The sequence below is a fragment of the Kitasatospora sp. NPDC001119 genome (assembly GCF_053598475.1).
In genome coordinates this window covers 1-112656 of the sequence record NZ_JBSFKI010000032.1, presented here as the reverse complement: position 1 = coordinate 112656, position 112656 = coordinate 1, and the positions used below count along the sequence as shown (strand labels likewise).

At 74.1% G+C, this 112656-nt stretch carries 94 protein-coding genes, 1 tRNA gene and 3 riboswitches; of the genes, 49 read left to right on the top strand and 46 right to left on the bottom strand.

Features of this window, described 5'->3' with window-relative positions; all coding sequences use genetic code 11:
* Window positions 1-97: 97 nt before the first annotated feature.
* Together ACWDD9_RS32650 and ACWDD9_RS32645 are read left to right on the top strand one after the other, a co-directional pair.
* Window positions 98-1504, top strand: coding sequence for an MATE family efflux transporter (locus tag ACWDD9_RS32650; protein WP_449813581.1), 1407 nt, complete (start codon window positions 98-100; stop codon window positions 1502-1504).
* On the top strand, window positions 1455-1982 hold the full coding sequence (locus ACWDD9_RS32645) for a DinB family protein (RefSeq protein ID WP_049656313.1): 528 nt from the start codon (window positions 1455-1457) through the stop codon (window positions 1980-1982). The genes ACWDD9_RS32650 and ACWDD9_RS32645 overlap by 50 nt, the downstream gene beginning before the upstream one ends.
* Window positions 1983-2242: 260 nt before the next feature.
* Here ACWDD9_RS32645 and ACWDD9_RS32640 read toward each other — a convergent pair whose 3' ends face one another.
* The 3 genes from ACWDD9_RS32640 to ACWDD9_RS32630 form a co-directional block, all read right to left on the bottom strand.
* Entirely contained in the window at window positions 2243-3148 is a 906-nt protein-coding gene (locus ACWDD9_RS32640) for a hypothetical protein (RefSeq protein WP_449813580.1), read from the bottom strand.
* Window positions 3149-3479: 331 nt separating this feature from the next.
* Window positions 3480-3854, bottom strand: coding sequence for a TetR-like C-terminal domain-containing protein (locus tag ACWDD9_RS32635; RefSeq protein ID WP_449813587.1), 375 nt, complete (start codon window positions 3852-3854; stop codon window positions 3480-3482).
* A 252-nt stretch (window positions 3855-4106) separates the two neighbouring features.
* The gene (locus ACWDD9_RS32630; protein WP_049656309.1) at window positions 4107-4283 is read right to left on the bottom strand and encodes an antitoxin; all 177 of its coding nucleotides are present in this window, start codon (window positions 4281-4283) and stop codon (window positions 4107-4109) included.
* 153 nt (window positions 4284-4436) lie between these two features.
* Between ACWDD9_RS32630 and ACWDD9_RS32625 the strand changes: the two genes are divergently transcribed.
* Both ACWDD9_RS32625 and lpdA read left to right on the top strand, forming a co-directional pair.
* On the top strand, window positions 4437-6083 hold the full coding sequence (locus ACWDD9_RS32625; protein ID WP_449813579.1) for a M28 family peptidase: 1647 nt from the start codon (window positions 4437-4439) through the stop codon (window positions 6081-6083).
* A gap of 266 nt (window positions 6084-6349) precedes the next feature.
* Window positions 6350-7756: a dihydrolipoyl dehydrogenase gene (gene lpdA, locus ACWDD9_RS32620; RefSeq protein WP_074003526.1), complete on the top strand. Its 1407-nt coding sequence runs from the start codon at window positions 6350-6352 to the stop codon at window positions 7754-7756.
* A 107-nt stretch (window positions 7757-7863) separates the two neighbouring features.
* Here lpdA and ACWDD9_RS32615 read toward each other — a convergent pair whose 3' ends face one another.
* Both ACWDD9_RS32615 and ACWDD9_RS32610 read right to left on the bottom strand, forming a co-directional pair.
* On the bottom strand, window positions 7864-8613 hold the full coding sequence (locus ACWDD9_RS32615) for a sigma 54 modulation/S30EA ribosomal C-terminal domain-containing protein (protein WP_049656312.1): 750 nt from the start codon (window positions 8611-8613) through the stop codon (window positions 7864-7866).
* 281 nt (window positions 8614-8894) lie between these two features.
* On the bottom strand, window positions 8895-10160 hold the full coding sequence (locus ACWDD9_RS32610) for an AI-2E family transporter (protein ID WP_449813578.1): 1266 nt from the start codon (window positions 10158-10160) through the stop codon (window positions 8895-8897).
* Between the two features lie 258 nt (window positions 10161-10418).
* Between ACWDD9_RS32610 and ACWDD9_RS32605 the strand changes: the two genes are divergently transcribed.
* Window positions 10419-10655, top strand: coding sequence for a DUF6296 family protein (locus ACWDD9_RS32605; protein ID WP_074003523.1), 237 nt, complete (start codon window positions 10419-10421; stop codon window positions 10653-10655).
* A gap of 146 nt (window positions 10656-10801) precedes the next feature.
* On the opposite strand, the gene ACWDD9_RS32600 is transcribed toward ACWDD9_RS32605, so the two are convergent.
* Together ACWDD9_RS32600 and ACWDD9_RS32595 are read right to left on the bottom strand one after the other, a co-directional pair.
* Window positions 10802-11026 (bottom strand): hypothetical protein, encoded by a 225-nt coding sequence (locus tag ACWDD9_RS32600; protein ID WP_049656887.1) that lies wholly within the window; start codon window positions 11024-11026, stop codon window positions 10802-10804.
* A 137-nt stretch (window positions 11027-11163) separates the two neighbouring features.
* A complete protein-coding gene (locus ACWDD9_RS32595) occupies window positions 11164-11673 on the bottom strand; it encodes a hypothetical protein (RefSeq protein ID WP_449813576.1) in 510 nt (169 codons plus the stop codon).
* A 261-nt stretch (window positions 11674-11934) separates the two neighbouring features.
* Between ACWDD9_RS32595 and ACWDD9_RS32590 the strand changes: the two genes are divergently transcribed.
* Entirely contained in the window at window positions 11935-13926 is a 1992-nt protein-coding gene (locus ACWDD9_RS32590) for a LamG-like jellyroll fold domain-containing protein (protein WP_449813575.1), read from the top strand.
* Window positions 13927-14057: 131 nt separating this feature from the next.
* Here ACWDD9_RS32590 and ACWDD9_RS32585 read toward each other — a convergent pair whose 3' ends face one another.
* On the bottom strand, window positions 14058-14768 hold the full coding sequence (locus tag ACWDD9_RS32585) for a TetR/AcrR family transcriptional regulator C-terminal domain-containing protein (RefSeq protein ID WP_449813574.1): 711 nt from the start codon (window positions 14766-14768) through the stop codon (window positions 14058-14060).
* Window positions 14769-14853: 85 nt separating this feature from the next.
* Between ACWDD9_RS32585 and ACWDD9_RS32580 the strand changes: the two genes are divergently transcribed.
* The gene (locus ACWDD9_RS32580) at window positions 14854-16257 is read left to right on the top strand and encodes an FAD-dependent monooxygenase (protein ID WP_449813586.1); all 1404 of its coding nucleotides are present in this window, start codon (window positions 14854-14856) and stop codon (window positions 16255-16257) included.
* 108 nt (window positions 16258-16365) lie between these two features.
* Here ACWDD9_RS32580 and ACWDD9_RS32575 read toward each other — a convergent pair whose 3' ends face one another.
* Complete coding sequence (locus ACWDD9_RS32575) at window positions 16366-16539, bottom strand: CsbD family protein (RefSeq protein WP_082346046.1); 174 nt, start codon at window positions 16537-16539, stop codon at window positions 16366-16368.
* Window positions 16540-16670: 131 nt separating this feature from the next.
* Entirely contained in the window at window positions 16671-17309 is a 639-nt protein-coding gene (locus ACWDD9_RS32570; RefSeq protein WP_449813573.1) for an SRPBCC family protein, read from the bottom strand.
* Between the two features lie 177 nt (window positions 17310-17486).
* Between ACWDD9_RS32570 and ACWDD9_RS32565 the strand changes: the two genes are divergently transcribed.
* From ACWDD9_RS32565 to ACWDD9_RS32555, 3 genes are all read left to right on the top strand, one after another.
* Window positions 17487-18149 (top strand): TetR/AcrR family transcriptional regulator, encoded by a 663-nt coding sequence (locus tag ACWDD9_RS32565; RefSeq protein ID WP_449813572.1) that lies wholly within the window; start codon window positions 17487-17489, stop codon window positions 18147-18149.
* Window positions 18150-18398: 249 nt separating this feature from the next.
* Entirely contained in the window at window positions 18399-19922 is a 1524-nt protein-coding gene (locus tag ACWDD9_RS32560) for a threonine/serine exporter family protein (protein ID WP_074003516.1), read from the top strand.
* Between the two features lie 167 nt (window positions 19923-20089).
* Complete coding sequence (locus ACWDD9_RS32555; RefSeq protein WP_143204583.1) at window positions 20090-20245, top strand: DUF6131 family protein; 156 nt, start codon at window positions 20090-20092, stop codon at window positions 20243-20245.
* Between the two features lie 75 nt (window positions 20246-20320).
* Here ACWDD9_RS32555 and ACWDD9_RS32550 read toward each other — a convergent pair whose 3' ends face one another.
* Window positions 20321-20662 carry a hypothetical protein gene (locus ACWDD9_RS32550; RefSeq protein ID WP_380777117.1) on the bottom strand — a complete coding sequence of 114 codons (342 nt, stop codon included), beginning with the start codon at window positions 20660-20662 and terminating at the stop codon, window positions 20321-20323.
* Window positions 20663-20891: 229 nt separating this feature from the next.
* On the opposite strand from ACWDD9_RS32550, the gene ACWDD9_RS32545 reads away from it, so the two are divergent.
* From ACWDD9_RS32545 to ctaF, 3 genes are all read left to right on the top strand, one after another.
* A complete protein-coding gene (locus ACWDD9_RS32545; protein WP_387824617.1) occupies window positions 20892-21533 on the top strand; it encodes an L-threonylcarbamoyladenylate synthase in 642 nt (213 codons plus the stop codon).
* Between the two features lie 213 nt (window positions 21534-21746).
* Window positions 21747-23462, top strand: a complete 1716-nt coding sequence (gene ctaD, locus ACWDD9_RS32540) for an aa3-type cytochrome oxidase subunit I (protein WP_449813571.1) — start codon at window positions 21747-21749, stop codon at window positions 23460-23462.
* Window positions 23459-23854, top strand: a complete 396-nt coding sequence (ctaF, locus tag ACWDD9_RS32535) for an aa3-type cytochrome oxidase subunit IV (RefSeq protein ID WP_049660513.1) — start codon at window positions 23459-23461, stop codon at window positions 23852-23854. The genes ctaD and ctaF overlap by 4 nt, the downstream gene beginning before the upstream one ends.
* Here ctaF and qcrB read toward each other — a convergent pair.
* The gene (qcrB, locus tag ACWDD9_RS32530; RefSeq protein ID WP_449813570.1) at window positions 23820-25529 is read right to left on the bottom strand and encodes a cytochrome bc1 complex cytochrome b subunit; all 1710 of its coding nucleotides are present in this window, start codon (window positions 25527-25529) and stop codon (window positions 23820-23822) included. The genes ctaF and qcrB overlap by 35 nt on opposite strands.
* Before the next feature lie 336 nt (window positions 25530-25865).
* On the opposite strand from qcrB, the gene ACWDD9_RS32525 reads away from it, so the two are divergent.
* Window positions 25866-27065: an enoyl-[acyl-carrier-protein] reductase FabV gene (locus ACWDD9_RS32525; RefSeq protein WP_449813569.1), complete on the top strand. Its 1200-nt coding sequence runs from the start codon at window positions 25866-25868 to the stop codon at window positions 27063-27065.
* A 36-nt stretch (window positions 27066-27101) separates the two neighbouring features.
* On the opposite strand, the gene ACWDD9_RS32520 is transcribed toward ACWDD9_RS32525, so the two are convergent.
* The 6 genes from ACWDD9_RS32520 to ACWDD9_RS32495 form a co-directional block, all read right to left on the bottom strand.
* Window positions 27102-27551, bottom strand: coding sequence for a MarR family winged helix-turn-helix transcriptional regulator (locus ACWDD9_RS32520; RefSeq protein WP_449813568.1), 450 nt, complete (start codon window positions 27549-27551; stop codon window positions 27102-27104).
* Window positions 27548-29335, bottom strand: coding sequence for an MFS transporter (locus ACWDD9_RS32515; RefSeq protein ID WP_449813585.1), 1788 nt, complete (start codon window positions 29333-29335; stop codon window positions 27548-27550). The genes ACWDD9_RS32520 and ACWDD9_RS32515 overlap by 4 nt, the downstream gene beginning before the upstream one ends.
* Before the next feature lie 221 nt (window positions 29336-29556).
* On the bottom strand, window positions 29557-30144 hold the full coding sequence (locus ACWDD9_RS32510; protein ID WP_449813567.1) for a hypothetical protein: 588 nt from the start codon (window positions 30142-30144) through the stop codon (window positions 29557-29559).
* Window positions 30145-30307: 163 nt separating this feature from the next.
* A complete protein-coding gene (locus ACWDD9_RS32505; RefSeq protein ID WP_449813566.1) occupies window positions 30308-31516 on the bottom strand; it encodes an NAD(P)/FAD-dependent oxidoreductase in 1209 nt (402 codons plus the stop codon).
* Entirely contained in the window at window positions 31513-31710 is a 198-nt protein-coding gene (locus tag ACWDD9_RS32500; RefSeq protein ID WP_049654383.1) for a ferredoxin, read from the bottom strand. The genes ACWDD9_RS32505 and ACWDD9_RS32500 overlap by 4 nt, the downstream gene beginning before the upstream one ends.
* A gap of 94 nt (window positions 31711-31804) precedes the next feature.
* Window positions 31805-33004, bottom strand: a complete 1200-nt coding sequence (locus tag ACWDD9_RS32495) for a cytochrome P450 (protein WP_449813565.1) — start codon at window positions 33002-33004, stop codon at window positions 31805-31807.
* Between the two features lie 190 nt (window positions 33005-33194).
* Here ACWDD9_RS32495 and ACWDD9_RS32490 point away from each other — a divergent pair, with 190 nt between their 5' ends.
* Entirely contained in the window at window positions 33195-33800 is a 606-nt protein-coding gene (locus tag ACWDD9_RS32490) for a MarR family winged helix-turn-helix transcriptional regulator (RefSeq protein ID WP_117486441.1), read from the top strand.
* 31 nt (window positions 33801-33831) lie between these two features.
* Window positions 33832-35265, top strand: a complete 1434-nt coding sequence (locus ACWDD9_RS32485; protein ID WP_449813564.1) for a PTS transporter subunit EIIC — start codon at window positions 33832-33834, stop codon at window positions 35263-35265.
* A 42-nt stretch (window positions 35266-35307) separates the two neighbouring features.
* Here the strand turns inward: ACWDD9_RS32485 and ACWDD9_RS32480 are convergent, their stop codons facing one another.
* Together ACWDD9_RS32480 and hcp are read right to left on the bottom strand one after the other, a co-directional pair.
* Complete coding sequence (locus ACWDD9_RS32480; protein WP_449813563.1) at window positions 35308-36339, bottom strand: FAD-binding oxidoreductase; 1032 nt, start codon at window positions 36337-36339, stop codon at window positions 35308-35310.
* On the bottom strand, window positions 36336-38006 hold the full coding sequence (hcp, locus tag ACWDD9_RS32475; RefSeq protein ID WP_449813562.1) for a hydroxylamine reductase: 1671 nt from the start codon (window positions 38004-38006) through the stop codon (window positions 36336-36338). The genes ACWDD9_RS32480 and hcp overlap by 4 nt, the downstream gene beginning before the upstream one ends.
* A 331-nt stretch (window positions 38007-38337) precedes the next feature.
* Between hcp and ACWDD9_RS32470 the strand changes: the two genes are divergently transcribed.
* The 4 genes from ACWDD9_RS32470 to ACWDD9_RS32455 all read left to right on the top strand — a co-directional run bounded on the left by ACWDD9_RS32470 (window position 38338) and on the right by ACWDD9_RS32455 (window position 45161).
* Window positions 38338-41439, top strand: a complete 3102-nt coding sequence (locus tag ACWDD9_RS32470) for a SpaA isopeptide-forming pilin-related protein (RefSeq protein ID WP_449813584.1) — start codon at window positions 38338-38340, stop codon at window positions 41437-41439.
* Window positions 41440-41538: 99 nt separating this feature from the next.
* Entirely contained in the window at window positions 41539-41895 is a 357-nt protein-coding gene (locus ACWDD9_RS32465; protein ID WP_049654374.1) for an ArsR/SmtB family transcription factor, read from the top strand.
* Between the two features lie 168 nt (window positions 41896-42063).
* A complete protein-coding gene (locus ACWDD9_RS32460; protein WP_449813561.1) occupies window positions 42064-43353 on the top strand; it encodes an MFS transporter in 1290 nt (429 codons plus the stop codon).
* Window positions 43354-43508: 155 nt separating this feature from the next.
* On the top strand, window positions 43509-45161 hold the full coding sequence (locus ACWDD9_RS32455; protein ID WP_449813560.1) for a phospholipase D-like domain-containing protein: 1653 nt from the start codon (window positions 43509-43511) through the stop codon (window positions 45159-45161).
* 148 nt (window positions 45162-45309) lie between these two features.
* On the opposite strand, the gene ACWDD9_RS32450 is transcribed toward ACWDD9_RS32455, so the two are convergent.
* The 3 genes from ACWDD9_RS32450 to ACWDD9_RS32440 all read right to left on the bottom strand — a co-directional run bounded on the left by ACWDD9_RS32450 (window position 45310) and on the right by ACWDD9_RS32440 (window position 47174).
* Window positions 45310-45663 (bottom strand): antibiotic biosynthesis monooxygenase family protein, encoded by a 354-nt coding sequence (locus tag ACWDD9_RS32450; RefSeq protein WP_449813559.1) that lies wholly within the window; start codon window positions 45661-45663, stop codon window positions 45310-45312.
* 131 nt (window positions 45664-45794) lie between these two features.
* Window positions 45795-46100 carry a GNAT family N-acetyltransferase gene (locus ACWDD9_RS32445; RefSeq protein WP_449813558.1) on the bottom strand — a complete coding sequence of 102 codons (306 nt, stop codon included), beginning with the start codon at window positions 46098-46100 and terminating at the stop codon, window positions 45795-45797.
* Window positions 46101-46229: 129 nt separating this feature from the next.
* The gene (locus ACWDD9_RS32440) at window positions 46230-47174 is read right to left on the bottom strand and encodes an alpha/beta fold hydrolase (protein WP_449813557.1); all 945 of its coding nucleotides are present in this window, start codon (window positions 47172-47174) and stop codon (window positions 46230-46232) included.
* 144 nt (window positions 47175-47318) lie between these two features.
* On the opposite strand from ACWDD9_RS32440, the gene ACWDD9_RS32435 reads away from it, so the two are divergent.
* Window positions 47319-47930, top strand: coding sequence for a TetR/AcrR family transcriptional regulator (locus ACWDD9_RS32435; RefSeq protein ID WP_449813556.1), 612 nt, complete (start codon window positions 47319-47321; stop codon window positions 47928-47930).
* A gap of 347 nt (window positions 47931-48277) precedes the next feature.
* On the top strand, window positions 48278-49459 hold the full coding sequence (locus ACWDD9_RS32430) for an RICIN domain-containing protein (RefSeq protein WP_449813555.1): 1182 nt from the start codon (window positions 48278-48280) through the stop codon (window positions 49457-49459).
* A 104-nt stretch (window positions 49460-49563) separates the two neighbouring features.
* On the opposite strand, the gene ACWDD9_RS32425 is transcribed toward ACWDD9_RS32430, so the two are convergent.
* Window positions 49564-49791 (bottom strand): response regulator transcription factor, encoded by a 228-nt coding sequence (locus tag ACWDD9_RS32425; protein ID WP_049653364.1) that lies wholly within the window; start codon window positions 49789-49791, stop codon window positions 49564-49566.
* Window positions 49792-49848: 57 nt separating this feature from the next.
* Window positions 49849-50019: a hypothetical protein gene (locus ACWDD9_RS32420; RefSeq protein ID WP_159028496.1), complete on the bottom strand. Its 171-nt coding sequence runs from the start codon at window positions 50017-50019 to the stop codon at window positions 49849-49851.
* Window positions 50020-50151: 132 nt separating this feature from the next.
* On the opposite strand from ACWDD9_RS32420, the gene ACWDD9_RS32415 reads away from it, so the two are divergent.
* Window positions 50152-51177 carry a helix-turn-helix transcriptional regulator gene (locus ACWDD9_RS32415; RefSeq protein WP_380742417.1) on the top strand — a complete coding sequence of 342 codons (1026 nt, stop codon included), beginning with the start codon at window positions 50152-50154 and terminating at the stop codon, window positions 51175-51177.
* Window positions 51178-51338: 161 nt separating this feature from the next.
* Window positions 51339-51896, top strand: a complete 558-nt coding sequence (locus ACWDD9_RS32410; protein WP_380742419.1) for a hypothetical protein — start codon at window positions 51339-51341, stop codon at window positions 51894-51896.
* A 43-nt stretch (window positions 51897-51939) separates the two neighbouring features.
* Here ACWDD9_RS32410 and ACWDD9_RS32405 read toward each other — a convergent pair whose 3' ends face one another.
* From ACWDD9_RS32405 to ACWDD9_RS32380, 6 genes are all read right to left on the bottom strand, one after another.
* A complete protein-coding gene (locus ACWDD9_RS32405) occupies window positions 51940-52764 on the bottom strand; it encodes a carbohydrate ABC transporter permease (protein ID WP_449813554.1) in 825 nt (274 codons plus the stop codon).
* On the bottom strand, window positions 52761-53672 hold the full coding sequence (locus ACWDD9_RS32400; RefSeq protein ID WP_449813553.1) for a carbohydrate ABC transporter permease: 912 nt from the start codon (window positions 53670-53672) through the stop codon (window positions 52761-52763). The genes ACWDD9_RS32405 and ACWDD9_RS32400 overlap by 4 nt, the downstream gene beginning before the upstream one ends.
* A complete protein-coding gene (locus tag ACWDD9_RS32395) occupies window positions 53662-54954 on the bottom strand; it encodes an extracellular solute-binding protein (RefSeq protein ID WP_449813552.1) in 1293 nt (430 codons plus the stop codon). Before ACWDD9_RS32395 ends, ACWDD9_RS32400 begins: the two co-directional genes overlap by 11 nt.
* 274 nt (window positions 54955-55228) lie before the next feature.
* Entirely contained in the window at window positions 55229-56095 is an 867-nt protein-coding gene (locus ACWDD9_RS32390) for an alpha/beta fold hydrolase (protein WP_449813551.1), read from the bottom strand.
* Between the two features lie 20 nt (window positions 56096-56115).
* A complete protein-coding gene (locus ACWDD9_RS32385; RefSeq protein WP_449813583.1) occupies window positions 56116-57279 on the bottom strand; it encodes a glycosyltransferase family 4 protein in 1164 nt (387 codons plus the stop codon).
* A gap of 62 nt (window positions 57280-57341) precedes the next feature.
* Complete coding sequence (locus tag ACWDD9_RS32380; RefSeq protein WP_449813550.1) at window positions 57342-58433, bottom strand: fatty acid desaturase family protein; 1092 nt, start codon at window positions 58431-58433, stop codon at window positions 57342-57344.
* Between the two features lie 370 nt (window positions 58434-58803).
* Between ACWDD9_RS32380 and ACWDD9_RS32375 the strand changes: the two genes are divergently transcribed.
* From ACWDD9_RS32375 to ACWDD9_RS32365, 3 genes are all read left to right on the top strand, one after another.
* Window positions 58804-59958, top strand: a complete 1155-nt coding sequence (locus ACWDD9_RS32375; RefSeq protein WP_241852963.1) for an inorganic phosphate transporter — start codon at window positions 58804-58806, stop codon at window positions 59956-59958.
* The gene (locus ACWDD9_RS32370) at window positions 59955-60236 is read left to right on the top strand and encodes a hypothetical protein (RefSeq protein WP_449813549.1); all 282 of its coding nucleotides are present in this window, start codon (window positions 59955-59957) and stop codon (window positions 60234-60236) included. Before ACWDD9_RS32375 ends, ACWDD9_RS32370 begins: the two co-directional genes overlap by 4 nt.
* Window positions 60237-60497: 261 nt before the next feature.
* On the top strand, window positions 60498-61157 hold the full coding sequence (locus ACWDD9_RS32365; protein ID WP_380776043.1) for a polysaccharide deacetylase family protein: 660 nt from the start codon (window positions 60498-60500) through the stop codon (window positions 61155-61157).
* Window positions 61158-61164: 7 nt separating this feature from the next.
* Here ACWDD9_RS32365 and ACWDD9_RS32360 read toward each other — a convergent pair whose 3' ends face one another.
* Entirely contained in the window at window positions 61165-61977 is an 813-nt protein-coding gene (locus tag ACWDD9_RS32360) for a hypothetical protein (protein WP_380776041.1), read from the bottom strand.
* 206 nt (window positions 61978-62183) lie between these two features.
* Here ACWDD9_RS32360 and ACWDD9_RS32355 point away from each other — a divergent pair.
* The 7 genes from ACWDD9_RS32355 (at window position 62184) to ACWDD9_RS32325 (ending at window position 69324) form a co-directional block, all read left to right on the top strand.
* Window positions 62184-62254: transfer RNA gene (locus ACWDD9_RS32355), tRNA-Cys, on the top strand.
* A 117-nt stretch (window positions 62255-62371) separates the two neighbouring features.
* Window positions 62372-63415, top strand: coding sequence for an alcohol dehydrogenase catalytic domain-containing protein (locus ACWDD9_RS32350; protein ID WP_449813548.1), 1044 nt, complete (start codon window positions 62372-62374; stop codon window positions 63413-63415).
* 146 nt (window positions 63416-63561) lie between these two features.
* A riboswitch (cobalamin riboswitch) is annotated at window positions 63562-63745 on the top strand.
* Window positions 63746-63955: 210 nt separating this feature from the next.
* The gene (locus ACWDD9_RS32345) at window positions 63956-65455 is read left to right on the top strand and encodes a CoA-acylating methylmalonate-semialdehyde dehydrogenase (RefSeq protein ID WP_449813547.1); all 1500 of its coding nucleotides are present in this window, start codon (window positions 63956-63958) and stop codon (window positions 65453-65455) included.
* 8 nt (window positions 65456-65463) lie between these two features.
* Window positions 65464-66606 (top strand): acyl-CoA dehydrogenase family protein, encoded by a 1143-nt coding sequence (locus tag ACWDD9_RS32340; protein WP_074003486.1) that lies wholly within the window; start codon window positions 65464-65466, stop codon window positions 66604-66606.
* Entirely contained in the window at window positions 66606-67670 is a 1065-nt protein-coding gene (locus tag ACWDD9_RS32335; protein ID WP_449813546.1) for an enoyl-CoA hydratase/isomerase family protein, read from the top strand. The genes ACWDD9_RS32340 and ACWDD9_RS32335 overlap by 1 nt, the downstream gene beginning before the upstream one ends.
* Window positions 67667-68554, top strand: a complete 888-nt coding sequence (gene mmsB, locus ACWDD9_RS32330) for a 3-hydroxyisobutyrate dehydrogenase (RefSeq protein ID WP_449813545.1) — start codon at window positions 67667-67669, stop codon at window positions 68552-68554. The genes ACWDD9_RS32335 and mmsB overlap by 4 nt, the downstream gene beginning before the upstream one ends.
* A complete protein-coding gene (locus tag ACWDD9_RS32325; protein ID WP_449813544.1) occupies window positions 68551-69324 on the top strand; it encodes an enoyl-CoA hydratase in 774 nt (257 codons plus the stop codon). Before mmsB ends, ACWDD9_RS32325 begins: the two co-directional genes overlap by 4 nt.
* Before the next feature lie 86 nt (window positions 69325-69410).
* Here ACWDD9_RS32325 and ACWDD9_RS32320 read toward each other — a convergent pair whose 3' ends face one another.
* A complete protein-coding gene (locus ACWDD9_RS32320; protein ID WP_449813543.1) occupies window positions 69411-70583 on the bottom strand; it encodes a serine hydrolase domain-containing protein in 1173 nt (390 codons plus the stop codon).
* 519 nt (window positions 70584-71102) lie between these two features.
* Here ACWDD9_RS32320 and ACWDD9_RS32315 point away from each other — a divergent pair.
* Entirely contained in the window at window positions 71103-72089 is a 987-nt protein-coding gene (locus tag ACWDD9_RS32315; protein WP_449813542.1) for a hypothetical protein, read from the top strand.
* 41 nt (window positions 72090-72130) lie between these two features.
* A complete protein-coding gene (locus ACWDD9_RS32310; protein ID WP_449813541.1) occupies window positions 72131-73126 on the top strand; it encodes a TauD/TfdA family dioxygenase in 996 nt (331 codons plus the stop codon).
* An 85-nt stretch (window positions 73127-73211) separates the two neighbouring features.
* Here the strand turns inward: ACWDD9_RS32310 and ACWDD9_RS32305 are convergent, their stop codons facing one another.
* From ACWDD9_RS32305 to ACWDD9_RS32280, 6 genes are all read right to left on the bottom strand, one after another.
* Window positions 73212-75026 carry an amidohydrolase gene (locus ACWDD9_RS32305; RefSeq protein ID WP_449813540.1) on the bottom strand — a complete coding sequence of 605 codons (1815 nt, stop codon included), beginning with the start codon at window positions 75024-75026 and terminating at the stop codon, window positions 73212-73214.
* Between the two features lie 132 nt (window positions 75027-75158).
* On the bottom strand, window positions 75159-76175 hold the full coding sequence (locus tag ACWDD9_RS32300) for a ribosome-inactivating family protein (RefSeq protein ID WP_387975542.1): 1017 nt from the start codon (window positions 76173-76175) through the stop codon (window positions 75159-75161).
* Window positions 76176-76260: 85 nt separating this feature from the next.
* Window positions 76261-81144 carry a hypothetical protein gene (locus ACWDD9_RS32295; protein ID WP_449813539.1) on the bottom strand — a complete coding sequence of 1628 codons (4884 nt, stop codon included), beginning with the start codon at window positions 81142-81144 and terminating at the stop codon, window positions 76261-76263.
* A 513-nt stretch (window positions 81145-81657) separates the two neighbouring features.
* Window positions 81658-82803 carry a serine hydrolase domain-containing protein gene (locus tag ACWDD9_RS32290; RefSeq protein WP_449813538.1) on the bottom strand — a complete coding sequence of 382 codons (1146 nt, stop codon included), beginning with the start codon at window positions 82801-82803 and terminating at the stop codon, window positions 81658-81660.
* A gap of 240 nt (window positions 82804-83043) precedes the next feature.
* Entirely contained in the window at window positions 83044-84396 is a 1353-nt protein-coding gene (locus ACWDD9_RS32285) for a cytochrome P450 (protein WP_449813537.1), read from the bottom strand.
* Complete coding sequence (locus tag ACWDD9_RS32280) at window positions 84396-85391, bottom strand: terpene synthase family protein (protein ID WP_449813536.1); 996 nt, start codon at window positions 85389-85391, stop codon at window positions 84396-84398. Before ACWDD9_RS32280 ends, ACWDD9_RS32285 begins: the two co-directional genes overlap by 1 nt.
* A gap of 320 nt (window positions 85392-85711) precedes the next feature.
* Between ACWDD9_RS32280 and ACWDD9_RS32275 the strand changes: the two genes are divergently transcribed.
* The 3 genes from ACWDD9_RS32275 to ACWDD9_RS32265 all read left to right on the top strand — a co-directional run bounded on the left by ACWDD9_RS32275 (window position 85712) and on the right by ACWDD9_RS32265 (window position 90673).
* Window positions 85712-88495 (top strand): BREX system ATP-binding domain-containing protein, encoded by a 2784-nt coding sequence (locus ACWDD9_RS32275; RefSeq protein WP_449813535.1) that lies wholly within the window; start codon window positions 85712-85714, stop codon window positions 88493-88495.
* A gap of 61 nt (window positions 88496-88556) precedes the next feature.
* A complete protein-coding gene (locus ACWDD9_RS32270) occupies window positions 88557-89531 on the top strand; it encodes a helix-turn-helix domain-containing protein (RefSeq protein WP_449813534.1) in 975 nt (324 codons plus the stop codon).
* A gap of 86 nt (window positions 89532-89617) precedes the next feature.
* Window positions 89618-90673 carry an AraC-like ligand-binding domain-containing protein gene (locus ACWDD9_RS32265; RefSeq protein WP_449813533.1) on the top strand — a complete coding sequence of 352 codons (1056 nt, stop codon included), beginning with the start codon at window positions 89618-89620 and terminating at the stop codon, window positions 90671-90673.
* A 23-nt stretch (window positions 90674-90696) separates the two neighbouring features.
* On the opposite strand, the gene ACWDD9_RS32260 is transcribed toward ACWDD9_RS32265, so the two are convergent.
* From ACWDD9_RS32260 to cobF, 6 genes are all read right to left on the bottom strand, one after another.
* Window positions 90697-91632 (bottom strand): VOC family protein, encoded by a 936-nt coding sequence (locus ACWDD9_RS32260; protein ID WP_449813532.1) that lies wholly within the window; start codon window positions 91630-91632, stop codon window positions 90697-90699.
* Window positions 91633-91687: 55 nt separating this feature from the next.
* Window positions 91688-92425 (bottom strand): YoaK family protein, encoded by a 738-nt coding sequence (locus ACWDD9_RS32255; RefSeq protein ID WP_449813531.1) that lies wholly within the window; start codon window positions 92423-92425, stop codon window positions 91688-91690.
* Window positions 92406-92930 (bottom strand): DoxX family protein, encoded by a 525-nt coding sequence (locus ACWDD9_RS32250; protein ID WP_388046751.1) that lies wholly within the window; start codon window positions 92928-92930, stop codon window positions 92406-92408. Before ACWDD9_RS32250 ends, ACWDD9_RS32255 begins: the two co-directional genes overlap by 20 nt.
* Window positions 92931-92980: 50 nt before the next feature.
* Window positions 92981-93643: a hydrolase gene (locus tag ACWDD9_RS32245; protein ID WP_049653335.1), complete on the bottom strand. Its 663-nt coding sequence runs from the start codon at window positions 93641-93643 to the stop codon at window positions 92981-92983.
* A 72-nt stretch (window positions 93644-93715) separates the two neighbouring features.
* The gene (locus ACWDD9_RS32240) at window positions 93716-95599 is read right to left on the bottom strand and encodes an amidohydrolase (protein ID WP_449813582.1); all 1884 of its coding nucleotides are present in this window, start codon (window positions 95597-95599) and stop codon (window positions 93716-93718) included.
* A 247-nt stretch (window positions 95600-95846) separates the two neighbouring features.
* The gene (gene cobF, locus ACWDD9_RS32235) at window positions 95847-96605 is read right to left on the bottom strand and encodes a precorrin-6A synthase (deacetylating) (protein ID WP_049653339.1); all 759 of its coding nucleotides are present in this window, start codon (window positions 96603-96605) and stop codon (window positions 95847-95849) included.
* Window positions 96606-96742: 137 nt separating this feature from the next.
* Window positions 96743-96863: riboswitch (cobalamin riboswitch) on the top strand.
* 98 nt (window positions 96864-96961) lie between these two features.
* Between cobF and ACWDD9_RS32230 the strand changes: the two genes are divergently transcribed.
* Together ACWDD9_RS32230 and ACWDD9_RS32225 are read left to right on the top strand one after the other, a co-directional pair.
* Window positions 96962-98053, top strand: coding sequence for a prenyltransferase/squalene oxidase repeat-containing protein (locus ACWDD9_RS32230; protein ID WP_375877609.1), 1092 nt, complete (start codon window positions 96962-96964; stop codon window positions 98051-98053).
* A 29-nt stretch (window positions 98054-98082) separates the two neighbouring features.
* Window positions 98083-98562: a hypothetical protein gene (locus ACWDD9_RS32225; RefSeq protein WP_049653340.1), complete on the top strand. Its 480-nt coding sequence runs from the start codon at window positions 98083-98085 to the stop codon at window positions 98560-98562.
* 66 nt (window positions 98563-98628) lie between these two features.
* On the opposite strand, the gene ACWDD9_RS32220 is transcribed toward ACWDD9_RS32225, so the two are convergent.
* The gene (locus ACWDD9_RS32220; protein ID WP_375877386.1) at window positions 98629-98817 is read right to left on the bottom strand and encodes a hypothetical protein; all 189 of its coding nucleotides are present in this window, start codon (window positions 98815-98817) and stop codon (window positions 98629-98631) included.
* A 283-nt stretch (window positions 98818-99100) separates the two neighbouring features.
* On the opposite strand from ACWDD9_RS32220, the gene ACWDD9_RS32215 reads away from it, so the two are divergent.
* The 8 genes from ACWDD9_RS32215 to metE form a co-directional block, all read left to right on the top strand.
* Complete coding sequence (locus ACWDD9_RS32215) at window positions 99101-102544, top strand: protein kinase domain-containing protein (RefSeq protein ID WP_449813530.1); 3444 nt, start codon at window positions 99101-99103, stop codon at window positions 102542-102544.
* 462 nt (window positions 102545-103006) lie between these two features.
* Entirely contained in the window at window positions 103007-104845 is a 1839-nt protein-coding gene (locus ACWDD9_RS32210; RefSeq protein ID WP_449813529.1) for a hypothetical protein, read from the top strand.
* Window positions 104842-105948, top strand: coding sequence for a hypothetical protein (locus ACWDD9_RS32205; protein ID WP_449813528.1), 1107 nt, complete (start codon window positions 104842-104844; stop codon window positions 105946-105948). The genes ACWDD9_RS32210 and ACWDD9_RS32205 overlap by 4 nt, the downstream gene beginning before the upstream one ends.
* Before the next feature lie 4 nt (window positions 105949-105952).
* Window positions 105953-107191 (top strand): CbiQ family ECF transporter T component, encoded by a 1239-nt coding sequence (locus tag ACWDD9_RS32200; protein ID WP_449813527.1) that lies wholly within the window; start codon window positions 105953-105955, stop codon window positions 107189-107191.
* On the top strand, window positions 107188-108831 hold the full coding sequence (locus ACWDD9_RS32195) for an ABC transporter ATP-binding protein (protein WP_449813526.1): 1644 nt from the start codon (window positions 107188-107190) through the stop codon (window positions 108829-108831). The genes ACWDD9_RS32200 and ACWDD9_RS32195 overlap by 4 nt, the downstream gene beginning before the upstream one ends.
* Complete coding sequence (locus ACWDD9_RS32190) at window positions 108828-109712, top strand: ECF transporter S component (RefSeq protein WP_375877392.1); 885 nt, start codon at window positions 108828-108830, stop codon at window positions 109710-109712. The genes ACWDD9_RS32195 and ACWDD9_RS32190 overlap by 4 nt, the downstream gene beginning before the upstream one ends.
* Window positions 109713-109730: 18 nt before the next feature.
* Window positions 109731-110048 carry a hypothetical protein gene (locus ACWDD9_RS32185; RefSeq protein WP_375877393.1) on the top strand — a complete coding sequence of 106 codons (318 nt, stop codon included), beginning with the start codon at window positions 109731-109733 and terminating at the stop codon, window positions 110046-110048.
* 99 nt (window positions 110049-110147) lie between these two features.
* A riboswitch (cobalamin riboswitch) is annotated at window positions 110148-110351 on the top strand.
* A gap of 181 nt (window positions 110352-110532) precedes the next feature.
* A partial coding sequence (gene metE, locus ACWDD9_RS32180) for a 5-methyltetrahydropteroyltriglutamate--homocysteine S-methyltransferase (protein WP_449813525.1) occupies window positions 110533-112656 on the top strand: 2124 nt, incomplete at its 3' end.

The window sequence follows — 112656 nt, the reverse complement described above, 5'->3', positions numbered from 1 at the left end:
GGACGCGGCAATGACATGACAGCCACACCCGGCATCCCTGGGTGCCCTGATCTTACGAATGACCAGAACGATCCCACGAAGAAAGGTATGGAAGGGCATGCGCGGCCAGTTGCGCCGACTCACGGCATTGGCGGTACCCGTCTACGCGGAGCTGCTGTCCGGGGTGATCGCCTCGGTGATCGGGGCCCTCTGGGTGGCCGGTCTCGGCGGGGCCGCGGTCGCCGCCGTCACCCTGGCCGGCACCGTCGAGAACCTGCTGCTCGGCCTGGTCCTGGTGGTCGCCTCCGGCACCAGCGTCAGGCTCTCCCACGCCCTCGGTGCCGGCGACCACGCCGAAGCCGCCCGGACCACCCGCGCGGCCTGGCGGCTCTGTGCCGCCGTCAGCGCGGCGCTCGCCGTCCCCGGCTTCCTGCTGCGCGACCGGCTGGCAGGCGCCTTCCTGGACGGCGAAGCCGCCGAACAGGCCGCCGGTTACCTCGCCGTCGCGTTCCCGGCCTTCGCGCTCTTCGTCGGCCAGCGCGTCGCCGACGAGCTGTTCAAGGGCGCGGGCGACACCCGCACCCCGATGCGGATCGCCCTGCTCTCCAACGCGCTGCTGCTCCTCCTCGACCCCCTGCTGATCCTCGGCCCGGGGCCGCTGCCCGCCCTCGGCGTGCCGGGCGCCGCCCTGGCCCTGGTCCTCTCCCGGGCGATCGCCCTCGCCGTCACCCTGCGAGTGCGGCGCGGGCGGCGACTACGGAAGCCGGTGAGACGCGAGGAACCGCAGCCGCAGGACCCCGGCGGCACCGGGGGAGCGGGCGCGGCGGCGGTACGGATCCTGCGCGCGGGCGCACCGTTCGGTCTGGACTTCACCGCCCGGATGGCCGTCGGAACCGCCCAACTCGGCCTGGTCGCGGGCTTCGGCGTCGCGGCGGTGGCCGGCTACGGCCTCGGCTACCGCGTCCTGCTCGTCGCCACCATGGCCTTCTACGCCCTGCGCCAGGCCGCCGCGATCGAGGCGGCACGGCTGACCGGCGCGGGAGAGGTCGCCGCGCTGCACACCCTGCGCCGCGCCACCGGACGCCTCGCCGCGCTGCTCGGTGGGGTGGCGGCGCTGCTCGCCGTCACGCTCGCCGTGCCGCTGACCGCGCTCTTCACCGAGGACCGGGCGGTGGCCGCGCAGTCCGTCGGCTTCCTGCGCTCGGCGGCCCTCTACCTGCTGCCGTACGCGCTGGTGGTGGCGGTCGGCGGAGTGCACCAGGCGGCGGGCGCCGGGCGCCCGCTGGTGGTCTCCGTCCTGCTCGGTCTCGGGACCCAACTCGCCGCCTCGGCGGCCCTGTCCGGGCCGCTGGGGGTGTCGGGGGTGTGGCTCGGGCCTGCGGTGGGCGCGGCCGTGCAGCTCGCGCTGCTCGCCACACTGACACGGTCGCGGAGTCCGCGGGGGACTGTCGGTGGTGTGTGCCAGGGTGGGGGCCATGGCACACACCCCGGACGGGCGGCCGATCCCGCCCCCGCACACCGATGAACGCACCACGCTGGAGAACTGGTTGGACTTCCAGCGGGCCACGCTCGCCCGGAAGGCCGACGGCCTCGACGACCACCAGGTGCGGCTGGCGTCCGTCCCACCGTCCACGATGACCCTGCTGGGCCTGGTTCAGCACCTCGCCGAGGTCGAACGCACCTGGTACCAGCGGGTGTTCGCCGGGCAGGACGTCCCGCCGGTGTACGGCGCGGACAACGCCGACGGCTACGGGCTGGACCCGGCGCGCGGGATGGCCGAGGCGCTGCGGGACTGGCAGACGGAGGTCGACCGGGGCCGGGAGCTGACCGCGGACAAGCCGCTGGAGGCGGCCGGCCCGCTCTCCCCGCAGGTCGCCGCGGTGATCGGCGCGGACAGCGTCTCGCTGCGCTGGATCCTGGTGCACCTGATCGAGGAGTACGCCCGCCACAACGGCCACGCCGACCTGCTCAGGGAGTCCGTCGACGGCGCCACCGGGGTGTGAACCAAACCGGGGTCTGACGGCACGGGCGCTGTTCACCGCCGGCCGGCGGCCTCCGGCCGCGCGCCCGACGCCGGACTGGCGGCCCGGTCGGCAGCCCCACCGGCCGTCGGTCCGGCCGCCCGTCCGGGCAGCCGCGCGGCGAGCAGCGTCCCCGCGGCCTGACGTCCTCCCGGAGTGAAACGCAGCGGACGGGCGGAGGTGAGTCCCCGGGAAAGGTCGAGGACCTTGTCGCGGGGTTCATTGCGCCGCTGTCCGCGTCGCTATCCCGGCGACGCGGGCGGGCCGAGTTCGGCGGGTGTGGTGCGGCGGCGCCCGAACGGCCAGACCCGGAGGCGTCGTTGTCTCGGAGCGTTGTCTGCTTGCCGAAGCTCGGCGTATCGGATGAGCGACTCCGGACTCGCCGTGCGGACCCAGACCGGGGCGCCGATCAGGATGCGCTCCGTGCCGACCAGCCCCTCATCGTGGAAGGTCCAGCGCCCGGGGTCGAGGACGATGTCCTCGTAGATCACGGCGAACCACTCGCAGCGGTCTGCGGAGCCGAGGGTGAACCCACGAGTCCAGGGGCGGCCTGCGTGCTCTTCATCGGGGCGTGAACTGCCCTGGTACAGGGCGATCTTCAGCGCTTCGACGGCCAGAGCCTGCGAGTCGCCCCAGAAGGACTCCGGATCAGCGCGTCGGGCCTCCAGCAGGTTCGACACCGCGAACCACGCCGACGAGGACCACCCGCTCTCCGGCGCGTCGGACGCTCTGAAGTGGGGCGTGTTGTCGAGGCTGCCGAACAGGACCAGGTCGACTCGCTGCCCGCTGGAACTGTGGGTCCGGGTGTGAAGCAGTAGACCCTGGTCCCGGGCAGGCCCGCCGATGAAGCGCGCGAACTCGACTCGGCCGACGCCTTCGGCGAACTGGGCGGGCGGCGGCGAGTCGAAGGTCACCGCTGTCTGCGGGCCCAAGGCCTTGCGGATGCGGATCGCCATCTCCCGGCGGTCCGGCTCCTTGGCCGGCGGAGCCGCCGACACCTGCGGTACAGGGGCACCACCGACCGATGACGGCATGCCAACCGAGGTCAGCGTCCACTTCCCGAGCGAGATCCCGTTGTCGCCGGCCAGACCGCGCACCTGTCGGTCGGACCAGTACAGGAACCTGCCGACGTCATCCTGGCGAGCCACCGGAACTCCTTCTTGTGCTGCGCGAGGCCTCCGTGTCGCGCAGTGCGTTGGCGGGAGCGGCGGATTCGAGTCGAGCTGCAGGCCTCCCCGCTCCCGGGACGGTACCAGGAGGGCAGGGCCCTGCGGCCCAGTATCCGGGGCGGCCATCCGCAACAAGGGCGCTGAGTGTGGCTGTGTCACCGGTCTGCGGCCGACCCGGCTGTGCTGCCGCGCCTTGCGCACCCAAGTGATCATGAAAGTGCCGTTCCCCGAGCGCGTTTGAACGGGTCGGACGGGACGGCGCCGGTGATGCTCGCGGCCAGGACGAGCCCCCGGTGGTGCCGTGGCGGGTTCATCGAGGGGAGGGGCCGAGGTGGGCGTCCAGCGTGGCGCGCAGCAGTGGCTCGACGGAGTCGTCGCCGGTGATGAGGCGCAGGCTGCCCCAGGTGCGCAGTTGGGCGAGGCCGTGCAGATTGGACCAGAGGGCGGCGGTGGCGGCGGCCGGATCGTCGGACTCCGGGTGCACCTCGGTGACCAGGCCGACGAAGGTGAGGAACAGCGGCAGGGTGGTGCGGCGAAGTTCGATGCCGCTGCCCTCCAGCAGGTCGTGACGGAACATCAGCTCGAACATGCCGGGGTTGGCGGCCGCGAAGCCGAGGTAGGCGCGGGCGAGCGCGTCGAGGCGGCCAGTTGCGTGTGGACAGTGTCTACTCGCGGCCGCGCCGATGCCCGGGCAGAATCGATCGCGTGACCGATCACGTGGACGAAGGCGGCGAGCCGGCCTGCTGGCTGGACCGGGTGTGCCCCGAGTGCGGACGGTTGCGCGAGCGGACCGGCCCGGGCCCCTGCGAGAACTGCGGCACGGACGGCACGGACGGTGTGGACGCGCAGGACGACGGGCAGGGCGACGGGGGCAGGCAACTGCGACCGACCCCGGCCCGGCCGGGGTCAGCCGGGCCGGCGCCCCGCGGAGCCGCCGCTACTGGGGCGGCTGGTCGCGGAACTGGTTCTTGAGCTGCTCCTGGGCGGCGTCGACCTGCCCGCTGTACTTGCCCTCGGTGCGCTGGTCGACGGCGTCGCCCGCCTTGTCGACGGCCTTGTCGGCCTGGTCCTCGTGGCCCTTCAGCAGGCTCTTGAGCTTATCCATCATGGACATCTGGTCACACTCCTGGATGAGACGCCCCCACCCCTCCAATATCGCCGCGTGCGCTGCGGTCCGCATCCCGCAAGGTGTGCGTAAAGGCTTGGCAACGGGATTCCGATCATGTCCAATCATGACCCTCACGGCCCGTCGGAAGGAGTCGCCCTGATGCTGCGCACCCGTCGCTCCACCTCGCCGCTCGACCGTTCCACCTCCTCGCCCGCCCGTTCCACCCCGTACGCCACCTCCCCAGGACGCCCGCGAACCGCCGCCACCCGGCGGAGTGCGGGCGCCGCCCTGACCGTCGCCGCCCTGGTCGCCCCGCTGCTGCTGGCCGGCGCCGGCAGCGCCTCGGCCGACCCGGACCCGGCGCGCAAGGGCGCCAAGCTGGCCTCCCGGCTGGTCGAGGCGAGCAGCGCCCGGGACGCCCGGGCCACGCTGGCCGCGCTCCAGCTGATCGCGGACCGCAACGGCGGTATTCGGCCGGCCGGTTCGAAGGGGCACGACCAGTCCGCGCAGTACGTCTACGAGCAGGCGCGGCGGGCCGGACTCAACGTGTCCAAGCAGGAGTTCGTCTACACCTACTTCGAGGCCCGCTCCGAGCACCTCGACGTGGTCTCCCCGAAGGCCGAGTCGGTGCCGGTGATCGCCATGACGTACTCGGTGAGCGGTCCGGAGGCGGGCCTGACCGCGGACCTGGCGGTCGCTCCGGTCGGCGCCACCACCGGCTGCACGCCCGCCGACTACCCGGCGGGGGCCTTCACCGGCAAGATCGCCCTGATCCGGCGCGGCGGGTGCAGCTTCGCCGAGAAGCAGGCCGCCGCGGCCGGCGCGGGGGCGGCCGGGGCGATCATCTACAACAACACCGAGGGCAGCCTCAACGGGACGCTCAGCGAGCCGACGGCGGGGAGGATCCCGACCGGCGGGATCACCGAGGCCGCGGGCGAGGCGCTGGCCGCCCAGGCCGCCGCCGGGCCCGTCCGGGTGACCCTGGACATCCGCACCTTCATGGAGCAGCGCAAGACCTGGAACGTCATCGCCGAGACCCGCGGCGGCGACCCGAACCACACCGTGATGGTCGGCGCGCACCTCGACTCCGTCCCCGAGGGGCCGGGCATCAACGACAACGGCTCCGGCACGGCCGGAATCCTGGAGGTCGCGAAGAACCTCAGCGTCCACCCGGTGAAGAACAAGGTCAGGTTCGCCTGGTGGTCGGCCGAGGAGTTCGGCCTCAAGGGCGCCGAGAAGTACGTGAACTCCCTCTCCGACGCGGAGAAGAAGAAGATCAGCCTCTACCTCAACTTCGACATGATCGCTTCCCCCAACTACGCGCAGTTCGTCTACAACGGCTCCGGTAGCGCCGGCGGGGACGCGGGCCCCGAGGGCTCGGCCCAGCTGGAGCGGGACATCAACGGCTACCTGGAGGGCCGGGGCCTGCCGCACGACCCGACCGCCTTCGACGGCCGCTCCGACTACGGTCCGTTCATCGACGCGGGCATCCCGGCCGGCGGCACCGACACCGGTGCCGAGAAGGTCAAGTCCCCGGAGCAGGCGGCCCGTTACGGCGGCACGGCCGGCGTCGCGTACGACCCGTGCTACCACAAGGCCTGCGACAACCTGGGCAACATCGACATGGGCGCCTTCGACGTCAACATCGACGTGATCGCGAACGCCGTCGGCACCTACGCCTGGGACCTCTCCTCGCTGCACCGGCCCGTCCCGGCCCAGCGCCCGGCCGCGAAGGCGGCGCCCGGCGCCGGCGCGACGGGTATCGGCGGCACCAACGGCGACCGCTCCCACGGCGTGGCGGCCTGACGCCCGGGTGGGCCCACCGCCACCCCTGGCCGGCGGGCCCACCCGACCGCCGTACGCGACTGCTCCATCCGGGACCTCCCTCCGTCATCGCCCCTGGTGGCCACGGGTGCCGTCACCGTAGCGGAGACCGCTGACAAATCCGGCCGCGGGCCGGTACGGTGCCGCGCGGGGCGCATCCGCCGAGACCCGGTGGGTGCGCCGAGCACGGTCCTGACACCATGGGACCGAGATCACGACACCGTGACACCCTCGGAGGAGTCAGCAACATGAGCACGCACTACGACGTCGTCGTCCTCGGCGCGGGCCCGGGCGGCTACACCGCCGCCGTCCGTTCGGCCCAGCTGGGGCTGAAGGTCGCGGTCATCGAGGCCAAGTACTGGGGCGGCGTCTGCCTCAACGTCGGCTGCATCCCCTCCAAGGCCCTGCTGCGCAATGCCGAGCTCGCCCACATCTTCACCAAGGAGGCCAAGACCTTCGGCATCAAGGTCGAGGGCCAGGTGACCTTCGACTTCGGCGAGGCCTTCCGGCGCAGCCGGTCGGTGGCCGACGGCCGGGTCAAGGGCGTCCACTACCTGATGAAGAAGAACGGCATCACCGAGTACGACGGCTGGGGCACCTTCGTCGACGACCACACCCTCCAGGTGGCGCTCAGCGGCGGCGGCTTCGACGTCGTCACCTTCGACCACTGCGTCATCGCCGCCGGTGCCACCACCCGCCTGCTGCCCGGCACCAGCCTGAGCGACCGCGTGGTCACCTACGAGGAGCAGATCCTCACCGAGCAGCTGCCGGAGAGCATCATCATCGCGGGCGCCGGCGCGATCGGCGTCGAGTTCGCCTACGTGCTGCACAACTACGGCGTGAAGGTCACCATCGTCGAGTTCCTGGACCGCGTGGTGCCGCTGGAGGACGTCGAGGTCTCCACCGAACTGGCCAAGCAGTACCGCAAGCTGGGCATCGAGGTGCTGACCTCCACCCGGGTCGAGTCGATCGACGACAGCGACCCGAACGCCAAGGTGCGGGTCACCGTCACCAAGGACGGGCAGCAGCAGGTGCTGGAGGCCGACAAGGTGCTCCAGGCGATCGGCTTCGCGCCGCGGGTCAACGGCTACGGCCTGGAGAACACCGGGGTCAAGCTCACCGACCGCAACGCCATCGCGGTGGACGGCCGCGGCCGCACCAGCGTCGAGCACATCTTCGCGATCGGCGACGTGACCGCCAAGCTGATGCTCGCGCACGCCGCCGAGACGATGGCCGTGATCGCCGCCGAGACCATCGGCGGGGCGGAGACCATGGAGGTCGACTTCGCCATGATCCCGCGCGCCACCTACTGCCAGCCGCAGATCGCCTCCTTCGGCTACACCGAGGCGCAGGCCCGCGACCTGGGCTACGACGTCAAGGTCGCCAAGTTCCCGTTCACCGCCAACGGCAAGGCGCACGGGCTCGGCCACCCGATCGGCTTCGTCAAGGTCATCAGCGACAGCACCCACGGCGAGCTGCTCGGCGCCCACCTGATCGGCCCCGAGGTCACGGAGCTGCTGCCGGAGCTGACGCTGGCCCAGCAGTGGGACCTGACCGTCCACGAGGTCGCCCGCAACGTGCACGCCCACCCGACCCTGGGCGAGGCGGTCAAGGAGGCCATCCACGGCCTCGCCGGTCACATGATCAACATGTGACGCGCCCTCCCCGAGCGCACGCCGCGCCCCCGTCGAGCGACCGCTCGGCGGGGGCGCGGCGCGGTTCCGCCCAAGGGTCCGGGGTGCTGGAAAGGGCCCCGTGGCCGTCAGGCGTGCCCGGCGATCAGGCCGAGCCGGCCGTCGAAGCGGCGGTAGAGCACCCGGCCCCGGCCGCTGACCGGGTGGGCGAAGAACAGGAACGGCAGCTCCGCGCCCGCCAGCCGGTCGACGGCCTGCGCCTCCGTCAGCCGGGGCGCGCCGTGCGGGCTGAGGGTGATCGGCGAGGTCCGGCGGCCGGGCGGACCGGCGGGGACGGTACGGGCGAGGCGGTAGCCGGTCGGGCCGACCCGGTAGACCACGGCGTCGGTCTCGGTCGCCGGATCGGTGAACAGGTGGATGTCGTAGTCCATCGCGTCCATGGTCCGGGCGGCGGCCGCCGGCGAGCACCACACCAGCGAGGGCTCCTTGCGGCGGACCACCCGGAGCTCGCGGACGGCCCCGCCGCCCGGCCCGCCGGAGGCCCGCCCACCGGAGTCCGGCGCACGGTGGCCCGGCCAGGGGCGCGGTGACCAGGCCCCGGTGACGGCCCTGATCCTGCCGCGCAGCGCGTCGCTCACCCGGTCGATCGAGTCGCCCAGCCCGGCCGCGGCCTCCTGGACGCGGATCCGCCGACCGTCCACCTCGGCGTTCACCTGCGCCAGCACGCCCCCGGCCACGGCCGCGAGCCGGACCCGCAGGGCCTCCACCAGCGTCCCGACCCCCGGAGTCGCCGCCGCGGCGGCCACCCGGGCCCGCGTCTCGGCCAGGACCTCGCCGGTCAGCCCCTCGAACGCCCTCACCGTGACCAACTCGCCCATCCCCAGGCCCTTCCACTCCCAGCCGGCGCATACCGGCGACCAGGATCCCGGGCCCCCGGCCGCGCGGCCAGGGCCCAACGGCCCCACTGCGGGGGGCCGGGCGGACCAGCCGGGCGGTGGGGAGGGCGACCCGTGTCGCCGGTGAACGGGATGGGAGAGGCACCGTGCCCGGGCTGGTAGGCGCCGGCACGGGGGAGCGCGGCGCGCTGCGGTGGCGGCTGCTGACGGCGGACCGGGGGCCCGACGACGAGCCGGGCCTGTGACGAACAGGCGCCGCGCCCTCACTCGCCAGGCCGGCCGCCCCCGCCCGGTTCCGGGCGCCGACCCCGGTCCGCTCCGCGGCCGGTCCGGTCGCCCGCCGCAGCGGCCTGCGCCCCCGGGAGGTCGGGCGTGCCGCGGGTGCGCAGCTCGCCGAGCACCGCCCAGCCGACCGACACCACCGGCACCGCCACCACCGCGCCCAGGACCCCCGCCAGCACCGCGCCGCCGGCCACCGACACAGCGATCACCACCGGGTGGATGCGGACGGACCAGCTGAGCACCAGCGGATGCAGCAGATGCCCCTCGATCTGGCCGATGACCACGATCAGCGCGAGCACCAGCAGCGCGATCACCGGCCCCCGGGCGGCGAGCGCGACCACGGCGGCGACCGCCAGGGCGATCGGGGAACCGATCAGTGGGATGAGGGTCGCCGCGAACTCCAGCACCATCAGCGGCAGGACCAGCGGCACCCGCAGGATCGCCAGCGCGATGCCCACCAGCACCGCGTTGGAGGCCGCCACGATCAGCACGCCCCGGGTGTAGCCCGCGAAGGTGAGCCAGGCGGCGCGGCCGGCGCGGTCCCAGGCCGAACGGCTCCGGACCGGCAGCTGCCGCTGCGCCCAGGCCCACATCCGGTCGCCGGAGTGCAGGAAGAACACCGAGCAGAACACCGCGAGGGCCAGCCCGGTGACCAGCTCGACGATCCGGCCGGCGCCGCTCAGCGCGGTGCTGAGCAGGGTGGAGCGGTGGGCCGAGATGAAGGCGCCGATCTTGGCCCGCAGGTCGGTGACGGTGCCGGGCCGCAGGTGGAAGGGGGCGCCGGTGAGCCAGTGGTCGATCCGGGAGAGGCCGCCGCGCAGCTCGTTGCCCAGCCGGCCCCACTCGTCGGCGACGGTGGTGCCGACCAGCGCCAGCACCCCGCCGACGACCGCGAGGGCGCAGAGGAGGACGACCAGGACGGCGAGCGAGCGCGGCGTCACCCGGGCCAGCAGGTCGACCGGCGGGCGCAGCACGGAGGTGATCACCAGCGCCACGAACAGCGCGACGACCGGCAGTTCGAGCCGGGCGAGGACGTCGACGACCAGGTAGGCGGCGAGCCCGAGCAGCACCAGCCGCCAGGTGTACCCGGCCGTCGTCCGCAGTCCGGAGGGGACGTGCTCCCCGGACGGATACGGGTCGGGGCCCGGGCCCGGAGCCCCCGCCCGGATCCGGCGCGCCGACACCCGGGGGCGGCGGCTGCCCAGCGGCACGGGCCGCCGGTCCGGTCCGGCGCCGTTCACTCCCACGGGCGGTCTCCTCGGGCTCGGCCGGGTGTCGTCCTCTCACGTCACGATGACCCATACCGTGACGGTTCGCCCTGCGGCGCCGCCGGGTCCCGTCACCCGGACAGCGGCATGCCGGCCGCGTCGCTGTGCGGGCGCACCGGGCCCGGGCAGACACGGGAACGGCGCCGGTCACCCCGGGAAGGGCAATGGTCCTCCGTGTACAAGCGGCCGGATGAGGGGAGAATCCATGGCGCAGGGAGGGGGGAGAAGGAGGCCGAGATGAAAAGCCTCACCCGCCGCTACGCGGTGACGCTCCCCGGCCCGATCGGCGGGCACGCTCCACCGTCCGTCGTCGTCGTGTACGAGACGCAGGCCGTGGGGCCCGGCGGGGGCCTGGTCTGGGAGAGCTCGGACGGCGACCTTCGGGTGGAGATCACCGGCGGAGTGGCCACCGTTCTGGCGGCTCCCGCGATCGGCAGTCGGCACCCGTGCCTGATGGCGGTGCCGCTGCCGTGAGCACCTCGTCGTGAACCGTGAGCACGTCGTCGTGAACACGTGGGCCGTGAGCGCGTGGTCGTGGGCAGGTGGCCGAGCGCACACGGCCACGACGCGTGTCGAGAGGAAGAGGAAGGCGACGGAGGGCGGAGGTCGCAACGACAAGGTCACCGAGCGCTGGCGGCCAAGGCCTCGCGCACGGTGACCAGGCAGGGGTCGCAGTACCGGTCCGGTCCGGCCGCACCGGCGCCGTCGCCCACCGGGACGACGCGCTGGGAGGGCTCCAGGAACCGCCCGCACAGCGAGGAGCTCGCGTCGTCCTTGGCCACCACGTGCCACACCACGGCGGGTGGGGAGACCGCCGGGTCGTGCTCGGCCCACATCTCGTACACGGCGCTACCTCCGGATCGCTGGGGGCTCGGTGACTCCATGCAAACCCGCGGTCTGCCGAACGGCCACCGGGCCAGACCCGGTGGGATGGTTGAGGCGCCGGCGACGGTTGGGCGGGCGACGGTCGGGGGCCGCACGCTCAGTCCCGCCGGTCGGGGCCCGGGTGTCCTGGAGGCCCGGGAGGCCTGATTCCCGAGGCCGTGGTCCCCGGAGCAGAGGTCCCCGGGTCCGTGGTCGTCGGGGTGCCGGCCCGGTCGGCCCGGTCGCGGCCCTGGCCGGCGGCCAGGCGGCGCCGGATCACCAGCAGGTCGAGCGCGGTGATGCCGGCGAACCCGGCGCACAGGGCGGCGAAGAAGGCGTAGGTCCCCTGGTTGGGTGCGGGGCCCGGGCCGGCCAGCCCGGCCAGCACGGCGAACGCCACCGCCCCGCCGAGGAACAGGACGAGGAAGACCCGGGAGAGCACCCGCCGCAGCTCCAGGTCCGAACGGGCGGTCACCGGCTTGGTGCCCCGGCGCACCGTCTCCTGCGGCCGGAGCTGGGGCATCGTCCGGCCGGGGCCCTGCGGGGTGTGCGGGAAGTCGTGGCGCTCGCCGCTCCGGCGGCGGGCCCCGCCCGCGTGCGGCAGGTCTGGGCTGGGTCGTACGGCCATGACGGCCCCCGAACGGATTCGGCCGGTTGTGTTCCGTCGGCGCGCCTACCCGGTTCCGGCGCCGGCACACGCCCGCGGAGCACCCGCCCGCACCGGCTCGCCGATGCCCACCGCCGCCCGTCGCCCGTCGCCCGTCGCCCGCCGCCCGAGCCCCGAAGCCCGGCGGATTCGGCCGCTGTTCACCGGGGCATGGCCCGCCCGATGATCTCCGACCAGTCCCGGTCCCTACCGTCAGGGCCCACACCACTTCCGGGAGCGAACATGCACGACAACCAGGCGACCGAGCACGAGTGCGGCTGCCCGCGGACGGCCGACCTCGACGGGGAGGGGCCGGCCGCGGACAGTCGGCGCCGGTTCCTGCGCGGGGCCGGTCTGCTGGGCGCGGGGGTCGGCACCGCCGGGCTCGGTCTGCTCGGCGCGGTGCCGGCGCAGGCGGCCGGGCCCGAGGCGGCGGGCGCTGCGGGTGCGGCCGTGAAGGCGCCCAAGAAGGGCAAGGGGAAGGGGCGGTGGCAGCCCGATCCGGACGCCCGGCAGTTCACCGTCGTGGTCATGCCGGACACCCAGTACCTGTTCGACCAGGACCGGATCCACCCGGCGCCGCTGGAGGCCTCGGTCCGCTACGTGCTGGACGGCGGGGTCAACCGGGAGGACGGGACGGACGACAACATCGTCTTCCTGGCCCACCTCGGCGACGTCACCGAGAACGGCCTGGCCGTCGAGTACGCCGCCGTCACCAAGGTGTTCGGCCTGCTGGACGACGCGGGCGCCGCCTACGGCGTGCTCGCGGGCAACCACGACGTCCGCTCCTCGACCGACGACCAGCGCGGCACCACCCCGTACCTGGAGACCTTCAGCAAGGCCAGGGCCGCCCGCACCTCCGGCTACCGCGGCTCCAGCCCGGACGGCTACAACACCTGCCACGTGTTCCGGGCGGCGGGCCGCGACTGGATGGTGCTCTCGCTGGACTGGCGGCTCTCCGACGCGGGCTTCGCCTGGGCGAACGGGGTGATCGCGGCGAACCCCAAGCTTCCGGTGATCCTGACCACCCACGACCTGGCGCACGCCGACGACGGCGGCCGCGCCGAGCTGTCCGACAACGGGAAGCGGCTCTGGGAGCGGCTGATCGACGGCAACGACCAGATCTTCCTGACCGTCAACGGGCACTACTGGCCGCCCGGGCGCACCGTGCTGCGGAACAGGGCCGGCCACGACGTGCACGTCCACATCACCAACTACCAGGACCGCTACTACGGCGGCGCGGCGATGATCCGGGCGTACCGATTCGACCTCGACCGCGGCACCGTCGACGTGTCGACCTTCTCGCCGTGGATCCAGCAGATCGCGGCCGAGGAGCGCAACGCGCTGGCGGCCCAGCACGTCGAGCTGACCTCGGACGTGGACCGCTTCTCGCTCGCGATCGACTTCGAGCGCCGCTTCGCCGGCTTCGCGCCCGTCCCGCAGCGCCCGGCGCGCCGGGCGGGCGAGCTGCTGGTCCGCGACACGGTGGCCTACTGGCGGTTCGACAACGGCGGTGCGGACGGTGCGGCCGTCGCCCCGCAGCAGGTCGTCAAGGACCTGAGCGGGCAGGGCAACGACCTGCTCTGGCAGAGCGCCCCGGGCACGCCCGACGGCGCGCTCAGCTGGTCCGCCGAGCACCACCCGGACCAGCCGGGCCACGGCAGCCTGCTGTTCAGGGGCACCCGCTCGCCGGTCCGCGGCGGCTACCTGCAGACGGTGCCCACCGCGCCGGTGAACCGGGAGACCTTCGAGCGCGGGTTCACCGTCGAGGCCTTCTTCAAGCTGCCCGCCGACTGGGACTCCGCGCAGAGCCGCTGGTCCGCCCTGCTCAGCCGCTGGGGGACGAGCGCCGAGGCGGGCAGGAGCGGGCCCGGGACGGACGCCGACGAGCCGGTCGTGACGCTCAGCGTCTCCGAGGCGCCGGCCCTCCAGTGGTGCGTCTACCCGCTCAACCAGACCGGGGCGTCCACCTGTTGGGGCCACCAGCTGCCGCTGGACCACTGGTGGCACGTCGCGGTGGTCAACGACGGGAGGCTCAGCCGGATGTATGTCGACGGCTGCGAGGTGGCGCGCAACCCGGCGACGCCCGCGGTCGGGCTGACCACGTTGGGACGGCCGTGGATGCTGGGCGGCTACGCGTACGCGGGGGTGCTGGACAAGGTCTTCCACGGGTACATCGGGGACGTCCGGATCGTGAAGCGGGCGCTGCGGGTGGGCGAGTTCATGACCGCCTGACCCGCGCTCCCGCGCGGTACGGACACCGCCGGGCCCTGGTAGGGGCCCGGCGGTGCGGTCGTTTCCGGGACGGCGAACGGCGAACCGGTGAAACGGCGAACGGCTGACGGCGGACGACCGTGCCGGAGCCGTCAGCCGAGCAGGGTGGCCTCGACCCCGGCGAGCACCGCCGCCAGGCCCTGCTCGAAGCCCTCGTCGAAGTCCTGGAACATCACCCGGCCCGATTCGGCGGCCAGCGGGTGGGCGGCCAGGCGCTCGGCGCGGGCGTCCAGGTCGTAGCCCTCCTCGCCGTCGAAGGGGTTGGGGCCCATCGCCTGCTCCTCGATGACGTAGCCGATGGTGTAGCTGTAGGCGGTCTGCCAGGCGCGGGCGGCGGCCACCGGGGTGAACCCGGACTCGACCAGCAGGCGCAGCCAGGTGTCCAGTTCGGCCGCGTAGCCGGTGTCGGTGAACCGGGAGCCGCTGTAGACCTTCGCGCCGTCGCGGTAGCGCAGCAGCTCGGCGCGCAGGGTGCGCATGGTCCGCAGGTAGGTCTCCCGCCAGTCGCCCGGGGCCGGGGCGCGACCGGCTCCGTCGGCCCCCTTGGCCCCGTCGGCCCCCGTGGCCTCGGCGCCCGCGTCCGCCGCCGCCCGGGCCGTCATGCGGCGCATCATCTCGGTCGCCATCTCGTCCAGCAGCGCCTGCTTGTCCTTGAAGTGCCAGTACAGCGCGGGCGCCTTGACGTCGAGCCGGGCGGCGATGGCGCGCAGCGTCAGGCCGTCCAGGCCGGCCTCGTTCAGCAGGTCCAGCGCGGTGTCGACGACCTGGCCGCGGTCGAGCTTGGGGGTTCTCTGGGGGGTCACGGTTGACAGTTTAACGCCGTTAAGTGCACGCTGTCGGCAACGGCTACTTAACAACGTTAAGGAGGTTGTCGTGGCTTCTCACGGCATGCACACGGACGTCCTGGTCATCGGCGCCGGGCCCACCGGACTGGCCCTGGCGCTCGACCTCGCCCGGCACGGCGTCGCCGCGCTGGTGGTCGAGCGCGGCGCCGAACTCTTCCCCGGCTCGCGCGGCAAGGGCCTCCAGCCGCGCACGCTGGAGGTGCTCGACGACTTCGGCGTGCTCGACCGGGTCCGCGCGGTCGCCGGGGACTACCCGCCCAACCTGTTCTGGCGGGACGGCGAACCGCAGGGCGAGCGCCGGATGTACGACCCGACCGAGCCCTCCGAGGCCGAGCCGTACACCGAGACGCTGATGCTGCCCCAGTGGCGCACCCAGCAGGTGCTGTACGGGCGGCTGCGCGAGCTGGGCGGCGAGGTCGCGTTCGGCCGGGAGCTGGTCGGCCTCGCGCAGGACGAGGAGGGTGTGACCGCCGAGTTCGCTACCGGCGGCCCGGTCCGGGCGCGGTACGTCGTCGCGGCGGACGGCGGCCGCTCGATGGTACGGCGACTGCTCGGCATCGGGATGACCGGCGAGACCGTCGACCCGGACCCGATGCTGGTCGCGGACGTCCGGATCGACGGGCTGGACCGCGAGCACTGGCACGTGTTCGGCTCCGAGGAGGGGATGCTGGCGATCTGCCCGCTCGGCGGCACCGAGGACTTCCAGCTGGTCGCCCAGTTCCCGGAGGGGACGGCCGTCGACCTCACCCTCGACGGGCTGCGCACAGTGGTCGCGGCCCGCTCCCACCTGGCCGCCGAGCAGGTCACCGAACTCCGCTGGATCTCCGAGTTCCGCCCGCGCGCCGCGCTCGCCGACCGCTTCCGCGCGGGCCGGGTCTTCCTGGCGGGCGACGCCGCGCACGTCCACTCGCCGGCCGGCGGGCAGGGCCTGAACACCAGCGTCCAGGACGCCTACAACCTGGGCTGGAAGCTGGCCGCGGTGCTGACCGGGCGAGCGGGGGAGGGGCTGCTCGACAGCTACCAGGAGGAGCGCCGCGGCAACGCGGCCGCGATGCTGGAACTGTCCACCAGGGTCCACCGCGGCGAGCAGCGCCGCGGCCGGGCGACCCAGCAACTCGACCTCGGCTACCGGGAGTCCGCGCTCTCGGTGGAGACCCGCCAGGACCTTCCGGCGGACGCGCTGCGGGCCGGCGACCGCGCCCCGGACGGCCGCCGGGGCGGCACCCGGCTGTTCGACGCCTTCCGCGGCCCGCACTGGACGCTGCTCACCGTCGGCACGGACGCCCCGCTGCCCTCCGTCGCCGCCCCGGTGGTCCGCATCCCGGCCTACGAGGCGTACGGCACCGGGGTGTTCCTGGTCCGGCCGGACGGCTACCTCGGGTGGGCCGGCGCTACCGCCGACGGCCTCGCGGCCTACGCGGAGCGGCAGGGGCTGCTCGCCCCCTGAGGGGCTCCGGGGGTCCGTGCCCGGGCCGGCCGGCGACGCCGGTGCGCCGGGCGCGGTGGAAGCGCGGACACCCGGCGGCCGTCCGGGGACGACCGGCCGGGTGCCGGATCAGTGCTTGCCCGCGTCCTTGACCTTCTCCACGGCCTGTTTCAGGTCGCTCTTCGCCTGCTCGGCCTTGCCCTTGAGCTCGGTCGAACGGTCGCCGGTGGCCTTCCCGGCCGCTTCCTTGGCCTTGCCGCCGGCCTTCTCCGCCATGTTGCGCAGCTTCTCCTCGGTACCCACGGCGGGTGCCTCCTCTCGTCGACGGGGCGAAGGTCCGCCCCGGGCGGCGTCTGCCCGGGGCGCGGGCTTCCATGCGCAAGGCCCGCGAGTCGGTCCGTCGGGACAGGTCCGGCGAGTCGGTCCGGCCGGTCCTACCGGGTGCGGGCCTCGGCGGCGGTCTTCAGGTCGTGCAGCCAGCCTTCGAGGCCCTGGCGGAGGATGTCGGTGGCGGCGGGGACGTTCGCGTCGACCTGGGGGCCGGCGTGGGTCTCCTCGGTGCGCACCAGGACGCCGCCGGGGACCTCGGTGAAGTTCCACACGTGGACGCCGTCGATCCGCAGCCCGGTCGCGACCGCCGGGCCGGTCCAGCGGATGCAGGCGCCAGGCCGCAGCTGCCGGACGGTGGAGGTGATCTCCAGGACGGGGTCGGCCGAGGCGGGGTTCGGGGGCAGCGGGGTGGTCCAGTGGAACGCCGACCCCGGCCGCAGCGGGCCGCCGTCGAGGCGCTCGGCGCTCCGCACCGGCGCCTGCCAGTCGGGCCAGCGCGCCACGTCGGTCTGGAGCCGCCAGACCGTCCGCAGCGGTGCGTGGATCACGGTCTCCGTCCGGTAGCGGACGCGGGCGTCGGGGTCGACGCCCGCCCCGCCGCAGGTGAGCGAGGAGTCGGGGCGGTGGGCGGTGGCGGCCCCGGCCGGCGCGGCGGCGGCGCCGAGCAGCCCGAGGGCGAGCGGGAGGGTCAGCAGGGCGGTGCGGATGCCGGTGCCGCGGGTGGAGCTGCGCGTGGCGGACATGGAAATCCCCATTCACTGGTCGGCCGTCGGGACGGCTCGGACGCCTTGCGAGCTAGATGCTCACGCCTTCGTTAGAAGTTGTAACTCCGCGAGGGCCGGGGCGTCAACAGGTTCCGTGATACCTTCTAACGGAAGCGTGAACATGTAGTCGGGCGATACGGGGAGCGGGCGAGGGCCATGGCGAGGACGGGCGCGGACACCCCGCGCGAGCGCTACCGGGCCCAGGTGCGCGAAGAGGTCAAGGCGCACGCCTGGGAGCAGATCGCCACGGCCGGTGCCTCGGCGCTCTCCGTCAACGCGATCGCCAAGCGGATGGGCATGAGCGGCCCCGCGCTCTACCGCTACTTCGCCGGCCGCGACGAGCTGATCACCGAACTCGTCCGGGACGCGTACCGCAGCCTCGCCGACACCCTCGGCGCGGCCGCCGCCCAGGGCGCCGACCTGGCCGGGCTCGCCCACGCCCTGCGCGACTGGGCGCTGGCCGACCCCCAGCGGTACTTCCTGGTCTACGGCACCCCCGTGCCCGGCTACCGCGCGCCCGAGGACACCACCGCCATCGCCGACGAGGTCATGCGGACCCTGGTCGACGCCTGCGCGGCGCTCGCCCCGGCCGGAGCGGACACCCCGGCGGCGCCGTTCACCACCCACCTGCTGGGCCACCGGGACTGGGCGGGCGAGCAGCCGGCCCCGCCCGAGGTGCTCCACCGCTTCCTGGCCTTCTGGACCCGCCTGCACGGCGTGCTGTCACTGGAGCTCGCCGGACACTTCACCGGCATGGGCTTCCGGCCCGGGCTGCTCTTCGAGGCCGAGCTGGCGAGCCTGCTGACGCCGCGGTTCTGACCCGGCCGCCTCCCGGTCGCCGCCTGTCCGCCGTCGTCGCGCGGCCACGCCCCGTCGGTGCCACCGGGGCCCCGGCGCCCGGCCGGCCCCCGCCCCGAGGTCGGCACGCGCGGGGCACTGGGGCGTGTACGGCCGGTCGTGCTCCGGTTCGTACGGGTGTGCCGGGTGTGGCGCGTTCGCCGCAGCGTCACTCCGGGTAGTTGAAGGGCTGCACGGTGTTGGCGGAGGGGGTGGGGTCAGGGAGTCGCGATGACGGAACACGAGCAGCTCGGTGCGCCCGCCGGCCCGGAAGGACACCCCACCCGGCCCGAACGGGTGCCGCCCCAGGCCCCCGCGTCCGGGAAGCGCGGGGCGGGCGCCCGGCCCGGACCGGACGGTGACGGCACCGCGGTCCCCTGGCCCGACCTGATGCTGCCGCTGCTGCGCACCCCCACGGCCGACCGCCGGCCCGCGCCGGAGGGGGCCGGTGCGGACCCGCCGACGGGCGTCGAGCCGGCCCGGGTGCTGGACCTCGCGCTGCTGGTCGGCGAGCTGCTGCTGGCCAGCGGCGAGGCGGCGGAGGACGTCGAGGCCGCGATGCTCGCCGTCGCCCACGCCTACCGGGTCCAGCCCTGCGACCCGCAGGTGACCTTCACCCGGGTGGCGATCTCCTACCAGCCCGGCCCGTCGGAGCCCTCGCTGACCGCCGAGTGCTCGGTGCGCCGCCCGGCCGTCGACTACGCGCGGCTGGCCCTGGTGTTCCGGCTGGTCACCGAGATCGCCGTGGGCGGGATGGCCGTCCCCGAGGCGCACGGCCGCCTGGTGGCGGCCCGCCGGCGCCGCCGCCGGTACTCCGGCCGGCTGTTCGTGCTCTCCTGCGGCGGGATGGCCGGGGCCGCCACACTGCTGATCGGCGGCCGGGCCGACGCCCGGGCCTGGCTGGTGTTCGCCAGCGCCGTCGTCGCCGCGCTGGTGGGCGAGCGCTTCTCGGCCCTGGTGGCGCGCCACGACCTCCCGGCGTTCTACCAGTTCGTGGTGGCGGCGGTGCCCGCCGCCGTGATCGGCATCCTGCTCTCGTTCAACGGTCTGCACCTGCGCGGATCGGTGGTGATCACCGGCGGGCTGTTCGCGGTGCTGCCGGGGTGGCCCATGGTGGCGGCGGCCCAGGACGGCCTGGCGGGCTTCTACCTCACCGCCGCCGCCCGGCTGCTCGAAGCGCTCTACCTGATGACCGGCGTGGTGGTCGGGGTGATGACGGTGCTCTACGTCGGCGTCAACAACGGCGCCGACCTCGCCGCCCAGGACGTCCCGCCCGGGGCGGTCAACCCCCCGCTGCAACTCGCCGCCGCGGTGCTGCTCACCCTGGCGTTCGCGGTGCTGCTGAACACCGAGCCGGCCACGCTGCCGGCGGTCCTGCTGAACAGCGCGGCCGGCTGGACCACGTACGGGGTGCTGGTGAACGCCGGCGGCGAGCCGATCCTGGCCACCGGTCTCGCGGCCGGGCTGGTCGGCCTGTCCGGCCAGCTCATGGCGCGCTGCCGGGGCAGCTCGGCGCTGCCGCACATCACCGCCGCCCTGGGGCCGCTGCTGCCCGGCTCAGTGCTGTACTTCGGGATGCTGGCCTTCGTCCGGGGCGAACCCGAGATCGGGCTGAGCGGCATCGGGCGGGCCGCCGCGATGGCGATGGCCCTCGCCATCGGCGTCAACCTGGGCCGCGAGCTGGCCCGGCTCTTCCTGCCCGCGCCCCGGGTGGCCGCGCCGCCCCGCCGACAGGGCGGCCGCCACCGGCGCTGACGGGGGAGCGGCGGGGCGGTTTGCCCGGGCCGCGGCGCGGTAGACGCGGGGGGTGTGGAGACGGGCCGGGCAGGACAGGCCCCGATCCCCGGGGACGACCGCTGCGGCCGGTTCGGGCCGACCGGGCCGCCCCCGCCGACAGCCACCCACCAACCCGGGAGACCCTCGTGATACTCCTCGGCGTCATCCTGCTCATCATCGGCTTCGTCACCGGAATCTCGATCCTGTGGACCATCGGCATCGTGCTGGCCGTCGTCGGTCTGGTCCTGTGGCTCGCCGGAACGCTCGGGCACGCCGTCGGCGGCCGCCGCCACTACTACTGACCGGGCCTGCGCCCTGTTCACCGCCGTGCGCCACCCGTTCGACGCCCCGGGCCCGCCGGGCTCGGGGACGGTCACTCAGGGACGGTCCTCGTGCAGCCCGCAGAGCCAGGCCAGTGCCCGGTGGACGCCGAGGACGTAGGTGTGGTCCGCCCCCTGGGTGCGGACGAGGCGGAGGCGGACGGCGGCGGCCTGGCACTCGGCCAGCAGCTGGGCGAGGCACGGGCCGATGGAGCCGGCCGTGGCGGCGGCGGTGACCGGGGCCGCGACCTGGGCGCCGGCCGCCCACCGGTAGGCGCCGAGCACGCCGTGCTCGAAGCCGGTCCAGGGCCGGGGCCGCCGGTTGACCTTGTCGATCGCGGCGAACACCTCGTCCAGCGGACGCACTCCCACGGCCGGGACCGTCTCGTCACTGGTCATGTGCGCAACCTACGTCCGCCCGCCACCGCCCGCCCCCGGGGAAGGCGGCCTGGTACGGCAGCACTGTCCCGAGCCACCCGGGCGGCCGAGGAGCCCCGCACACCGCGACCCCGGGGCGTGGCCGGGCGGCGGGAGCGGGACGGGTAGGCTGACCAGGTCGTGTCCGGCCGGAGAGGTGGCCGGGCCGGAGGAACGGGGCGGGCCGGCGGCCCGCCGGTGGAGACCCCTGATGACTCGTCGTTTTGACTGCTCGGACCCGTCGGAGCGCGCGGCCGGGCTGCGCGAGGCCGTGGCCGCGGTGCGCCGCGGTGAACTCGTCGTCCTGCCCACGGACACCGTGTACGGCGTGGGCGCGGACGCCTTCGCACCGCAGGCCGTCGACCGCCTGCTGCGCGCCAAGGGCCGGGGACGGAACATGCCCTCGCCGGTGCTGGTCGGCTCCCCGGAGGCGCTGGACGGGCTGGTCGAGGTGACGGAGCGCGCGCGGGACCTGGTCAAGGAGTTCTGGCCGGGCGGGCTGACCGTGGTCGCCCGCCACCTGGACTCGGTCGAGCTGGACCTCGGCGAGACCAACGGGACGGTCGCGGTGCGGATGCCCGCGCACCCGGTCGCCATCGAACTGCTCAACGCCACCGGGCCGTTGGCCGTCTCCAGCGCGAACCTGACCGGGCACGACTCGCCGCAGGACTGCGACGCCGCCCAGGGCATGCTCGGCGACTCGGTGGCCGTCTACCTCGACGGGGGCCCGACCGCGGCCGCCGTGCCCTCCTCGATCGTGGACATCACCGGCGAGGTGCCGGTCCTGCTGCGGGCGGGCGCGATCGGCGCCGAGCGCCTGCGCGAGGTGGTCCCCGACCTGCGGGAGCGCTGAGCCCGGACACCCCGGAGCCCCGGCCCGCGTAAGCGAAGCCCCGGTCCGCGGGAGCGCCGCGCCCGGTCGACGGGCCGTACCGCGTGGCGCCCCGGCGGCCCGGGCCGCCGCCGCTAGGGTCGGCGATGGCGTGCGAGGGCGGGCCCTCCGCCGGGCCGGGGAGGGGGTCGGCGCCGCGACCGGGGGCGTCACCGGCTCCGCTGCGGAGGTTCCATGAACGCTTCGTCCACCGCGCCGCCCCCCGCGCGGGACCGCACCCGGGTGAGGGTCCGGCAGGGCAGCACGCTGCTGCGCTGGCTGTTCACCACGGACCACAAGGTCATCGGGAACCTCTACCTGGCGACGGCCTTCGGCTTCTTCCTGGTCGGGGGCGTGCTCGCGCTGCTGATGCGGGCCCAGCTGTTGGGGCCGGACACCGGGCTGCTGTCGAACGAGCGGTACAACCAGCTGTTCACCATGCACGGCACGATCATGCTGCTGCTGTTCGCCACCCCGACCTTCGCCGGGTTCGCCAACGCGATCATGCCCCTGCAGATCGGCTCGCCGGACGTCGCCTTCCCCCGGCTGAACGCCTTCACCTACTGGGCGTTCCTGCTGGGCGGGCTGACGGTGCTGAGCGGCTTCCTCACCACCGGGGGCGCGCCCTCCTTCGGCTGGTTCGCCTACGCGCCGCTGAACGGCCCGCTGTTCTCGCCGGGGGCGGGCGGGGACCTGTGGGCGTTCGGCCTGGTGGTGGCCGGCCTCGGCACCATCCTGGGCGCGGTCAACTTCATCACCACCATCACCTGCCTGCGGGCGCCGGGCATGACGCTGTTCCGGATGCCGGTCTTCACCTGGAACGTGCTGTTCACCTCGGTCATGGTGCTGCTGGCCTTCCCGGTGCTGACCGCCGCGCTGCTCTGCCTGGAGGCGGACCGCAAGTTCGGCGCGCACGCCTTCGACGCGGCGAACGGCGGGGCGCTGCTGTGGCAGCACCTGTTCTGGTTCTTCGGCCACCCGGAGGTGTACATCGTCGCGCTGCCGTTCTTCGGCGTCATCAGCGAGATCATCCCGGTGTTCAGCCGCAAACCGCTGTTCGGCTACCACGGGATGGTCGGCGCGACCATCGCCATCACCGCGCTGTCCATGTCGGTGTGGGCGCACCACATGTTCGCCACCGGCCAGGTGCTGCTGCCGTTCTTCGCGATGATGTCCTTCCTCATCGCGGTGCCCACCGGGGTGAAGTTCTTCAACTGGGTCGGGACGATGTGGAACGGCTCGCTCTCCTTCGAGACCCCGATGCTCTGGTCGGTCGGCTTCCTGGTGACCTTCCTGTTCGGCGGGTTGAGCGGGGTGCTGCTGGCGGCGCCGCCGATCGACTTCCACGTCACCGACAGCTACTTCGTGGTGGCCCACCTGCACTACGTGCTGTTCGGGACGGTCGTCTTCGCCACCTTCGCGGGCTTCTACTTCTGGTGGCCGAAGCTCACCGGGAAGATGCTCGACGAGAAGCTGGGGAAGGCGCACTTCTGGATCCTGTTCACCGGGTTCCAGACCACCTTCCTGGTGATGCACTGGCTGGGCGCCCAGGGGATGCCGCGCCGCTACGCGAGCTACCTGGCGGTGGACGACTTCACGGCCCTGAACGTGTGCGCCTCGATCGGCTCGTTCCTGCTCGGGGTCTCCAACCTGCCGTTCTTCTACAACGTCTGGCGGACCACCAGGTACGGCGAGAAGGTCGCCGAGGACGACCCGTGGGGCTGGGGCCGGTCGCTGGAGTGGGCCACCTCCAGCCCGCCGCCGCCGCACAACTTCCACGCGCTGCCCCGGATCCGCTCGGAGTCGCCGGCCTTCGACCTGCACCACCCGGAGGTGTCCGCGGCGGAGTCGCCGACCGGCGACTCCGGTGTGCCGTACGGCCGTACCGGCGGACGGGGGAGCGGGCGGTGAAGGCGGAGGGGTGGCTGTTCGCGGTGATGACCGCGTTCTTCGCGGTGACCGGGCTGGTCTACGGCCTCTGGGCCCGGGAGCCGGCCGGCAAGGCGATCCTGACGGTGGCGTTCCTGATGTCCGGTCTGGTCGCGCTGTTCTGGTTCGTCCAGTACCGGCGGTCGGGCGGCGGCCGGGCGCAGGACCGCGAGGAGGCCGAGATCGCGGAGGCCGCCGGGCCGGTGGGGTTCTTCCCGGCCCGCAGCGGCTACCCGGTCCTCGCGGCGGTCGGCGTGACGGTCTTCGCCCTGGGGCTGGTGTTCGCCCGCTGGCTGATCGTCGTCGGCGCCCTGGTGCTCGCGCTCGCCGTCGCCGGCTTCATCTTCCAGTACCGCGACCACGGCGCGGGCTGAGCCGGCGCAGCAGCTGCCGGAGCGGGCCGCCCGGGCCCGCCTCGGGCGCCGGGACGGCCGGGGGAGCGGGGTGGGCCGGGGCGGTGAGGACGGCCGACATCCGCTCCGACTCCCGTGCGGTGGCGGGCAGTTCGACCCGGTCGCGGTGGAACCAGGAGCTCGCGGCGGCGCGTACCCGCTCGTGCCGCGGCGCCCCCTGCGGGGCGGTGACCGGCTCGGCCTCGGCGCGCGCCAGCAGCACGTACCGCTCGGCCTCGGGCAGCGGGCGGCGGTGGCCGGAGAAGCCGCCGTCGTGGGCCTGGTCGATCCGGCCGGTCTCGTCGCCGTCCAGCAGCCGGTCGCGGTCCCGGGCCTGGAGGGCCAGGCAGAGGCGCCGGGTGAGCAGGAAGACCACCGGCGGCAGCACGACCAGCGCCGTCCGCAGCACCACGGTGAGCGCGTTGACGTCGAGCCCGAAGGTGTACGCGATCACGTCGTTGCCGCCGGCGACCAGCAGCACCGCGTAGACGGTGATCCCGGCGGTGCCCAGCGCGGTGCGGGTGGGCCTGTTGCGCGGGCGGTCGCACAGGTGGTGCTCGCTGGTGCCGGGGTCGAGCCACCGTTCGACGAAGGGGTAGGCGTACAGCGCCGCGAACAGCAGGCCGGGCACCACCAGGGCGGGCAGCAGCACGTTCCAGGACAGGGTGTGCCCGAGCACCCTGGTCTCCGCGGCCGGCATCAGCCGCAGCGCCCCTTCGATGAAGCCGATGTACCAGTCCGGCTGCGCGCCCGTGCCGACCACGTCGGGGCGGTAGGAGCCGTACCGCCAGACCGGGTTGACCTCGGCGAGGAACGCCGAGAGCGCCATCACGCCGCCCACCGCGAACAGCAGGCCCGTCGTGCGGGTCAGGAACTGGGGGAAGAACGGCATCCCCACCACGTTGCGGTTGGTACGGCCGGGGGCGGCCCAGTGGGTGTGCTTCAGTACCACCACCAGCGTCAGGTGCGCCCCGACCAGGGCCAGCAGCAGACCGGGGACCAGCAGGACGTGCACGGTGAACAGCCGGGGGATGACGTCGTGCCCGGGGAACTCGCCGCCGAAGGCGAACAGGGTGAGGTACGTGCCGACCAGCGGCACCGAGAGCAGCACGCCCTCGGCGATCCGCAGGCCGGTGCCGGAGAGGGTGTCGTCGGGCAGCGAGTAGCCGGAGAACCCCTCCAGCAGCGCCAGGTTGAACAGCGTCACCCCGATCACCCAGTTGAGCTCGCGCGGGCGGCGGAACGCCCCGGTGAAGAACACCCGCAGCAGGTGCACGCCGATCGCCGAGGCGAACAACAGGGCCGACCAGTGGTGGATCTGACGGATCATCAGTCCGCCCCGCATCTCGAAGCTGATCCGCAGGGTCGACGCGTACGCCTCGGACACCCGGACGCCGTCGAGCGGCAGGTAGGCGCCCTGGTAGACGACCTCGTTCATGCTCGGCCGGAAGAAGAAGGTCAGGTAGACGCCGGTCAGCAGCAGCACCACGAAGCTGTACAGCGCGAGTTCGCCGAGCAGGAACGACCAGTGGTCCGGGAAGACCTTGCGCAGCAGCTCCCGGCCCGCCTCCGTGACCGGCAGCCGCCCGTCCAGGCGGGCCGTGACGCGCTCGCCGGCGGACGGCTGGTGCCCGTCCGAAGCCCTGGTTTCGTCCACGGCAGGAACCTAGTGGGCCGTGCGGCACGCGGGGCGGCCGAGCGCGGTCGGCGGCGGCAGAGCACTCCAACGGCGGAACGGGCGGCCGTTGCGGTGAGCCGCCCGGGACAGCAGCACGGCCGGCACGGTGCGACCGGGGAACGTCACCGACCGGAGGGACCTCGTGGACCGCCCAGCGGGATAGCTCACGCGGACGCCCGCCGCAATGACGACCCCCGACAACCGCGGGCCGCAACTTCCGTGACGGCATGGCAAGGGTGGCGCCCGCCGGCGCGGATAGGCTCCGGACGACCGACACCTTGATCACGATCTCCGGATCGGAGAGGGCGCCACCGCGTGAGCATCCAGCAGATCACCCCCAAGCAGCGGGGCTACCTGATCGTCAACTCCCACCCGGCCGGCAGCGAGGCCACCGTCGACCGCCAGTGGCGGCGCATCGAGCCCGCGGCCGCGACCGGCCGGGCCCCGGTCGTCCTGGTCCTCGGCGCCAGCGCCGGGTACGGCCAGGCGATCCTGCTCGCCGGGCTGCGCCGCCACGGCGTCCGCGGGATCGGCGTCGCCTACGAGGGCGCCGCCACCGAGCGGCGCACCGCCACCGCCGGCTGGTACCGCACCGCCGCGACCTCCGCCCTGGCCGAGGGCAGCGGGGGCGACGTCACCTTCCTCAACGCCGACGCCTACGCCGACGCCACCCGCGCCGAGGTGCTCAAGCTGCTCGCCGAGCGGTACGGCCCGGTCGACCACCTCGTCTACTCGCTGGCCTCGCCCCGGCGCACCGACCCGGCCACCGGCGAGGTCCACCACTCGGTGATCAAGCCGATCGGCTCCCCGTACACCTCGCCGTCCCTGCTCTTCGACGACGGGGCCCCGCAGGTCGGCACCGTCGACCTCGCCCCGGCCGACGAGGCCGAGCGGGCGGCGACCGTCAAGGTGATGGGCGGCGAGGACTGGGGGCTGTGGGTGCGGGCGCTGGTCGAGGCGGACCTGCTCGCCCCCGGCTTCACCACCGTGGCCCTGTCCTACGTCGGCTCCGAGATCACCGCGCCGGTCTACCGGCAGGGCACGATCGGCGCCGCCAAGGAGCACCTGGAGGCCACCGCTCGGGAGCTGCAGACCGGGGTGCTCGCCGACCGCGGCCGGGCGTTCACCGTCGTCGCCGGCGCGGCCGTCACCCAGGCGTCCACCGCCATCCCGTCCATCGCCCTCTACACCTCGCTGCTGCGCAACGTCCTCGGCGAGGACGGCTGGCGCACGACCGACGACCAGGCCGTGGACCTGTGGGAGCAGCTGACCGGCGCGAAGGAGCCCGCCCTGGACGACCGGGGCCGCATCCGCCTGGACGGCTGGGAGCTCGACCCCGCCGTGCAGGACCGGGTGCGGGAGCTGTGGGCCGACCCGGCGGCCGCGCTGGCCGCCGACCCGGCCGGGGCCGCCTGGTTCTACAACCAGTTCCGGCAGCTGTACGGCTGGGACGTCCCCGGCGTCGACTACACCGTCGGGGTGGAGACCTCGGTGCCCTGGCCGGGACAGCGGTAGCGGTCCGGCCGTCGGCGAACCGGGGCCGGACCCGGGTCAGGGGGCGCCGGGTTCGTCGAGCAGCAGCTCCAGGAGGGGCAGCGCCACCTCCAGGGCGCGGCACTGCTCGGGGCTGAGCCGGGCGCTGCGGCGGGCCAGCAGGGCGGTGCGCTCGCGGCGGATCCGGGCCAGCGTCTCCAGCCCGAGCGGGGTGGGGGCGAGCAGCTGGGAGCGTCCGTCCTGCGGGTCGGGGGTCTTGGCGACCAGCCCGTCGGCGACCAGCGGAGTGACCGTACGGACCATGGACGGCACCGCGACGCCCTCGCGTGCGGCGAGTTCGCCGAGCCGCAGCGGCCCGTGCTGCTCCACCCGGGCCAGGGCGGAGAGCTGGGCGGCGGTGAGGTCCTGGTCGCCGGAGGCGCGGACCAGCTGGCGGTTGAGCCGGCCGATCGCCAGCCGGAGCCGGACGACGGCCTCGGCGGACAGGCCGCCGCCGTCCGCGCTCACGGCCCGGGCTCCTTCGTCGGCGGGGCGGCGGGCCGCGCGGGGGCGGGCGCGGTGGTGGCCGGTGAGGCACCGGAGGGTGAGGCGCCGGACGGGACGGAGCCGGACGGTACGGAGGCCGGACGCGCGGCGGCGGGCCGGGTCCGCTCGCGCACCAGCGAGGCGGCCGCGGCGACCAGCGACATCGCGATCGCCAGCCAGAACACCACCACCAGCCCGTCGTGGAAGGGCCCCGAGATCAGCTGGGGGAAGAACTCCCGGCCGGTCAGCGTCCGGACGTTGTCCGCCGGCAGCTGCCCGAGCACCTGCGGGCCCAGCAGCTGCTGGATCGGGTTGTAGCCGAGGAAGGCCGCGAACAGGGTGCCCACCGGCGGCAGCGAGGCGATGGCGTGCGCGTCGGCGGCGGGCACGCCCTGGGCGGTCAGTCCGGCGGTGAGCGTGTGCGGCAGCGAGCCCGCCAGGCCGGCCACCATCAGGGAGAAGAAGACGCCGATCGACAGCACCATGCCGGCGTTCTGGAAGGTGGCCCGCATGCCGGAGGCCGCGCCGCGGGCGGCGGCCGGCACGCTGGACATGATCAGCGAGGTGTTGGGGGCGGCGAACAGGCCGCCGCCCAGGCCGTTGACGAACACCAGCAGGGCGAACCACGGGTAGCCGAAGTCGGTGGGCAGCAGGAGCAGCCCGGCGAAGGACAGGGCCATCACCACCAGTCCGCCGGCGGCGAAGAGCCGGGCCCCGGCGCGGTCGGACAGGTAGCCGGCGACCGGTCCGGCGGCCAGGAAGCCGACGGTCAGCGGGACGAGGTAGATCCCGGCCCACAGCGGGGTGTCGGCGTAGTCGTAGCCGTGCAGCGGCAGCCAGATGCCCTGCAGCCAGATGATCAGCATGAACTGCAGCCCGCCGCGGGCGATCGAGCCCAGCAGGGTGGCCGCGTTGCCGCCCGCGAAGACCGGGTCGCGGAAGAGCGAGAGCGGGAACATCGGCTCGGCGGTGCGGGACTCGACCAGGCAGAAGACGGCGAGCAGGGCCACCCCGCCGAACAGTCCGGCCAGCACCCAGGGGTTGGTCCAGCCCATGGTGTGGCCGCCGTACGGCTGGATGCCGTAGGTGATCGCGGCGAGCAGGGCGGTCAGGCCGACGCCGAAGGTGATGTTGCCCCACCAGTCGATCCGGGCGGGCTTGCGCACCCCGGTCTCGCGCAGCGACCGGTAGGCCCAGACCGTGCCGAGGATGCCGATCGGCACATTGACCCAGAAGATCGACCGCCAGTTCCACTCGGCCAGCAGCCCGCCCAGGACCAGGCCGATGAAGGACCCGGCGATGCCCGCGACGATGTTCACCCCCAGGGCCGTGCCGCGTTGGCGGGCCGGGAAGGCGTCGGTGATGATCGCCGCCGAGTTGGCCATCAGCATCGACCCGCCGACCGCCTGCACGACCCGCCAGCCGATCAGCCACAGGGCCCCGGGCCCGCCGTGCAGCGGGTCGAGGGAGAGCGCCACCGAGGTGAGGGTGAAGATCAGGAAGCCCGCGTTGTAGATCCGCACCCGGCCGTGGATGTCGCCCAGTCTGCCGAGGGTGACCACCAGCACGGCGGTGACCAGCATGTAGCCCATCAGCATCCACAGCAGGTAGCTGACGTTGCCGGGGCGGAGCGGGTCCAGGCCGATGCCGTTGAAGATCGCGGGCAGCGAGATCAGCACGATCGAGGCGTTGACGGTGGCGATCAGGGTGCCGAGCGTGGTGTTGGACAGCGCCACCCACTTGTACCGGGGGTGCTCCGGTGCCACACCGTGGCCGACCGGGTGCGGCCGCCCCGTCCTGCCGCCGTCGGAGAGTCGTGTCGCCACCGCTGCCTCCTGCTGGCCGGCCGGCGGGTCGGCGTGGGGAATTCGATAGCTTCCGCCAACTAACGATAGTCCGGCGGATGTTCGACCGGTAGACCCGGCCGGGGCACGGGGAGCGCGGGAGCTGACCCGGGGCGCGCCGCCCCTCCGCCCTCCGTCGCCCCTCAGCCCTTGACGGACCGGGAGGGCCCCCGGCGGCCGCCCCGGTCCAGCAGTCGGACGGCGAGCGCGGCCAGCAGCGCGGCGGCCAGCGCGTACACGGGCAGCCAGAGCGTGGTCGTCGCGGAGAGGCAGTCGGCGACGGCGTGCCGGGCCTGTTCGCCCTGGGCGGCGGCGAGCGCGGCGCCGTCCCGGGCGGCCAGGTCGCCGAGGGAGGCCTGGGCCTGCAGCCGGGCGTAGTCGCCCAGGCGGGGGCAGTCGCGGCGGGTGCCCGGCATCGGGAACAGCCAGGCCCAGCGCTGCATCGCCGGGGCCAGGGCGAGGGCCACGCACAGTCCGATGACGAGCGTGTAGGCGGCCAGGCTCCGGGCGTAGCCGGACCCGGCGTCGGTCGCGCGGGCCGGCGGGCGGGTGGAGGAGAGGACCACCGCGAGGAGGGTCAGCCCGAGGTAGGTGGAGAACCACTGCCAGGAGCCGGAGGAGAGCGAGAAGGCGAGGACGGCGGCCAGCGCGGTGCCCAGAACCCCGGCCCGCGAGGTCGTCCCCGGGGCGGGGGCGGGCCCCTGGGCGGCTCGGTGGCTGCGGTCGTCCATGTGCTCTCTCCCCTGGCCGGCGGCGGGCCACCAGTCTCCGGGCGGGGCCGTGCCGGGGGCCTCGCACCATGCCGGTCCGCCCGCCGCCTCGCCCGGTTGGCGGGCGGGGACGGCGGGCGGCGCTGGCAGGGCGACGGCGGCGGGGCTACGGCGGCGGGGCGGCTCAGGCCTGCTCGGCCTGCTCGGGCGGCCACGGGCCATGCGCCGCGACCTGGGCGCGCAGCCCGCGCAGCGCCCGGGCGGAGGCGATCCCGACCGCGCCGGCGACCAGGCCGTCCCGGACGCAGACGGCGGCGAAGCGGTGCTCCGCCAGGCTGCCGTCGACCACCTCGAACCGCTCCGCGCCGCCGGGCCGGCCGAACACCTGGACCCGCAGCCCGTACTGGTCGGTCCACAGGTACGGGACCGGCCGGTAGGCCTGCCGTTCGCCGTCCGGGCCGGCCAGCAGGTTCCGGGCCGCGTGCATGGCCTGCTCGGTGGCGTTGGTGCGCTGTTCGAGGCGGTGGTGGCGGCCGGTGCGCGGGTCGGGCCAGGAGGCGGCGTCCCCGGCCGCCCAGACGCCGGGGCCGGCGGCGCAGTAGGCGTCGCAGACCACGCCGCCGTCCAGCGGGACGCCGCTGCCGGCCAGCCACTCGGTGGCCGGTTCGGAGCCGACGGCCATCAGCACGGCGTCGGCGGCCAGTTCGGAGCCGTCGGCGAGCCGGACGCCGACGGCCCGGCCGCGCCGTTCGAGCAGTCCGGTGGCCACGCCCCGGTGCAGCCGCACCCCGTGCTCGCGGTGCAGGCCGGCCAGCAGCGCGGCCGTCTCGGTGCCCAGGACGGCGGCCAGCGGCGTGGCGGTGGAGGTCAGCCAGGTCACCTCGGCGCCGAGCCCGACGGCGGTGGCCGCCGCCTCGGCGCCGAGCAGCCCGCCGCCGACCACCAACAGCCGTACGCCCGCGCGCAGTTCCTCGCGCAGGGCGAGGGCGTCGGCGAGGGTGCGCAGCACGTGCGCCCCGGGCCGCGGCGCGTCGGCGCCCGGGAGCCGGCGCGGGCGGACCCCGGTGGCCACGATGACGGCCTCGCAGCGCACCCGCCCGCCGTCGGAGAGCCGGACGGTCCGCTCCCGGCGGTCCAGCCGCTCGGCCCGGACCCCGAGGCGCAGGTCGAGCCGGAGCTCCTCCAGCGCCTCGGGGCCGCGCAGGGCCAGGCGGTCGGGCTGCCACTCCCCGCCGAGCAGGTGCTTGGACAGCGGCGGCCGGTCGTACGGCGGTTCGGGCTCGGCCCCGATCAGGGTGAGGCGGCCGTCGTAGCCGGCCCGGCGCAGCGCCTCGGCGGCGTGCAGCCCGGCCGCGCCGGCGCCGACCACGGCCACGTCCCGCAGTGCGGTCACGCCTGGTCCAGGGTGATGGCCGAGGCCGGGCAGACCGCGGCGGCGTCCCGGACGGCCTGGTGGAGCTCGGCGGGCGGTCGGGCGTCGAGCAGGACGACGATGCCGTCCTCGTCGCGCTGGTCGAAGACGTCGGGGGCGGCGAGCACGCAGTGCCCGGCGCCGCAGCACTTCTCCTGGTCGATCCGGACGAGCATGGTCTTCCTTTCGGAACGGGCGCCCCGGCGGTGTGGACTCCGGTGCGGGGCAGGTGGGTTGGTGTGGTTCCGGGGGCTCCCGGGGGAGCCCGGGTCACCAGGCGATCGGCAGCTCGTGGACGCCGTAGATGAGCATCTCGCCGCGGAAGCGGACCTCCTCGAACGGTACGGTCAGGCGCAGTCCGGGCAGTCTGCGCAGGATGGTGGCCAGCGCGATCTGCAACTCCAGCCGGGCGAGCGGCTGTCCCAGGCACTGGTGGGCGCCGAAGCCGAAGGCCAGGTGGCGGCGGGCGTCGCGGGTCAGGTCGAGCTCGTCGCCGTCGGGGAACTCCCGCTCGTCCCGGTTGGCGGTGTTGACCATGCAGATGACGCCCTCGCCCGCCGCGATCCGCACGTCGCCCAGGTCGACGTCCTCGGTGGCGACCCGGGTCACGCCGGAGTGCACGATGGTCAGGTAGCGCAGCAGCTCCTCGACCGCGCCGGGCACGGACTCGGGGTGCTCGCGCAGGTGGGCGAGCTGGTCGGGGTTGCGCAGCAGGGCGAGCACGGAGAGCGCGGTCATGTTCGCCGTGGTCTCGTGTCCGGCGATCAGCAGCAGCCGGCCCATGTCGCCGATCTGCTGGGTGCTCAGCTCGCCGCGCTCCACCAGGCGGCTGAGGATGCCGTCGTCGGGGTGGGTGCGCTTGGTCTCGGTGAGCCCGATCAGGTAGTCGACCAGCTTGGCCTGGGCGTCGGCGACGTCCTCGGCGGCGGAGTCGCGGCGCAGCAGGACGCGGCTGCACTCCTGGAAGAAGTCGTGGTCCTGGTAGGGGACGCCGAGCAGCAGGCAGATGACCAGGGACGGCAGCGGCAGGGCGAACTCGTGGACGAGGTCGGCGCCGGAGCGTCCGTCGGTCATCCGGTCCAGCAGCTCGTCGGCGATCCGCTGGATCTCCGGGCGCAGCGCCTCGACCTTCTTGATCATGAACTCGCCGGTCAGCATCCGGCGGAAGTGGGTGTGCTCCGGGGCGTCCATCCGGATGATGGTCGGCCGCCCGGTGTTCAGCTGCCGGGCGCCCGCGCTGATGAACGGGTAGCCGGGCCGGGTGGAGTCGGAGCTGAACCGGGCGTCGGAGAGGACGGCCTTGACGTCCTCGTGGCGGGTGACCAGCCAGCTGGTGGAGCCGTCCCACAGGGTGACGCGGCTGACCGGCTCCTCCTGCCGGGCCTGGTCGTAGGCGGGCGGTGGGGCGAACGGGCAGGTGCCGCGGGCGGCGGGGTGGGTGAATCGGGGGGTCTTCTCGGCGGTGGCCATCAGTGGATCCCCTTCCGGGAGTCGAGCCGTGGGCACCTAGTTACGTGCCCAAAGCAACTAACTGAAAGTCACGCTAACTCGCGTTCCGTGGTGGCGAAAGGGCGGATCGGGTGACGGCCGAAACTGTCCGAAACCCGGCGCCGCCTCCCCGTCCCGGCCGCCGCCCGGACCGGATCGCTACAGTTCCCCCATGTCGGACGAAGAAGACGCCGAAGACGACCGGACCACCGCCTGCCGGCCGCAGGGCCCGAACGGCCTGGACGGCCTGGAGGACGTCCTGGCCACCCTGGCCTACCTGCTGACACGGTCACAGGAGCACGAGCGCCGCACCGCCAAGGCCGGCATCACCGCCGCCCGCTCGGACGTCTACCTGCTGCGCGCGCTCGCCGAGCGCGCGGAGGCCAGCCGGGTGAGCGACCTGGCCGACCGCCTGATGGTCAAGCCCTCCCACGTCACCCGCCAGATCGACCGCCTCCAGGGCCAGCAGCTGGTGGAACGCAGCCAGGACACGCAGGACCGGCGGGCCCGCCAGGTGGCCATCACCCCCGGCGGACGGGAAGTGCTGGACCGCCTGAAACAGGCCAACATCATCGGGCTCGCCGACGCGCTGGACGGCATCCCCGAGGCGGACGTCGTCACCACCGCCACCGTGCTGCGCCACCTCATCGACCGGTACGTGCACCGGGTGCGCGCCACGGGAGCCGACGACGACCCGCTCCCGGACCGGACGGACGGCGCCGCTGGCGCACCGGCTCCGGCCACGGGGCCCAGAACGGCCGCGTACCAAGGCGGTTGAGCCGGGGGAGCGCCCGGGTACGTCCTCCGGCATGTCGGACGAGAAGAACCGCGCCGTGGCCGAGGCGATCCTCCCGCTGGTCGGCGGCGCCGCCAACATCCGCTCGGTCGCCCACTGCATGACCCGGCTGCGGCTGGGCCTGGTGGACCGCGCCCTGGTCGACACCGAGGCGCTCCGGGCGCTGCCGGAGGTCCTGGGCACGGTCGAGGACGACACCTACCAGATCGTGCTCGGGCCCGCCGCCGTCGCCGGGGTCACCGAGCGGCTGCGCCGGCTCCTGGAACCCCCCGGCCCGGTGGCCGCCCCCACCGCCGAGGACCTCGCCGGGCGCGGCGAGCGCATCCGGGCCCAGGGCCGGGCGCGCAACGCGACCCCGGTGAAGCTGGCGCTGCGCCGGATCGCGAACATCTTCGTCCCGCTGATCCCCGCCCTGATCGGCTGCGGGATCGTCGCCGGCCTCTCCGGGGCGCTCGCCAACCTCGGCTGGGCACCGGCGCTGGTCACCGCCCTGGGCCCGGTCTCCTCCGGGTTCATGTCCCTGATCGCGGTCTTCGTCGGCTACAACACGGCGAAGGAGTTCGGCGGCACGCCCGTGCTCGGCGGCGCGGTGGCCAGCGTGATCGTCTACGCCGGGGTCGCCAAGGTGGAGGCCTTCGGCCACCACCTCACGCCCGGCCAGGGCGGCGTGGTCGGCGCGCTCGGCGCCGCACTGCTGGCCGTCCACCTGGAGCGCTGGACCCGCCGCCTGGTGCCCGCAGCCCTCGACGTCCTGGTCACCCCCACCGTCACCGTCCTGCTCGGCGGGCTGGCCGCGCTGTTCGGCCTGATGTACGTCGCCGGGGAGGTCTCCACCGCCATCGGCCACGCCGCCACGTGGCTGCTCGCCCACGGCGGCCTGCTCGCCGGACTCGTGCTCGGCGGCCTCTTCCTGCCGCTGGTGATGCTCGGCCTGCACCAGGCGCTGATCCCGATCCACACCACCCTGATCCAGCAGCAGGGCTCCACCGTCCTGCTGCCGATCCTCGCCATGGCCGGCGCCGGACAGGTCGGCTGCGCGGTGGCGGTCTACCTGCGGCTGCGCCACAACGCCTCGATCCGGGCCACCATCAGGTCCGCGCTCCCGGCCGGCCTGCTCGGCGTCGGCGAGCCCCTGGTCTACGGCGTCACCCTTCCGCTGGGGCGCCCCTTCGTCACCGCCTGCGTCGGCGGCGCGGCCGGCGGCGCCTTCATCGGGGTGGCCGGACAGCTCGGCGACGCCGTCGGCTCCACCGCCATCGGCCCCTCCGGCTGGGCCCTCTTCCCGCTCCTGGCCGGCCCGCACGGACTCCTCGCGAGCGCCGCCGTCTACGGCGGCGGGCTGCTGACCGGCTACCTCGCGGGCTTCCTCGCCACCTGGTTCTTCGGCTTCACCCGCGAGACCCTCGCCGAGTACAACGCCGTTGCCCCGGAGGGGGGTTCGGAATAGCCGCCGGGTCGCCGCCGAAGCGGATCGGCGGCGGTCCGGCGGTCAGGTGGCCAGGAAGCGCTCCCGGTGGACCTGTTCGGCCGGCACCCCTGCCGAAGCGGCGGTGCGCAGCACGGCGTCGACCAGGGGCGGCGGGCCGCAGACGTACAGGTCCGGTGCGGCGCCGCCGAGTTCGGGCAGGGCGGCGGCGAGCAGGTCGGCCGGGGTGCCGGTCGGGCCGGACCAGTCGGGGCCGGGCCAGCGGACGCAGACCTCGTACCGGAAGCCGGGCAACTCGGCGGCTACGGCGGCGAGTTCGTCCAGTCCGAAGACGTCCCGCGGCTCGTTGACGCCGAGGAACAGTCGGGCGGGTTGCGGATCCTGCCACTCGGCCATCCGGCGGACCATCGCCAGCAGCGGGGCCAGGCCGGTGCCGCCGGCCAGGAACCAGCGCGGCCGCAGGCCGGTCTCGTGCAGGCCGAAGGCGCCCTGCGGGCCGTGCACGGTGAGCCGGTCGCCCGGGCGGGCCCGGTCGGCGAGGTAGGAGGAGAAGTGCCCGCCCTCCCGCAGTCGGACGTAGAACTCCAGCCGGCCCTCCCAATTGCCGGTGTTGGCGGGGGAGTAGGCGCGCTTCACCTCGCTGCCGGGTGTCTGGAGCTCCATGAACTGCCCCGGGTCGAACTGGCAGTCCGGGTCGTCGAGGCGCAGCTCCAGCCGCACGGTGTCCGGGGTGACCGGGTCCACCGCCGTGACGGTGGCCGCGCGGACCGGGACGGCGCCGTACAGGACGCGGGCCTGCTCGTACGGCAGGGCGGCGGTCAGCGGACCGCGCGGGAAGGTGCGGCAGAGCAGCACCTCGCCGCGCTCGCGCCCGTCCGGAGGGAGGGCCTGTTCGCTGTGCGGCCCGAGGTCGTACGGCCCGTCGGTGACGGAGGCGTGGCAGGAGCCGCAGGTGCCCCGGCGGCAGGAGGCGGGCAGGGCGGCGCCGGCCTCCGCCGCAGCCTCCAGGACGCTGCGGCCGGGGGCGCAGTCGAACTCCAGTCGGCCGCCGTCGCTGGTGGTGAGGGTGACGGGGTGGGCGTGCCCCGCGCTCACGACGCAGTCCGTTCGAGCGCGGCGGCCAGGTCGGCCGCCGGGTCGCCGGCCACCCGCAGGCCGAACCGCTTCACCAGCTCGTCGACCAGGGCGGGGGTCAGGAAGCCGGGCAGCGAGGGGCCGAGGTGGATGTCGCGGATGCCCAGCGCGAGCAGGGTGAGCAGCACCGCGACGGCCTTCTGCTCGGTCCAGGACAGCGCCAGGGTGAGCGGCAGGTCGTTGATGTCGCACTCGAAGGCGTCGGCGAGCGCGGTGGCGATCCGGATGGCGGAGTAGGTGTCGTTGCACTGGCCGAGGTCGAGCAGCCGGGGGAGGCCCGCGATCTCGCCGAAGTCGTGCCGGTTGAAGCGGTACTTGGCGCAGCCGAGGGTGAGCACCACGCTGTCGCGGGGCGCGCCGAGGGCGAGGTCGGTGTAGTAGTCGCGGCCGGGGGTGGGGCCGTCGCAGCCGCCGATCAGGAAGAAGTGCCGGATGTCGCCCTGCCGCACCGCGTGGACGACCTGGTCGGCGACCGCGAGCACGGCGTCCCGGCCGAAGCCGACGGTGACGGCCTGCTCGTCGTCGGCGGTCTCCGGGAAGCCGGGCAGGGCGTGGGCGGCCTGGATCAGCGGGCGGAAGTCGTGGTCGGCGAGGTGCCGGACGCCGGGCCAGCCGACCGGTCCGGCGGTGAAGATCCGGCGGCGGTAGGCGGCGTGCGGCTCGATGACGCAGTTGGAGGTCATCAGGACCGGGCCGGGGAAGGCGGCGAAGTCCCGCTGCTGGTCCTGCCAGGCGCCGCCGTAGTTGCCGGCCAGGTGCGGGTGGGCCTTGAGCAGCGGGTAGGCGTGGGCGGGGAGCATCTCGCCGTGGGTGTAGACGTTGATGCCCTGGCCCCTGGTCTGCACCAGGAGGGCCTCCAGGTCCCGCAGGTCGTGTCCGCTGACCAGGACGGCCTTTCCGGCGACCGGGGTGGTGCGGACGGCGGTGGGCCGCTGGGGCCCGTAGGTGCCGGTGTTGGCGGCGTCGAGCAGTTCGATCGCCGCGAGGTTGAGCCGGCCGAGGCCGACGGCGCGCTCCAGCAGTTCGGCGGGGTCGGTCGGCTCGCCGGCCAGGTAGGCGAGGGCGTCCTCGACGCCGCCGAGCACCTCGGCGCTGCGGCGGCCGAGCACGTCGGCGTGGTGGGCGTAGGCGCAGATGCCCTTGAGCGCGTAGAGGTGGAGCGCGCGGAGCCCGACCACCTCGGGCCCGACCAGGGGGAGCCCGATGTCCACCCGGACGCCCGACGCCTGGCCGACCAGGGCGCCGGGGTCCGCGGCCGGGGCCCAGGCGGCCGGGCCGGTGAGCGTCTCCGGCTGCTGTCCGGCGGCGCGCGCGGCCCGCTCGTACCGGTCCCTGGTCCGGTTCCGGACGCCGACGGCCAGCTGGATCAGGGCGGCGAAGCGGGTGGGGTTGAAGTTGACGTTGGTGAGCGTGGTGAAGAGCGCGTACAGGACGAAGGCCGCCGCCTCGTCGTCCGGGTCGCCGAGGGCGCGCGCCTTGGCGGCGTACTGGGAGATGCCCTTGACCGCGTGGATCAGCAGGTCCTGGAGGTCCGAGGTGGGGGAGTCCTTGCCGCAGTTGCCGATCGGACCGGCGCAGCCGGGGGTGGCGCCGGTGCGGTCGGTCTGTTCGCACTGGTAGCAGAACATGCGGGTCCTCCGGGGACTCGTGGTGTCGTTCGGTGGCGGCGGGCGGACGGGGCCTCGACGAGTCCAGGATGGGGCCGCCGTTGACGGCGCGTCAGGGCCGGAGGGCCCCAATCCGGGGTCGGGAGACCCAGTCGCCCCGGCGTCCGCCGCGTCCGATCGGGTGTACGTGTCGCGGCGTTCAGACGAAACGGTTGGCGGGTCGCCGCTGCTCGGGGCTCCGACGAGAACACTCCGAGGGCTGTTGTTCGGTTCATATGAGGAAAGGACTGTGGTGAAGCCCAGTCAGAATCAGGCGACCGCCGTCGGCTGGAGACGAAGGCTCGGCAGGGTGATGGGATCCGCCCTGGCCCTGACGCTCGTCCCCTTCGGCATGTCGCTCATCGCACCGTCGGCCGCCCAGGCGGCCGGCCTGCCGGGCGGCCTGGGGCCCTGCCTGGGCGCGGACTGTCCGGCGACGTTCCCCCCGGTCAACAACGGCCCCTTCGCGGGCCGCGACGCCGGGGTGAACGTCTTCGTCGGCGGCGACTTCAACGTCCGGGGCTCGGCCGCCGAGGCCGAGGGGCACGTGGTGACCCTCGGCAACTTCGACATGAGCAAGGCCGCCGGGGTCAGCTCCGTGTACAACATCGGCATCGTCGGCGTCGGCTCGCGCGTCCCCCCGCCGAACGGCGCGGACTTCCTCACCGCCGGCGGCAACGTCACCGTGGCCCCGGGGCAGTCGCTCCTGGCCGAGGGCGGCGTCGTCCGCTACGCGGGCGCCACCACGGGAACCGTCACCGGCACGAAGGTCCACGACCCGCAGGCCGTGGCCGCCTACGCGCCGCTGCGCGGCGAGCTGCAGACGGCCAGCGCGTGCTACGCCGGGACCGGCACCCCCCGCCCGGCCACCGGAACCGCCGTCAACCAGGGGTACCAGACCCTGTTCACCGGCGACGGCACCTCCGCCCTCCAGGTCTTCAACGTCGACTTCGACATCGTCGGCCGCGGCGGCGGGACCCAGGGGGTCACCTTCGCCGGCATCCCCGCGAACGCGACCGTCCTGGTCAACCTCGTCGGCGACGCCCGCACCATCAACACCTACAGCGGCAGCCTCGCGGACACCGACCCGTGGAACCAGCTGCGCGAGCGCCTGCTGTGGAACTTCCCCACCGCGACGACCGTCACCCTGACCGGCTCGGGGCAGTTCCAGGGCAGCGTGCTGGTCGGCAACCCGGCCAGCACCGCCACGATGAACCTGCCCGGCCTGAACGGACGGTTCTTCACCACCGGCTCGCTGCTGCACAACTCCGGTCTGGGCATGACCGGGACCGAGTTCCACGCCTACCCCTTCAACGGCGACCTCCCGGAGTGCGGCAACCCGCCGGCCCCCACCGCCTCGACCAGCGTGACCAAGGTCGACTCGGCCACCGGGCAGACCCTGGCGGGCGCCACCTTCCAGCTGTGGAAGGAGAGCAACGGCGTCGCCGGCCTGCAGACCACGGGAACCACCCCGGACACCAAGGTCGGCGCCCCCTGCACCACCGGGCGCAACGGTGTCTGCTCCACGGCCGACCTCCCGCTGGGCACCTACTACTGGGAGGAGACGACGCCGCCGCCCGGGTACGACCTGCCCCAGCCGCCGGTGACGACCGTGGTCCTCGGCACGAACGGGCAGACCGTCCCGGTCACCGTCCAGGACACCACGAGCCCGGTCGTCGAGACCGGGTCCACCAGCGTGACCAAGGTCGACTCCGCCACCTCGCGGCCGCTGGCGGGGGCGACCTTCCAGCTGTGGCACGAGACCAACGGCGTGCCGGGGCTGCAGACCACGGGGGCCAATCCCGACACGGCGGTCGGCTCCCCGTGCGTCACGCCCGCGTCGGGCGTCTGCTCGGCGTCCGGCCTCCCGCTGGGCACGTACTACTGGCAGGAGACGGCGGCGCCGCCCGGGTACGACCTGCCCGGGCTCAACGTGACCACGGTCGTGCTGAACACCAACGGGCAGAGCGCCCCGGTCACCGTCGCCGACACCCCGGCCGCCGCTCCGACCGCCTCGACCAGCGTGACCAAGACCGACTCCGACAGCGGGCAGCCCTTGGCGGGGGCGACCTTCCAGTTGTGGCGTGAGACCAACGGCGTCGCCGGTCTGCAGACGTCCGGGGCGACCCCGGACACCGCGGTCGGCTCCCCGTGCGTCACCCCGGCGTCCGGTGTCTGCTCGGCGTCCGGCCTCCCGCTGGACACCTACTACTGGCAGGAGGTCTCGGCGCCCGACGGGTACGACCTGCCCGACCTCAACGTGAACACCGTCGTGCTGGACGCGAACGGGAAGAACGTCATGGTCACCGTCGCCGACGCCAAGACCATCGCTCCCACCGGGTCCACCTCCGTCACCAAGACCGACGCGGCCACCGGACAGCCGCTGGCGGGGGCGACCTTCCAGTTGTGGCACGAGACCAACGGCGTGGCGGGCCTGCAGACCTCCGGGGCCAATCCGGACACGGCCGTGGGCTCCCCGTGCGTTACCCCGGCGTCGGGTGTCTGCTCGGCGTCGGGGCTCCCGCTGGGTACGTACTACTGGCAGGAGACGGTGCCGCCGCCCGGGTACGACCTGCCGCAGTCCGCGGTGACGACCGTCGTCCTCGACACCAACGGGCAGGACATCCAGCTCCCCGTCCAGGACACCCACTCGACCGCCCCCACCGGGTCCACCTCCGTCACCAAGACCGACGCGGCCACCGGACAGCCGCTGGCGGGGGCGACCTTCCAGCTGTGGCACGAGACCAACGGCGTTCCGGGGCTGCAGGCCACCGGCCCGAATCCGGACACGGCCGTGGGCTCCCCGTGCGTCACGCCCGCGTCGGGCGTCTGCTCGGCGTCGGGGCTCCCGCTGGGTACGTACTACTGGCAGGAGACGGTGCCGCCGCCCGGGTACGACCTGCCGCAGTCCCCGGTGACGACCGTCGTCATCGACCTGGGCCGGCCGAACGTCCAGGTCCCCGTCCAGGACACGCAGACGCCGACCGCCCCGAGCGGGTCCACCTCCGTCAGGAAGGTCGACGCCGACAGCGGGCAGCCGCTGGCCGGTGCCGTCTTCCAGCTGTGGCGGGAGAGCAACGGCGTGGCCGGTCTGCAGACCACGGGGGACAACCCCGACACCGCCGTCGGCCCGCCGTGCACGACCCCCGCGTCGGGCGTCTGCTCGGCGGACCACCTCCCGCTGGGCACGTACTACTGGCAGGAGGTCTCCGCACCCGAGGGCTACAACCTGTCGCGGCCCTCGGTGACCAGGGTCGAGCTGACCGGGGACCACGCGTGCGTGACGGTCACGGTCGAGGACAGCAAGTGTCCGCCGCCGCCGTGCCCGCCCACCCCCTGCCCGCCGGGCGACGAGTGGAGTCCGTACGTGCGCTTCACGCCCGTGCCGGGCTTCCTCTGGGGCGCGGACGCCTGACCGCATGACCGGCCCGTGCCCGCCGAAGCCTCCGCGCTTCGGCGGGCACGGGCCCGCCCGGACGGCGCCCCGGACGGCCCTGGGCCCTACGATGGCGCCATGAGCGGGAGCCTTCAGGTGTCAGGTGCGCACCATGCGCAGGAGCGACGGGACGACGAGCGGCTGGAGGCCGCGGCCGGCATCCTGGCGCTGCTCGCGGACCGCACCCGGCTCGCGCTGCTCCAGCGGCTGAGCGCCGGCGAGGCCGACGTGACCACGCTCACCGAGGCGGCCGGAGCCCCCCGGACCTCGGTCAGCCAGCACCTCGGCAAGCTCCGGCTGGCGGGCCTGGTCACCACCCGCAAGGACGGCCGGCGCGTCGTGTACGCGCTGCGCCACGGCCATCTGCGCCGGCTGGTCGACGAGGCGCTGAGCGTCGCCGACCACCAGATCGGCGAGCTCCCGCCGCACGACTGAGCGGATCCGTACCGGCCCGTGCCCTCCGGGGTGCGGGCCGCTTTCCCGGCGCCGCCTTCCCCTCGTCGCCTTCCGGGCCGCTTTTCCGGTCAACATGTGCACATGCGTGCACATGTTGACCTATCCTGGACGTGTCGTCCTACCGCGTCCAGTCCGAGCGGGGTCCTCATGCTCTCCGTGCTGCGCAACCGCACCTATCTGCACCTGTTCGCCGCCCAGATCGTCGCCCTGGTGGGCACCGGCCTCGCCACCGTCGCGCTCGGCCTCCTCGCCTACGACCTCGCCGGGGCGGGCGCCGGATCCGTGCTCGGCACCGCGCTGGCGATCAAGATGCTCGCGTACGTCGGCATCGCCCCGGTGGTCACCGCGCTGGCCCACCGCATCCCGCGCCGGCGGCTGATGGCCGCCTCCGACCTCACCCGGGCCGCCGTCGCCCTCACCCTGCCCTTCGTCACCGAGGTGTGGCAGGTCTACGTCCTGATCTTCGTCCTGCAGTCCGCCTCGGCGGCCTTCACCCCGGCCTTCCAGTCGGTGATCCCCGAGGTGCTGCCCGAGGAGCGCGAGTACACCCGCGCCCTGTCGCTGTCCCGGCTCGCCTACGACACCGAGAGCCTGGTCAGCCCGGTACTGGCGGGCGCCCTGCTCGCGCTGATCAGCTACAACTGGCTGTTCTGGGGCACCGCCGCCGGGTTCCTCGCCTCCGCCGCCCTGGTGCTCTCGGCCGTGCTGCCCAAGCCGCTGCGGCCGGAGCCGCTTCGGTCGGTGCAGGAGGGGACCGGCGACGGCGTCCTCGCCAGGTCCGTCCGCGGCACCCGGCTGTTCCTCGCCGTGCCCCGGCTGCGGGCGATGCTCGCCCTGGACCTCGCGGCGGCCGCCGCCAGCGCCATGGTGATCGTCAACACCGTCGTCTACGTCCGCGGCCAGCTCGGCCGCCCCGTCACCGACGTCCCGATCGCGCTCGGCGCCTACGGGGCCGGGTCGATGGCCGTGGCGCTGCTGCTGCCCCGGGTGCTGGACCGGGTGCCGGACCGGATCGTCATGCTCCCGGCGGCCTTCGGCATCGTCGGGCTCTTCGCCCTGCTCGCCGTGCTCACGGCCGCCGGGCCGGGCGCCTGGCGCTGGCCCGTCCTGCTCGCCGTCTGGGCCGTCCTCGGCGCGGCCGGCTCGCTGATCCTCACCCCCACCGGCCGCGTCCTGCGCGACTCGGTGGCCGCCGAGGACCTGCCCGCCGTCTTCTCCGCCCAGTTCTCCCTCTCGCACGGCTGCTGGCTGCTCACCTACCCCCTGGCCGGCTGGCTCGGTGCCACCCTGGGCCTCACCGCGGCCGCCGTCGCCCTCGGTGCCGTCGCCCTCGCCTCCGGCCTGCTGGCCGCCCGCGCCTGGCGCGGGGTGCCGGGGGCGGCGGCCGCGGCCAAGGTCGCGGCGAGCGGGAAGCGGGGCGTCGCCGTCACCCGCTGACCGGACGGGCAGCCAGGGGCCGGGGTTCGCCGGGGCCGGTCGAGCCCCGCGCGCTTTTGTCATGCGCAAGTTTGACGGGGTGTTACCAGCAGGTAGTCTCTGGGTGTCTCGTAGGCGAACAGCACGACGCCTGCCACGTTCTGAAGGATCCTCACGTGTACCGACCCGGCTCCCGCCGACCCCGCCGCGCCCTGCGCGGCGCCCTCGCCGCCGTCGCGGCCAGCACCCTGACCACCGTCCTGTCGGCCGCGCCGTCCCATGCCGCCCCCGCCCCCGCACAGGGCGCGGACACCACCCACATCGACGCCGTCGAGCAGGTGCTGCGCCAGGTGTCGCCCGGACTGGAGGGCACCGTCTGGCAGCGCACCGACGGCAACGCCCTGGCCGGTGCCGACCAGGCCGGCGGCCCCGCGAACTGGCTGTTCCAGACGCCCGGTTGCTGGGGCGACGCCACCTGCGCCGACCGGCCCGGCACCCGCGCGCTGCTCGCGAAGATGACCGCCGACGTCTCCGCCGCCACCCGGACCGTCGACGTCTCCAGCCTCGCGCCGTTCCCCGACGGCGGGTTCGAGGACGCCCTGGTCGCCGGGCTCAAGGCCTCGGTCGCCGCCGGGCACCGCCCGGTGGTGCGCATCCTGGTCGGCGCGGCGCCGCTGTACAACGCCAACGTGCTGCCGTCGCGGTACCGGGACGACCTGGTCGCGAAGCTCGGACCGGCCGCCCCGTCGGTCAGCCTCAACATCGCCTCGATGACCTCCTCGCGCACCGCCTTCTCCTGGAACCACTCCAAGCTCCTGGTGGTCGACGGACGCACCGTCCTCACCGGCGGCATCAACGGCTGGAGCAAGGACTACCTCGACACCTCGCACCCCGTCTCGGACGTCGACCTCGCGCTCACCGGCCCCGCCGCGACCTCCGCCGGCCGCTACCTGGACACCCTCTGGGAGTGGACCTGCGGCCGGACCGGCCTCCTCGACAACGCGTGGTTCGCCTCCTCGGACGGCGGCGCCTGCCGCCCGTCGATCGAACGCGAGCTCAACCCGTCCGCCCCCGCCGCCGGGAACGTCCCGGTGATAGCCGTCGGCGGCCTCGGCGTCGGCATCAAGGACGCGGACCCCTCCTCCGGGTACCGGCCCGGTCCCGTCCCCGGGGCGGCGGACGCCAAGTGCGGCCCGCTGACCCTGCACGACAACACCAACGCCGACCGCGACTACGAGACCGTCAACCCCGAGGAGAACGCCCTGCGCGCCCTGGTCGGCAGCGCCCAGCGGCACATCGAGATCTCCCAGCAGGACCTGAACGGCACCTGCCCGCCGATCTCGCACTACGACTCCCGGCTCTACGACACGCTGGCCGCCAAGCTGGCCGCCGGGGTCAAGGTGCGGATCGTGGTCAGCGACCCGGCCAACCGGGGCACCGTGGGCAGCGGGGGCTACTCGCAGATGAAGTCCCTCGCCGAGATCAGCGACGTCCTGAAGGCCCGGCTCACCGCGCTCACCGGCGACCGGGGCAAGGCCGACGCGGCCCTCTGCGGCAACCTCCAGCTCGCCTCCTTCCGTGCGGCCCCCACCGCCACGTGGGCCGACGGGCACCCGTACGCGCTGCACCACAAGCTGGTCGCGGTCGACGACTCGGCCTTCTACATCGGCTCCAAGAACCTGTACCCGGCCTGGCTGCAGGACTTCGGCTACATCGTCGAGAACCGCAACGCGGCCGCACAGCTCGACCGCGACCTGCTCGGCCCCGAGTGGAAGTACTCGCAGGCCGCCGCGACCGTCGACTGGTCCACCGGGACCTGCCGCGCCTGAGGTCGAGGCCTGAGGTTCGAAGCCTGATGGCCGGCCGGCGGGTTCCCTGCTCAGGCCGCCCGGGGCGGGCGCTGCTCATGGCGGCGCCCGCCCCGCTCTGCTCTCACTCGGGGGGCTCCCGCCGTCTCCGGGTCGGGAGTCGCGGGAGCTACGCCCGCACGAACCCGTGGCTGCGCTCCACCTTCGCCACGTGCAGTGTGTAGTTCTGGTACCAGTCGGCCCGCCCGCGCTTCTGCGCGGAGCGGTGCTCGGCGTTGGTCCGCCACTCCGTGAGGGCGTCGGCGTCGCGGAAGTACCCGACGGTGATGCCCAGTCCGCCGGGCGTCTGCGCGTGGTCCATCCCCAGGTACCCGGGGATGTCGTTCACCAGCTCTTCCATGCGGGCGTTGGTCTCGCTGTAGTCGCTCTGGTCCTGCGTCCGGAGCGCGGTGAAGACGGCGACGTAGTACGGGGGTTCAAAGGCCTGGACGGGTGCGACGGGTGCTTCGGAGTGATCACTCATGCCGCCACCGTAGGGCGGCACGCGTCCGGTGATCCAGTGTCTTTACCGAACGGTGGAACAAGGGTTCGGGATCTTGACCGAAGCCGTCCGGGCCCTCCCGCGGCGGCCCGGACGGCGCGGTACGCGGCTGCTCAGAGGCCGAAGCGGACCCGGTGGGTGGCGGGGACCAGGTCGGCGTACTCGGGGTGCTTGGTGATCCAGCCGCGGATGAAGGGGCAGTAGGGGAGGACGGCGAGGTGCTGGTCGCGGGCCGTGTCCAGGGCGGCGCGGGCCAGTCGGCCGGCGAGGCCTCGGCCCTCGAAGCGGGGGTCGATCTCGGTGTGGATGAAGGCGATCTCGTCGCCGGAGCGGTGGTACTCGGCGAAGCCGGCGAGTTCGCCGCCGTCGTGGATCTCGAAGCGGGACTTCTCGGTGTTGTCGGTGACGGTCTGCTCCACGGTTCCTCCTCGGGTGCGGCGGGTCGCCTCGGCGGACGACCGCTGGTGGCCGGCGCCGCTGTCAGCAGCATAGTTGAATGCTCAACATTTGTCTCCCGCGACGCGCGGGGCGGGTGGGTGTGGACGGTCTCAGTCCGAGACGGTCCGCCCGGTGCGGTACGGCGCCAGGAACGCCGTCAGGGCGGAGAGCATCGCCTCCGGGGCCTCCTCTGCGGGGTAGTGGCCGCACTCGGGGAGGACCAGGGTCTCCACGTCGTCGGCGGCCAGCCGCATCGTCGCGCCGACCGAGGCGCCGAGGTTCGCCGCTCCGCCGATCGCCAGGACGGGGAGGGAGAGCCGCCGAGCCGCGCGCTGCCGGTTCTGGGCGATGGTGGTGTCCAGTGCCCGGTAGAACTCGAAGCTGCAGCGCAGCGCCTGCGGATCGGCGGCGAGGATGTCGACGTAGTGCCGGACGGCGTGGTCGGGCAGGGGCTTCGCGGACTTCGTGGCGAACTGGTGGCCGAAGTAGAGGTGCTCCCGCCCGGCGACCAGCTGCTCGTTGACGCCGGCGAGGCGGTTGAAGGCGAAGTGCCAGAGCCGGTCGTTGGCCTCCTGGCTGCCGAAGAGCGGCGGCGTGGGGGAGAGCCCGGGGATCGCGGCCTCGGCGACGGCCAGGCGTTCGAGCCGGTCGGGGTGGTCCGCGGCCAGGGCGTAGCCGGTCCACATGCCGACGTCGTGTCCGACCATGGCGAACCGATGGTGCCCGAGCGCGTCCATGAGCGCCACCAGGTCGCGGGCGAGCGTGCCGGTGTCGAACCCGTCCAGGGGCTTGTCGGACAGTCCGACGCCGCGCGGATCGACGGCGACGACCTGGAAGTCCCGTGCCAGCGCGGGCATCAGGAGGCGCCAGGCGTACCAGGTCTGCGGCCAGCCGGCGAGCAGCAGCAGCGGCGGACCCTCGCCGCCGGTGACGGCGTGCAGGCGCAGGTGCCCGGTGTCGACGTACCGGCTGGTGAAGGTCTGCGCGAATCCGGCCGGGAGGTTCGGTGCCCCGGCGACGGAGCCGGGGCCTTCGGGCGTGGGTGACTGGCTCATGATCTTTCCTTTCGCGGTGCCGGCTGATCTGGCCACTGGCCGTCACGGTAGCCATCCTGGACCGATCGGTCAAAGATAGTTTGACCGATCGGTCCAGGACGCGGGTAGGCTCACGGCAGACGGGTGAAACGGGAGGTTTGTGCGGTGTCCGGCCGGAAGCAGTTCGACGTCGGGGAGGCCCTCGACCGGGCCATGGAGGTGTTCTGGCAGCGCGGGTACGCGGACGCCTCGCTGGACGCCCTCGGCTCCGCCACCGGCCTCGGCCGGGGCTCCCTCTACGGCACCTTCGGCAGCAAGGACGCCCTGTTCCACCAGTGCCTCGACCGCTACGCGTCGCTCTACGGCGCCCGGTACGAGCAGGCGTTCGCCGCTCACCCCGGTGACCCGGTGCGCGCCGTCGAGGCGTTCTTCGACGTCGTCCTGGAGCGCATCGCCGACCCGTCGGTGCCCGCCGGGTGCCTCGTCGCCCAGTCCGCCGCGCAGTCGCCGACGCTGACGGAGGAGAGCGGCGCTCGGGTGCGCGGCCTCCTCGACCTGCAGCACCGACGGGTCCGCGCCGCGCTGGCGGACTCCCCGGCCGACGCCCGGACGCTCGACGAGCTCGCCACCTTCGTCGTCGCCGTCAACCAGTCGCTGGCCGTCCTGAGCCGGGCCGGCACCCCGGACGCCGAGCTGCGCTCCGTGGCCCGGCTGGCCTGCGCGACGGTGGCGGACTCCCTCGCCCGGGCGGCAGCCGAGGGCGACGCCGCGAGCTGACGGGCGCCCGGGTCCGGCCTGGTCACCGGGCACCCGTGGGGGAAGGGCCGGCTCAACTCGGTGCAGTAGCACGGGAGAAGAGGAGCAGATGGCGGATGGCCCGGCGGTGCGGAGCCCCGGCCGCGGCGCGTGTCACGTGACCCAGGTACCGCCGTTCCGGCACCGGGTCTTCGTGACTTTCCGTGACCATCGCGGCTCGGCAGGATCTACCTCACCGAACGGAACGCCGGCAGGAAGGCGGACCGGACAGGTGGTGGCGGTGACGCCCCCCCTGGCCGCCCGCACCCGTACCGCGTTGTGCCGGTCCGCCTGACGCTTCCTCCGAACCCGCCCGAAAGCAGCCCATCATGAGCGCCGTTAGCGCCCGCCTGAAGAAGTCCGCCACCGCCACCGCCCTGGCCGCCAGCCTCCTCGCCGGGGCCGGTACGGCGCTGGTCGCGGCCCCGACCCCGGCCGCCGCGGCCGACTGCGCCGGCAAGGACGGCGTCGGGGGCGGCAACTGCACCAGCGCCCTGATCGGCGCCGTCGCCGACACCGTCAAGTTCGTCCTCGGTGCGGCCAACCAGGCGAAGATGGAGAACGCCCAGTTCACCCAGGCCCTGGTCTCGAAGCTGAGCAGTGCCGCGCCCGGCTACAACGTCCTCGTCTTCAAGTACGACGGGACGGACGCCTTCGACACCAAGTGGTTCAAGAACGACTACTCGGCGAACATGCGGGGGGTGATGTTCGAGGACGACGTCAAGCTGGAGCACCACGACAAGGAGGGCGGGCCGCAGGGCTACGACGACTTCAAGGTCTGGGTCTTCGCGGGCGAATCGACCTTCGTCAACTACGGTGACGGCGGCTTCATGAACTGGGCCTTCATCGGCCATGACTCGGACACCAGCGGCCGCGGGGGCCGGCTCATCCACTTCCCGGCCCGGGTGGTGCCGGGGTCCTCCAGCGGCTCCACCCCGCCGCCCGGAACCCCCTCGACGCCCCAGGTGCCGATCGGCGGCCAGATCATCACCGTCCCCGCGATCCCCATCAGCAGCCCGGGGACCCCCGGCATCCCCGCGCACGATACCGGCGACACCGGGACCAACATCCCCGGCGGCCACATCCGGATGGGGTTCGGTGTCGCCGACTCGGGCGCCGCCCAGCTGACCGGCACGCTGCACCCGAGCGTCAAGAACGGCCGGGCCCCCGCCGCCAACGGCTCCGCGAGCGGCACCCCGGTCACCGCCGCCACCAGCACCGCAGGCAAGTCCACCGGCTGGGTCTTCAGCCAGGACGCCGGTGGGCTCTACAAGATCACCAACGCCGTCACCGGCCTCGCCCTCACCGAGAACACCAAGAGCTACCTGGCCGAGGCGCGCCCCTGGACCGGCTCCGCCGCCCAGAAGTGGGAGGTCTTCGCGTTCGGCGACGGCGAGTACCAGATCCGCGTCAGCACCGACGACTGCCTCACCTACGACGAGGACAACAAGGCGCTCGGCGTCTGGACCTGCACCAACGACTGGAACCAGCGCTGGACGATCAAGCCCTGACCGTCCCGCGCTCCATTCCGCACCTGACTCCGCCCCTGCCGGGACCCGCCGGCGGGGGCGGGCCCGTGTCCGGCCCGACGCCGGGCCCATGCCCCGGGGGCGCGTCACGAGGCGGGGAGGCCGTGGCCGTGGGTGAAGGCGAACAGGGCCAGCTGCATGCGGGTGGTGGCGCCGGTCTTGCTGCGGATCCGTCGGAGGTAGGTGTCGACGGTGTGCGGGCTGAGCTGGAGGCGGCGCGCGATGGTGTCGTAGGTGGCTCCCCGGGCCAGCAGCTCCAGCACCTCCACCTCCCGGCGGCTCAGGGCGGGGGCGGCGGTGGCGGGTCGGGACATCGGGGCACTCTCCTGGCTGAGGGAACGTCGAACGGGAGCGGTGGTCATGGCGACCGCTCAGTAGATGGGCTGGCAGCCGGGGGTCGTGCACGCGCCGCCCCACGAGGTGTCGTCCGCGTGAACGTTGCGGGCCGCCGTCGCGTGGTCCTGCGGAACGGCGAGCGCGGCGGGGGCGCTGATCCCGAGAAGTGCCGTGAGCAGTACGGCGGCGGTGATGAAACGCTTCATGGAGTCCTCCTGGAGGGACCTCAACTGATCGCCGAGCGGGTCCCGGCCTGTGATCTAGCATGTCGCCGAGATGATCACGCGCCTACGGGTCGACCACCTCACCAAGCTGGGTGGCAGCAAAGTGACTGGGGGATGTACATGGATGTTTCCGGCGAACCGGACGATCTGACGGGCGGAACGGAGCCCGATCAGGTCGACGTGGCGGTCTACTCCTGGGTACTGGAACACCACCGGCTCGAACCCGCCGCCATCGCCGCCGACTTGGGACTGGACCCGGACCGGGCCGCCGCCTCGGTACGCCGGCTGAGCGCCCTGCGCCTGGTGTACCCGGATCCGCAGGACCCGACGGCGGGCTACGCCGTCGCACCGGAGGCCGCGATGGCCCGGCTCGCCGCCCCCGTCGAGGCCCGGATCCGCCGCGAGCAGGAGGAGCTGGCCAGGGGGCAGGCCCAGCTCGTCGGCTTCTTCCCCCACTACCAGCGGGGCGGACGGGTGGCCGGCGCCGGTGAGGGGGTCGAGGTCATCAGCAGCCTCCAGGAGGTACGGGCGGCGCTCGACCGGGCCTCGGACAGCTGCCGGAGCGAGGTGCTGGCCAGCCAGCCCGGTGGCGGAAGCCGGGTGCCGGAAGCCATGGAGGAAGCGCTCGGCCGTGACCGCGCGCTGCTCGCCCGCGGGGTGCGGATGCGCACGCTCTACCACCACACCGCACGCTTCAACGGCCCCAGCCAGGCGTACGTGGAAGCGGCCTCACCGCTCGGCGGCGAGTACCGCACCGTCCACGAGCTGTTCGGCCGCATCATCGTCTTCGACCGCGAACTCGCCTTCATCCCCGCGAGCGACGGCTCCTGGGGTGCGGTGGCGATCCGCCAGGAGTCGCTGGTCGCCTACCTGTGCGAGATCTTCGAGCAGTCCTGGTCGTGTGCCAGGCCGTTCTCCGCCGCCACCGCGGACGGCCTGGAGCAGGTCTCCCAGGAGATCGACCGGACCATCCTGCGGCTGCTCGCCGCCGGGCTCAAGGACGAGACGATCGCCCGCCGCCTCGGGATGTCCCTGCGCACCGCGCGGCGTCACATCGCCGACATCATGGGCCAGTTGGATGCCGAGAGCCGGTTCCAGGCCGGTGTGGCCGCCGCCCGTACCGGGCTGCTGGGCGAGTAGCGGCACCCGGGGCGGCCGGGGAGGACAGGGCACGCGGGTGGCAGGGTCACGCGACTCCGGGACCGGGTTCGCGTGACTGTCCCGGCGCCACCGCGGGAACCCATGATGGAGCCCGGCGAAGGGAAGCCTCCCGACGCGAGGCTCCGGAACGGAGGACGACGGTGCAGTGGGGGCCGGACGATCAGGAGAACGAACCGGCCGACGAGGGCGGTTACCTCCTGGAACTGGCCGCGTTCCTCTCGGCCCGGACCGGTGGAGGGCCGGCCGTCCTCTGGACGGACTACGAGCCCCCCGTCACCGGCGACCCGTCCACGGCGGAGGACACGGCAGCCCTCGCCGCCGGGCTGAGCGCACTGCTGGGCGTCACCGTCCGGGCCCTCCCGCAGGACCCCGCGGACCCGCACGCGGTCCAGACGCGACAGGCCGAGTCGGAACTCCTGGTACTCCAGCTGTCCTCCGTCACCGAGATCCTGGTCGACGCCTCGACCGCCCCGACCGGTACGAACGCCGGTCCGACCGGCTCCACGGCCCCGACCGCCCCGACCGACGCGCACCGGGTGCCGCTGGCGGTCCGGCTCCGGGGCGGCCAGGCGCTCTTCGTCCCGTGCCGCTCGACCTGCACGCTGCTGCCCGGGCCGGGCTCCCGGCACGCGGTACTCCAGATCCCGGCACCGCGAACCGGGCTGCGGGCCCGTCCCGGGACAGGCCGCCCCGGGTAGGTCGTCGGCGCCGCCCGGCGGCCGGCTTCCGGCGCGGCGGGGCTCAGCCCTTGACCGCGCCGACGGCGAGGCCGGAGGCGATACTGCGCTGGACGAGGAGGAAGAAGACCACGACGGGCAGGGCGGTCAGGGTGGCACCGGCCATGAGACCGCCGTAGTCGGTCCCGAAGCTGGTCTGGAAGGAGACCAGCCAGATGCTGACGGTCTGCTTCTCCGGAGTCGACAGCAGGATGTAGACGAGGACGTACTCATTCCAGGCCTGGACGAGGGCGAAGACGGAGGTGGCGACGATGCCGGGTGCGAGCAGCGGGAGCACCACCCGGCGGAAGGCGCCGAGCCGGCCGCAGCCGTCGACCATGGCCGCCTCCTCGAGTTCCACGGGGACCCCGGCGATGAAGCCGCGCAGCATCCAGACCGTGAACGGCAGCGTGAACACCAGGTAGGTGAGGACCACGCCGGTGAGGCTGTCCGTCATCCCGACGTCGTTCAGCAGCAGGTAGACCGGGATGATCAGGGCCGTCAGCGGGACCATCTGGACGATGAGGATCACCACGACGAAGGCCTTGCGGCCCGCGAAGCGGAAGCGGGCGAGGGCGAAGGCGGCGAGCGCGCCGACGACCAGCGACACCAGGACGGTGCCGATGCCGATGACGACGCTGGAGCGGACGTTGGCCCAGAAGGTCTCGGTGCCCAGCGCCCGGGCGAAGTTGTCGAGCGTGGGGCGGCCCGGCCAGAACTTCGGTGGCAGGCTCAGGATCTCGGTGGCCGGCCGGAACGCGGTGAGCACCATCCAGTAGACGGGGAAGCCGATCACCGCGGCGACGAGCAGTCCGAGCAGGTCGTGGCCCAGCGACCGCCGTCGCCTCATTCGATCTCTCCCGTCCTGAGCATCTGACGCAGGTGGACGACCGATCCGGCGAGCAGCAGGACGACGGTCACGAGCGCGATCGCGGCCCCGGTGCTGTACCGGTTCACGGCGAAGGACTCGATGAAGGAGTAGACGCCCAGCAGGTAGTACTCCCGCTCGGGCTGGCCGCCGCGCATGAGCCAGATCTGGTTGAAGACGCCGAAGTCCCAGATGGCCGACAGCGTGGTCACCATGACGAGGACCGGTCTGATCACCGGCAGGGTGACGTGCCGGAAGACCTGGAGGGGCCGGGCCCCGTCGAGGACCGCGGACTCCTCCAGTTCGGGCGGGACCTGGGCCAGCGCGGCCCGCAGGGTGATCGCGGCGAACGGCAGCGAGCCCCACACCACGACGGCGACGATGACGGTGAACCCCTGCCAGGGGTTGGTGAACCAGTTGTGGCGGGCCAGGTCGACCCCGGGCAGGTTCGAGAGCAGCCAGTTCACCACGCCGTAGTCGGCGTCGAAGAGCCAGCGGAAGACCGACGAGGCGACCATGACGGGCATGGCCCACACGGTGACCAGCACCCCGGCGATGACGGCGCGCACCCACGGGGAGACCCGGTGCATCAGCCGGGCGGTGAACAGCCCGCAGAGCACGGTGAGGGCGACGCACACCGTGGTGAAGAGCACCGTGCGGGCGACCACCGTCCAGAAGAACCCGTCCCCGAGGATCCTGCGGAACTGGTCCAGCCCGGCCCACGGCGGCGAGGTGCCGCCGAACAGCTGCTCGCGGGTCATGTCCTGGAAGGAGAGGACGACCATGTCCACGAGCGGGTAGCCGAGCACCAGGACGAGGGCGAGGACGGTCGGGCCGATCAGCAGGTACGGCAGCAGCGGACGCCGCCGCCGGACCCGGTCAGCGCTCATTGATCACTTCGTCGATCCGCCGGTCCGCCTCCCGCGCGGCGTCCTGCACCGACGCCTTGCCGTTGGCGATCCGCTCCAGCATCTCGGGCAGGACGTTGGACTTCTCCACCGACGTCCAGCCGGGCGCGAACGGGGTCATCCAGCCCCCGGTCGCCGCGGCCTGGGCAGCGGGGCCGTTGATGCCGCCGGCGGCGACCTCGGTCAGCTGGGTGGTGTTGTTGGGCAGGGTGTTCGCGGCGATCAGCGTCTTCTGGGACTCCCGGTCGGTGAACAGCCTGATCCAGTCGCCGGCCAGGTCCTTGCGCGTCGACTTGGCCGGCACGGCCAGGGTGGAGCCGCCGAGGAAGGGTGGCAGGAGCTTCCCGGACGGGCCGGGGAAGGGGAAGGTGGCGAACTTGTCCTTCAGCTTCGGGTCCCCGCCGGAGCGTTCGTCGGCGGCGGCGCCGGCCTCCCAGGTGTTGCCGTAGAAGACGCCCACGCGGCCCTGGCCGACGACGGCCGGCTGGTCGCCGTTGTCCTTGGCGCGGTCGCCGACGTAGTAGGCGTCGATCAGCCGCTTCCACTCGGTGAGCCCGGCGACGGAGTTGGGCGAGGACAGCGAGGCCTTCCAGCGGTTGCCGTCCTTCACCGCGATCTCGCCGCCCGCGTCCTTCAGGAAGGCCATGGCCGCGTACCAGTAGCGGCCGGGCATGTAGAGGGCGGAGAAGTTCGGGTCCTGGGTGCCGAAGGTGCTCTTCAGCCGGTCGAACGCGGAGAGGAGTTCGGGGTATGTCTTCGGGGCGCCCGGCACACCGGCCTGGGTGAAGTAGTCGGTGCGGTAGACACCGACCCGGGCCCCGACGTAGTAGGGCACGCAGTAGGCCTTGCCGTTGTCGCGGCAGGCGTCGGCGAGCGCCGGCAGCCAGGCGTCCGACTGGTCGAAGCGGGCCGGGTCGAGGGTGGCGAAAGCGCCGTTGACGATGTAGTTGGTGGTCTCGCTGTTGCCCATCTCCACCACGTCGGGCACGTTCTTCCCGGCGAGGACGGCGTCCAGCTTCTGGTTCTTCGTCGTCCACTGCTGGTACTGGACGTCGGCCCGGACCTCGGGGTGGGCCTTGGCGAAGCGGTCGTTGGTGGACTGGACCAGTTGTGGCCAGTTCTCCTGGGCGTCCACGGCCAGCCACACCGTCAGCTTGCCGCCGGCCCCGGAACCGCTGCCCGAGCCGGAGCCGCCGCATCCGGCCGCGGCCAGGGACAGGAGCAGGGTGAGGACCAGGGGGCGACAGGACGCGCGAATGGCCATGGGCTCTCCAAGTTCACTGTGGGGGTGACCTTTTGACTACCCCTCAGATCAGCTTGCGTCGCGGGGGAGCGGACATTCGGCCGGAAGACGTCCGGCTCCGGGCCCGGCGGAAACCCCAACTTTCGGATGGGGCGTGGCCCTTCGCATTCGCACCTCCCAGGTCGACGGGTCGTGCGGCAGTGAGTCCGGCTGCCCGGGAGGAACAGTGAACGGCAGGCCGGCGCCTGCTGTGACGACGTATTCAGGACAGATTGGAGTAGACCAATAGCGCGGCTCACCCGCCGGGCGTGCGGCGGGCCTCCGGGAGCAGGGCGCGGAAGGCCGCGGCGACGGCGTCGGGGTGTTCCTGCATGGCGACGTGGCCGACGCCGGGCAGGGTGAGGAGCCGGGCGTCCCGGAAGGCCGTGTAGGACCGGGCCGCCGTACGGAAGGGGACGAGGCGGTCCTCGCGGCCGAAGACGAGCAGGGTGGGGGCGGTGACCCGGCGGGCCTGGTGCCAGGGCGAGGGCTCGCCCGGCAGTCGGAGGTGGGCCCGGGCGACGGCGCGCACGCCCTCCACCAACATCTTCCGATTGTACGGGAGTTCGGCGCGGCGCAGGCGTTCGCGCACTTCGGTCGCCCGCTGTTCGGCGTTGACGCGGGACGGGTCGGCGTAGATCAGGCGGTAGAGGTCGTCGAGCTGCCGGTCGGGGCCCCGGGTGGACAGCAGCCGGGCGTACAGGCGGGCGGCGCCCGGCAGGCCCAGCAGGGAGATCCGCAGGGCCTGCGGCGGTGGGAGGGCGGGCAGGACCGGGGAGACGAGGGTCAGGGTGGCGACCAGCTCCGGGCGGTGGGCGGCGAGGTGGAGGGCGGTCAGGCCGCCGAGCGAGTTGCCGACCAGGTGGACGCGGCGGTGCCCGGTGCGGACGAGGTGGCGGGCGACGGCCGCGGCCTGGCGCCCGACGGTGACGAGGCCGTCGGGCGGGGGAGCGGAGCGGCCGAAGCCGGGGAGGTCGAGGGCCAGGCAGTGCACCGACGACCGGAGGCGCTCGATCAGGGCGGCCCAGTTGTGGGTCCAGCCGCCGAGCCCGTGCAGGAACACGGCGGTGTCGGCGTCCGGGCGGGCGCCGGGTACGTAGGCGGTGGAGAGCGGCTGGTGCATGGCGGGTCCGTTCCTCGGTCTCACCCGCGCCCCGCGGCGGAGGACTCCGCCAGCGCGAGCCGGTAGTGGTCGACGAGCCGGTCGCCGACCGCCTCCCAGCTGCGTTCCACGACCGCGGCCCGGCCCGCCCGGCCGAACGCCCGGCGGAGCTCCGCGTCCCGGGCGAGCCGTTCCACCGCCTCCCGGAAGCCGGTGCCCGCGCCGGGCGGGACGAGGAAACCGGTGCGTCCGGGCTGGACCAGGTCGAGCGGTCCGCCGACGGCGGGGGCGATCACGGGCAGGCCGCTGGCCATCGCCTCCTGGAGGGTCTGGCCGAAGGTCTCGAACGGTCCGGTGTGCGCGAAGACGTCGAACGAGGCGTAGAGCCGGGCGAGTTCGTGCCCGGTACGGCGGCCCAGGAAGAGCGCGTCCGGCAGCGCGGCGGCCAGCCGGGTGCGGCTGGGGCCGTCGCCGACCACCACCAGCCGTACGCCCGGGAGCCGGGACACCTCGGCCAGCCGCTCGACCTGCTTCTCCGGCGCCAGCCGCCCGACGTAGCCGACCAGCACCTCGCCGGGCCGGCCGAGGCGCCGGCGCAGGGCCTCGTCCCGGTGGCCGGGGTGGAAGCGCACGCAGTCGACGCCGCGCGGCCACAGGTGGACCCGGGGGACCCCGTGGGCCGTCAGGGCGTCGAGCGAGGCCCGGGACGGCGCCAGGGTCCGCGCGGCCGCCGTGTGGATGAGCCGCAGCCGGTGCCAGGCCAGCCGGGCCCCGGCGGCTCCGGCGAAGGGCAGGTAGGTCCGGGCGTACGCGGCGAGGTCGGTCTGGTAGACGGCGACGACGGGGACGCCCGCGCGCCCGGCCGCCGCCGCTCCGGCCGCCCCGAGGGCGAACGGGCCCGCCAGGTGCACCACATGGGGGCGGTGCTGCTCGACGGCGTCGGCCACCCGGCGCCCGGGGAGGGCGATCCGCACCTCCGGGTAGCCGGGCAGCGGGACGGACGGGACGCGGACCACCCGGTAGCCGTACGCCGACTCGTACGGCTCGCTCCCGCTTCCGCTCCCGCTGGTGCGGCGCTGGGCCGCCGGGGCCACCACCAGCGGGACGTGCCCCCGGGCCAGGAGGTGCTCGGCGGTCCGGAGCACGCTGTGGGCCACGCCGTTGACCTGCGGGGCGAAGGACTCGGCGACGATCACCACCCGCAGCCGCTCGCCGCCGGGGGCCGGGCCGGCCGCGGCGGGCGCCGCCGGCCCGGGCAGGACCCCGCTCACCGGGCGGCCTCCGCAGGTGCCGTGCTCTTCGCCGCGGCCGCGGCCTCCGGGCGGGCCGGGACGGACCGGCCGACCGCGCGCAGGTCCCGCAGGATCTCCCGGAAACAGGCGGTCAGACCCGCCTCGGCGTACGGCACGCCGATCTCCGCGCAGTAGGCGCGCACGATGCGCGAGGCCGGGCGCAGCGCCGCCACCGGCATGGCCGGGAAGAGGTGGTGCTCGATCTGGAGGCCGAGGCCGCCGAAGAGGAAGTGGACGAACCGGCCGGCCCGCAGGTTGCGGGAGGGCAGCACCTGCCGCCGGAGGTAGTCGGTGCGCTCGGCGCCGGGGCCGGTCATCGGCATGCCCTTGTGGTTGGGGGCGAAGATGCAGCCCAGGTAGACGCCGAACAGTGCCCCGAACAGCGCGGTGAAGGCGAGCGCCTGGAGCGGGGAGAGCACGAGGACGGTCAGGGCCGCCGCGACGGCGTAGTGCAGTACGGCGAGGGTGCGTTCCAGCGCCGGGTACCTGACGGTGCCGCGGGTGAGGGTCAGGCCGGTGGCGACGAGCAGGCCGAGTGCCTGGAGGGACAGCAGCGGGAAGAACAGTGCCGCCTGGTGCCGTGCCACGAACCGCCGCAACCCCCGTGTCCGATCGGCCTGTTGGGCGGTCCGGGCGAAGAGGAGGGAGTCGGCGGCCGGGTCCTGGCCCTCGCGGTTCGGGTGGGCGTGGTGCCGGTTGTGGTCGTCGACCCACCAGCCGTAGCTCATGCCGACCACCAGGTTCCCCAGCACGATGCCCACCAGGTCGGTCGTCCGGCGATCGGCGAACACCGCGCGGTGCGCGACGTCATGGCCGAGCAGCGCCAACTGGCCCAGTACGAGGGCGAACAGCGGCGCCAGGCCGAGCTGCCACCAGCTCGCGCCGAGCGCCGTGAACCCGGCCAGCAGCCCCGCCAGCGCGGCCAGCAGTGCCGCGCTCCGGCACGCGTAGTACAGCGGGCGCCGACGCAGCAGACCGGCCTGCGCCACGCGCCGGTACAGTTCGGCGAACTCGCCGCGCCGGGCGGTCCCGGTGCTCGGGGGGTCCGGGATGTCCTGAACGGTCATGCCACCAATCCGGTCTCGGGCCGCCCCGGCCGGCCGTGTCCGTGCTGCGTGCCTGGGGCTCGAAGGCCCTGAGCCTTCCGTACCCGACCCGTCGGTGTCCCGCGCTGCCGGTGAATGCGACCCGATCGGGCGGGTGGCGGCCACGGGCTGACGGCCCGCCGTTCGGAGGTCGGGAATCCGTACGGGCTGCCGCCGGGGGAGTGGGTTGTGGGGAGGCCGTCGACGCGATCGGGCTCCTGGAGCCGTCCGTCCGGCAGGCGAGGGGGCGTGACCGTATGTTGATCCGACCGGATGGCGGCCCTTCGCCGCGCGGCGCGCCGGGTCGTCGCCGAACCGGGCGTGTCCCGGTACGCGGGCTAGGTTCGGGTCCGTGACCGGCAACGACGCGGTCCTGGCGCTGATGGTCGTCACGGCGCTGGGCTTCGACTTCACCAACGGCTTCCACGACACCGGCAACGCGATGGCGACCTCGATCGTGACCGGCGCCCTCCCGCCGCGCGTCGCGGTCGCCGTCTCGGCGGTGCTCAACCTGGTCGGCGCGTTCCTGTCGACCGCCGTGGCGGCGACCATCGCCAACGGCCTGGTCGCCAGCGGGGAGGTGACCCTGACGGTGGTGTGCGCCGGCCTGACCGGCAGCATCCTGTGGAACCTGGCCACCTGGTTCCTCGGGATCCCCTCCAGCTCCTCGCACGCGCTGATCGGCGGGGTGGTCGGGGCGACGGTGGCGGCGGCCGGGGTCGGGGCCGTCAAGTGGCAGGGGCTGGTCTCCAAGGTGATCGTGCCCGCGGCGCTGTCGCCGTTCATCGCCGGCGGGGTGGCGGTGGTCGGCACCCTCCTGGTCTACCGCCTCACCCGGGACGTGCCCGAGGGCCCGCGCGGGCGCGGGTTCCGGCTCGGCCAGATCGGCTCGGCCTCCATGGTGTCGCTCGCCCACGGCACCAACGACGCGCAGAAGACCATGGGCGCCATCACCCTGGCCCTGATCGCCAACGGCACCCTGCAGGCCGGGGCGAAGGCGCCCGACTGGGTGATCGTCTCCTGCGCGCTCGCGATCGCCCTGGGCACCTACATCGGCGGCTGGCGGGTGATCCGCGCGCTGGGCAAGGGGCTGGTGGAGATCGAGCCGCCGCAGGGGATGGCCGCCGAGTCGGCCTCGGCCGCGGTGATCCTCTGCTCCACCGACTTCGGCTACTCGCTCTCCACCACCCACGTGGCCACCGGGTCGATCCTGGGCTCGGGGATCGGGCGCAGCGGTGCCGTGGTGCGCTGGCAGCTCGCCCGCCGGATGGTGGCGGCCTGGCTGCTCACCCTGCCGGCCGCGGCGGGGGTCGGCGCGGTGGCCTACTGGACCGCGAACGGGATCGGCGGGACGACCGGGGTGGCGGTGATCTTCACCGTGCTGGTGCTGGCGTCGGTCGCCTTCTTCGCCGCCTCCCGCTACCCGGCCGTGACGCCGGAGAACGTCAACGCCGCCTGGACCGGTTCGGTGGCCCCGGAGCCCGTCAAGGACGAGGTGAGGTCGTGAACTCCTGGGTCAACCTGGACGCGGTGTGGAAGATCGTCGTGGTGGGCCTGGTCACCGGCGCCGGCCTGCCCGCGCTGTTCGCCCTCGGCCTGCGCCTGCTCAACCCGTCCGGTCCGTCCAGTCCGTCGGACCCGTCCGCCCCGTCCGGCCCGGCCGGTGAGCCGGCGGCCGTCCGGCCCACCGCCGGCCCGGTCGGCTCCACCCTGGCCGGACTCCTTTTCGCGCTGGTGCTCGCGGCGATCGGCTGGGGCATCTACGTCATCGTCAACCACCGCTGACCGTCCGCCGCCCCGGCCCGGCCCGGGCGGGCCCCGCCGAATTCCGCTCCGGCAACCGGGTGAAATGGTACGGAGTCGCCTGGCGCGAATGGAAGCCGGGCCCGACGCTGCCAGAATGCAATTTCTCCGAGGGCCACCTGAACGGACGGGGCCACTGGACGGCAGGAGCGGAACATGCGACTCGTTCGACCACGCAATAGTTCGGAAAGCGCGCCCGACCTGGATGCGGCGCGTCTCCCGTGGACGTTGATGTACCACTCGGTGACGTCGGCGACCGAGGATCCCTATCTGATCACCGTCGACCCCGCGCGATTCCGCCGCCAGCTGCGCTGGCTGTCCGCGCGCGGACTGCGCGGGGTGTCGGTGGGCGAGCTGATGCGTTCCCACCGGAACGGCACCGCCGCGGGAAAGGTGGGGCTCAGCTTCGACGACGGATACCGCGACTTCGTGGAGGAGGCCCTGCCCGCACTGGCGGAGTACGACTTCACGGCGACGGTCTACGTGGTGGCCGGCCGGCTCGGCGGGTACAACGACTGGGACGAGCAGGGCCCGCGCAAGCCGCTGATGACGGCGGCCCAGGTCCGCGAGGCCGCCGCCGAGGGGGTGGAGATCGGCTCGCACGGGCTGACGCACCGGCGGCTGGCGGGCCTGGGGGCGCGGGATCTGGCGGCCCAGGTCGCCGACAGCCGCCACGTGCTGGAGGACCTCACGGGCCGGTCGGTCGAGGGGTTCTGCTACCCGTACGGTTCGCTCGACGGCGCCGCCGTGGAGGCGGTGGCGCACACCGGGTACGGGTACGGGTGCGCGGTCAGCCCCGGTGTCCACGGCGGGGAGTTCGCGCTTCCCCGATGTTACGTCGGCGACCGGGACGGGCCGCTGCACCTGACCGCGAAGCTGGTGCGCGACCGCTGGTTGCGCTGACGGTCGCTCAGGGGGCGGTGGCGGCCGGCTCCAGGTGCAGCCAGGACTCGTGCCAGAGCAGGGCGCACCGCCGGTCGCAGCCGGTGGCGAGCGGCTCGCCACCGCAGCGCAGGCCGTCGAGGATGAACCAGCGCCCTCCGGTGGGGTGTTGCCACCAGGCGAGGGACCGGTGGCGCAGTTCGAGGGCGCTGTGACGGGTGCCGGTGTGGTGTTCCATCCCCGGCTGGAAGGGGACGCCGTGCAGGCGCCCGTCGGGGTCGAGGGTCGCGCGGATCTCCGCGAGGCCGCGTACGGTCGCCCACAGGGCGACGGGACGGGGGGCGGGGACCGGCGCGGGCGCGGGCTCCAGCCATTCGTCGCGGAACAGCAGGGCGCAGTCCAGCCCGCAGCCCTGGGCGCCGTCGGCGCCGTGGCAGGTGGCGCCGGCCAGGGCGACGGTGCCCGACAGGCGCCGCACCCGGTAGTGGTCGTCGATCATGCGGCGCACGATGCGCTCGACCTGGTAGACGCCGCCGCAGAACGACCACTGGCTGCCGGTGAACCACAGGCCGCGGTGGCGGTCCTTGGCGTCGAGGGTGGCGCGCACCGCGGCCTCGTCCTTCACCCGGACCCAGTCCCCCTCGGCGAACCGGGAGGGCCGGCCGGGCGCCGGAACGTCGGCGCGGCGCTCGCGCAGGCCCTCGCGGGCGATCCTGGCGCGGCGCACGACGCCGAGTGGGGGAAGGTCGCGCAGGGGCAGGTTCTTGTACTGGCACCGGTTCGCGGCGGTTCCGCAGAGCGGCTCCGCGGTATGGGTGAACCGTGATTCCTCAACGGCCATCAGTGAAATCCCATCGGGTCGGAGATATCGGCACAGGCTAGCGCACCCGGTCTTTTACGCGCTGGCTCGTCGGACCCTACCGGCGCCATGTCGAAAGAAATAACACTAGACGCACTAAGAGCCCCATGGGGTGAAACATCGCCGTTCCCGGGGAATTCTGGTCAGGGTCCGTGTTCATGTGCGTGTAATGTTTCCATCGTTGTCGGGGTGGAGTGGCCGAGTGGCTAGGCGGCGGCTTGCAGGGCCGTTCAGATGGGTTCGATTCCTATCTCCACCTTTTACTTCCGAGTTCTTTCGAGACATTTCGATCCGTGTCGAAAGGCGCGCCCGGAACAGGACGAGCGGTGCGGTCACCTGGGGCTCCGGGGCACATCACCCGGCGAAGGGAACGCTCATGTCCACCTCCCCCAGCGGCTCGGCCGCCGCGCTGCGCGCCGTCCAGGTCGCGGCACCGGGTGCGGCCCCCGAGCTGGTCGAGGTCCCCCCGCGGGAACCCGGTCCGGGAGCCGTGCGGATCACCGTGGAGGCGTGCGGGGTCTGCCACTCCGACCTGCTCATCGCCGGCGGCCTGCTGCCCGGCAGCACCTTCCCGATCACCCCGGGGCACGAGATCGCCGGCCGCGTCGACGCCCTCGGCGAGGGCGTGGAGGGCTGGCGGGTCGGCGACCGGGTCGCGGTCGGCTGGTACGGCGGCAGCTGCGGGCACTGCGACGCGTGCCGGGCGGGCGACGGCCTGCACTGCGCGCGGGTCGAGATCCCCGGCGTCGCCTATCCGGGCGGGTTCGCCGACTCCGTCGTCGTCCCGGCCGTGGCCCTGGCGGCGGTCCCGGACGAGCTCACCGCGGTCGAGGCGGCGCCGCTGGCCTGCGCGGGGGTGACGGTCTTCAACGCCCTGCGCCGCTCCGCCGCACGGCCCGGGGACACCGTCGCCATCCTGGGGATCGGCGGACTCGGCCACCTGGGCGTCCAGTTCGCCGAGAAGATGGGCTTCCGTACCGTCGCCATCGCCCGCGGCCAGGAGAAGGGGCCGCTCGCGCTCCGGCTCGGCGCCGCCCACTACATCGACAGCACCGCGGGCGATGTCGCCGAGGCCCTGCGGCAGTTGGGAGGTGCGAAGGTGGTCCTGTCCACCGTCACCAACGCGCCCGCCGTGGTGGCGACGATCGACGGGATCACCCGCCGGGGCGAGCTCGTCATGGTCGGACTCCCGGCGGAGCCGCTGGAGCTGAGCGCCCTGCAGTTGATCCAGGGCGACCGGAAGGTCTACGCGCACTCCTCGGGCATCGCGGTCGACACCCAAGACACGCTGCGCTTCGCGGCGCAGACGGGGGTGCGGGCCTGGGTCGAGGAGGTGCCGCTGGAGCGGACCGCGGCGGCGGTGGAGAAGATGGCGGCCAACCGGGCCCGCTTCCGCATGGTCGTCACCACCGGCCGCTGAGCGGCGGTCATCGGAGCCGGCCCTCGGAGCCGGCCCTCGGAGCCGGTCCCTCGGGGTCGGCTCCCGGCGTGTCCGGGCAGGTGGACGGGGGTGAGCGGCCCTCCGGCGGCGCGGCGCGGGCGCGTACCCCTGGACTTACTAGGACGTCCAACTATATGGTCGACGGCAGGTCCGCGGTGTCAGGGAAGCCGGTGTGAGTCCGGCACGGTCCCGCCACTGTGACCGGGGAGTCCGTCCTCGCAGATGACGGCCACTGGCAGCCAGCCGGGAAGGCCTGAGGGCGTGCGGTGATCCGGGAGTCAGGATACCGGCCGCGGGTGGTTCGTGTTTTCCACGAGGATGGAGACGACACACATGACTCCGGGCTGCTTCCGTTCCACCGCGCCTGGCTGTCCCGTGCCGACGACCGCCGGGGCGCCCGCGCCCTGACGTACCGTCACACCGCCGTACGCCCGTGCCGAGGGGTGCACCACCGTGCGCCCGCCGACCGGCGGCGGCCTCCATTCCTCCTCTCCCCACCCCTGTCGAGAGTAGGAACCGATGGTCCGAGAACTGACCCACTTCATCGCCGGCAAGCCCACCGCCGGCACCTCCGGCCGCTTCGGCGACGTGTACGACCCCAACACCGGCCGGGTGCAGGCCCGGGTGCCCCTGGCGAGCCGCGCCGAGGTCGAGGCGGTGATCGCCGACGCCGAGCAGGCCCAGCCCGCGTGGGCCGCCTGGAACCCGCAGCGGCGGGCCCGCGTCCTGCTGCGCTTCCTCCAGCTCGTCGAGCAGGAGAAGGACGAGCTGGCCCGGCTGCTCTCCGCCGAGCACGGCAAGACCGTGGCCGACGCCCACGGCGACATCCAACGCGGCCTGGAGGTCGTGGAGTTCGCCGCCGGCATCCCGCACCTGCTGAAGGGCGAGTTCAGCGACAACGCCGGGACGGGCATCGACGTGTACTCGATGCGCCAGCCGCTCGGCGTGGTCGCGGGCATCACGCCGTTCAACTTCCCGGCGATGATCCCGCTCTGGAAGGCCGCGCCCGCGCTGGCCTGCGGAAACGCCTTCGTGCTCAAGCCCTCGGAGCGTGACCCCTCGGTGCCGCTGCGGCTGGCCGAGCTGTTCCTGGAGGCCGGGCTGCCGCCGGGCGTGCTCAACGTCGTCAACGGTGACAAGGAGGCCGTGGACACCCTGCTGGAGGACCCGCGCGTCCAGGCGCTCGGCTTCGTCGGCTCCACGCCGATCGCCCAGTACGTGTACGCCACCGCCGCCGCGCACGGGAAGCGGGCGCAGTGCTTCGGCGGGGCCAAGAACCACCTGATCGTGATGCCGGACGCCGACCTCGACCAGGCGGCGGACGCGCTGATCGGCGCCGGGTACGGCTCGGCCGGGGAGCGCTGCATGGCCATCTCGGTGGCCGTCCCGGTGGGGGAGGCGACGGCGGACGCCCTGGTGGCGAAGCTGGTCGAGCGGATCGGCGCGCTCAAGGTCGGGCGCTCGGACGACCCGGCGGCGGACTTCGGACCGCTGGTCGGCGCCGACGCGCTGGCGCGGGTGCGCGGCTACCTGGACCTCGGGATCGAGGAGGGCGCCGAACTCGTCGTCGACGGACGGGACTTCCGGCTGGCCGGGCACGAGGACGGCTACTTCCTCGGCGCCTCGCTGTTCGACCGGGTCACGCCCGGCATGCGGATCTACCGGGAGGAGATCTTCGGGCCGGTGCTCACCGTGGTGCGTGCCGCCGACTACGAGGAGGCGCTGCGGCTGCCCAGCGAGCACGAGTTCGGCAACGGGGTGGCCATCTACACCCGGGACGGCGACACCGCCCGGGACTTCGCCCGGCGGGTGAACACCGGCATGGTCGGGGTCAACGTGCCGATCCCGGTGCCGATCGCCTACCACACCTTCGGCGGCTGGAAGCGCTCCGCGTTCGGCGACCTCAACCAGCACGGGCCGGACTCGATCCGCTTCTACACCCGCACCCGCACCGTCACCTCGCGCTGGCCCTCCGGGGCCAAGGAGGGCGCGAGCTTCACCATCCCGACGATGGGCTGAGGCGCGCCGTGCACACCCATCTGACCGACGACCAGCTCGCCATCGTCGCGACCACCCGGGACTTCGCCCGCGAGCACCTCGCCCCGCACGCCGTCGCGTGGGACCAGGCCAAGCACTTCCCGGTCGACGTCCTGCGCAAGGCCGCCGACCTGGGCCTCGGCGGCGTCTACGTGCGGGAGGAGTCGGGCGGCTCGGAGCTCGGCCGCCAGGACGGCGTGCTCGTCTTCGAGGCGCTGGCGACCGGCTGCCCGTCCATCGCCGGCTACCTGTCGATCCACAACATGGTCGCCTGGATGATCGACCGCTACGGCAGCCCCGCCCAGCGCGCCCGGCTGCTGCCCGGGCTCTGCTCGACGGAGCTGCTCGGCAGCTACTGCCTCACCGAGCCGGGCGCGGGCTCGGACGCCGCCGCGCTGGCCACCCGGGCCCGCCGGCACGGGGACCACTGGGTCCTGGACGGCGTCAAGCAGTTCGTCTCGGGCGCCGGCACCTCGCAGGTGTACGTGGTGATGGCCCGAACCGGCGGCCCGGGGGCCCGGGGCGTCTCCGCGTTCCTGGTGGAGCGGGACGACCCCGGCGTCTCCTTCGGAGCGAACGAGAAGAAGATGGGCTGGAACGCCCAGCCGACCCGGCAGGTGCTGCTGGACGGCGTCCGGCTCCCCGCCGACCGCCTGCTCGGCGGGGAGGGCGAGGGCTTCCGGATCGCCATGAACGGGCTGAACGGCGGCCGGCTCGGCATCGCCGCCTGCTCCGTCGGCGGCGCGCAGGACGCCCTGGAGCGGGCCACCCGGCACCTGGCCGACCGGGAGGCGTTCGGGGCCGCGCTGCTGCACGCCCAGGCGCTGCGGTTCCGGCTCGCCGACATGGCCACGGAGCTGGAGGCCGCCAGATCGCTGCTCTGGCGGGCCGCCGCCGCCCTGGACCGGGGCGACCCCCGGGCGCCGGAGCTGTGCGCGATGGCCAAGCGCCACGCCACCGACACCGGCTTCGAGGTGGCCAACCAGGCGCTCCAACTCCACGGCGGCTACGGCTACCTGGCCGAGTACGGCATCGAGAAGATCGTCCGCGACCTGCGGGTGCACCAGATCCTGGAAGGGACCAACGAGATCATGCGCGTCATCGTCGCCCGCGGCCTGACCGGGGCCGCGTGATGGGTACGGATGAGGTCCTCGTCCAGCGCGAGGGCCGGGCGGGTCTGATCGTCCTCAACCGCCCGGCGGCCCTGAACGCCCTCACCCACGGCATGGTGCGGAGGATCTCCGCCGCACTGGACGCGTGGGAGCGGGACGGCGACGTGGAGACCGTCGTGATCACCGGCGCCGGTGAGCGGGCCTTCTGCGCCGGCGGCGACATCGTCGCCATCCACCGCGCCGCCACCGGCGGCGACCCGGGCGCCGTCGAGGAGTTCTGGCGCGACGAGTACCGCCTCAACGCCCGGATCGCCCGCTACCCGAAGCCCTACGTCGCCGTGATGAACGGCATCGTGATGGGCGGCGGGGTCGGCGTCTCCGCCCACGGCAGCGTCCGGATCGTCACGGAGACCACCAGGGTCGCCCTGCCGGAGGCCGGCATCGGCTTCGTCCCCGACGTCGGCGGCACCTACCTGCTCGCCCTCGCGCCGGGGGAGTCGGGCACCCACCTCGCCCTGACCGCGGGATCCGTCGGCGCCGGGGACGCGCTGCTGTGCGGGCTCGCCGACCACTTCGTGCCCGCCGAGCGGCTGCCCGCACTGCTGGACGACCTGGCCGAACTACCCGTCCACGACGCCCTGGAACGGAACGTCGGGCCCGCGCCGGCCGGCGTGCTGGACGCGCAGCGCGGATGGATCGACCACTGCTACGCGGCCGGCACCGTGGAGGAGATCCTCGACCGGCTGCGGGAGAGCGGCGAACCCGAGGCCAAGAAGGCCGCCGACCGGATCGCCGCCAACTCCCCGACCGCCGTGAAGGCGACGCTCGCGGCCCTGCGCCGGGCCCGGGCACTGGGCCCGCTGGAGGCCGTCCTCGACCAGGAGTACCGGACCTCCTGCGCGGCGCTCGCCACGCCGGACCTCGCCGAGGGCATCCGGGCCCAGGTGATCGACAAGGACCGCACCCCGCGGTGGAGCCCGGCGACCCTGAGCGCCGTCGAACCCGCCGCCGTGGACCGCTACTTCGCCCCGCTCGGCGACCGTGAACTCGGCCTCGCCGCCACCACACCCCTGGAGCGCTGGTGACCCAGACGATCGGATTCATCGGACTCGGCAACATGGGCGGCCCGATGGCCGCCAACCTCGTCAAGGCCGGACACCGGGTGACCGGCTACGACCTGGCCCCGGACGCCCGGGAGCGCGCCGCCGGGAACGGCGTCGCCGTGGCCGCCTCGGCGGCGCAGGCGGTGGCGGCGGCCGGGACGGTCGTCACCATGCTCCCGGCCGGACGCTATGTCCTCGACGCCTACGGTGAGTTGACGGCGGCGGCGCCGAGCGGCGCGCTGTTCGTGGACTGCTCCACCATCGCGGTCGGGGACGCCCGGGTGGCCGCCGACCTCGCCCGGGTCGCCGGGCACCGGGCCGTCGACGCACCGGTCTCCGGCGGCGTGGCCGGCGCCGAGGCGGCCGGCCTGACCTTCATGGTCGGCGCGGACGCCGCCGACTTCGCCGACGCCGAGCCGCTGCTGGCGGCGATGGGCCGGCGGGTCGTCCACTGCGGAGGGTCCGGCGCCGGCCAGGCGGCGAAGATCTGCAACAACATGATCCTCGGCGTCTCCATGATCGCGGTCAGCGAGGCCTTTGTCCTCGGGGAGAGCCTCGGGCTCAGCCACCAGGCCCTGTTCGACGTGGCCTCCACCGCCTCCGGCCAGTGCTGGGCACTGACCGCCAACTGTCCCGTCCCCGGCCCCGTCCCGGCCAGCCCCGCCAACCGCGACTACGCGGCCGGATTCGCGGCCACCCTGATGGCCAAGGACCTCGGACTGGCCGCCGACGCCGCCACCGCCTCCGCCGTCCCGGCCGAACTGGGCCGACGGGCCGCCGAGTTGTACGCCGCCTTCGCCCAGGACGAGGGCGCCGGGCTGGACTTCTCCGCCATCATCACCACCCTCCGGGAGGGCGCCGCATGACGTACGGGACGATCCAGGTCGAGCGCAAGGGCCGGGTGGGGCTGATCACGCTCGACCGGCCCAAGGCGCTCAACGCGCTCAACACCCGGCTGATGAACGAAGTCGTCGCGGCCGCAACGGAGTTCGACCGGGACCAGGAGATCGGCTGCCTGGTGGTCACCGGCTCGGAGAAGGCCTTCGCGGCCGGCGCCGACATCAAGGAGATGCAGTCGCTCGACTTCGTCGACGCCTACCTCGGCGACTGGTTCGCCGCCTGGGACCGCTTCGGCGCCCTGCGCAAGCCCGTCGTCGCGGCCGTCGCGGGCTACGCGCTGGGCGGCGGCTGCGAGTTGGCCATGCTGTGCGACGTCCTGCTGGCGGCGGACACCGCGAAGTTCGGGCAGCCGGAGATCAAGCTCGGTGTCATCCCGGGCATCGGCGGCTCGCAGCGGCTGACCTGGGCGGTCGGCAAGGCGAAGGCCATGGAGCTGTGTCTGACCGGTCGGATGATGGGCGCCGAGGAGGCCGAGCGGGCCGGACTGGTCTCCCGGATCGTCCCCGCCGACCAGCTGCTGTCCGAGGCACTGGCCACCGCCGAGACGATCGCGGCGATGTCCGCCCCGGCCGCGATCATGCTCAAGGAGAGCGTCAACCGCTCGTACGAGACGACGCTCGCCGAGGGCGTCCGCTTCGAACGGCGGCTGTTCCACGCGACGTTCGCGACGGTGGACCAGAAGGAGGGCATGGCGGCCTTCGCCGAGAAGCGCCCGCCGGAGTTCCGCCACCGCTGACAGCCCGGCCGGTGCGCCGCCCCTCACCGGGGGCGGCGCACCACGGCCTGGGGGGTGACCGCCAGGCGTACGCGTCTGGCCCCGGGTCATGAGTGCTGGCAGAACTCCGCGTCGGAGAGGTCCCGGGCCGCCGCGCCCTGGAGCGCGAGGCTGTCGGTGTTGAAGTAGACGGTCATCCGGTGGCGGGTGTCGCGGGTGGAGACCGCGAGGGCCTCGAAGCCGTAGCCGCCGCCGCGGTACCCCCAGAGCTCGACCCCGCAGGAGGTGGTCATGCGGGCGATGCCGAGGCCCTGGTCGTCGATGCCGGCGGGCACGGTGGTGGTCATCTCCCGCAGCTGCGCCTGGGGCAGCAGCCGGCCGCTGAGCAGGGCGCGGTAGAAGCGGTCGAGGTCGTCGGCCGTGCTGATGATCTCGCCACTGGCCCGGATCGCCGAGGGGTTGAACTCCGTGACGTCGACGCCCGGCGGGGGCAACTGGACCTGGGCGGTGGAGTAGTCCCGGCCGGACGGCCGGGGTAGCGACTCGCGAGTTCCGGGCGAGTCGGTGCCCCGCAGGTGGAGCGGGTCGATGATGCGACGGCGCAGCTCGTGCTCGTAGGAGCTGCCGGTGATCCGCTCCACGATCATCGCGGCCAGGAGGTAGTTGGTGTTGGAGTACACGAACCTCTCGCCGGGGGTGGCCGTGGGTGGCTTCGACATCGCGACGGCCAGGAGTTCCTCGGGAGTCCAGGTGTCGTGCAGGTGCTCGAGCCAGATCGGCCCGATCTGGTGCAGGGCGGGGTCGTTGAGGTAGTTGTACACACCGCTGGTGTGGTTCAGCAGCTGCCGGACGGTGATGCGGCGGCCGTCGTGGCCGTGGCCCCGGACCAGGCCCGGCAGCCACTTCTCCACGATGTCGCCGATGCCGAGCCGCCCCTCCGCCTCCAGCTGGAGCACGAGCACGGCCGTGAACGTCTTGGTGATGCTGCCCACCCGGAAGTGGTCCGCCGGACGGGGCGGGCGTCCCGTCCTGCGGTCCGCCACCCCTGCCGTTCCCACCCATCGGCCTTCGCCCTCGGCCACGGTGACGAGGACCCCGGGCGCACCGTCCCGTACCGCCCGCTCCATCGCGGCCCGGGTCCGTGCGTGCTCCGACCGGCCGGCCCCGTCGGCCGGTGCGGCGGCGGCCGCTGGGGATGCCGGGACCGGCAGGAGCGCGGTCAGGAGTGCGGCGGCCACGGCGGCGAGGGTGGCCGGGCCTCTTCCGGTGGCCACGGGCATGGGCGTGCTCCCTCTCGGGGCGGGGATCATCCGCCCTCAGTCAAACAGAGGTGCCACCGCCCCGCATGCGGGGTGACCCGCCGGCGCTTGCCCCGTTCCGGTGAGGAAACCGCAGGTCACCGGGCCGCTGGGGGCGGACAGTGCGACCAGGCGGCGGGAGCGGACGACCGTGGCGCCGTCGCCGCGGAGGTTCGGCCCGGCGTCGGCGTCGGCGACCTCTGCGGGGGTGGGTGCAGGAGCACCGCGTCGCGTCGGACAGATGGGTTCGGGGTGCGGGTCAGACCCGTCGATTCTCGCCGGCCGGTCTTCCAACGTCGGTGCGCGGAAGGCGAGTCGAGGTGCGGATCAGGGTTTCGTGTGGCGTGTTCCTGGCAAGCTATCCCAACCATGGGCTTGTCGCCGGTCGCCGGTCATCCTCCTGTCGCTGTCTTCCGTGAGCCCCGGGGCGGGCGGCCCGACCCGGGGCTGGGGCCGCGGGTCGCCGCTGAGGCGGGGCGGGCCGCGCGCGTGCTGGCCGGGGTGGCGACCCATGCCGGACCGGTCGAGCGGACCGCCGCGCTGCGGCAGGCCGCCGCGGCAGCGGGCGAGGTGGTGGCCGCGTTGGAGGCGCTGGCTCCGGCCCTGGCGGGTGAGGACGTGCCGGCGGAGTCGACCAGTCAGTCGTACTTCCGGGTCCGCGAGGTGGAGCTGTCGGACCAGCAGGCCGCCCTGCACGGCCTGTTGGTGATCCACCGCGGCCTGGAGGACCTCTGCGAGGCTCCGCTGTCGGGTGCCGACCTGGCGCTGGAGCTGGCCGGGATGCGGCGGTCGGTGCTCGACCTCACGGGAGTCGCGCCGGGCACCGAATCCGGGCCCGTTCCGGTGCCGGCCGTCCCGGAGCCCGGTGCGGGGCCGTCGTTGGAGCGCGCGTGGAGCGCTCGCTGGCTCATCGGGCACCAGGTCCACGTGCTGTTCAACGTCTGCGCCGCGGTCGCCGTGGCCGACGCCACCCGCCACCTGCGCGACGATGACGGCGACGCCGCGCTGGGGCGGCTGGCGGACGCGACGGAGTACGTGCGCGGCTTCCCCGCGGCCATGAACCACGCCAGTACGATCCCGGCCGACTACTACATGGCGGCGATCCGCCGGACCATGGCGCCGCCGTCGACGGACATCCCGCTCAGCGGGCGCCAGCACCGCGGGTACAAGCTCTTCCGGGCGGCGATGAAGGACCTGCTGACGCTGGTCCCCGAATCCTACGAGCAACTGGCGGACCGCGACCCCGAGTTGGCCGAGGCGCGGGACGCCCTCCTGGAAGCCGACATCGTGGACGCCGAACGGCACGTCACGCTCGCGTACTCGATGGTCCGGCTGCGCCGTTCCATCGCCCAGCGGCCCGAGGGCCCCGACAACGCCGTCGCCGAACTACGACAGATGCGCCACCGCCGCGCGGCCCAGTACGCCCCCCTGATCCGATTCGGGGACCACTACGTCGCCGACGCCGTGGCCGGCCTGCGCCACTCGTGAGTCCGCGCGTCCGCCCGTCCACACCCCCGGCAGGAGACCCGATGCCCGGCACCACCGACAACACCGCCGTCGCCGCGGACTGGAACCTGGGCCCGGCCGACGCCGACACGTGCGAGCGCCTGGCCCGGACCCTGTCCGCCGACGGGGGCGACCAGGTCGACAGCCCCGCGTGGGTGGCACGGGCCCGGGACGCCTGGGACGAACTCCCGCTGCCGCTGCGCCGGGCGGTGCGCCGGTTCCGACGGCACTCCGGCCCGCGCGGCACCCTGGTGATCGGCGGCCTGCCCGTCGACCGGGCGGCCCTGCCCCCGACACCGGCCGTACCCGGCTCGGTCCAGCGGCAGGCGACCGTCCCGGCCGCGCTGCTCACCATGGTGGCCTGCGGGCTCGGCGAGCCGCTCGCCTACCTGGCCGAGAAGTCTGGGGCCCTGGTGCAGGACGTCGTGCCCGTGCCCGGGCAGGAGGCCTTCCACGGCAACGCCGGATCGGTGCCGCTGTCCTTCCACACCGAGAACGGCTTCCACCCCCACCCGCCGGACTACGTGGTCTTCCTGTGCCTGCGCGCCGACCACGACCGGACCGCCGGGATGCGCGTCGCCGGCATCCGCCAGGCACTGCCCCTCCTCACCCCGGCCGAGCGGGAGGCCCTGTCCGCACCGGAGTTCCGCACCACGCCGCCGCCCTCCTTCGGCCCCGACGCCGCGAGCGGGGCCGGAGCCGAACCCCGACCGGTGCTGTCGGGCGCGGCCGAGGACCCCGACATCCGCATGGCCCAACTCGTCACCGCCCCGCTCACCCCTCGGGCCACCGCCGCGCTGGCCGCGTTCGGCCGGGCCTGCGAGGCGACCGCCCGCACCCTGCGCCTGGCCCCCGGCGACCTGGTCGTCATCGACAACCGCGTCACCGTCCACGGCCGCACCGCCTTCCGGCCCCGCTACGACGGGGCGGACCGCTGGCTGCAACGCACCTATGCCAGCGCCGACCTGCGCCGCTCCCGCGACCACCGACCGGACGACGGCCACGTCCTCGCCCGCTGACCGGCCCCCGCCTGCCGCGGGCGGCACGTACGGTGCGGCCACCCGAGCCCGGAGGCCCTGGGTGGCCGCAGCCCGGGACGCGATGTCAGCAGCAGCCGTGCCACTGGTAGTCCGTCGGGGCCTCGAGTCCGGCCTCGGAGGCGTCGCCGTCGGTGCCGGCCGCGGTGGCGGGGTGGATGGTGGTGCCCTTCTTGATGGTCTCAGCGACGGCGATGTCCTTGATCTCCTCCGGCGGGACCGTCAGCGGGTTCGCGGAGAGGATCACCAGGTCGGCGAGCTTGCCGACCTCGATGCTGCCCTTGCGGTCCTGCTCGAAGTACTGGTGGGCGGCGTGGATGGTGATGGACTTGACCGCGTCCAACGCCGACACGCACTGCTCGGGCCCTAGGACGACCTGGTCGGTGCGGGTGCGGCGGGTGACCTGGCTGGAGAGGATGGCGATCGAGTTGGGCAGGGCCACCGGGGCGTCGTGGTGCGAGGTGTAGACCATCCCCCGGTCCACGGCCCAGCGGGCGGGGGAGATGGTGGCGGCCCGCTCCGGCCCGAGGACGGTCTTGCGGTACCAGTCGCCCCAGTAGTATGTGTGCATGGAGAAGAAGGACGGGATGACGCCCAGGTGGGCGAAGTCCTCGATCTGCTCCTCGCGGGCGGTCTGGGCGTGGATCGCCACCGTCCGCCGGTCGGCGTCGGCGGGCTCGACCTCGGCGGAGGCGGTCCGGACCGCCTCGATGAACTGGTCGATCGCGGCGTCCCCGTTGACGTGCGCCAGCACCTGCCAGCCCCTGGCGTACGCGGTGCTCACCTGGTCCAGGACGACCTTGGGGTCCTCGATGGTGGGGTAGCCGGAGTAGCCCTCGGGGGTGCCTTCCGGCCGCTCCTTGTAGGGCTCGGTGAGCCAGGCCGTGCGGCCTTGCGGGGATCCGTCCAGGTACATCTTCACCCCGGCCGCGCGCACGCCCCGGTGGTACTCCTGGCTCGCGCCGACCGGGTCCGGCTCCGGTGAGGCCGTGGCCTCGTCGGCCCGTGCGTAGGCGACGACGTCGATCTTGAAGGGTTTGAGGGCCGCGGCGTCCCGCAGGGCCTTCAGGTTCTTCAGTGTGGCGCCGCCCTCCTGGACGGTCGTGAAGCCGAAGCTCGCGGCCGACGCCACGCCCTTGCTGAAGAGGGCGGCCATCGCGGTCAACGGCAGCCCCTCGGTGGCCTTTTCGGAGGCCGGACTGAAGGCCGTCTCCTCCAGGACGCCGTTGGGTTCGCCGAACGGCCGGGCCACGGGGCCGGGTTGGCGTCGGATGACGCCGCCGTCCGGGTCGGCGGTGGCCCTGGTGTAGCCCAACTCCCGCAGGCCCCGGCTGTTCACGGCCCCGAGGTGGAAGGACTGGTGGATGGCCAGCACCGGCCGGGTGGTGGACACCTTGTCGAGATCCTCGCGGGTGGGGTGCCGGCCTTCGGCGAGCATGGCGTCGTCGTAGCCGAACCCGATGATCCACTTGGAGAAGGCGCCCACCGGTGTCTTCGCCCACGCGCGCAGCTTGTCCAGGAGCGAGTCGATGTCCGTGACGTCGCCGTCGGGGGCGGCCAGCAGGTTGGCGAGGGTGGCCTGCAGCCCGATGCCGCCCAGGTGGCCGTGGGCGTCGATGAACCCGGGCAGCAGCGCGCGCCCGGCGAGGTCCCGCACCTTCGTCCGCGGCCCCTGCCAGCGGTCGACGGCCTCCTGGTAGTCGCCGACGTGGACGATGACTCCGTCCTTGACGGCCACCGCCTCGGGACGGGGATCGGACTCCTGGGAGTCGGCGGCCGCCGTCACGATCTCACCGCCGTGGAAGATGACATCGGCCTCGTCGTACGGTGCCGCAGCCTGGACATCGCCGGCGTCCGTCGTCACTCCCGGCTGACCGCTCATTCCGGTTCCCTTCCGCTGCCTACGTTCGGTGATCCGCTGCCTACCCGTGGCTATCGGGGTGTGAACATGAATCTGAATCTGAACGCTGCTCGGGTACGGCGCTGGGGCAGGTACGGCTAGTGAGGTGGACCATCAGGAGTCGCCGGGTGCGGGCGCGCAAGGGCCGTCTCCCTTCTTGTCCGCGACGAACACCCCGCCGCATCGCCCCGCTCTGCTGCCGTTGCCGTTGTAGACGCTGACGACCTCGAACACGATCGGCTTCACCGCCGTGCGGTGGACGTACTGCGGGGGTTCCTGCGGGCCGACGTTGAAGTCATTGGCGCCGAATCTGTCCTTCTCTCCCCGGGAGCTCTTCTGCGCCGGTTTCCAGAAGGCGTACTTCGACATATCGGACCAATTCGTCATGTAGTTCAGCAGGTCTGTGTTCAGGGTGGTGGCCTTGCCGGCCTGTGGCCATCCGGCCTGGACCGCTTCGGTGATCGGGGCGAACCGTGCGGCTTCGGCGAAGAGAACGGCCGGTTGGCACAGGGATGCTCCGTCAGCTCCGTTGCCCTTGTCGGCGAATTCCTTGACCGCGCTGTTCAGGCTGTTGTCCGTTATCTCCAGCCTTCCAGAGCTGATCTTTTCGCAGAGCTTGGGGTATTGCGTGCCCTTCGTCCAGCTGCCGGTCCGATCGGCAGGGAAGGGATAGTCGCGCCAATTCTGCTGGGGTTTTTCGAATCGGATGTAGCTGTTCTTGTCCTCGTTGTACAGGCCGATGACGTAGAGGTCGTCCTTGCGCATCAGGAAGGTGATGTGCTGCGACTGGTCGCGGCTGGTGATCCGGATCCCGACGAAGTCCTCCGTCGTGTATGACTTGGGATTCTTGGGTTTGGCGTCCACCACCTTCTGCTGAATAGACGGGCTGACGTGCAGCCTTCGCATGCCGACGGAGGTCTCCACGTCAGCAGCGGGCGCCACGGCGTCGCGGATCGACGCGATGTAGGCGGCATAGGCGCCCGCGCGTTCCCACTGCGGCCCCCCGAATTCCAGGAGCGCGGGGAGCAGCGGCGCTTGCGGTGCTGCCTGTGGGTCGGCGGTCGGAGCGCCGGAGCAGGCGGCCAGGGACACGGCCGCGAGGCCGATGGCAAGGACGGACGACTTAGGCATGGGGAGACTTCCTTCGGGGCCCGACGGGCCCGCGCGGGTCGGAGGCGAGGGGGCTGCGCGCGACCGGGTGCGGCCGGAGGGCGGTTCAGGAAGCGGGGAGGCGCTTGCGTCGCCCGGCGGGCGCCGCCGTGCGTTTGGCGGGCGTCGTGCGCTTGGCTGCGGCCCGGCGGGGCTTCGCGTCCGTCGGGCGAGGCGCGGTGCGGGAGGTCCGTGTCGTACGCGGGGGCGTGGTGATGCGGCCGACCTGCGTGCGCTTCTCAGGGCCCGGAGGCTGGAGGGCTTTGCCCGTCCCGTCCTTGACCACGGGCATGGCCACCAGAATGACGGCCGTGGTGGCCTTCCCGACCAGGGTGAACGTCTGCTCGGCCACCGGCGCGAGCGCGGGGACGACGAAGACGACGGTGAGGGATTTCCCGTCCTCGGACGGGGTGACCTTGGCGACGGTGGATCCGTGGTCGGGGACGAACCCTTCGCCCGTCACGGTGACCTCGAAGGTGGCCCCGCGTACGGTGCTCTGGCCCGTGTTGGTGAGGTTCCAGACGTAGGTGACGTTGTCGCCGACCAGGGGTGCGGGGGGAGAGACCGTCGTGGTGATCGCGACCTGCGCGGTGCTGCCGATGGGCACGGGGTCGCTGCCGGAGGCCAGACCGGTCGTGGTGCCGACGGTGGCGGACCGGGTGACGGCGGCCTTCGGGCCGGCCGGGTCGGGGGAGACGGCGACCCGTACGGCGATCTGCGCGGCCTCGCCCGGTGCGAGCTCTCCCACGGGAACGGTCCACCGGCCGGGGTGCGCCGGATCGACGGTGCCGCTGCGCGGGGCGGTGTCGACGGTGGCGTCCAGGAAGGCGAAGTCCTTCGGGAGCGTCAGGACGAACGAGGTGTCCCGGGCGCTGGAGGGCCCGTCGTTGCCGAGGGACCAGACCAGGACGCTCTCGCCGCCGGCGGTGACCGGGTAGGGGAGTTGGAAGGCGCTGATCCGTACGGTGCTGCGGACGGTGACGTTCAGCCGTGCGGTGTGGATGACCGGGCTCGCGCCGTCCGCGAAGAGAAGTGCGGTGACGGCGAGTGGATCGGGGCCTTTCGCCGTGGTGGCGGGAGCTCGGGGCGACACCCGGCAGGTGACCCGCACGGTCTGCTTCCCGGTGGCGAGGCCGTCGAGGCCGAGGGTGAGGTGTCCGTCGCTCTGCGACAGCGAGGACGGGGCCTGGCCGTCGATCAGGGCCTCGGTGACGGTGAGCTCCGGGGGCAGGGCGACCTGGAGGGAAGCGGTGCCGGTGGCGCAGGTGCCGGTTCTGGCGACCGTCCAGGTGAACGGGACGGTGGCACCGGCATCGAAGGTGCGGAGGTCGGCGGTGTCCGGGTCCGGGGTGAGGGTCAGGACGGCGTCGGAGTCGATCTCGATCCGCGCGGCCGCGTCGGCCGGAGTCTGCCCCTCCTCCTTGACCACGGCCCGTCCGCTCACCGTGCCCGGCGCCTGGGTCAGGTCGTCGGCGGTGGTGGTGCCGGTGGCGGTCACGGTGACGGACAGGCCGGGCTTGAGGTCGGGCAGGGATGTCGGACTGGCCTGGACGGGCGCCTTCCTGCCGTTCGAGACGGTGATCTTGGGGTTGCTCAGTTCGGGTGGCAGCGTGAGGTCGGCGACGGCGCCGGAGGCCACCGACGGGCCGCGGTTGACCACCGTCCAGACGAGCGAGGCATGTTCGCCCACCGTCACCGGGCTGGGGGTGCCGATGCCGTTGAGCGTGAGCGCGCTCGCCCGGGTGACCTGCACCGAGCCGATCCGGCCCGTGGCGTCGGCGGTGTCGCCCGCCTTGGCGGTGGCGGTCACGGCGGGGATGTCCTTGGCGGCCGGGTCGACGAGGGCCGTGACCGTGACCGTGCGCTGCTGGCCCGGCTTGAGATCGATCGGCGGCCACTGGACCCTTCTGCCGTCCGACGTCGCTCCGCCGTGGGAGGAAGCGCGGTAGGTGAGGGAGGCCGGCAGGCCGGCGGTGAGGTCGATCTTCTCTGCGGCGGGCCCGCCGGCGTGGGCGAGGGTCCACACGTAGGTCAGGTCGCGCCCGGCGACCACCGCAGGCGGGACAGCCTCGCCGGTGAGGCTCAACGCGACCTTGACCTCGGCCGTCAGGGTGTTCTTGGCGTCGGCGGCGTCGGTGGCCTGGGCGTGGGCGGTCGCCTCCAGCGGGCCGGCGGCATCCTTGCGAACGGTGGCGGTGGCCTCGAAGGTCAGCTGCTGGCCGTTCGACAGCGTGCCGAGGGAGTCGAAGACGAGCTGCCGCTTCGGCTCGTCCCAACGTGCCGTCTGCGATCCGCCTTCGGTGACCAGGCCCTTCGGGTCGGACACCTGGTCGGGCATGGTGATCCGGACGGTGAGCCCGGACGCGTCGGAGGGCCCCTTGTTGGCCAGCGTCCAGTGGTAGGTGATCCGCTTTCCGGCGTCGGCGGGGTTCGGGGTTACCGCCCCGGTCAGGTCCAGCTGGGACGAGGCGCGGGCGGTGGCCTCGGCGGTCTTCCAGGCCGGGCGGGCCTGTGCGGAACAGGCGTACGCTCGGGCGGGCAGCGAGCCGGTGGCACCGTCGTCGACGAGGGTCTTCACCGAGAAGTCCTGGGTCTTGCCCGGGGCGAGCGAACCCAGGTAGCCGATGATCATCTTGGGGGTGGGGGTAGCGGGCAGCCCGTGAACCTCCGTCGGCTTGACGTCGGCGGGCAGGGTGATCGACACGTAGATGTTCTTGGCGGTGACGTTGCGACCGGTGTTCTTGAGGGTCCAGGAGTAGGTCAGGAACTTGCCGGGGTCGACCGTTTCCGGATCGGCTTTCGCCTTGGTGAACTTCAGTGTGGTGGTCTTGTCCTTCTCGTCGTCGTCATCGTCGTCCGACTCGTCGTGGTCCTTTCCGCTGCCTTCGCCGCCGAACGGGGGCGGGAAGCCGAAGGGCCCGAAGTCGAAGGGGAATCGGAAGTTGCCCTTCCCCTGTTTGACGGGGATGGTGATGTCCTTGCTGGTCGCCTCGGTGGAGCCATCGCGGGTGAACAGGCCCGTGACGGTGACCTGGTGGTCCTGCGTGTGGCCGACCGTCGTGACGACCGTGAACCATCCGCCGGCCTTGCCGGGCGCCAACTCCTCCTGAGGATAGGTGGCTTGCTGGCCGTCGGCGAGGCTCAGGGCGCTCGGCAGCTTGACCGTACGGGTCACGTTGCGGGCCAGGGACGGACCGGTGTTCCTCACATTCCAGGCCAGGGCAAGCTGGTCGCCTTCCTGGACCGTGTCCGGGCTGAACCGGGTCTCGATGATCTCGAGTCGGTCCTGCACCGCCACCTGGACCGTGGCCGGTGCCTCGGGCGTTCTGGCCGGCTTCCCGGTGCGGGGGTCGAGTGTCTGCGCCTCAGCGCCGGCCTTGAGGGTGAGCGAGCCGCGAACCTCCGGGGCGGGCCAGACACGGAGGGTGAGGTCGGCCGGGCGGTTCGGCGGGAGGGTGCCCAGATCCCAGCTGATGTCCGTGCCCTTGACAGTGGCTGTCGGGGTGGCGGACACGAAGGTGGCGCCGGGCGGCAGGGTGACCCGTGCGGTGACGCCGGTCGCCGTGGAACTTCCCTTGTTGGTGAGTGTCCACCGGAAGGCAGCGGGGTGGTCACGGTCACCCGCCACCACCTGGGCCGGGTCGGTGGCTTCGGCGCGCAGCGACAGCACGGCCTCTGCGGTGGCGGTGACGGTCGCCTCGGTCGCCGGGACTTTGATCGGCTTCTTTGTCTTGGCATCCAGGGTCGTGGCGGAGGCCTTCGCCGAGGCGGTCAGCGGGCCGAGGGCCCCGGGGTCGACCTTCGCGGTGACGGCGACGGACGTGTCGCCGGACTCGACCGGGGGCAGCGCCCAGCTGACGATGCCGCCCTTCTGGAGCGTGCCATGGTCGGTGGCGGAGACGAAAGCCAGACCGTCCGGCAGCGTCGCGGTGACGGCGAGGCCCCGGACGACGGAGGGGCCCTCGTTGTGGAAGGTCCAGGTGTAGGTGACCTCGTCCCGCCCGGCGACCGTCTGCGGGGGGACGGCGGCCGCTGTGCAGGTGAGCGTGGCGAGTTCCTGGACCTTCAGGGTGACGGGTACCTGCAGGGTGGTCGCCGGACTGCCGGAGCCGTCCGGCCTGCTGAACGTTGCCACGGCGGTGGCGACCAGGGTGTCCCGCGTGGTCGGGGAGGTCTTCGCCTTGACCGTCACGGTGCGCGACTGGGGTGGGTCCAGGTAGCCGAGCTGCCAGAGGACGCTGCCATCGGCTTGTAGGGTGCCCTTGGTTTGTGGGGCTTCGTCCTCGTAGGCGGAGTCGAAGCGCACCCCGGGAGGCAGGACGGCCCGGACACTCACCATTTCTGCGCTGGACGGTCCTCGGCTCTCCACCTTCCAACGGAAACTGACGGGTTGATCTGCCGGCACCGTGTCGTCGGCGGGGTCACCCGTCAGGGAGAGGTCCACCTTCGACACGGGGTCCACGATGGTCTGCCGGTTTGGCGTCGCGTCGGCGGTGTGGACACCGAACAGGACACCCAGGGGGATGCCGGCGTTCGGCGCGATCTGCACGGTGAGGGCCGCCACGGCTTTCTCGCCATGCTTCAAGGGCGGCAGCTTGTGCTCCGGGGCGCGCTTGTCGTCGATGGTGAAGTCGACTTCGCTCAGACCGTCCCCCATGTCGTACTCGCAGACGGCGGAGGTGACGTCGTCGGGCCCGAGGTTCGTCACCGTCCAGGAGAGGACCGCCTTCTCGCCCGCCACCGGTTCGGGAGGCTGCACGGTGCCCTGGCTCAAGTCGAGCGTGGCGTTCTCGAGGACGGTCCCCTTGCTGTCCGAAGAGCCGGGGTCGATGTGGGTGTCGTCGCCGAGGAACTCCGCCTTGACCGAGGCATCGGCGACCTTTGCCTCGTCCGTGTCGCCCGCTCGCCGCCGGGCGCTCGCCGTTCTCTTGGTGGCTGCCGTACGTGCCATCGTCCTGCTGCTCCTCGGTGTGGACTGCTCAGCGGGAAGGGGTGACCGGAAGCCGGTGGGGAACGGCGGGTGGGCACGGTCCTTCGCTCCGGCCGGGCGGGTTCTGATGGGCAGCGCCGGCCGGCGTCCCGCCTCAGGTCCGTTCGAGCCGGACCGCTGCTGCGCCATGGCGGGGACGCGGGGTCTCGCTCCGCAGTTGTCACTGTACGAATCGTGTGCGGATTCCGCCCGGCGGGAGCGTCCGCTCGGATCGTTGCCCGGTCCGGGTTCCGTCCGGCGGACCGGCCGAGGGCGTGACGCCGGACGGCCAGGACCGGCTCGCCAACGAGGCGTTCGAGTGCGCCGACCCGCTGAGGCTGATGCGGCCCTTCGGCATCGCGGAGCTGCCGGGTAGACGGCCTCCGGCCCGGAGCGGGGGAGTACCCCGTCCCGGGCCGGAGGCCGGAGCCGCGGAACCATCGGTGCGTACGCCGGTGTTGTCCGGGCGCAGCGGCCTGAGCGGCCTGAGCGGCCTCAGCGGCAGAGGGCTGCTTCGACGACGTTCTCGACGTGCCTCAGGGCGGCCTTGTCGGTCGGGCGGGAGGTCACGGCGATGTTGGCCGCGGTGCTGCCGTCCTCGGTGACGCCGCCGCGGGTCTCGTAGCCGGGGAAGCTGCCGCCGTGGCCCCAGTAGAGGCCGCCGCAGGGCAGGGGCCTGCTCACGAGGCCGAGTCCGTAGGCGGCGCCGGGGCCGACGGCCTCGGCGGGGACGGTCTTCTTCATTTCGGCGAGCTGGGCGGGTGGGAGGAGGCCGCCGTGGAGGAGTGCGGAGAAGAAGTGGTTGAGGTCGGAGTTGGTGGAGATCATCTGACCGGCGGCCCAGCCGAAGGAGGGGTCGGTCTCGGTGACGTCCTGCTGGGGTGCGTCGGGGGTTTCGCGGTAGTAGCCCTTGGGGTGGGGCTCGCGGATGGTCGTGTCGCCGGGGGTGGGGAAGTAGGTGTGGCGCAGGCCGACGGGCTTGACGATGCGGCGGTCGATCTCCGCCGCGAGCGGGCGGCCGGTGACCCGTTGGACGATCAGGCCGGCCACGAGGTAGTTCGTGTTGCTGTAGTTGAACCGGTCGCCCGGGGCGAAGTCGGCCTTGAACCGCAGTGCGTTGTCGAGGAGGTCGCGCGGCTCGTAGTAGTGGAACGAGGCATCACCCCGCAGGTACTCCGGGAGCCCGCTGGTGTGCTGGAGGAGCTGACGGACGGTGATGTTCCGCCCGTCGATGCCGTCCCCGCGGACGAGGCCCGGCAGGTACGTCTCGACGGGCGCGTCGAGGCCGATCTTCCCCTCTCCGACCAGTTGCAGCACGACCACCGCCGTGAACGTCTTGGTGTTGCTGCCCATCCGCACCTGACCGTCGACCGGGACCTTCGCCCCGGTGGCCAGGTCACCCACCCCGGCGGTGTAGTTGCGGGCTCGGCCGTGCCCCTTCTCGACGTTCGCCAGCGTGCCGACGATGCCGTCGTCCCGCACCAGTGCGTCGAGGCCCTGCTGGACGGTGTCCGGCTTCGGTGCCGCGAAGGCCGTGGTGGGGGTCAGTACCCCCGTCGTCAGGGCACCGACGGCCATCGCGGCCACCAGGACCTTCCGGTGCCGGGACGGGTGGACGGTCTGCTGCGCCTGATTGCGCATGCATCAACTCCGGTTGCTTGTCGAGGAAGCCGGCGGGTCACGCCGCTGCCCCAACCCTCTCCGGAGCGGACCACCTGCGACGATGCCGCTACCCACCCGGTCGTGGGTGGGGTTATCCCCCGGTATCCGCAGGAATGACGGGTTCACGGCAGTACGGCCACCGCCGCCACGTCCGCCGGCCGGTCGTCGTACCCGGGCACCGGGGCCTGCCCCTGCGCGCACGCGCCGGCCGCCGGCGGATCACCGGGGTTCGGCGACGAGCAGCGGGCCGCGTGGGCGGACGGTGGCGGCGGTGGCGCTCTCCCGGAGGGGGGTGGCCGTGGCCGGGCTGAGGCGCAGGCGGGCGAGGACGGCCGCGGTGACGACGAGCATCTCGGTCCAGGCGAACGACTCGCCGACGCACTTGTGCCGGCCCGCGCCGAAGGGGATGAACAGCCTGGGTGGGGCGTGGCCGGCGGGCCGGCGCCAGCGGTCGGGGTCGAACCGCGACGGGTCGGGGTGGAGCAGCGGGGAGCGGTGCAGCGCGGTCGGGCTGAAGAGGATCTCCGCCCCCGGGGGCAGGACGACGCCGCCGTACCGGAGGGGCTCCACCGCCCGGCGCATCAGGATCCAGTTGGGGGTGTGGAGGCGGAGGGTCTCGCTGATGGCGTGGCCCGTGCGTTCCAGGAGCGGCAGGTCGTCCGGGGACACGGCACCGTCGGGGGCGACGGCGCGCACCTCCTCGCTCAGCTCGTCCTGGAGGTCCTGGTGCCGGGCGAGTTCGTGGAAGAGCCAGGCGAGCGTGGTGGCGGTCGTCTCGGTGCCGGCCAGGAGCAGCGAGACGGCCTCGTCCCGGACCTGGGCCGGTGGCATGGCGAGGCCGGTCTCCTCGTCGCGGGTGGTCAGCAGCAGGGACAGCAGGGTGCCGTCCGGGCCCTGCTGCGGGGCGGCGGCCTGATCGACGATCTCGTCCACGGTGGTGCGCAGGTCCCGGACCGCCGCGTCGAAGCGCCGGTTGGCCGGTACGGGCAGCTTCTCCAGCAGCGGCGACGGGTAGAGCGCCCGCTGGACGAAGCCGGTGAGGACGACGGGCACGGCCCGGTCGATCCGGGCCTTCTGGGCGGGGGTCAGGCGGGTGGCGAACAGTGCCTCGACCACGATGTCCCGGGCGAGTCCGTGCATCCGCGGCTCGATCGGCGCGGGCCGCCCGGTCTCCCAGCGGGACACCGCCGCCGCTGCCAGCCGCGCGGCCAGGGCGGCGTACCGGTGGATGCCGTCGCGGTGGAAGGCCGGTTGCACCAGGCGCCGCTGGCGGAGGTGGAACGCGCCCTCGGAGATGAACAGGCCGTTGCCCAGCAGGCCGCGGGCCTGGTCGAAGACGAAGCCCTTCTCGGTCCTCGCGGCGTCCTGGACGAGCAGCCGGTGGACCAGCCCGGGGTCGGTGAGGACGTGAACGGGCCTGCGCCACAGGTGGATCCGCACCACCGGGCCGTGGTCGGCGAGCGACTGGAGGAACGGCACGGGGCGGGTCAGCAGCGGGAGCAGGTGGCCGAGCAGGGGCAGGTGGCCGGGCGCGCGCGGCGCGCTGCCGGGCGGGGCTGCGTCCTCGCGCATCAGTGCCTCGCCGCGGGGGACGGCACGTCGAACCGGGAGCTGCCGCGCGACCAGTCGATGTGCCCGCGCAGCCACAGCCCGAGGCTGCGGGCGTACGCGGAGGCCGCGTCGCTGCCGTCCGTGCGGACGGTCCGGCTCAGCTCGACGAACGCGCGCATCTCGGCGTCGCGCATGGCGACGGCCGACCGTCGGGCCTCGGCCGGGGAGCAGCGGTGGTGGCGGGCGAGGACCTCGACCAGGTTGTGGCGGCCCTGGCCGCCGGCGGCCTCCTTGGCGTGGGAGTACAGGTCGTTGTCCCAGCTCACCAGGTTCGCCGTGAGGTCCCTGAGCCTGCGCAGCGACGGTCCGTCCGCCTCCGCGGCCGACACCTCGTAGCCGGCCGCGAGGTCGACCAGGGCGAGGCAGGTGTACGTCGCCCCGGCGTGCCGGCGCATGGCCACGTACTCGGCCAGGCCCGGTACGGTGCCCGCCTCCCGGTTGGCGGCCTCCCACACCTGGGCGGAGAGGTAGTCGCGGACCGTGCACTCCCACCGGAACAGCTGGGACGGCGAGGCCTGCGCGGCGATCCGGTCCCGGATCTCCCGCAGGGCCGTCGCGTAGGCGCCGGCCGGTCCGGGCAGCTCGTCGCCGGGCGGCTCGGGGTCGACCACCCGGGCGAGGAGCGCGGTCGTACGGGCCAACGGCCCGGGGGCGGCGCCGCGTTCGCGGTCCTCGCAGTACCCGTCGTCGAAGGCGAAGAGCCAGACGTACCAGTCGGACAGCAGGCGCAGCATCCCGGCGGAGACCTCCGGGTTGGTCCGCGCGGCCAGGTGGCCGCTGCGCTGGCGGCCGATCCGGTCGGACTGCCGGTGGCGCCCGTCCAGCAGCCGGTGGCGCGCCAGCCAGTCCAGGCTCTGCCGGTCGGCCTGCTCGGCGTGGGGGTTCGTCAGGGAGGGGAAGGGGCACCACAGGTCGTCCGGGGCGCTGGGTGGCTGCCCGTCGCGGGGCTCGGTCATGGGTGTGTCGGCCTTCGTCTGGTGTGGGGGCGGTCAGTTCCGGAAGGAGACGGTGAGGTCGGCGTGGCCGCGGAAGGTGAGGCGGTCGCGGCGGACTGCCGGGCCGGTGCGCCGCATGACGCTACGGCGGCGGGAGCCGGGGCGGTTGCGCGTCCGTGCACGGGGGATGGCCCGGGAGGGAACCGGCGGGCCGGCAGCGAGAGCCGGGGCTGGGCACGCTGCGCGCCCGGAGCGGTACCCGCCGTAGTGCCGGGGCGGGTTGACGGATTGTAGCCTTGGGTGCCCGGGGAGTGGGCGGTGAGAACCCGAGGGGGACGAGAGTGGTGGACGGCGGGCGGGTTCCGGTCCTGGTCGGCCGGCAGCGGGAGACGGAGCTGCTGACGGCGGCGCTGGTCCAGGCCGTGGACGGTGCGAGCGGTTCCACGGTGCTGCTGCGCGGTGAGGCGGGGGTCGGCAAGAGCACGCTGCTGGCCTGGGTGGAACGGGCGGCGCGCGAGCGCGGGTTCACCGTCCTGCGCGCGGTCGGCTCCGAGGCGGAGACGGACCTCGCGTTCGGCGCCCTCCACCAGGCCTTCTGGGCGCCGCTCCAGCGCTCCACCGCGCTGTCCGCCCACCAGCGGGAGGCCCTGGAGAGCGCGTTCGGCGTCCGCCCCGGCGCCCCGAGCGGCCTCGCCGTCGGTGCCGCCGCGCTGGCCCTGCTGGAGGAGGCGGCGCGGGCCGCCCCGACGCTGCTCCTCCTCGACGACCTGCACTGGATCGACTCGTCGAGCGCGACCGTCTACGCCTTCCTCCACCGGCGCTGCGCCGAGCAGCGGGTGGTGATCGTCGGCGCCACCCGCCCGGACGGGCCGGCCGCCCGGCTCTGGTCCGCCGAGGCCGTTGACGTGCGGGCCCTGCCCCGGACGGACGCGGCCCTGCTGCTGGGCTCCCGCTACCCCGAACTCGCCCCGCCCGCCAGGGACCGGGTACTGGCGGAGGCGGCCGGGAACGCGCTGGCGCTGGTGGAGCTGCCGCGCCAGCTCGCGGCCGCCCAGCAGCGCGGGGCCGCGCCACTGCCGGAGCGGCTGCCGCTGGGGCGGAAGCTGGAGCGGATGTTCACCGAACGGCTGGGGGCGGTGCCGCCGGAGGCCGGCCGTCTGCTGCTGCTCGGCGCCCTGGCCGCCAGCCCGGACTTCGGCAGCGGCGAGTGGCTGAGCGCGGTCGCGGACGAGAACGCGCGGGAGATCCTGGAGCGGATCGAGGCCGACGGACTGGCCCGGCTCGACCCGGCCGGGCAACTGGTGTTCCGGCACCCGTTGGTGCGCACCGCCGTCGTCTCCGCGGCCTCCGACACCGCGCGCCGCGAGGCGCACCGCGCGCTGTCCGACGCGCTCGCGCCGGGCGACCCCCGGCGGCTGGTCCACGAGGCCGCCGCCGCGCTGCTGCCCGACGAGGACCTCGCGCACCGCCTCCAGGAGGCCGGCCGCGACCTCGCCCGGCGCGGCGGCGACGCGGAGGGCGCGCTGCTGCTCGAACGCGCCGCCACCCTCAGCCCCAGCTCCTGCGAGCGCGCCCGCAGGCTCACCTGGGCCGCGGTGATGTCCGCCCACGGCGGGCAACTGCGGCACACCGCGGCCCTGGTGGAGGACCTGAAGGCCAGCACCGTGCCCGAGGACGTCGCCCCGCTGTTCGCGTACGCGGTGGTCTACGTCGACCAGAGCCACCACGTCGACTTCGAGTCCTCCTCCGCCCTGCTGCCCGCGGCCCTCGACGCGCTGACCGCGCCGGGCGCCGAATCCTTCGGCGGGCTGGTCGAACAGGCCTACTTCAAACTCCTCCTGGCCGCCAGCTACACGGACGACCCCTGGGCCTGGCAGGCCCTGGAACGGCACCGGGAGAACGTCTCCGAGGCGGGCAGGCTCTGCCTGCGCGCCTGGACCGACCCGGGCCCGGACACGGCCGCCGCGCTCCGGGCGGCGGCCGCGGACCTGAGCGCGGAGCAGGAGGCCGGTGCCGCCTGGCTCCTGCTCTGGACCGCCTCGGCGCTCGACTGCCCCGAGGGCGACCTGTGGCGCCGCTTCACCGGGTTGCACGGCTACGCCACCCAGGGCTCGGTCGCCAAGGCCAGGTGCCACCAGGACTTCCTGCTCGGACAGTGGGACCGGGCGGCCGTCTGCCTGCGCGAGGCCGCGATCGCGGAGGAGCTCGGCTACCGCACCAACGCCCTGGTGTTCCGCCTGTACCACGCCCACTTCCTGGCCGGCCGGGGCGACGAGGACGGCCTGCGGGAGATCGAACAGGCCGTCCGGCCGACCGCCACCCGCGCCCGGATGCGGTACGTCCTGGACCGCCTGAGCCACCTGCGCGGCCTGGCCGCGCTCGCCCACCGGCGCTACGAGGAGGCGTACGCCCACTTCTGCGAACTCACCCCGCCCGGACACCTGCCCGGCGGCCGGCCCTGGCACCACACGCTGGTCCTCGACCTGGTGACGGCCGCCGTGCACACCGGCCGTCACCAGGAGGCCCGGGCTCACCTCGCGGCCGGACGCGCGGCCCGCTCGGCGGAGATCTCCGGCCGCCACGCCTTCCTCTTCGCGGCCGCCACCGCCCTGGCCGCCGACGACGACGAGGCCGACGCCGCCTACCGCGCCGCGTACGCCGTGCCGGGCGCCGAGCGGTGGGCGTTCGACCTCGCCCGGCTGCGGCTCGCCCACGGCGGGTGGCTGCGCCGGCGCCACCGCCCCGGGGCCCGGGAGCCGCTGCGCGCGGCCCACCACGTGTTCCGCCGCCTCCGGGCGGACCCCTGGGCCCGGTGTTGCGAGGAGGAACTGCGGGCCGCCGGGGACTCCGCGGCCCTGCCGCCGGCCGGCCCTGCTGACGGACCGTCCGGGCTGACCGGCCATGAACTGCGCATCGCCCGGCTGGCCGCGACCGGCCTGACGAACAAGGAGATCGGCCGGGAGCTCCAGCTGTCGCCCCGCACCGTCGGGGCCCACCTGTACCGGATCTTCCCGAAGCTCGGCATCACTTCTCGGGCCGCGCTCGCCCATGCCCTCGACGGCGGTCGACCGGCCGGGACGGCGCTTCCTCCGGCCGCTGTCGAACCAGGCAGTCAGATGACCTAACGGGCCGTCGCCGTCGAAGTCCAGGCTCAGTCGCGCAGGGCTTCGACGGGAGGGCGGTCAGATGAGTGTGCGGGGGACGGCCGGGGCGGTCGTGGACGGGGGGAAGGCCGCGTTCCGGGGCGGTGCGGCGGCGCCGGTGCCGGTGCCGGTGGGGGTGCACCCGCTCACCGGGCGGCCGTCCGACGGGCTCCCGGTGTCGCACCGGCTCGGCTACGTGCGGATCTCCACCCTGGACGGGGACACCGCCCGGTTCTCCCGTAGCGCCGACCTGATCGCCCCGGCCCCGCGCACCGAGCCGCGGGTCGGGGTCGGGGTGCAGGAGTCCGGCCGGGCCGTACTGGAGCAGGACGGGCGCCGCGCGGAGGTGCCGCCGGGCGGGCTCGTCCTGTACGACGCCGGGCGGCCGTTCGCCGTCGAGTACCCGGGGCGCTTCCGCACCCACCTGTTCCAACTGCCGTGCAGGCTGCTGGGCGTGTCGGAGCGCGACCTGCGGCACGCGGCGGGTACGGCCGTCGGCCCGGCGGACGGCTGCGGGCCGGTGCTGGGGCCCTTCCTCGGCACCCTGGCCGCCTCCGCGCACTCCTACCCCGGCCCGGTCGGGGACCAGCTGGCTGGGCGGGTCGCCGACCTGGTGAGCGCGCTGGTCGTCCAGCTGGCGGCGGACGGCCCCGGAAGTGTCGGCCCCGACGGCCCGAACGAGCACCTGGTCCGGCGGGTGCGGGAGTACATCGACGAGCGGCTGGGCGACCCGGAGCTGACGCCCGAGCGGATCGCGCACGCCCACCGGATCTCGGTGCGGTACCTGCACCGGCTGTTCGAGCACGAGGGAGTGACGGTGAGCCGGCTCGTCCGGCAGCGCCGCCTGGAGGCGTGCGCCCGCGAATTGGGCCGCCGCGGGCGAACCGCCCCGACCGTGTCGGCGGTCGCCCAGCGCTGGGGCTTCGTCAACCCGGCGCACTTCAGCCGGGCCTTCCGCGCCGCGTACGGGGTCTCGCCGCGCGACTGGCGCTCGCTCGGGAACGACGGGGCCTGCTGACGAGCCGTAGAACCAGCACGACTTGGGCCACCGCCGCCGAGGCGCGACCCGGCGCGGTCGGGTCCGCAGACCGAACAGGAGCACAGATGTCCGTCGTCCCGTCCGCCGTCCTCGACACCGCCGGGGTGCCGACCGCCGACCGCGCCGAGTACTGGCACGAGGCGGTCTCCCGTACCTTCGTCCCGCTCGACGTAGCCCTGCGCGAGGACGCGCCCGCGCCCGCGACGATCACCAGCCACCGGCTGGGCGCCGCCCAGGTCTCCCTGGTCCGGGCCGGCCCGCAGCGGGTCGAACGCAGCGCCCGGCTGATCGCCCGCGGTGGCGAGGACCACCTCACCCTGGCGCTCCAGCACCGCGGCACCGCCCGGCTGCTCCAGGACGGACGCCAGGTGGAGCTGCGCCCGGGCACCTTCGCGATCTCCGACGCCGGGCGGCCGTTCAGCAAGGAGCTGCCGGAGCCGTTCCTCTTCACGGCCTTCCACTGGCCGCGCTCGGCCGTCGGGGTCACCGAGGAGGACCTGCGGGTGCTCACGGCGACGGCCTTCGACACCCGCGAGGACGACACCGCCCGCCTGGTGGGCGCCTACCTGGACTGCCTCTCCCGCTCGGCCGGGAGCATGGAGCCGCCGGCGGCCGCCTGGCTCGCCACCACGGCGCTCGACCTGCTCGCGGTGCTCGCGCACGAACGCCGCGGCCGGTCCGTACCGGAGGCGCCCGAGGCGGCCCTGGCCACCCTGGCCCGGGTGAAGGACCACATCCTGCGGCACCTGGGGGACCCGGAGCTCTCGCCGGAGCGGATCGCCGAGGCCCACCACGTGTCCGTGCGGTACCTGCACAAGCTGTTCGGCTTCGAGGGGGTGACGGTGACCCGCTGGATCCGGCGCCAGCGGCTGGACGCGTGCCGCCGGGACCTCGCCCGTACGGCGACCCGTTCGGCGGCCCGTCCGGCGACCGGTCCGACGGGTGGCCCGGCGACCGTGGCGGCGGTCGCCGGGCGGTGGGGCTTCGTGAGCGCCAGTCACTTCAGCCGGGCCTTCCGGGCCGCCTACGGGGTCTCGCCGCGCGAGTGGCAGGCGTGCGCCCGGGCGGGCCTCGCCCAAGGAGGCGCGGCCCGGCCGGAGGGGTACGGCATCGCGGTGTGACCGCCCCCGGGCCGGGGCACCGGTCACCGGTCGCCGTGCAGCTCCGCGACGTAGCCGCCGGGGAACCGCACCATCGCGCTGTCCCGGCCGTCCGCCCGGACCGGGCCGGACAGCACCGACGCGCCGGCGGCCTCCGCCCGCTCCAGGGTGGCGCCGAGGTCCGCCACGCCGTAGCCGGTGAGCTCCCGGCCGAACGGGTACGGCAGGTGGCCGTCCGTCACGGCGACCGTCGTGGTGCCGAAGCCGGAGGTGAGGCGCAGCAGCCGGTAGGCGGTGCCGGGCAGTCCGATCGCGGCGCCGTCGGCCCGGCGGTCGTCGGAGACGATCCGGCCGTCGGTGAAGGCGAGGAAGCTGCGCAGGAAGGCGCCCACCGCGTCCGGTGACAGGTAGAGCCGGTTCTCCGGCACGCTGGCGAGCCCGGGGTAGGACGGCGGGGTGGTGTGGACGTACAGCTGGGCGTTGACGCCGCCGGGGAACTGGACGACGGCGTCCCGGCCGATCGGGTCGGCGAACGGGGCCACGGTGACGGCGGCCCCGTCGGCGCGGGCGGCGCGGACCGCCTGGTCGAGGTCGGTGACCAGCCAGCCGGTGCGCTCGGTGCCGAAGGGGTACGGGACGGGCGTGGTGTAGTCGAACACCGAGAGGGTGCCCACCGGGGAGACGACCAGTTCGGAGAGCGTCCGGCTGGGCGTGGGGGTCACCTGGGTGGCGTTCGGCCCGATCGTGCTGCCGCCGAAGGTGGCCACCCAACTGGCCGCGAAGGCCTGCTCGGTGCCCGGCTCGACGTACACGTGGGTGGAGTCGTACTGGGGGCCGACGGCGAACTGCCGGTGCCCGGCGGCCGGTGCGGCCGGGGTGCCCTGGGCGGGCGCGGCGGTGGGGACGGCCGCCAGCGCGGCGACCGCCGCCACCAGCGGGACCAGGCGTCGGGTGAGGCGTCGGGTCAGGGGGCGTTGCACGGGGGTGACCTCCCGGTCGTGGTCGGTGCGGGTGCTCGGAGTGTCGGTGCGGTGGTCAGGCCGCCGGCGCGGCCCAGGGCGCGTCGGGCCCGTGGGCCGCCGAGAGCCGGTGGGCGGCCAGCGCCGTGCCCAGGAGCAGCAGGGCGGCCAGGGCCAGGGCCGTGGCGGTCAGCCCGTGCAGGACCAGCACCGCGCCCGCGAGGCCGCCGAGCAGCATCGCCAGGGCGGAGAGGATCCGGCGCCCAGGCCGCGGCGCGGTGCCCCCGGCCGGGGCCGAGTCGGAGGCGAGACCGGTCAGGGTGAGGGTGAGGACGGTGGTGGTCAGGTCGGGTACGGCGAGCCGCCGGGCCACCGCGTTCTGCAGGCCCATGCCCAGGCCCAGCAGGACGATCAGGGCGTAGCGGGCGCCGGCGCCGTCCGCGAGCGCGGCGGTGACGGCGGCGCCGGCGGTCAGGGCGGTCTGGACGCGGGCGGTCAGGGCCAGCAGGCGCCCGCGGTGGCCGGCGGACCGGCCGGCGAGCCGTCCGCCGCAGAGCGCGCCGGTCAGGAAGGCCGCGAGCGAGACCAGCGAGGCCGCGGCGGACAGGCCGGAGGCGCCCGCGAGGGCGAACCCGAGGAAGACCACGTTGCCGGTCATGTTCGCCACGAAGACGTGCCCGAGGCCGAGGTAGCTCACCGCGTCGACCACGCCGGTGGCCACCGTCAGCAGCAGCATCAGCGGCGGCAGCGGTCCGTGCCGGTCGGTGCGCGGCGGGGCGAGCGTCCGCAGGGCGTCAGTCAGCAGGGCGCGCAACGGCGGTGGCTCCTTCGGGCGTGGCCGGGCGGTGCAGGACGGCCCGGGTGAGCAGTCCGCTGGCGGGGCCGAGGACGACGGCCGCGACGGAGATCCAGAGCGGCCAGGCGGTCAGGCCGACGGCGTGGTCGACGGACCACCGGCCCGGGCCGGTGAGGGCGAGCGCCCCGGTGACGACGACCAGGACCAGCGGGTACTCGTAGCCGTCGTCCTGCACCCAGAGCCCGTGCGGCAGTTTGACGGTGATCGCGACCGTCATCACCCCCATGGCGACCATGGCCGCGGGCGGGGTGAGCGCGCCCAGGGCCAGGAACAGGCCCGATCCGACCTGCCCGGCGCCCGCGGCGAGCGCGGTGGGCGTACCGCCGCGGAAGCCGTCGTGCCGGAACTCCGCCGTCCCGCCGGCGAGGCCGTGGCCCCCGAGGCGGTGGCTCACCTTCTGTACTCCGTGCCCGGCGATGAGCAGGCCCACCACCACGCGGAGGATCAGCAGTCCGGTATCCATCGTGTCCTGTTCCTGGTCCCTGGTTCCTGTGCTTCTTGTGCGGTGCCGGCTCAGCCCGCGGCGTGCTCGCCGAGGAAGGCCTGGGCGTAGACGATCCCGAGGCCGTACGCGCCGCCGTGCTCCTTGACGATGTCCGTGACCACGCCGTACGTCTCCGTGCGGGCCCAGTCACGCTGGAGTTCGAGCAGGACCTGCACCCAGGTGACGGGCACCGCGCCGGCCTGGGTCATCCGCTGGACGGCGTGCTCGTGGGCCTGCGGGGAGACGCCGCCGGAGGCGTCGGTGACGACGTAGACCTCGTAGCCCTGGTCGATCATGGACAGCACGGGAAGGACCAGGCAGACCTCGGTCCACAGTCCGGCTATCACGACCTTGCCGCGGCCGGTGGCCTTGACCGCCTCGACGACCGCCTCGTCCTCCCAGGCGTTCATCGAGGTGCGGTCGAGGACCTCGGCCTTGGGGAAGACCGCCGCCAGCTGCGGCAGCAGCGGGCCGGAGAAGGACTCGGCGGCGACGGTGGTCAGGACGGTCGGCACGTCGAAGGCCCGGGCGGCCTTGGCGAGGCCGACGGTGGCGTTGACGATCGCGGTGCGGTCGCCGCTGCCGGTGCCGAAGAACATCTGCGGCTGGTGGTCCACGAACAGCACCACGGCGTTGTCCGGGGTGAGCAGGTCGGGGCTGGGGGTGGCGCTGACCTGGGTGAGGTCGACCATGACGGGGTTCCCTTCGGTGCGGTGGGACAGGGCCCTTCGCGCGGTGGTCCGCGTGAAGGCGGGGCAGGTGGATCAGAGGAGGAAGCAGGGGTCGAACGGCGCTCCCTGCTCGGCGGCCAGGCCGCGCGCGACCCGCCAGCGGTGGTGCAGCCCGGACTCGGCGACGGCCTCGCCGAGCAGCTCCGCCTGGCGGGCGCCCGCGCCGTGGGCGGGGCGGGCGGCCTGGTAGCCGCCGAAGTGGGCGACCGGGCTCCAGCCGGGGCTGACCGGCGGCAGCTCCTCGTCCATGCCCTCGTACTCGGCCGCGGCGTGGACGATCCGGCCGCCGACGACGGTCAGCACGGACTCGATGGACGGGATCTCCGGCTCCGGCACCGTGAAGTAGTCCTCGGACAGCACCGCCAGGTCCCCGTAACTGCCCGGCCGCAGCACGCCCTTGACGTCCTGCTCGCCGGTGAGGGCGGCGCCGGCCGTGGTGTACATCGCGAGCGCGGTCGCCCGGTCGACCCGGTTCTCCGGGGGCCGGATCGCCAGGCCGCCGACCGTACGGCCGGAGACCAGCCAGTGCAGGGCGACCCAGGGGTTGTAGGAGGACACCCGGGTGGCGTCCGTGCCGGCGGCCACGGTCAGTCCGCGCGCCAGCATGGCGCGGACCGGCGGCGCCTCGGCGGCGGCAGCGGCGCCGTACCGGCGGGTGAACACCTCGCCCTGGAAGGACAGCCGGTTCTGGACGGAGAGCGAGCCGCCGAGCGCCGCGATCCGGTCCAGGCTGTCCGGGGAGACGGTCTCGGCGTGGTCGAAGAGCCACCGGTTCCCGGCGGGGAAGAGCCCCTCGGCGGCGAGCCCCTCGAACACCGCGAGGTCGCGCCGGATCGTCTCGTCGTACGTCGCGTGTAGCCGGAAGCCCCAGCCGTGCTCGGTGAGCAGGCGCACGGCCTTGGCGAACTCCCCTTCGTAGGCGTTCAGTTCGGGGCGCGGCTCGGCGAAGTTCTCGAAGTCGGCGGCGGCCCAGGTGAGGTTCTCGCCGGCGCCGTTCAGCCGCAGCCACTCGTCGCCGTCCCCGGGCCGGACCGTCTCGACCCAGCGGGTGAGGTCGTCGACTTCCTGGCCGGGGGTCTGCGGGAACAGGTGGTAGGCGATGCGGAGCGAGAGCAGCCCGTCGCGGGCGAGTTCGGTCACCGTGGCGTAGTTCTCCGGGAAGCTCTGGAACCCGCCGGCGGCGTCGATCGCGGAGGTCAGCCCGAAGCGGTTCAGCTCGCGCAGGAAGTGCCGGGTGGACGTCCTGCGCTCCTCGCCCTCCAGTGTCGGGGCCTTGGCGAGCGTGGAGTAGAGGACCAGGGCGCTCGGGGCGGCCAGCAGCATGCCGTTGGGCTCGCCGCCGCGGCCCCGGACGATCTGGCCGCCCTTCGGGTCCGGGGTGTCGCGGGTGTAGCCGACGGCGCGCAGCGCGGCGCGGTTGAGGACCGCCGACTGGTAGAGGTGGAGGACGAACACCGGGGTGTCCGGCGCCGCCTCGTTCAGCTCGGCGGGGGTCGGCAGCCGCCGCTCGGCGAACTGCTCCGCCGACCAGCCGCCGACGACCCGCACCCACTGCCCCCGGGGCGTCCGGGCGGCCTGCTCCCGCAGCATCGCCAGGCCCTGGCGCAGCGACCGCACACCGTCCCAGCGCAGCTCCAGGACGTAGTTGAGGCCACCGCGGATCACGTGCAGGTGCGCGTCGTTGAGGCCGGGCACCACGCGGCGGCCGAGCGCGTCGACCACCACCGTGGACGGGCCGACGGCCGGGGCTATGTCCGCGTCGTCCCCGACGGCCGTGATCAGGCCGTTCCGGATGGCGAGGGCGCCGGCCTGCGGGCGGCGGGCGTCCCCGGTGTGGATCCGGGCGTTGCGGACGACGACGTCGGCGGCGTGTTCGGTGACGTTCTCCGTGCGGGGGACCAGCCCGCCGACCGGCATTGCAGGCACCTCGACGGCCTCCAGTCATGGGTTCGGGCCGCCGCCCGGAGCGGGCGGCGGCGCGGCGCGGTCGAGCCGGACGAGCCCAAGAGGCTGTCCTGTTCGCTCTCATGACGGAACGTTAGGCAGTGGCATGGTGTCGGAGTTGGCCCACAGTGCACCGGCACCGGTCCGGGAGCGCACCGGCCGGGCGCGAGGGCGGTGTCCGAGTGTCGGCCGGGGGTCGAACCGGGGCGGCGCCCGCCGGTCAGCTCTCGGAGCGCCGCAGCAGGTAGGTGTCCATGATCCAGCCCTTGCGCGCGCGGGCCGACTCGCGCAACTCGCTGATCCGCGGGGCGGCTTCGGCCAGCGGACCGGCGACGAGGATCTCGTCGGGGGTGCCGAGGTACGCGCCGTAACGGATCTCCAGCCCCTCCGGGTCGATCCCGGTGAAGGCGGCGCGGCCGTCGAGCATCACCACGACGTCGTCCACGTCCTCGGGGAAGCCCTCGGCCAGCCGGCGGCCGGTGGTGATCTGCACCGGGCGGCCGACCCGGGTCAGCGTGCTGCGGTGGCGGGCGGCGAGCGCGGAGACGCTGCTGATGCCCGGGACCACCTCGTAGTCGAAGCCGACGGCGCCGCGGGCCAGGACGTCGTCCACCACGGCGATGACGCTGTCGTAGAGGCTCGGATCCCCCCAGACCAGGAACGCGCCCGTCTCGCCCTCACCGAGGTGCTCGGAGAGCAACTGCTCGACCAGGTCGGCCCGGCGGACGCGCCAGTCGTCCACGGCGGCCGCGTACGCGGGGGTGGTCCGGTCCCGCTCCGCGTCCGGCGCCTCGACCACCCGGTGGCCTGGCCGGCCGTGCTCGGCCAGCATCCGGCGGCGCAGCCGGATCAGGTCCTGCCGGTCCTCGTTCTTGTCGAGGATGAAGAAGACGTCCGTGCGGGCGAGCGCCTTGACCGCCTGCAGGGTGAGGTGGTCGGGGTCGCCCGCGCCGATGCCGATGACGAAGATGTGCCGCATGGGAGGCATTCTGCCGTCCGGGACGCCCTGGTCGCGTCGGCGGCCGGGAGGGGCGCGTCCCGATGTCGGGCGGCGGCCACCGTGATGTCACGTTCGAACCCTTGACCGGATCTTTTCCGTATCGCCATGATGGGCCGTCATGTTGTGACTCCGCCGCTGGGGGAAGTCCGGTTCGAATCCGGCGCTGGCCCGCAACGGTAGGCCGCCGGCTCCTGGTCGGAGGCGAGCCCGAGTACCCGTCGGCGGAGGCGTGTCGTCCCTCCTCCCGTCGTGGTCCGCGGGCCGGAGCCCCGAGGGCCGCCCCGGCTGTCGCCGCCGCCCTCCGGGCCCCTGCGCGCGGGCCCGGAAAGGCCACCATGCCCACGCTCCGCCGCACCCTCGGTCTGCTCGCGATACCCGCCGTGGCGCTCGCCACCGCACTCCCGGCGGTCACCGCCGCCCACGCCGCGCCCGTGAACGCGACCGCCGCCGCGACCTCGTCCCCGACGGTCCGTCCCGACGCCGCCGCGGGCGGCTGGCTGGCCCGCCAACTCGTCGACGGCGACCACTTCGAGTCCGTCTTCAACGGGACCGCCTACCCCGACCAGGGCCTCACCATCGACGCCGTACTGGCCTTCGCCGCCTCGCGCGGCTCCGACGAGGCCGCCGCGAAGGCCACCGCCTGGCTGGCGAAGCCCGAGATCATCGGCGGCTACCTCGGCGACGGCACCACCGAGGCCTACGCGGGCGCGACCGCCAAGCTGCTGCTCGCCGTCGAGGTCCGCGGCGGGGACCCGACGGCCTTCGGCGGCGTCGACCTGCCGGCCCGCCTGCGGTCGCTGCAGACCGCCGAGGGCCGGTTCTCCGACCGCTCCCAGTGGGGCGACTACAGCAACACCTTCGGCCAGTCCCTCGCCGTGATCGCCCTGCACCGCACGCCCGGTGGCGCCCCGGCGGCGGCCGTGGACTTCCTGGCGAACAGCCAGTGCGCGGACGGCGGCTTCCCGCTCTCCTTCGGCCAGGCCGCCTGCACCAGCGACGCCGACGCCACCGCGCTCGCCGTCCAGGCCCTCGCCGCCACCGGGCGCGCCGCCAAGGCGAACACGGGCCTGGGCTGGCTCACCGCCCACCAGAACGCCGACGGCGGCTTCGCGGCCGCCGGGGCGACCGCCTCCAACGCCAACAGCACCGGCCTGGCCACCCAGGCGCTGCTCTCCGGCGGACGCCTCGGCCCCGGCCTCAAGGCCTGGGGCCGGCTGGTGAAGCTCCAGCAGGGCTGCTCCGCCGACCCGGCGGTCCGCGGCGCCGTCGCCTACGACGCGACCGGCTTCAACGCGGGCACCGGCGCCCGGGCCACGGCGCAGGCCGTCCTCGGCCTCGCGGGCACCCCGCTGTCCACGCTCTCCGCCTCCGGGGCCGCCCCCGACGCCCCGACCCAGGCCTGCCCGCCGGCGCCGGCCACGCGCTGAACCACGCTGACACCGCGAGGAGTTCACCGATGAGCGACACCCCCACCCCGGTCCGCCCGGCCCGCCGTACGCTCGGGTCGATCGCCGCCGCGGCGGCCCTCACCGCCGGACTGCTCGGCGTCTGCGCCGTCCAGGCGCCGCAGGCGCGGGCGGCCGCCTGCGGCGGCACCACCGGCGTCACCGTCGTGGTCGACTTCACCGCCGTCGGCGGCGGCATCCAGACCGGCTGCGCGCCCGGCGACCCGGCCAGCGGCCTGGCCGCGCTCACCGGCGCCGGATTCTCGTACGCCTTCCACCCGCGCTACCCGGGCTTCGTCTGCACCATCAACGCCCTGCCGACGACCTGCACCAACCCGACCGGCAGCGCCTACTGGTCGTACTGGCACGCCCAGCACGGCGGCCCCTGGTCGTACAGCACCCTGGGCGCGGGCAGCTACGACCCGGCCCCCGGCGACGTCGAGGGCTGGTCCTTCGGCGCCGGCGCACAGCCGGGCACCACCGCGCCCTGACAGGCGGAGGGCCACCGGCGCCCCGGCCCCTTCTCCGGAAGGGGCCGGGGCGCCGGTGCCAGGGGCTCAGGCGCCGCGGGACGCTCGGCGCCGCCGGTCGAGGTGTCCGACCAGCCGTACGGTTGCCACCGCGGCGGCCGTGAACAACAGGGTGTCGACCATGGTGCCCGCGGTGGTCAGCCACGCGGGGTCGTCGCCGTCGGGCACGCGCGTCGCGGTGAACAGCCCGCCGACGCCCGTCGAACGTACTGTCATTCGACGGCCGCGCCCACTCGCGGTCCTCCCTGAGGATCCGGTCCATCGTCATGGGTTTCGGTGTTCTCGTCCCGGCCGGGCCGGCCGTCGGCATCCAGATCACGCCGACGTGGTGGTCCACTTCCGCCGCCGGCCCCGCGGACCGACCTCTCGGCGTGCCGGCCTGGCCCCGCGGGTACGGCTTCGCACTCGGCGTGCGCGGTTGACCCGACATCACGACGAAGGCCCAGGCGGCCCCGGGGCGGCCTGTCATGACACGGCGTCAGATCGCATACTCGTCGGTATGAGCGATCGGAATGGGGCGGCGTCGGCCTGGAAGGTCGGCGATGTGATCGAGGGGCTGTACCGGGTCGACCAGGTGCACGAGGCCGGCGGGATGGGCCTGGTGTACCGGGTCTGGCACCTGGGGTGGGGGACCGACCTGGCGGTGAAGTCCCCCCGGCCGGAACTGTTCCGGTCCGCGCGGGAGCGGGAGCTGTTCGTCGCCGAGGCGCAGACCTGGGTCGGCCTCGGCCTGCACCCGCACGTCTGCGCCTGCCACTATGTACGGGAGATCGGCGGGACGCCCCGGGTGTTCGCCGAGTACCTGGACGGCGGCAGCCTGAGCGAGTTGATCCACAGTGGCCGGCTGTACGCGGGCGGCCCGGAACAAGCCCTCGCCCGGATCCTGGACCTGGCGGTCCAGGCCGCCCGGGGGCTGGACCACGCCCACCAGCAGGGCGTGGTCCACCAGGACGTGAAACCGGGCAACATCCTGCTGGACCGGGACGGTACCGCCCGGATCACCGACTTCGGCCTGGCCCGGGCCGGGCAGCTCGCCGCGTGGCCCGGCGGCGCAGGCGATCGGCCCGGCGCCGACGCCACCGTCCTGGTCGCCGCGGGCGGGATGACCAGGGTGTACGCCTCGCCCGAGCAGTACGGGCAGCGGCAGCTCGGCCGGCGAAGCGACCTGTACAGCTTCGCCGTCTCGGTGCTGGAGATGTTCACCGGCGGCGTGGCCTGGTACGTCGGACCACTCGCGAGCGAGACCCTCGCGGCCTTCCGCGGGACCCGAGGCCGCGACGGCCGCCCGCCGATCCCGCCCGGCGTCGCCGAGCTGCTGGAGCGCTGCCTGCGCCACGACCCCGCCCAGCGACCCGCCTCGATGGCCGAGGTCGCCGCCGAGCTCGCCGAGCACTACCACCGGGCCACCGGGACCCGGTACGCGCGCCCGGTGCCGAGCGCGGTCGGGCTGCGCGCCGACGAGCTGAACAACCGCGGCCTGTCGCTCTTCGACCTCGAGGACATCCCCGGCGCGCAGCGCGCCTTCGCCGACGCTCTGGAAGCGGACCCGCGCCACCTGGACGCCGCCTACAACGGCGGCCTGCTGCGCTGGCGGCGCGGCGAGACCACTGACGACACCCTGGTCGCCGACCTGGAGCAGCTGCGGCTCGTGCACGGCGACTCCTGGCAGTCCCGCCACCGGCTGACCGAGGTCCACCTGGAACGCGGCGACCTGGAGGCCGCCCGCGAGCTGCTCGCCGGGATCACCGCGGAGTGCGGCGACGACCCCGAGCGGCGCGCCGCCGTGGAACGTCTCGACCTCTCAAGCGCCCCCGACAACCGGGCGGCCCCGGCCTTCACCGCCCGCTGGTACCAGCTGTTCGACGGCCCCGCGCGGCTCGCCGCCCGGATCACCCCCGACGGGCGGTACGCGGTCACCGGCTACGGCGGCCACGGCGACAAGGACCGCGGGCTGAAGCTGTGGGACCTGCGGCGCGGCGAGCTGCTGCGCACCGTCGGCGGCCTGGAGTCCTGGGTGAGCAGCCTCGACGTCTCCGACGGCCGGTACGCGGTCTCGGTCGGCCCGGACAACGAGGTCCGGTTCTGGGACCTGGCGCGCGAGCGCTGCCTGCTGGCCTTCACCCCGCCCGGCCGCCGCGAGCTGTTCCGGGTGCAGGCCCTGCGGATCGACAACCGGGCGCGGACCGCCGTCGCCGTGGTGGAGGGACGGCTGCTGGTCTGGGACTTCCCGAGCGGCCGGCAGCGGTTGCGGCTCGGACCCGTCACGGACCGGGCCGAGGACTCCCACCGGGTCGAACTGAGCCACGACGGCGGTCTCGCCCTGGTCAGCAGCCACGCGCGCGGCACCCTCCAGCTGTGGGACCTGAACACCGGAGAGCTGCGGCAGACGATGACGATGCCGGGCCGCGGTCCCACCGCGATCTGGCTGGAGCCCGAGGGCCGCACCGCGGCGACCGCCTCGCCCGGCCTGACGATCCGGCTGTGGGACCTGCGCAGCGGCCGCGCGGTGCGCACCGTGACCTCGCCGATCGGCGAGGTCCGCTCGCTGGTGCTGAGCGGCGACTCCCGGTACGCCGTCACCGGCGGCGAGGACGGCGCGGTGCGGCTCTGGGACCTGGCCCTGTACCGCTGCGTGCGCACCTTCCGCGAACACAGCCAGCCGGTCGCCGCCGTGATGATGGGCGGGGACGCCGACTGGGCGGTGTCCGCCGGGCAGGACAACACCGCGCGCTGGTGGCGGATCACCCCGGAGCGCCGGTTCCGGGCGAGCATGCAGCTCAGTCGGCCTCGCCGCCACCAGGAGATCGAGCGGGCCGGCGGGCAGGTCGGGGCCCTGCTCGCCGAGGCCGAGCAGGCGCTCGGGTCTCGGCAGCACGCCGCCGCGCTCGACCTGCTCACCCGGGCCCGCTCGACGCCCGGCTATGAGCGTGCGCCGGAGGTGCTGGCCGCGTGGCGGCGGCTGGGGAGATCCGTCCGCCGTACCGGGCTGCGCGGGGCGTGGCCGGTGCACACCCTCGGCGGGCAGGGCCACGTGTCCTCGCTCGCCGTGTCGGCGGACGGGCGTACCGCGGCGATCGGCGGTGACCGCCGGGTCGGGCTGTGGAATCCGACCGACGGCACCCCGCTGCGCGCGCTCGACAAGCCCCGGGTCGGATCGGTCGGCCTGAGCGCCGACGGCCTGCGTGCGGTGGCCGGCGGGGACGCGGTGCTGCAGAGCTGGGAGCTGCCCGGCGGCCGACCGCTCGGCCGGGTCGACGCCCGTGGGCCCGACGGCCGTGCCGAGAGCGGTGAGGAGGGCATGCTCGGGAACTCGGTCCTGTTCACCGCCGATGCCCGGCAGGCCCTGGTGATCGGCCGGGACGGCGCGCTGCGGCTGTGGGACCTGGACAGCGGCCGCTGCGTGCGGGTGCTCACCGGCGACGGCGAGCGGCCGACCACCGCCGCCGCGATGAGCGCGGATGGCACCCGGGCAGCGAGCGTGGCGCTGTTCGGCGAGATCCAGCTGCACGCCCGGCTCGGCGCTCCGCCGCTGGCGCTGAGTCATCCGGCGTGCGGCTGGCTCTCGTTCGACGCAGACGGCCACCGGCTGCTGTCCGGCAGCGTGTACGGCGACCGCTCGCTGCGGCTGTGGGACGCCGGCACCGGGCAATTCCTCCGCGCCTTCGACTTCGAGGTCCTGCCGTGGGACGCCGGTACCGGGCCGGATGAGCTGTCGGTCCTTCACCTCTCCGCCGGCGGCCGGTTCGCCTATACAGGCCACCGGCTCGGCACCGTGCGGATCTGGGACGCCGACACCGGCCGCTGCCTGCGCGAGCTGGAAGGGGGTGGCGGCCAGGTGTGGAGTCTCACCGCCACCGCGGACGACAGCCTGCTGCTCTTCGGCTGTGCGGACGGCTCGGTGCGGGCGTGGGCGCTGGACTGGGAGCTGTCCGCCGGGCAGTGACGATCGGCCGGCCGGGACACCAGCTCAGTTCCGCAGTGGCCGGGCGGGCATTCGGGCTCGGGACGGTACGGTCACCGCCCCACACCGCTGCGCGTCAGCCCCGGGTTCGCACCGGGTTCGCACCGGGTTCCCCCGCTCGGCCACCGCGGACGCGACCGCACAGGTCTGTCGCCCGACGAGGTGATGTGATCGACCTGACGCCCCGTTGACTGCCCGTCGGTCAGCGTGGTCTGATGAACCGATTTTTTGCCCTCGGCATTCAGGGGAAGCCGGTCCAACTCCGGCGCTGACCCGCAACCGTGGACCCACCTGAGGTGGGTGAGCCGGAATGCCTGGACCGGGGGTCTGTTCACAGAGCACTTGCGTCGTCGCGGACTACGACGCGGTTTCGACGGCCCCCGTGCCCGCGGGCGACCGTCGGCTGCGCCGTCGCCTCGCGTGTCGACCGACCAGGGAGTCGTCGTGAGGGTCAGCAGCAATCGCACACGTCACAGGAACCGGGACCTCGCCTCGCTGGTGGTCGCCGGCACCGTCGCCGTCGCCGCCTGCGGCACGGTCCTGCTCGGGTACCCGGGTACCGCCTCGGCCGACCCGATCGAGCAGTGCACGGCGACGACGGGCGCGATCGTCGCCGTCGACTTCACCCACTGGGGCGGCGGCGTCGTCCGGGGCTGCGACGCCCACCCCACGACGGGCATGAACCTGCTGCACAACGCCGGCTTCACCACGACCGGCACCGAGCACGACGGACCGGCCTTCATCTGCCGGCTCGGGACCGGGACCTTCAACGGCGGCGCCCAGTACCCGACACCGGCCGAGGAGCCGTGCGTCAACACCCCGCAGGCCACCGCGTACTGGTCGTACTGGATCGCCGAACCCGGCCAACAGGCCTGGTCCTACAGCCGGTTCGGGGCCGGCACGCAGAAGCCCGAGCCCGGCGAGGTCGAGGCCTGGGTCTACGGCGGCACGGACATCGGCGGCACCAGCGGGGCGCCGAACTTCACCCCGGACTCCGTCCGCGCCAGGAACGGCGGCCCCTCGCCCTCCGCCTCCCCGTCGGCGTCGCCCTCGCCCGCGGTGGCCCTGAGCGCGCCCGCGGGGAGGAAACCCGACGCGGCCAAGGGGAGCGCCTACCTCACCGACCCGTCCCGCCTGATCGACGGCCACTACTACGAGGGCTTCCCGGCCTTCGCCGACTTCGGCCTGACCATCGACGGGGCCTACGCCCTCGCCGCGACCGGCACCGACGACGCCGCGCTGCGCCGGATCGTCGACTTCCTCGACCAGCAGGGCAAGGACGCGAGCGAGCGCACCGTCAACGACTGGACCGCGATCGGCACCGAGTACGCCGGCGGCGGGTCCATCGGCAAGGAGGCGCTGCTCGCCGAGGTCGTCGGCCGCAACCCGCGGGACTTCGGCGGCCACGACCTGATCGCCGCCCTCGCCGCGCTGGTGTGCGCCAAGGCCGACGCGACCACCGGCTGCGCAGCCCCGGGCAACTACGCCTACGCCACCTCCGTCTTCTCCCAGGCGCTCGCCGTCATGGCCCAGCTCCGGGCTGGGGAGTCCACCAGCGTCGCCCCCGCGATCGCCTACCTGAAGGGCCTCCAGCACCCGGACGGCTCCTGGCCGAGCCTGATCCCCGCCACCGGCGACTCCGACGTGGACAGCACGGCGATGGCCGTCATGGCCCTCGCCCTCGTCCCCGGGGACGAGGCCGCCCGGGCGGTCGACCAGGGGCTCGGCTGGCTCGCCGCGCGGCAGCTGCCCGACGGCGGCTTCCCCGGCGCGTCCGGCGACTCCACCAACTCGGCCGCGCTGGCCGTCCAGGGCATGACGCTGCGCCAGGCCGCCTACGGTGGACAGATCGCCAAGGCGCTCGACTTCCTCGCTGGGCAGCAGAACGGCGACGGCGGGTTCAACGTCGCGGCCGCCGGGCAGCGGGGTTCGGACGTCCGCGCGTCCACGCAGGTGCTGGGCGGTGCCACCGGCATCTCCTTCGGGACGCTGTCCCGCGACCTCGCGGGCACGCCGACGCCTACTCCCACCGGGACGCCGACCGCGACACCGACGGGGACACCCACGACGACCGCGGCGGCCCCGGCCACCGACGCCCCGTCGTCCGGCGGTGCCGCCGAGGCCGGGGGCGTACCGGTGCGGACCGGTTCAGGCGGCCTGGCCAGTACCGGAAGCCAGGCACTGGCGCTGACGGCGGGAGCCGGCGCGCTGACCGCGCTCGGCGCCGGGGCCGTCCTCGTCGCCCGTCGTCGCACCGCGGCCGCCCCGGGGCGTCACCGGTGAGCCGGGGGCTCGGCACGCGCCTCGCCCGGCTGTCCGGGGCGGCGTCGCTGACCTTCGCGCTCGCCTTCGGCGGCGTCGCCGCGGGCACCGCCCCGGCCGCCGCGACCCCGTTGCCGATCGAGCAGTGCACCACCACCTCCGGTGCCGTACTCGCCGTGGACTTCGGCAAGTGGGGCGGCCCGCTGCTGCGCTCCTGCGGAACCACGCCCACCACCGGGTTCACCCTGCTCAACCAGGGCGGCTGGAAGACCACCGGCACCGGCCACGACGGCCCGGCCTTCATCTGCCGGATCGGCTACAGCGGCTTCCAGGGCGGCAAGCAGTACCCGACGCCGGAGCAGGAGAAGTGCGTCCTGACACCCCCGGCCACCGCGTACTGGTCGTACTGGCACGCCGATCCGGGCCAGAACGAGTGGTCCTACAGCCAGCTCGGCGCGATGCTCTACCAGCCGAAGCCCGGCAGCGTCGACCTGTGGATCTTCGGCGGCACCAACATCGAGGGCACCGAAGGGCGTCCGACTTTCTCGCCGGACAGCGTCCGGGCCCACAACTCGAGTCCCGGCGGGCAGCCGGCCGACCCGGGCCAGGGCACCGCGGGCGGGTCCGGCGGCAGCTCGGGCGGTTCCGGCAACGGGTCGACGGGTGGTGGTGCCGGGACGGTCGGCGGCAGCGGCTCCGGCGGATCCACCGGCACGACCGGCGGCGCCGGGACCGGACGGGCCCCGGCTCCCACCAAGCCCCCGGCGGGCGGAGCCCGTCCGCCCGCGTCCGCCGCGACCCCGGGGACGGACCCCGCCGCCACCCCCGGGGACGGCGGCACCCCGCCGGGCGCGCCCGACCCCACGCCGGTGCCGGCCGAGCCGTCCACCGCCCCGCCGACCGACGCCCCGAGCGACCAGTCGACACCGCAGACGGCCGCGGCCGAGGCCGGCCCGACGTCCGCGGCAGCCGTGCCCGGCGGGGTGGTGGACGCCAACCCGGTGGCCGACGCCCCGCACGACTCCGGGTCGATGGTCCCCGCCGTGCTCGGCTCGGTCCTCGTCGTGGCGCTGGGCGTGGCCACGGTGGTGGCCGCCCGGCGCCGCCGCCGACGGGCCGAGTGATCCGGTGGGCACGCTCGACAAGCGCGAGTCCGGCTCCCCGCAGCGCGCCCCCGGGCGGGCCGCGGGGGGCCGGCGCATCCCGCGCAACCTCCACCCGCTGGCCTGGTGGGCCTGGGCGCTGGCCCTGGCGACGGCGGCCAGCCGCACCACCAACCCGCTGCTGCTCCTGCTCGTCCTCGCCGTGCTCGGCTTCGTGGTCACCGCCCGCCGCAGCGAGGCGCCGTGGGCGCGCGGGTTCGCCTACTACCTGTGGCTGGCCCTGACGGTGGTGGCGATCCGGGTGGTCTTCCGGTGCGTCTTCGCCACCGGTGTCACCCCGCACGACCACCTGCTCTTCTCCCTGCCGCACATCCCCACCCCCGCCTGGTACGCGGGCATCGAGATCGGCGGGCCGGTCTCGCTGGAGGCCACGCTCTCGGCGGCCTTCGACGGGCTGCGGCTGGCCTGCCTGATCTGCTGCATCGGCGCCGCGAACACCCTGGCGAACCCCAAGCGGGCGCTGCGGGTGCTGCCGGGGGCCCTGTACGAGCTGGGCGTCGCCGTGACGGTGTCGCTCAGCGTCGCGCCCCAGCTGGTGCAGAGCGTCCAACGCGTCGCCCGGGCACGGCGGTTGCGTGCCGGGCGGCGCAAGGGCGTCCGTGCTCTGCGCAGCATCGTGGTGCCGGTCCTGGAGGACGCGCTGGAGCGTTCGCTCAGCCTCGCGGCCGCGATGGACTCGCGCGGCTACGGGCGTTCCGGCACCGCCTCGCGCCGCTCCCGCCGGCTGACCGGCGCGCTGATGCTGCTCGGCATGTGCGGCCTGTGCGCCGGGGTGTACGGGCTGCTGGACGGGACGGCCCCGGCCGCGCTCGGCCTGCCCGCCTTCCTCGCGGGCGCCGTGCTCTGCGTGGCGGGCCTGCTGCTCGGCGGGCGGCGGGTGCGGCGCACCACCTACCGGCCGGACCGCTGGCGGGCCGCCGAGTGGGGCGTGGCCGGCTGCGGGGTGACCGCCGCCGTGCTGCTGTTCGCCACCGTCGGCTACGACGCCACCGACCTCAACCCGTCGCTGTACCCGCTGACTTGGCCGCCTCTGCCGCTCGTCCCGGTGCTCGCCCTGCTGCTGGCGGGGGCGGCCGGTATCGTCTCGCCGCCGCCCGGCCGGACGCCCGGACCCGCCGCCGGGCCGGGGCCGCGCCCGGCCGCACGTCCCGACGCCGCCCCCACCGACCGCACCGACCGCACGACCTCCGAGGTGAGCACGTGATCCGATTCGACCGGGTCGGCGTGGTGTACGACGGCGAGAGCACGCCCGTCCTGCGCGACGTCGACCTGCACATCCCGGAGGGCGAGCTCTGCCTGGTGGTCGGCCGCACCGGTGTCGGCAAGTCGACCCTGCTCGGCGCCGTCAACGGCCTGGTGCCGCACTTCACCGGCGGCACCCTGCGCGGTCGGGTCACCGTGGACGGCCGCGACACCGCCCACCACCCGCCGCGCGAACTCGCCGACGTGGTCGGCGTGGTCGGGCAGGACCCGCTGGCCGGCTTCACCACCGACACGGTGGAGGAGGAACTGGCGTACGTCATGGAGCAGTTGGCGATCCCGTCGGAGACCATGCGCAAGCGCGTCGAGGAGACCCTGGACCTGCTCGGCCTGGCCGACCTGCGCCACCGGGCCCTGTACGAGCTCTCCGGCGGCCAGCAGCAGCGCGTCGCCATCGGCTCGGTGCTCACCGCGCATCCGCGCGTCCTGGTGCTGGACGAGCCGACCTCCGCGCTCGACCCGACCGCCGCCGAGGAGGTGCTGGCCGCGATCACCCGGCTGGTCCACGACCTCGGCGTGACCGTCCTGTTGGCCGAGCACCGCCTGGAGCGGGTCGTCCAGTACGCCGACCGGGTCGCCTACCTGCCCGGCGACGGGACGGTCGTGCACGGCCCCCCGGCCGAGGTCTTCCGGGACACCGCGATCGCGCCGCCCGTCGTCGACCTCGGCCGACTGGCCGGCTGGCGGCCGCTGCCGCTGTCCGTCCGGGACGCCCGCCGGGCCGCCGCGCCGCTGCGGGAGCGGCTCACGGACCTGCCGGTTCCCCCGCCGCGCCGGGCAGCGGTGGCGGGGGAACCGGTGCTGGAGGCGACGGGGGTCGTCGTCCGGTACGGGCCGGTGGCCGCCGTCCGGGACGTCCGGCTGGAGCTGCGGGCGGGCGAGGTCACGGCGCTGATGGGCCGCAACGGCTCCGGCAAGTCCTCGCTCCTGTGGGCGCTCCAGGGCTCCGGGCCCCGCCAGGGCGGTAGCGTGAAGGTCACCGGCGCCGGGGGCGGCCCGGCCGCGGACCCCAAGCGGCTGCCCGCGGCCCGGGCCCGGCAGCTGGTCGGGCTCGTCCCGCAGACCCCCACCGACCTGCTGTACCTGGAGACGGTCGCCCAGGAACTCGCCCAGAGCGACCTCGAAGCCGACGGCGTCGGCGGGCCGACCGCACGGCAGGTCCTCGACCGCCTGGCTCCCGGGATCCCGGACGGCACCCACCCCCGGGACCTCTCCGAGGGGCAGAAGCTGGCCCTCGTCCTGGCGATCCAACTCGCCGCCGCACCAAGGGTCGTGCTGCTGGACGAACCCACCCGGGGGCTCGACTACCAGGCGAAGGAGGCGCTCACCGGCATCGTGGACGCCCTCGCCGCCGAAGGCCGTACGGTCGTCGTCTCCACCCACGACGTCGAGTTCGTCGCCTCCGCCGCCGACCGCGTCGTGGTGATGGCCGAGGGCGAGATCGTCGCCGACGGGCCCACCGCCGAGGTCATCGTCGCCTCGCCCACCTTCGCCCCGCAGACCGCCAAGATCCTCGCCCCGCTCGGCTACCTGACGGCACGTCAGGTCGCGGCGGCCGTGGAAGCGGTGGAGGCCGCCCGGTGACCGCCGTCCGGATCCCCGGCCGGGCCCGCGTCGTCGTCGCCCTGGCCGCCTTCATCGGGCTGGTGGCCTTCACCTGGCCGTTCGTCGTCGCGCCCGGGCGGTTCGGCTCCAACTACGCCCCGCCGCTGATCTTCGGCGCCCTGCTGGTCCTGGTGCTCGCCGTCGTCGTCGCGGAGATCTCCGCGGGCGGCATCGACGCCAAGGCCCTCGCCATGCTCGGCGTCCTGTCCGCCGTCAACGCCGGACTCCGCCCGCTCGGCGCCGGGACCGCCGGAGTGGAGACGGTCTTCTTCATCCTGGTGCTGGCCGGCCGGGTCTTCGGCCCCGGCTTCGGCTTCACCCTCGGCTGCACCTCGCTGTTCGCCTCCGCGCTGCTCACCGGCGGCGTCGGCCCCTGGATGCCGTACCAGATGTTCGGCTGCGCCTTCGTCGGCATGCTCGCCGGACTGCTGCCGGGGGCCGGGCGGCGCTGGGAGGTGCCGCTGCTGGCCGGGTACGGGGCGTTCTCCGGCTACCTCTTCGGCTTCCTGCTGAACCTCTCCTTCTGGCCGTTCTCCACCGACCCGAACAGCTCGATCGCCTACCTGCCGGGCCTGCCCTTCACCGAGCAGTGGCACCGCTACCTGCTGTTCGACCTGGCCACCTCGCTCGGCTGGGACACCGGCCGCGCCGTCACCACCTTCACCGCCGTGCTCGTCGTCGGGCCGGCCGTCCTCACCGTCTTCCGCCGCGCGGCCCGCCGCGCCAACTTCGAGCCCACGGTGCGCTTCGAGGCCCCGCCCGGCCCGCACGCCCCATCCGGCCAGGACGCCACGCCCGGCCCGGACACCACGGCGGGGCCGCCGACCGCCGCGCGGCCCACCGGCCCGGCGCACCCCTGAACCGAAAGGCCGACCATCGTGCCCAAGCCCGCGAAGCACCGGACGATGACGCTGGACGGGGTCGTCGTCGTCGTCCTGACCCCGGAACAGCACGCCGCACTGGAATCCGCCCGCCGCCAGCTGGGCGGGGCGCAGGCGCAGGTCGCCAGGATGAGGTCAGACCTCCAGCGGGGACGGCGGCTGCTGGGCGAAGCCGAACGGCTACTGGCGGGCATCCCCGCCGACCAGCGCGCGCGACTGGACGCCCGGCTGGGGCCGGGACGCGGCCTGACCGGACTGCTCGCGGACATCCGCGCCGCCCTGCCCGGCACGCCGGACACCCCGACGCGGACCTGACCACCGGCCCCGCGAGCCGTGGTGGCGTCCCACCATCCGGACGGGTTCCGAGATTCCCGCGCCGGGCCCGGTGTTTTGCCCCTAAGCTGACGGTGCAGCTGGTTCGCCCTGTCCGCCAGGCAGGGCGTCGCAAGAGGGAACCCGGTGACGCCTTTCGACTGGCCAGTCCGGGACTGCCCCGCAGCGGTGAGTGGGAACGACCGCCGTCATACGCACTGGACCCGGGACGGGTCTGGGAAGCGACGGCCAGTAGGTGTCCGCCCTTCACGGGACGGACGCGCCCGCGAGTCCGAAGACCTGCCACTGCCCGCCCGCGGACGACCCGCGCGCGGCTATCCGGTGACCTCGTGGGCGGGTCGGCGACCATACCAGGCGGACCAGGCCCGTACGTTCCCGTGACGGCCGCCGCCGGGTACGTCATCCCTTCGCGCCCTCGTGCCGTCTCCGGGTACCTGAGGAGAACAGACTCGCGAAGGAGAGTCCCTTGACCACGAAGTCCGCAGCCGCGGCGAGCGTCGCCACCGCGTACGGCTACCCCCGCCAGGGCCGGGGCCGGGAGCTCAAGAAGGCCATCGAGGGCTACTGGAAGGGCTCGGTCACCGCCGAGGTGTTGCTGGCGACCGCCGCCGACCTGCGCCGGGGGAACTGGCAGCAGCTCGCCGACTCCGGCGTCGAAGAGGTCCCGACCGGTGACTTCTCGCTCTACGACCACGTGCTGGACACCACCGTCGCCGTCGGCGCGATCCCGCCCCGGCACCGGGCCGCCGTCGAAGCCGACCCGCTGGACGGGTACTTCGCCATGGCGCGCGGCAACCAGGACGTCGCCCCGCTGGAGATGACCAAGTGGTTCGACACCAACTACCATTACCTGGTGCCGGAGTTGGGGCCGGACACGGTGTTCACGGCGAACCCGGCCAAGGCGGTGGGCGAGCTGCGCGAGGCGCTGCTGCTCGGCCACGCGGCCCGGCCGGTGCTGGTCGGGCCGGTCACCTACCTGCTGCTCGCCAAGCCGGCGCCCGGGGTGGCCGCCGACTTCCAGCCGATCACCCTGCTGGACCGGCTGCTGCCCGTCTACGCGGAGCTGCTGGCCGGGTTGCGCGCCGCCGGCGCCGACTGGGTGCAGCTGGACGAGCCCGCGCTGGTCCAGGACCGCACCCCGGCCGAGCTCAACGCCGCCGCCCGCGCCTACCGCGAGCTGGGCGCCCTCACCGACCGGCCCAAGCTGCTGGTCGCCAGCTACTTCGACCGGCTCGGCGACGCCCTGCCGGTCCTGGCGAAGGCCCCGATCGAGGGCCTGGCACTGGACTTCACCGGGCCGGCCGCCGCCAACCTGGAGGACCTCGCCGCCGCCGGCGGCCTGCCCGGCAAGCGACTGGTGGCGGGGGTGATCGACGGGCGCAACATCTGGATCAACGACCTGGAGAAGTCCCTCACGACCCTGGCGACCCTGCTGGGCCTCGCCGACACCGTCGACGTCGCGCCGTCCTGCTCCCTGCTGCACGTGCCGATCGACGCCACCCTCGAACGCGACATCGACCCGCAGATCGCCCGCTGGCTGGCCTTCGCCAAGCAGAAGGCCACCGAGGCGGCGCTGCTCGCCCGCGGCCTGCGCGAGGGCACCGGCGCGATCGCCGCCGACCTCGCGGCCAACCGGGCCGACCTGGCCTCCCGCGCGGGCTCGCCGATCACCCGCGACCCGGCGGTGCGCGCCCGGATCGCCGCCGTCACCGACGCGGACGCCCGCCGCGCCCAGGCCTACCCGCAGCGGGCCGAGGCCCAGCGCGCCCGGCTCGGCCTGCCGCTGCTGCCGACCACCACCATCGGCTCCTTCCCGCAGACCACCGAACTGCGCGTCGCCCGGGCCGACCTGACGGCCGGTCGGATCGACGGCGCCACGTACCGGGAGCGGATGGAGGCCGAGGTCCGCGAGGTCATCGCGTACCAGGAGAAGGCCGGACTGGACGTCCTGGTGCACGGCGAGCCCGAGCGCAACGACATGGTCCAGTACTTCGCCGAGCAGCTCACCGGCTACCTGGCCACCCGGCACGGCTGGGTGCAGTCCTACGGCACCCGGTACGTGCGCCCGCCGGTCCTCGCCGGGGACATCTCCCGGCCGCACCCGATGACCGTCGACTGGTTCCGCTACGCGCAGGGCCTGACCGACCGCCCCGTGAAGGGCATGCTCACCGGCCCGGTCACCATGCTCGCCTGGTCCTTCGTCCGCGACGACCAGCCGCTCGCCGACACCGCCCGCCAGGTCGCCCTCGCCCTGCGCGACGAGGTCGTCGACCTCGAGGCCGGGGGCGCCGCCGTCGTCCAGGTCGACGAGCCGGCCCTGCGCGAGACCCTCCCGCTGCGGGCCGCCGCCCGCCCGGCCTACCTGGACTGGGCCACCGAGGCCTTCCGCCTCGCCACCTCCGGCGTCCGCGCCGACACCCAGATCCACACCCACATGTGCTACGCCGAGTTCGGCGCCATCATGACGGCGATCGACGACCTCGACGCCGACGTCATCCATACCTTTCTTCGTGGGATCGTTCTGGTCATTCGTAAGATCAGGGCACCCAGGGATGCCGGGTGTGGCTGTCATGTCATTGCCGCGTCCGTG

Bases quoted from the DNA above. Each gene is read 5' to 3' on its own strand.
- ACWDD9_RS32650 (WP_449813581.1), top strand. From the start codon at position 98: ATGCGCGGCCAGTTGCGCCGACTCACGGCATTGGCGGTACCCGTCTAC.
- ACWDD9_RS32645 (WP_049656313.1), top strand. From the start codon at position 1,455: ATGGCACACACCCCGGACGGGCGGCCGATCCCGCCCCCGCACACCGAT.
- ACWDD9_RS32630 (WP_049656309.1), bottom strand. From the start codon at position 4,283: ATGTCCATGATGGATAAGCTCAAGAGCCTGCTGAAGGGCCACGAGGAC.
- ACWDD9_RS32625 (WP_449813579.1), top strand. From the start codon at position 4,437: ATGCTGCGCACCCGTCGCTCCACCTCGCCGCTCGACCGTTCCACCTCC.
- lpdA (WP_074003526.1), top strand. From the start codon at position 6,350: ATGAGCACGCACTACGACGTCGTCGTCCTCGGCGCGGGCCCGGGCGGC.
- ACWDD9_RS32615 (WP_049656312.1), bottom strand. From the start codon at position 8,613: ATGGGCGAGTTGGTCACGGTGAGGGCGTTCGAGGGGCTGACCGGCGAG.
- ACWDD9_RS32605 (WP_074003523.1), top strand. From the start codon at position 10,419: ATGAAAAGCCTCACCCGCCGCTACGCGGTGACGCTCCCCGGCCCGATC.
- ACWDD9_RS32595 (WP_449813576.1), bottom strand. From the start codon at position 11,673: ATGGCCGTACGACCCAGCCCAGACCTGCCGCACGCGGGCGGGGCCCGC.
- ACWDD9_RS32590 (WP_449813575.1), top strand. From the start codon at position 11,935: ATGCACGACAACCAGGCGACCGAGCACGAGTGCGGCTGCCCGCGGACG.
- ACWDD9_RS32580 (WP_449813586.1), top strand. From the start codon at position 14,854: ATGCACACGGACGTCCTGGTCATCGGCGCCGGGCCCACCGGACTGGCC.
- ACWDD9_RS32570 (WP_449813573.1), bottom strand. From the start codon at position 17,309: ATGTCCGCCACGCGCAGCTCCACCCGCGGCACCGGCATCCGCACCGCC.
- ACWDD9_RS32565 (WP_449813572.1), top strand. From the start codon at position 17,487: ATGGCGAGGACGGGCGCGGACACCCCGCGCGAGCGCTACCGGGCCCAG.
- ACWDD9_RS32560 (WP_074003516.1), top strand. From the start codon at position 18,399: ATGACGGAACACGAGCAGCTCGGTGCGCCCGCCGGCCCGGAAGGACAC.
- ACWDD9_RS32550 (WP_380777117.1), bottom strand. From the start codon at position 20,662: ATGACCAGTGACGAGACGGTCCCGGCCGTGGGAGTGCGTCCGCTGGAC.
- ACWDD9_RS32545 (WP_387824617.1), top strand. From the start codon at position 20,892: ATGACTCGTCGTTTTGACTGCTCGGACCCGTCGGAGCGCGCGGCCGGG.
- ctaD (WP_449813571.1), top strand. From the start codon at position 21,747: ATGAACGCTTCGTCCACCGCGCCGCCCCCCGCGCGGGACCGCACCCGG.
- ACWDD9_RS32510 (WP_449813567.1), bottom strand. From the start codon at position 30,144: ATGGACGACCGCAGCCACCGAGCCGCCCAGGGGCCCGCCCCCGCCCCG.
- ACWDD9_RS32500 (WP_049654383.1), bottom strand. From the start codon at position 31,710: ATGCTCGTCCGGATCGACCAGGAGAAGTGCTGCGGCGCCGGGCACTGC.
- ACWDD9_RS32495 (WP_449813565.1), bottom strand. From the start codon at position 33,004: ATGGCCACCGCCGAGAAGACCCCCCGATTCACCCACCCCGCCGCCCGC.
- ACWDD9_RS32490 (WP_117486441.1), top strand. From the start codon at position 33,195: ATGTCGGACGAAGAAGACGCCGAAGACGACCGGACCACCGCCTGCCGG.
- ACWDD9_RS32485 (WP_449813564.1), top strand. From the start codon at position 33,832: ATGTCGGACGAGAAGAACCGCGCCGTGGCCGAGGCGATCCTCCCGCTG.
- hcp (WP_449813562.1), bottom strand. From the start codon at position 38,006: ATGTTCTGCTACCAGTGCGAACAGACCGACCGCACCGGCGCCACCCCC.
- ACWDD9_RS32470 (WP_449813584.1), top strand. From the start codon at position 38,338: ATGGGATCCGCCCTGGCCCTGACGCTCGTCCCCTTCGGCATGTCGCTC.
- ACWDD9_RS32465 (WP_049654374.1), top strand. From the start codon at position 41,539: ATGAGCGGGAGCCTTCAGGTGTCAGGTGCGCACCATGCGCAGGAGCGA.
- ACWDD9_RS32460 (WP_449813561.1), top strand. From the start codon at position 42,064: ATGCTCTCCGTGCTGCGCAACCGCACCTATCTGCACCTGTTCGCCGCC.
- ACWDD9_RS32450 (WP_449813559.1), bottom strand. From the start codon at position 45,663: ATGAGTGATCACTCCGAAGCACCCGTCGCACCCGTCCAGGCCTTTGAA.
- ACWDD9_RS32440 (WP_449813557.1), bottom strand. From the start codon at position 47,174: ATGAGCCAGTCACCCACGCCCGAAGGCCCCGGCTCCGTCGCCGGGGCA.
- ACWDD9_RS32430 (WP_449813555.1), top strand. From the start codon at position 48,278: ATGAGCGCCGTTAGCGCCCGCCTGAAGAAGTCCGCCACCGCCACCGCC.
- ACWDD9_RS32425 (WP_049653364.1), bottom strand. From the start codon at position 49,791: ATGTCCCGACCCGCCACCGCCGCCCCCGCCCTGAGCCGCCGGGAGGTG.
- ACWDD9_RS32420 (WP_159028496.1), bottom strand. From the start codon at position 50,019: ATGAAGCGTTTCATCACCGCCGCCGTACTGCTCACGGCACTTCTCGGG.
- ACWDD9_RS32415 (WP_380742417.1), top strand. From the start codon at position 50,152: ATGTACATGGATGTTTCCGGCGAACCGGACGATCTGACGGGCGGAACG.
- ACWDD9_RS32405 (WP_449813554.1), bottom strand. From the start codon at position 52,764: ATGAGGCGACGGCGGTCGCTGGGCCACGACCTGCTCGGACTGCTCGTC.
- ACWDD9_RS32400 (WP_449813553.1), bottom strand. From the start codon at position 53,672: ATGAGCGCTGACCGGGTCCGGCGGCGGCGTCCGCTGCTGCCGTACCTG.
- ACWDD9_RS32395 (WP_449813552.1), bottom strand. From the start codon at position 54,954: ATGGCCATTCGCGCGTCCTGTCGCCCCCTGGTCCTCACCCTGCTCCTG.
- ACWDD9_RS32390 (WP_449813551.1), bottom strand. From the start codon at position 56,095: ATGCACCAGCCGCTCTCCACCGCCTACGTACCCGGCGCCCGCCCGGAC.
- ACWDD9_RS32380 (WP_449813550.1), bottom strand. From the start codon at position 58,433: ATGACCGTTCAGGACATCCCGGACCCCCCGAGCACCGGGACCGCCCGG.
- ACWDD9_RS32360 (WP_380776041.1), bottom strand. From the start codon at position 61,977: ATGGCCGTTGAGGAATCACGGTTCACCCATACCGCGGAGCCGCTCTGC.
- ACWDD9_RS32350 (WP_449813548.1), top strand. From the start codon at position 62,372: ATGTCCACCTCCCCCAGCGGCTCGGCCGCCGCGCTGCGCGCCGTCCAG.
- ACWDD9_RS32345 (WP_449813547.1), top strand. From the start codon at position 63,956: ATGGTCCGAGAACTGACCCACTTCATCGCCGGCAAGCCCACCGCCGGC.
- ACWDD9_RS32335 (WP_449813546.1), top strand. From the start codon at position 66,606: ATGGGTACGGATGAGGTCCTCGTCCAGCGCGAGGGCCGGGCGGGTCTG.
- ACWDD9_RS32325 (WP_449813544.1), top strand. From the start codon at position 68,551: ATGACGTACGGGACGATCCAGGTCGAGCGCAAGGGCCGGGTGGGGCTG.
- ACWDD9_RS32320 (WP_449813543.1), bottom strand. From the start codon at position 70,583: ATGCCCGTGGCCACCGGAAGAGGCCCGGCCACCCTCGCCGCCGTGGCC.
- ACWDD9_RS32310 (WP_449813541.1), top strand. From the start codon at position 72,131: ATGCCCGGCACCACCGACAACACCGCCGTCGCCGCGGACTGGAACCTG.
- ACWDD9_RS32305 (WP_449813540.1), bottom strand. From the start codon at position 75,026: ATGAGCGGTCAGCCGGGAGTGACGACGGACGCCGGCGATGTCCAGGCT.
- ACWDD9_RS32300 (WP_387975542.1), bottom strand. From the start codon at position 76,175: ATGCCTAAGTCGTCCGTCCTTGCCATCGGCCTCGCGGCCGTGTCCCTG.
- ACWDD9_RS32295 (WP_449813539.1), bottom strand. From the start codon at position 81,144: ATGGCACGTACGGCAGCCACCAAGAGAACGGCGAGCGCCCGGCGGCGA.
- ACWDD9_RS32290 (WP_449813538.1), bottom strand. From the start codon at position 82,803: ATGCGCAATCAGGCGCAGCAGACCGTCCACCCGTCCCGGCACCGGAAG.
- ACWDD9_RS32285 (WP_449813537.1), bottom strand. From the start codon at position 84,396: ATGCGCGAGGACGCAGCCCCGCCCGGCAGCGCGCCGCGCGCGCCCGGC.
- ACWDD9_RS32280 (WP_449813536.1), bottom strand. From the start codon at position 85,391: ATGACCGAGCCCCGCGACGGGCAGCCACCCAGCGCCCCGGACGACCTG.
- ACWDD9_RS32270 (WP_449813534.1), top strand. From the start codon at position 88,557: ATGAGTGTGCGGGGGACGGCCGGGGCGGTCGTGGACGGGGGGAAGGCC.
- ACWDD9_RS32265 (WP_449813533.1), top strand. From the start codon at position 89,618: ATGTCCGTCGTCCCGTCCGCCGTCCTCGACACCGCCGGGGTGCCGACC.
- ACWDD9_RS32250 (WP_388046751.1), bottom strand. From the start codon at position 92,930: ATGGATACCGGACTGCTGATCCTCCGCGTGGTGGTGGGCCTGCTCATC.
- ACWDD9_RS32245 (WP_049653335.1), bottom strand. From the start codon at position 93,643: ATGGTCGACCTCACCCAGGTCAGCGCCACCCCCAGCCCCGACCTGCTC.
- ACWDD9_RS32240 (WP_449813582.1), bottom strand. From the start codon at position 95,599: ATGCCGGTCGGCGGGCTGGTCCCCCGCACGGAGAACGTCACCGAACAC.
- cobF (WP_049653339.1), bottom strand. From the start codon at position 96,605: ATGCGGCACATCTTCGTCATCGGCATCGGCGCGGGCGACCCCGACCAC.
- ACWDD9_RS32230 (WP_375877609.1), top strand. From the start codon at position 96,962: ATGCCCACGCTCCGCCGCACCCTCGGTCTGCTCGCGATACCCGCCGTG.
- ACWDD9_RS32225 (WP_049653340.1), top strand. From the start codon at position 98,083: ATGAGCGACACCCCCACCCCGGTCCGCCCGGCCCGCCGTACGCTCGGG.
- ACWDD9_RS32220 (WP_375877386.1), bottom strand. From the start codon at position 98,817: ATGACAGTACGTTCGACGGGCGTCGGCGGGCTGTTCACCGCGACGCGC.
- ACWDD9_RS32215 (WP_449813530.1), top strand. From the start codon at position 99,101: ATGAGCGATCGGAATGGGGCGGCGTCGGCCTGGAAGGTCGGCGATGTG.